General features: G+C 67.5%; 99 protein-coding genes and 1 pseudogene (2 of these 100 cut by a window edge). 58 read left to right on the top strand and 42 right to left on the bottom strand.

Features of this window, described 5'->3' with window-relative positions:
• Nucleotides 1–1,417, bottom strand: the 5' portion of a protein-coding gene (locus ABZ909_RS12600) for a DUF3516 domain-containing protein (RefSeq protein WP_356998233.1). The gene continues 1,094 nt to the left of window position 1, outside the view; only the first 1,417 of its 2,511 coding nucleotides appear in the window; its start codon is at nucleotides 1,415–1,417; its stop codon lies beyond the left edge, outside the window.
• A gap of 46 nt (nucleotides 1,418–1,463) precedes the next feature.
• Nucleotides 1,464–2,417 carry a PAC2 family protein gene (locus ABZ909_RS12595; RefSeq protein WP_354837060.1) on the bottom strand — a complete coding sequence of 318 codons (954 nt, stop codon included), beginning with the start codon at nucleotides 2,415–2,417 and terminating at the stop codon, nucleotides 1,464–1,466.
• A gap of 182 nt (nucleotides 2,418–2,599) precedes the next feature.
• Between ABZ909_RS12595 and ABZ909_RS12590 the strand changes: the two genes are divergently transcribed.
• Complete coding sequence (locus tag ABZ909_RS12590; protein ID WP_356998232.1) at nucleotides 2,600–3,307, top strand: sensor domain-containing protein; 708 nt, start codon at nucleotides 2,600–2,602, stop codon at nucleotides 3,305–3,307.
• Nucleotides 3,308–3,403: 96 nt separating this feature from the next.
• Here the strand turns inward: ABZ909_RS12590 and ABZ909_RS12585 are convergent, their stop codons facing one another.
• Nucleotides 3,404–3,976, bottom strand: a complete 573-nt coding sequence (locus ABZ909_RS12585) for a hypothetical protein (RefSeq protein ID WP_356998230.1) — start codon at nucleotides 3,974–3,976, stop codon at nucleotides 3,404–3,406.
• 124 nt (nucleotides 3,977–4,100) lie between these two features.
• Complete coding sequence (locus ABZ909_RS12580) at nucleotides 4,101–5,048, bottom strand: WYL domain-containing protein (RefSeq protein ID WP_356998228.1); 948 nt, start codon at nucleotides 5,046–5,048, stop codon at nucleotides 4,101–4,103.
• Nucleotides 5,049–5,145: 97 nt separating this feature from the next.
• Here ABZ909_RS12580 and ABZ909_RS12575 point away from each other — a divergent pair, with 97 nt between their 5' ends.
• Nucleotides 5,146–5,550 (top strand): VOC family protein, encoded by a 405-nt coding sequence (locus tag ABZ909_RS12575; protein ID WP_356998227.1) that lies wholly within the window; start codon nucleotides 5,146–5,148, stop codon nucleotides 5,548–5,550.
• Nucleotides 5,551–5,837: 287 nt separating this feature from the next.
• Nucleotides 5,838–7,046, top strand: coding sequence for a DUF4192 domain-containing protein (locus ABZ909_RS12570; protein WP_356998225.1), 1,209 nt, complete (start codon nucleotides 5,838–5,840; stop codon nucleotides 7,044–7,046).
• A gap of 22 nt (nucleotides 7,047–7,068) precedes the next feature.
• On the opposite strand, the gene galE is transcribed toward ABZ909_RS12570, so the two are convergent.
• Both galE and ABZ909_RS12560 read right to left on the bottom strand, forming a co-directional pair.
• A complete protein-coding gene (gene galE / locus ABZ909_RS12565; RefSeq protein WP_356998224.1) occupies nucleotides 7,069–8,049 on the bottom strand; it encodes a UDP-glucose 4-epimerase GalE in 981 nt (326 codons plus the stop codon).
• Between the two features lie 3 nt (nucleotides 8,050–8,052).
• Nucleotides 8,053–8,739, bottom strand: coding sequence for an iron dependent repressor, metal binding and dimerization domain protein (locus ABZ909_RS12560; RefSeq protein ID WP_354837046.1), 687 nt, complete (start codon nucleotides 8,737–8,739; stop codon nucleotides 8,053–8,055).
• Between the two features lie 219 nt (nucleotides 8,740–8,958).
• On the opposite strand from ABZ909_RS12560, the gene ABZ909_RS12555 reads away from it, so the two are divergent.
• From ABZ909_RS12555 to ABZ909_RS12535, 5 genes are all read left to right on the top strand, one after another.
• A complete protein-coding gene (locus ABZ909_RS12555; protein ID WP_356998221.1) occupies nucleotides 8,959–10,233 on the top strand; it encodes an acetoin utilization protein AcuC in 1,275 nt (424 codons plus the stop codon).
• A gap of 28 nt (nucleotides 10,234–10,261) precedes the next feature.
• Complete coding sequence (locus ABZ909_RS12550) at nucleotides 10,262–12,928, top strand: GNAT family N-acetyltransferase (RefSeq protein ID WP_356998535.1); 2,667 nt, start codon at nucleotides 10,262–10,264, stop codon at nucleotides 12,926–12,928.
• Between the two features lie 58 nt (nucleotides 12,929–12,986).
• Nucleotides 12,987–15,749, top strand: coding sequence for a phosphoenolpyruvate carboxylase (gene ppc, locus ABZ909_RS12545; protein ID WP_356998220.1), 2,763 nt, complete (start codon nucleotides 12,987–12,989; stop codon nucleotides 15,747–15,749).
• Nucleotides 15,750–15,935: 186 nt separating this feature from the next.
• The gene (locus ABZ909_RS12540; protein WP_356998218.1) at nucleotides 15,936–16,292 is read left to right on the top strand and encodes a metalloregulator ArsR/SmtB family transcription factor; all 357 of its coding nucleotides are present in this window, start codon (nucleotides 15,936–15,938) and stop codon (nucleotides 16,290–16,292) included.
• Entirely contained in the window at nucleotides 16,289–16,735 is a 447-nt protein-coding gene (locus ABZ909_RS12535; RefSeq protein WP_356998217.1) for an SRPBCC domain-containing protein, read from the top strand. The genes ABZ909_RS12540 and ABZ909_RS12535 overlap by 4 nt, the downstream gene beginning before the upstream one ends.
• A gap of 44 nt (nucleotides 16,736–16,779) precedes the next feature.
• Here the strand turns inward: ABZ909_RS12535 and ABZ909_RS12530 are convergent, their stop codons facing one another.
• A complete protein-coding gene (locus ABZ909_RS12530; RefSeq protein WP_356998216.1) occupies nucleotides 16,780–17,631 on the bottom strand; it encodes an NAD(P)H-binding protein in 852 nt (283 codons plus the stop codon).
• Between the two features lie 86 nt (nucleotides 17,632–17,717).
• Between ABZ909_RS12530 and ABZ909_RS12525 the strand changes: the two genes are divergently transcribed.
• On the top strand, nucleotides 17,718–18,530 hold the full coding sequence (locus ABZ909_RS12525) for a helix-turn-helix domain-containing protein (RefSeq protein ID WP_356998214.1): 813 nt from the start codon (nucleotides 17,718–17,720) through the stop codon (nucleotides 18,528–18,530).
• 211 nt (nucleotides 18,531–18,741) lie between these two features.
• Here ABZ909_RS12525 and ABZ909_RS12520 read toward each other — a convergent pair whose 3' ends face one another.
• Both ABZ909_RS12520 and ABZ909_RS12515 read right to left on the bottom strand, forming a co-directional pair.
• A complete protein-coding gene (locus tag ABZ909_RS12520; protein ID WP_354837030.1) occupies nucleotides 18,742–19,710 on the bottom strand; it encodes a sigma-70 family RNA polymerase sigma factor in 969 nt (322 codons plus the stop codon).
• A gap of 434 nt (nucleotides 19,711–20,144) precedes the next feature.
• Nucleotides 20,145–21,680, bottom strand: coding sequence for a methyltransferase (locus tag ABZ909_RS12515; RefSeq protein WP_356998213.1), 1,536 nt, complete (start codon nucleotides 21,678–21,680; stop codon nucleotides 20,145–20,147).
• A gap of 213 nt (nucleotides 21,681–21,893) precedes the next feature.
• Here ABZ909_RS12515 and ABZ909_RS12510 point away from each other — a divergent pair, with 213 nt between their 5' ends.
• The 7 genes from ABZ909_RS12510 to ABZ909_RS12480 all read left to right on the top strand — a co-directional run bounded on the left by ABZ909_RS12510 (nucleotide 21,894) and on the right by ABZ909_RS12480 (nucleotide 26,571).
• Nucleotides 21,894–22,232: a DUF485 domain-containing protein gene (locus ABZ909_RS12510; protein WP_356998212.1), complete on the top strand. Its 339-nt coding sequence runs from the start codon at nucleotides 21,894–21,896 to the stop codon at nucleotides 22,230–22,232.
• Nucleotides 22,229–23,842 (top strand): cation acetate symporter, encoded by a 1,614-nt coding sequence (locus tag ABZ909_RS12505; RefSeq protein ID WP_356998211.1) that lies wholly within the window; start codon nucleotides 22,229–22,231, stop codon nucleotides 23,840–23,842. The genes ABZ909_RS12510 and ABZ909_RS12505 overlap by 4 nt, the downstream gene beginning before the upstream one ends.
• A 163-nt stretch (nucleotides 23,843–24,005) precedes the next feature.
• Complete coding sequence (locus ABZ909_RS12500) at nucleotides 24,006–24,386, top strand: hypothetical protein (protein ID WP_356998209.1); 381 nt, start codon at nucleotides 24,006–24,008, stop codon at nucleotides 24,384–24,386.
• Nucleotides 24,383–25,177 (top strand): F0F1 ATP synthase subunit A, encoded by a 795-nt coding sequence (atpB, locus tag ABZ909_RS12495; protein ID WP_356998207.1) that lies wholly within the window; start codon nucleotides 24,383–24,385, stop codon nucleotides 25,175–25,177. Before ABZ909_RS12500 ends, atpB begins: the two co-directional genes overlap by 4 nt.
• 49 nt (nucleotides 25,178–25,226) lie before the next feature.
• On the top strand, nucleotides 25,227–25,484 hold the full coding sequence (locus ABZ909_RS12490) for a F0F1 ATP synthase subunit C (RefSeq protein ID WP_040810042.1): 258 nt from the start codon (nucleotides 25,227–25,229) through the stop codon (nucleotides 25,482–25,484).
• 26 nt (nucleotides 25,485–25,510) lie between these two features.
• A complete protein-coding gene (locus ABZ909_RS12485; protein WP_356998206.1) occupies nucleotides 25,511–25,999 on the top strand; it encodes a F0F1 ATP synthase subunit B in 489 nt (162 codons plus the stop codon).
• Nucleotides 25,996–26,571 (top strand): hypothetical protein, encoded by a 576-nt coding sequence (locus tag ABZ909_RS12480; protein ID WP_356998204.1) that lies wholly within the window; start codon nucleotides 25,996–25,998, stop codon nucleotides 26,569–26,571. The genes ABZ909_RS12485 and ABZ909_RS12480 overlap by 4 nt, the downstream gene beginning before the upstream one ends.
• Nucleotides 26,572–26,655: 84 nt before the next feature.
• Here ABZ909_RS12480 and ABZ909_RS12475 read toward each other — a convergent pair whose 3' ends face one another.
• Both ABZ909_RS12475 and ABZ909_RS12470 read right to left on the bottom strand, forming a co-directional pair.
• Nucleotides 26,656–27,399, bottom strand: coding sequence for a VOC family protein (locus tag ABZ909_RS12475; RefSeq protein ID WP_356998202.1), 744 nt, complete (start codon nucleotides 27,397–27,399; stop codon nucleotides 26,656–26,658).
• Nucleotides 27,396–28,379 (bottom strand): helix-turn-helix domain-containing protein, encoded by a 984-nt coding sequence (locus tag ABZ909_RS12470; protein ID WP_356998201.1) that lies wholly within the window; start codon nucleotides 28,377–28,379, stop codon nucleotides 27,396–27,398. Before ABZ909_RS12470 ends, ABZ909_RS12475 begins: the two co-directional genes overlap by 4 nt.
• Nucleotides 28,380–28,560: 181 nt before the next feature.
• On the opposite strand from ABZ909_RS12470, the gene ABZ909_RS12465 reads away from it, so the two are divergent.
• Nucleotides 28,561–29,865, top strand: a complete 1,305-nt coding sequence (locus ABZ909_RS12465; protein WP_356998533.1) for an MFS transporter — start codon at nucleotides 28,561–28,563, stop codon at nucleotides 29,863–29,865.
• Between the two features lie 60 nt (nucleotides 29,866–29,925).
• Here ABZ909_RS12465 and ABZ909_RS12460 read toward each other — a convergent pair whose 3' ends face one another.
• Entirely contained in the window at nucleotides 29,926–30,366 is a 441-nt protein-coding gene (locus ABZ909_RS12460; RefSeq protein WP_356998199.1) for a DUF3099 domain-containing protein, read from the bottom strand.
• 59 nt (nucleotides 30,367–30,425) lie between these two features.
• Here ABZ909_RS12460 and ABZ909_RS12455 point away from each other — a divergent pair, with 59 nt between their 5' ends.
• The 8 genes from ABZ909_RS12455 (at nucleotide 30,426) to ABZ909_RS12420 (ending at nucleotide 37,532) form a co-directional block, all read left to right on the top strand.
• Nucleotides 30,426–30,659, top strand: coding sequence for a DUF3039 domain-containing protein (locus ABZ909_RS12455; RefSeq protein ID WP_356998197.1), 234 nt, complete (start codon nucleotides 30,426–30,428; stop codon nucleotides 30,657–30,659).
• A gap of 133 nt (nucleotides 30,660–30,792) precedes the next feature.
• The gene (locus tag ABZ909_RS12450) at nucleotides 30,793–30,957 is read left to right on the top strand and encodes a hypothetical protein (protein WP_356998195.1); all 165 of its coding nucleotides are present in this window, start codon (nucleotides 30,793–30,795) and stop codon (nucleotides 30,955–30,957) included.
• 844 nt (nucleotides 30,958–31,801) lie between these two features.
• Nucleotides 31,802–33,259 carry a glutamine synthetase family protein gene (locus ABZ909_RS12445; protein WP_356998194.1) on the top strand — a complete coding sequence of 486 codons (1,458 nt, stop codon included), beginning with the start codon at nucleotides 31,802–31,804 and terminating at the stop codon, nucleotides 33,257–33,259.
• A 48-nt stretch (nucleotides 33,260–33,307) separates the two neighbouring features.
• Nucleotides 33,308–34,063, top strand: coding sequence for a 2OG-Fe dioxygenase family protein (locus ABZ909_RS12440; protein ID WP_356998192.1), 756 nt, complete (start codon nucleotides 33,308–33,310; stop codon nucleotides 34,061–34,063).
• Nucleotides 34,060–34,467 (top strand): adenosylmethionine decarboxylase, encoded by a 408-nt coding sequence (gene speD / locus ABZ909_RS12435; RefSeq protein WP_356998190.1) that lies wholly within the window; start codon nucleotides 34,060–34,062, stop codon nucleotides 34,465–34,467. Before ABZ909_RS12440 ends, speD begins: the two co-directional genes overlap by 4 nt.
• Before the next feature lie 15 nt (nucleotides 34,468–34,482).
• Nucleotides 34,483–34,908, top strand: a complete 426-nt coding sequence (locus tag ABZ909_RS12430) for an ester cyclase (protein WP_356998188.1) — start codon at nucleotides 34,483–34,485, stop codon at nucleotides 34,906–34,908.
• 3 nt (nucleotides 34,909–34,911) lie between these two features.
• A complete protein-coding gene (locus tag ABZ909_RS12425; protein WP_356998187.1) occupies nucleotides 34,912–36,162 on the top strand; it encodes an aminotransferase class V-fold PLP-dependent enzyme in 1,251 nt (416 codons plus the stop codon).
• Nucleotides 36,159–37,532 carry an MFS transporter gene (locus ABZ909_RS12420; RefSeq protein ID WP_356998186.1) on the top strand — a complete coding sequence of 458 codons (1,374 nt, stop codon included), beginning with the start codon at nucleotides 36,159–36,161 and terminating at the stop codon, nucleotides 37,530–37,532. Before ABZ909_RS12425 ends, ABZ909_RS12420 begins: the two co-directional genes overlap by 4 nt.
• Here the strand turns inward: ABZ909_RS12420 and ABZ909_RS12415 are convergent.
• The gene (locus ABZ909_RS12415; protein ID WP_356998185.1) at nucleotides 37,529–39,202 is read right to left on the bottom strand and encodes an MFS transporter; all 1,674 of its coding nucleotides are present in this window, start codon (nucleotides 39,200–39,202) and stop codon (nucleotides 37,529–37,531) included. The genes ABZ909_RS12420 and ABZ909_RS12415 overlap by 4 nt on opposite strands.
• 342 nt (nucleotides 39,203–39,544) lie before the next feature.
• Here ABZ909_RS12415 and ABZ909_RS12410 point away from each other — a divergent pair, with 342 nt between their 5' ends.
• Nucleotides 39,545–40,192: a response regulator transcription factor gene (locus tag ABZ909_RS12410; protein WP_356998183.1), complete on the top strand. Its 648-nt coding sequence runs from the start codon at nucleotides 39,545–39,547 to the stop codon at nucleotides 40,190–40,192.
• Between the two features lie 33 nt (nucleotides 40,193–40,225).
• Nucleotides 40,226–41,239: a TauD/TfdA family dioxygenase gene (locus ABZ909_RS12405; protein ID WP_356998181.1), complete on the top strand. Its 1,014-nt coding sequence runs from the start codon at nucleotides 40,226–40,228 to the stop codon at nucleotides 41,237–41,239.
• Nucleotides 41,240–41,253: 14 nt separating this feature from the next.
• Here ABZ909_RS12405 and ABZ909_RS12400 read toward each other — a convergent pair whose 3' ends face one another.
• Nucleotides 41,254–41,712 (bottom strand): helix-turn-helix domain-containing protein, encoded by a 459-nt coding sequence (locus ABZ909_RS12400; RefSeq protein WP_356998179.1) that lies wholly within the window; start codon nucleotides 41,710–41,712, stop codon nucleotides 41,254–41,256.
• A gap of 223 nt (nucleotides 41,713–41,935) precedes the next feature.
• On the opposite strand from ABZ909_RS12400, the gene ABZ909_RS12395 reads away from it, so the two are divergent.
• The 8 genes from ABZ909_RS12395 to ABZ909_RS12360 all read left to right on the top strand — a co-directional run bounded on the left by ABZ909_RS12395 (nucleotide 41,936) and on the right by ABZ909_RS12360 (nucleotide 58,691).
• Entirely contained in the window at nucleotides 41,936–42,793 is an 858-nt protein-coding gene (locus ABZ909_RS12395; protein ID WP_356998177.1) for an arginase family protein, read from the top strand.
• Between the two features lie 200 nt (nucleotides 42,794–42,993).
• On the top strand, nucleotides 42,994–43,740 hold the full coding sequence (locus ABZ909_RS12390) for a response regulator transcription factor (protein WP_356998175.1): 747 nt from the start codon (nucleotides 42,994–42,996) through the stop codon (nucleotides 43,738–43,740).
• A gap of 94 nt (nucleotides 43,741–43,834) precedes the next feature.
• The gene (locus tag ABZ909_RS12385; protein ID WP_356998173.1) at nucleotides 43,835–45,133 is read left to right on the top strand and encodes a cytochrome P450; all 1,299 of its coding nucleotides are present in this window, start codon (nucleotides 43,835–43,837) and stop codon (nucleotides 45,131–45,133) included.
• Between the two features lie 132 nt (nucleotides 45,134–45,265).
• On the top strand, nucleotides 45,266–53,887 hold the full coding sequence (locus ABZ909_RS12380) for an SDR family NAD(P)-dependent oxidoreductase (RefSeq protein ID WP_356998171.1): 8,622 nt from the start codon (nucleotides 45,266–45,268) through the stop codon (nucleotides 53,885–53,887).
• Between the two features lie 40 nt (nucleotides 53,888–53,927).
• Nucleotides 53,928–55,493, top strand: coding sequence for an NAD(P)/FAD-dependent oxidoreductase (locus ABZ909_RS12375; RefSeq protein WP_356998169.1), 1,566 nt, complete (start codon nucleotides 53,928–53,930; stop codon nucleotides 55,491–55,493).
• Between the two features lie 46 nt (nucleotides 55,494–55,539).
• A complete protein-coding gene (locus ABZ909_RS12370) occupies nucleotides 55,540–56,457 on the top strand; it encodes an SDR family oxidoreductase (RefSeq protein WP_356998167.1) in 918 nt (305 codons plus the stop codon).
• Nucleotide 56,458: 1 nt separating this feature from the next.
• A complete protein-coding gene (locus ABZ909_RS12365) occupies nucleotides 56,459–58,222 on the top strand; it encodes a long-chain-acyl-CoA synthetase (protein ID WP_356998166.1) in 1,764 nt (587 codons plus the stop codon).
• Nucleotides 58,212–58,691, top strand: a complete 480-nt coding sequence (locus ABZ909_RS12360) for a PaaI family thioesterase (protein ID WP_356998164.1) — start codon at nucleotides 58,212–58,214, stop codon at nucleotides 58,689–58,691. Before ABZ909_RS12365 ends, ABZ909_RS12360 begins: the two co-directional genes overlap by 11 nt.
• 54 nt (nucleotides 58,692–58,745) lie before the next feature.
• Here the strand turns inward: ABZ909_RS12360 and ABZ909_RS12355 are convergent, their stop codons facing one another.
• Complete coding sequence (locus tag ABZ909_RS12355) at nucleotides 58,746–59,525, bottom strand: alpha/beta fold hydrolase (RefSeq protein WP_356998162.1); 780 nt, start codon at nucleotides 59,523–59,525, stop codon at nucleotides 58,746–58,748.
• Entirely contained in the window at nucleotides 59,522–61,141 is a 1,620-nt protein-coding gene (locus ABZ909_RS12350) for an MFS transporter (RefSeq protein ID WP_356998160.1), read from the bottom strand. The genes ABZ909_RS12355 and ABZ909_RS12350 overlap by 4 nt, the downstream gene beginning before the upstream one ends.
• Before the next feature lie 98 nt (nucleotides 61,142–61,239).
• On the opposite strand from ABZ909_RS12350, the gene ABZ909_RS12345 reads away from it, so the two are divergent.
• Nucleotides 61,240–61,848, top strand: a complete 609-nt coding sequence (locus tag ABZ909_RS12345; protein ID WP_356998158.1) for a helix-turn-helix domain-containing protein — start codon at nucleotides 61,240–61,242, stop codon at nucleotides 61,846–61,848.
• Nucleotides 61,806–63,371: an FAD-dependent oxidoreductase gene (locus ABZ909_RS12340; protein WP_356998156.1), complete on the top strand. Its 1,566-nt coding sequence runs from the start codon at nucleotides 61,806–61,808 to the stop codon at nucleotides 63,369–63,371. The genes ABZ909_RS12345 and ABZ909_RS12340 overlap by 43 nt, the downstream gene beginning before the upstream one ends.
• A gap of 43 nt (nucleotides 63,372–63,414) precedes the next feature.
• Here the strand turns inward: ABZ909_RS12340 and ABZ909_RS12335 are convergent, their stop codons facing one another.
• Together ABZ909_RS12335 and ABZ909_RS12330 are read right to left on the bottom strand one after the other, a co-directional pair.
• Nucleotides 63,415–63,846: an SRPBCC family protein gene (locus ABZ909_RS12335; protein WP_356998154.1), complete on the bottom strand. Its 432-nt coding sequence runs from the start codon at nucleotides 63,844–63,846 to the stop codon at nucleotides 63,415–63,417.
• A gap of 663 nt (nucleotides 63,847–64,509) precedes the next feature.
• On the bottom strand, nucleotides 64,510–65,169 hold the full coding sequence (locus ABZ909_RS12330; RefSeq protein ID WP_356998153.1) for a TetR/AcrR family transcriptional regulator: 660 nt from the start codon (nucleotides 65,167–65,169) through the stop codon (nucleotides 64,510–64,512).
• Between the two features lie 136 nt (nucleotides 65,170–65,305).
• Here ABZ909_RS12330 and ABZ909_RS12325 point away from each other — a divergent pair, with 136 nt between their 5' ends.
• The 7 genes from ABZ909_RS12325 (at nucleotide 65,306) to ABZ909_RS12295 (ending at nucleotide 74,840) form a co-directional block, all read left to right on the top strand.
• On the top strand, nucleotides 65,306–66,439 hold the full coding sequence (locus ABZ909_RS12325; protein WP_356998152.1) for a VOC family protein: 1,134 nt from the start codon (nucleotides 65,306–65,308) through the stop codon (nucleotides 66,437–66,439).
• A complete protein-coding gene (locus ABZ909_RS12320) occupies nucleotides 66,436–67,374 on the top strand; it encodes a fumarylacetoacetate hydrolase family protein (RefSeq protein ID WP_356998150.1) in 939 nt (312 codons plus the stop codon). The genes ABZ909_RS12325 and ABZ909_RS12320 overlap by 4 nt, the downstream gene beginning before the upstream one ends.
• On the top strand, nucleotides 67,371–69,287 hold the full coding sequence (locus tag ABZ909_RS12315; protein WP_356998148.1) for an acyl-CoA synthetase: 1,917 nt from the start codon (nucleotides 67,371–67,373) through the stop codon (nucleotides 69,285–69,287). The genes ABZ909_RS12320 and ABZ909_RS12315 overlap by 4 nt, the downstream gene beginning before the upstream one ends.
• The gene (locus ABZ909_RS12310) at nucleotides 69,284–69,640 is read left to right on the top strand and encodes a DoxX family protein (RefSeq protein ID WP_356998146.1); all 357 of its coding nucleotides are present in this window, start codon (nucleotides 69,284–69,286) and stop codon (nucleotides 69,638–69,640) included. The genes ABZ909_RS12315 and ABZ909_RS12310 overlap by 4 nt, the downstream gene beginning before the upstream one ends.
• Nucleotides 69,637–71,163, top strand: coding sequence for a bifunctional 3-(3-hydroxy-phenyl)propionate/3-hydroxycinnamic acid hydroxylase (locus tag ABZ909_RS12305; RefSeq protein WP_356998145.1), 1,527 nt, complete (start codon nucleotides 69,637–69,639; stop codon nucleotides 71,161–71,163). Before ABZ909_RS12310 ends, ABZ909_RS12305 begins: the two co-directional genes overlap by 4 nt.
• Nucleotides 71,164–71,288: 125 nt before the next feature.
• Nucleotides 71,289–73,502: an MMPL family transporter gene (locus ABZ909_RS12300; RefSeq protein ID WP_356998144.1), complete on the top strand. Its 2,214-nt coding sequence runs from the start codon at nucleotides 71,289–71,291 to the stop codon at nucleotides 73,500–73,502.
• A 321-nt stretch (nucleotides 73,503–73,823) separates the two neighbouring features.
• The gene (locus tag ABZ909_RS12295) at nucleotides 73,824–74,840 is read left to right on the top strand and encodes an agmatine deiminase family protein (protein WP_356998531.1); all 1,017 of its coding nucleotides are present in this window, start codon (nucleotides 73,824–73,826) and stop codon (nucleotides 74,838–74,840) included.
• Nucleotides 74,841–74,857: 17 nt separating this feature from the next.
• Here the strand turns inward: ABZ909_RS12295 and ABZ909_RS12290 are convergent, their stop codons facing one another.
• The 3 genes from ABZ909_RS12290 to ABZ909_RS12280 form a co-directional block, all read right to left on the bottom strand.
• Complete coding sequence (locus ABZ909_RS12290) at nucleotides 74,858–78,697, bottom strand: hypothetical protein (protein WP_356998142.1); 3,840 nt, start codon at nucleotides 78,695–78,697, stop codon at nucleotides 74,858–74,860.
• 263 nt (nucleotides 78,698–78,960) lie between these two features.
• Nucleotides 78,961–79,329, bottom strand: coding sequence for a CU044_2847 family protein (locus ABZ909_RS12285; protein ID WP_356998140.1), 369 nt, complete (start codon nucleotides 79,327–79,329; stop codon nucleotides 78,961–78,963).
• A gap of 455 nt (nucleotides 79,330–79,784) precedes the next feature.
• Nucleotides 79,785–79,997: a hypothetical protein gene (locus tag ABZ909_RS12280; RefSeq protein WP_356998139.1), complete on the bottom strand. Its 213-nt coding sequence runs from the start codon at nucleotides 79,995–79,997 to the stop codon at nucleotides 79,785–79,787.
• A 315-nt stretch (nucleotides 79,998–80,312) separates the two neighbouring features.
• On the opposite strand from ABZ909_RS12280, the gene ABZ909_RS12275 reads away from it, so the two are divergent.
• Entirely contained in the window at nucleotides 80,313–80,849 is a 537-nt protein-coding gene (locus tag ABZ909_RS12275; protein WP_356998137.1) for a hypothetical protein, read from the top strand.
• Here ABZ909_RS12275 and ABZ909_RS12270 read toward each other — a convergent pair.
• Entirely contained in the window at nucleotides 80,829–81,794 is a 966-nt protein-coding gene (locus ABZ909_RS12270; protein ID WP_356998529.1) for a YihY/virulence factor BrkB family protein, read from the bottom strand. The genes ABZ909_RS12275 and ABZ909_RS12270 overlap by 21 nt on opposite strands.
• A 218-nt stretch (nucleotides 81,795–82,012) precedes the next feature.
• Here ABZ909_RS12270 and ABZ909_RS12265 point away from each other — a divergent pair, with 218 nt between their 5' ends.
• On the top strand, nucleotides 82,013–83,725 hold the full coding sequence (locus ABZ909_RS12265; protein ID WP_356998135.1) for a DEAD/DEAH box helicase: 1,713 nt from the start codon (nucleotides 82,013–82,015) through the stop codon (nucleotides 83,723–83,725).
• A 10-nt stretch (nucleotides 83,726–83,735) separates the two neighbouring features.
• Here ABZ909_RS12265 and ABZ909_RS12260 read toward each other — a convergent pair whose 3' ends face one another.
• The 5 genes from ABZ909_RS12260 to ABZ909_RS12240 all read right to left on the bottom strand — a co-directional run bounded on the left by ABZ909_RS12260 (nucleotide 83,736) and on the right by ABZ909_RS12240 (nucleotide 89,172).
• Nucleotides 83,736–84,035 (bottom strand): DUF1905 domain-containing protein, encoded by a 300-nt coding sequence (locus ABZ909_RS12260; protein ID WP_356998133.1) that lies wholly within the window; start codon nucleotides 84,033–84,035, stop codon nucleotides 83,736–83,738.
• 56 nt (nucleotides 84,036–84,091) lie between these two features.
• Nucleotides 84,092–84,640: a hypothetical protein gene (locus tag ABZ909_RS12255; RefSeq protein ID WP_356998131.1), complete on the bottom strand. Its 549-nt coding sequence runs from the start codon at nucleotides 84,638–84,640 to the stop codon at nucleotides 84,092–84,094.
• Between the two features lies 1 nt (nucleotide 84,641).
• Nucleotides 84,642–86,375 carry a DEAD/DEAH box helicase gene (locus tag ABZ909_RS12250; RefSeq protein ID WP_356998527.1) on the bottom strand — a complete coding sequence of 578 codons (1,734 nt, stop codon included), beginning with the start codon at nucleotides 86,373–86,375 and terminating at the stop codon, nucleotides 84,642–84,644.
• A gap of 301 nt (nucleotides 86,376–86,676) precedes the next feature.
• Complete coding sequence (locus ABZ909_RS12245; protein ID WP_033087939.1) at nucleotides 86,677–86,871, bottom strand: hypothetical protein; 195 nt, start codon at nucleotides 86,869–86,871, stop codon at nucleotides 86,677–86,679.
• A 474-nt stretch (nucleotides 86,872–87,345) separates the two neighbouring features.
• The gene (locus ABZ909_RS12240; protein ID WP_356998130.1) at nucleotides 87,346–89,172 is read right to left on the bottom strand and encodes an acyl-CoA dehydrogenase; all 1,827 of its coding nucleotides are present in this window, start codon (nucleotides 89,170–89,172) and stop codon (nucleotides 87,346–87,348) included.
• Between the two features lie 256 nt (nucleotides 89,173–89,428).
• Between ABZ909_RS12240 and ABZ909_RS12235 the strand changes: the two genes are divergently transcribed.
• From ABZ909_RS12235 to ABZ909_RS12220, 4 genes are all read left to right on the top strand, one after another.
• On the top strand, nucleotides 89,429–90,217 hold the full coding sequence (locus tag ABZ909_RS12235) for a prolyl oligopeptidase family serine peptidase (protein ID WP_356998128.1): 789 nt from the start codon (nucleotides 89,429–89,431) through the stop codon (nucleotides 90,215–90,217).
• A gap of 66 nt (nucleotides 90,218–90,283) precedes the next feature.
• On the top strand, nucleotides 90,284–90,658 hold the full coding sequence (locus ABZ909_RS12230; protein ID WP_356998126.1) for a DUF952 domain-containing protein: 375 nt from the start codon (nucleotides 90,284–90,286) through the stop codon (nucleotides 90,656–90,658).
• Nucleotides 90,659–90,752: 94 nt separating this feature from the next.
• Entirely contained in the window at nucleotides 90,753–91,235 is a 483-nt protein-coding gene (locus ABZ909_RS12225) for a cation:proton antiporter regulatory subunit (protein WP_356998124.1), read from the top strand.
• Nucleotides 91,236–91,239: 4 nt separating this feature from the next.
• Complete coding sequence (locus ABZ909_RS12220; RefSeq protein WP_356998122.1) at nucleotides 91,240–92,427, top strand: cation:proton antiporter; 1,188 nt, start codon at nucleotides 91,240–91,242, stop codon at nucleotides 92,425–92,427.
• On the opposite strand, the gene ABZ909_RS12215 is transcribed toward ABZ909_RS12220, so the two are convergent.
• Nucleotides 92,326–93,291, bottom strand: a complete 966-nt coding sequence (locus tag ABZ909_RS12215) for a rhomboid-like protein (protein ID WP_356998121.1) — start codon at nucleotides 93,289–93,291, stop codon at nucleotides 92,326–92,328. The genes ABZ909_RS12220 and ABZ909_RS12215 overlap by 102 nt on opposite strands.
• 149 nt (nucleotides 93,292–93,440) lie before the next feature.
• Between ABZ909_RS12215 and ABZ909_RS12210 the strand changes: the two genes are divergently transcribed.
• The 4 genes from ABZ909_RS12210 to ABZ909_RS12195 all read left to right on the top strand — a co-directional run bounded on the left by ABZ909_RS12210 (nucleotide 93,441) and on the right by ABZ909_RS12195 (nucleotide 97,134).
• Nucleotides 93,441–94,853 carry an ethanolamine ammonia-lyase subunit EutB gene (locus tag ABZ909_RS12210; protein WP_356998120.1) on the top strand — a complete coding sequence of 471 codons (1,413 nt, stop codon included), beginning with the start codon at nucleotides 93,441–93,443 and terminating at the stop codon, nucleotides 94,851–94,853.
• A gap of 232 nt (nucleotides 94,854–95,085) precedes the next feature.
• A complete protein-coding gene (gene eutC / locus ABZ909_RS12205) occupies nucleotides 95,086–96,003 on the top strand; it encodes an ethanolamine ammonia-lyase subunit EutC (RefSeq protein ID WP_356998119.1) in 918 nt (305 codons plus the stop codon).
• Between the two features lie 3 nt (nucleotides 96,004–96,006).
• The gene (locus ABZ909_RS12200) at nucleotides 96,007–96,423 is read left to right on the top strand and encodes a subtilase-type protease inhibitor (protein ID WP_356998117.1); all 417 of its coding nucleotides are present in this window, start codon (nucleotides 96,007–96,009) and stop codon (nucleotides 96,421–96,423) included.
• Between the two features lie 114 nt (nucleotides 96,424–96,537).
• Nucleotides 96,538–97,134 (top strand): YdcF family protein, encoded by a 597-nt coding sequence (locus tag ABZ909_RS12195; RefSeq protein WP_356998115.1) that lies wholly within the window; start codon nucleotides 96,538–96,540, stop codon nucleotides 97,132–97,134.
• A 7-nt stretch (nucleotides 97,135–97,141) separates the two neighbouring features.
• On the opposite strand, the gene ABZ909_RS12190 is transcribed toward ABZ909_RS12195, so the two are convergent.
• The 6 genes from ABZ909_RS12190 to ABZ909_RS12165 all read right to left on the bottom strand — a co-directional run bounded on the left by ABZ909_RS12190 (nucleotide 97,142) and on the right by ABZ909_RS12165 (nucleotide 103,231).
• Nucleotides 97,142–98,722: a Na+/H+ antiporter gene (locus tag ABZ909_RS12190; protein ID WP_356998114.1), complete on the bottom strand. Its 1,581-nt coding sequence runs from the start codon at nucleotides 98,720–98,722 to the stop codon at nucleotides 97,142–97,144.
• Nucleotides 98,723–98,848: 126 nt separating this feature from the next.
• Nucleotides 98,849–99,862 (bottom strand): MHYT domain-containing protein, encoded by a 1,014-nt coding sequence (locus ABZ909_RS12185; RefSeq protein ID WP_356998112.1) that lies wholly within the window; start codon nucleotides 99,860–99,862, stop codon nucleotides 98,849–98,851.
• A gap of 250 nt (nucleotides 99,863–100,112) precedes the next feature.
• On the bottom strand, nucleotides 100,113–101,411 hold the full coding sequence (locus ABZ909_RS12180; protein ID WP_356998110.1) for an FAD-dependent monooxygenase: 1,299 nt from the start codon (nucleotides 101,409–101,411) through the stop codon (nucleotides 100,113–100,115).
• 22 nt (nucleotides 101,412–101,433) lie between these two features.
• On the bottom strand, nucleotides 101,434–101,919 hold the full coding sequence (locus ABZ909_RS12175; protein WP_356998108.1) for a MarR family transcriptional regulator: 486 nt from the start codon (nucleotides 101,917–101,919) through the stop codon (nucleotides 101,434–101,436).
• A 251-nt stretch (nucleotides 101,920–102,170) separates the two neighbouring features.
• Entirely contained in the window at nucleotides 102,171–102,575 is a 405-nt protein-coding gene (locus ABZ909_RS12170; RefSeq protein ID WP_356998106.1) for a metalloregulator ArsR/SmtB family transcription factor, read from the bottom strand.
• A complete protein-coding gene (locus ABZ909_RS12165; protein ID WP_356998104.1) occupies nucleotides 102,575–103,231 on the bottom strand; it encodes an SRPBCC family protein in 657 nt (218 codons plus the stop codon). The genes ABZ909_RS12170 and ABZ909_RS12165 overlap by 1 nt, the downstream gene beginning before the upstream one ends.
• Nucleotides 103,232–103,442: 211 nt before the next feature.
• On the opposite strand from ABZ909_RS12165, the gene ABZ909_RS12160 reads away from it, so the two are divergent.
• Complete coding sequence (locus ABZ909_RS12160; protein WP_356998103.1) at nucleotides 103,443–103,877, top strand: VOC family protein; 435 nt, start codon at nucleotides 103,443–103,445, stop codon at nucleotides 103,875–103,877.
• Between the two features lie 93 nt (nucleotides 103,878–103,970).
• Here ABZ909_RS12160 and ABZ909_RS12155 read toward each other — a convergent pair whose 3' ends face one another.
• The 8 genes from ABZ909_RS12155 to ABZ909_RS12120 form a co-directional block, all read right to left on the bottom strand.
• A complete protein-coding gene (locus ABZ909_RS12155) occupies nucleotides 103,971–104,552 on the bottom strand; it encodes a chorismate mutase (protein ID WP_356998101.1) in 582 nt (193 codons plus the stop codon).
• Nucleotides 104,553–104,902: 350 nt separating this feature from the next.
• On the bottom strand, nucleotides 104,903–105,661 hold the full coding sequence (locus tag ABZ909_RS12150) for a hypothetical protein (RefSeq protein ID WP_356998100.1): 759 nt from the start codon (nucleotides 105,659–105,661) through the stop codon (nucleotides 104,903–104,905).
• A gap of 14 nt (nucleotides 105,662–105,675) precedes the next feature.
• Nucleotides 105,676–106,368, bottom strand: coding sequence for a hypothetical protein (locus ABZ909_RS12145; protein WP_356998099.1), 693 nt, complete (start codon nucleotides 106,366–106,368; stop codon nucleotides 105,676–105,678).
• A gap of 88 nt (nucleotides 106,369–106,456) precedes the next feature.
• Complete coding sequence (locus tag ABZ909_RS12140; protein WP_356998097.1) at nucleotides 106,457–107,047, bottom strand: hypothetical protein; 591 nt, start codon at nucleotides 107,045–107,047, stop codon at nucleotides 106,457–106,459.
• Between the two features lie 237 nt (nucleotides 107,048–107,284).
• Nucleotides 107,285–108,709 carry a DUF1254 domain-containing protein gene (locus ABZ909_RS12135; protein ID WP_356998096.1) on the bottom strand — a complete coding sequence of 475 codons (1,425 nt, stop codon included), beginning with the start codon at nucleotides 108,707–108,709 and terminating at the stop codon, nucleotides 107,285–107,287.
• A gap of 87 nt (nucleotides 108,710–108,796) precedes the next feature.
• Complete coding sequence (locus ABZ909_RS12130; RefSeq protein WP_356998095.1) at nucleotides 108,797–109,750, bottom strand: 3-hydroxyacyl-CoA dehydrogenase; 954 nt, start codon at nucleotides 109,748–109,750, stop codon at nucleotides 108,797–108,799.
• A 196-nt stretch (nucleotides 109,751–109,946) separates the two neighbouring features.
• Nucleotides 109,947–110,813: an alpha/beta fold hydrolase gene (locus tag ABZ909_RS12125; RefSeq protein ID WP_356998093.1), complete on the bottom strand. Its 867-nt coding sequence runs from the start codon at nucleotides 110,811–110,813 to the stop codon at nucleotides 109,947–109,949.
• Nucleotides 110,810–112,336: an NAD(P)/FAD-dependent oxidoreductase gene (locus tag ABZ909_RS12120; RefSeq protein ID WP_356998092.1), complete on the bottom strand. Its 1,527-nt coding sequence runs from the start codon at nucleotides 112,334–112,336 to the stop codon at nucleotides 110,810–110,812. The genes ABZ909_RS12125 and ABZ909_RS12120 overlap by 4 nt, the downstream gene beginning before the upstream one ends.
• 98 nt (nucleotides 112,337–112,434) lie before the next feature.
• Between ABZ909_RS12120 and ABZ909_RS12115 the strand changes: the two genes are divergently transcribed.
• The 3 genes and pseudogenes from ABZ909_RS12115 to ABZ909_RS12105 all read left to right on the top strand — a co-directional run.
• Nucleotides 112,435–113,850, top strand: a complete 1,416-nt coding sequence (locus tag ABZ909_RS12115) for a helix-turn-helix domain-containing protein (RefSeq protein ID WP_356998091.1) — start codon at nucleotides 112,435–112,437, stop codon at nucleotides 113,848–113,850.
• Between the two features lie 306 nt (nucleotides 113,851–114,156).
• Nucleotides 114,157–115,044, top strand: a complete 888-nt coding sequence (locus tag ABZ909_RS12110; protein ID WP_356998090.1) for an LLM class flavin-dependent oxidoreductase — start codon at nucleotides 114,157–114,159, stop codon at nucleotides 115,042–115,044.
• A 219-nt stretch (nucleotides 115,045–115,263) separates the two neighbouring features.
• Nucleotides 115,264–115,343 (top strand): annotated as a pseudogene (locus ABZ909_RS12105) (dihydrofolate reductase family protein) (its annotated part continues 91 nt past the right edge of the window); the annotation flags it as partial.

Genomic DNA, 115,343 nt, shown 5'->3' with positions numbered 1-115,343 from the left:
TGTGCTTGCGCTGCGCGGCCCGCGGCTCATGGTTCTCCTCCAGCAGATGTCGCATGGCGTAGAAGCAATTGCCTTTGCGTGCAATCACATTCAGCAGCATGGAGTTGGTCACGTTGAACCGCGACACCATGGGTTCGGGCGAGGCCGCCACCAGCCGGTCGAAGGTGTCCTCCGACCAGGACACGAAACCCTCGGGCGGCTTCTTCTTCTGGACCTTCTTGAGCTTCTTCGGGTCGTCGCCCGCCTTGGCAATGAGTCGCGCGTTCTCCACCTCGTGCTCGGGGGCCTGCACGACGACCGTGCCCAGGGTGTCGTAACCCGCGCGTCCCGCCCGGCCCGCGATCTGATGGAACTCGCGGGCATTGAGCCTGCGCGTGCGCACGCCGTCGAACTTGGTGAGTCCGGTCAGCATCACGGTGCGAATCGGCACATTGATACCGACACCGAGGGTGTCGGTGCCGCACACCACCTTCAGCAGCCCGTCCTGGGCGAGCTTCTCGACCAGTCGCCGGTACTTGGGCAGCATGCCCGCGTGGTGCACGCCGATGCCATGGCGGATGAACCGCGACAGCGTCTTGCCGAAGCCGGTGGCGAAGCGGAACTCGCCGATGGCCGCGGCGATGGCCTCCTTCTCGGCCTTGGACGAGACATTGACGCTCATCAGCGCCTGCGCCCGCTCCATGGCCGCGGCCTGGGTGAAGTGCACGACGTACACCGGCGCGAGGCTGGTGGTCACCAGATCCTCGAGCGTCTCGGTGATGGGTGTGCGCACATACGAAAAGCTCAGCGGCACCGGCCGTTCCGAACCGGACACCACGGCGGTCTCGCGGCCCGTGCGCCGGGTCAGGTCCTCGGCGAAGAAGTCGACCTCCCCGAGCGTGGCCGACATGAGCAGGAACTGCGCCCCGGGCAGTTCGATCAGCGGCACCTGCCACGCCCAGCCGCGATCGGGGTCGGCGTAGTAGTGGAACTCGTCCATGATCACCTGGCCGATGTCGGCGGAAGCGCCTTCGCGCAGCGCCAGATTCGCCAGGATCTCCGCGGTGGCGCAGATGATCGGCGCCTCCGGATTCACCGCGGCGTCGCCGGTCACCATGCCCACCCGGTCTGCCCCGAAGACGTCGCACAGCGCGAAGAACTTCTCGCTCACCAGCGCCTTGATCGGCGCGGTGTAGTAACTGCGCTGGCCCCGATTGAGCGCGGCGAAGTGCGCGCCCAGCGCGACCAGCGACTTCCCGGACCCGGTCGGGGTGTTCAGGATGACGTTCGACCCGGTGACCAGCTCCAGCAGCGCTTCTTCCTGCGCCGGATACAGATCCAGGCCGGCCGAGCTCGCCCAGTCGGCGAAGGTCTCGTACAACCAGTCCGGGTCCACGTCGGATACGGCACGGTCGGGAACCAATTCGGACAGCTGCACGCCGCCCAACGTTACCGGTCGCCGCCGCGGACGCCGGTAGCGACCACTACCGCAGCGGCGGGTTCTCCGGTCCGTCGCCGTCGGCGTAGCCGGCCTGCTCGGCCAGGAAGCGTTCGAACTCCGCACCCAGCTCGTCGCCGGTGGGCAGGTCGTTCTCACTGGCCAGCAGGCTGGACTGGCGTTCCTGGGCGGTGACGAAGCTGTCGTACTGGCGTTCCAGGGCAGCCACCACGGTCTCCACCTCGGAGTTGCCGGCGATCTGCTCGTTGACCTGTTCCCGCACTCGCGCGGCGGCATCTGTGAGCGCGGCCAGCGGCAGTTCGAGGCCCGCGTTCTCGGCGACGTTCTCCAGCAGCGTCTGCGCGGCCTCCGGGTAGGCGGTCTGGGTCAGGTAGTGCGGCACATGGACCGAGAACCCGACCGACTCGTGGCCGTGCTGGGCCATCCGGAACTCCAGCAGCGAGGACGCGCTCCCCGGTACCTGCAGCTCACCCGGCCAGCGCTGGTGATCGCCGATCAGATCGGAGTCGGAGGCGTGCGCGGTGACGCCGAGGGGGCGGGTGTGCGGAATCGCCATGGGAATCGCGCTGAGACCGATGGTCCGGCGCACACCCAGCTGCTCGGCGAGCAGTCGCACCGCGGTGACGAACCGCTCCCAGCGCAGGTCCGGTTCCAGCCCGGCCAGCAGTAGGAACGGCGTGCCGGCGGTGTCCTTGAGGGCCCACAGGCTCAGTTCCGGCTCGGTGTAGTCGGAGAAGTGGTCGGTCTTGAAGGTCATCAGCGGCCGCCGCGAGCGGTAGTCGAGCAGCTCGTCCATGTCGAACGAGGCGACCAGTTCGTGCTCGAGGCTTTCCTTCAGATGCGTGGTGGCGAGGCGTACCGCGTGCCCGGCATCGGTGAAACCCTCGAGGCCGTGCACCAGCACCGGACCTGAGCCGTCGGCGGACGACAGCTGCGGAGCCGGGAACTCCAGCTCGTACATTCGCGACTCGTAGTCCATCGCGTACTCCTTCCTGCGTGGCCCACTTGCGCGACCAACCCACATTGTCCCTCATGCGCATGACAGGTGTGCACCACCCGCACTGGGTATGCAACGCGCCGGGCCCGGACACGCATTCCCGGGAGTGTGCCGCGCGGCGTGGCATTCGGTGTGAACAGCCGATTTTCGGCATACTGGGCGGAGTGATCGCGCCCTTCCACACACCCGCACGCAGCAGCCTCAGGACCGCGCACACCGTGGGGATCGTGGCGCTGGGCGGGTTGCTCGCCGCATGCGGGAACACGGTTTCCGGTCATCCGATCGCCGCCCGCAACCCGGTTCCGGCAGCCACCTCCGACACCGGCCTGGCCGGACTGCTGCCGGATCCCTCGCAATTCCCGTCGCGGTACACCGCGATCGTGCTGCCCGCCGGGTCCGCGAACCAGGCCGCCAATGATCTCGAGGGTTACCTGCCGGGGGCACAAGTGGATCCGAACACCTGCGCACCCGTCACGCCCACCGCGGGACCGGCCGTGGCGGTCGGCACCGACGACACCACCCGCGCCACCCTCACCGTGGCGCTCACCAGGTCGGGTCAACCGCTGTCTGCACTGCGAGATCAGTTGCAGCGCTGCGGGACCGTGCGCGTCGGCCACTCCGGTATCACCTCGGTGGTGACCACACAGCTGGATCCGGCGCCGCCGGTCAATGCCGACGACTCACTCGCGCTGCGCCGCACGGTCGGCACCGACAAGAGTGCGACCGGTCTCACCCGGACCATGCAGACGCTGGTGGGTCAGATCGGCGATGTGCGAATCGCGGTGACCTACATGACCTCCGGGTCCACCTCCGACAGCGAGGCCCTCGACGCCCTGTTCACCACCGCGGTGCGCAAGGTCCGTAAGGGCTGAGATCCGGGGAAGCGCAAGCGCTTGGACCCGGGGAAGCGCAAGCGCTTGGACCGGGGGAAGGAGCCGACCTCTGCCCATCTCGGCTCCCGGGCCCGATCAGCAGACGGGAAGCGGGGTGGCCGACCCCGACGCGGAACCGCTACCCGCCGAACCGCTTCCGCCCGAGCCGCTGGCCGAGCCGCTGCCCGCGGAACCGCTTCCGCCCGAGCCGCTGGCCGAGCCGCTACCCGCGGACCCGCTGCTCGACGAGCCCGGGAACAGCGAGGAAACCGGCGGGCAGGAGCCGCCCTGGCCGACGACGTAGACGATGGTCGCCTGGGCGAGGCCCTGCCGGACGCCGATGGTGTAGGTGCCGTCGGACGTGGGGTGCCAGGGCATGTTCGCCGCGGCGCCGGCACCGTACGAGGTCGGGGTGAGGGTGCCGATGACCGCGCCGTTCACCAGGAAGTCGACCGGACTGAGCTGGTCGGAGCCGGACAGCGAGGCCTGGATGGAGCAGCCGTTGGCGACAGAGCACGTCTTGTCGCTGGTGAGCCCGGCGACGTTGATGTTGTCGACCGCTGCCCCGGCCGGGGCGGCCAGTACCGAACCGGCCACGACCGCGAGCGCCGCGGCCGCACAGGCGCCGGCGGCGGTCCGTCGCAGGTCCGGGGAGAGCTGATTACTCATGGGTGAATCCTTTCGGCGCGTTGAAGGGGTCGCGCCGGGCGGACTGTAACAGTGGCGGACCGTTCAATTGAGCGAAATCGCCACTGCTGCAACATGATTCGGTTATTGCATAACAGGGAAGCGGTCACCCGCCGGTTCGGTAGCGCTGCACCAGCTCGGCGCCGAGCCGGGCGAGTTCGGCGCGCACCGACTCCGGCTCGACCACCTCGAGGGCCGCGCCCCAGCCCGCCAGCTGCTGGGCGATCATGAGCGGCGTCGGCGCGGTGATCCGGGCGCGGACCCGCCCGTCGCCGGCCGTGCCGTCCAGAACGCAGTGCCGCCCTTGCTGTTTGCGCAGCACCGGCGCGAGCGCGGCCGGGATCAGCACGGTGGCCGAGAGGGCGGAGCGTTGCCGTTCGACCTCCTCGACCACCTCCGACCAAGCCGTCGGCAGGTCGAAATCCTCCGGCCGGTGGGCGATCTCGTCGGTGATCGCCAGGGTGGCGATCCGGTCCACGCGGAAGGTCCGCTGCCCGTGCTCGGTTCCGGCCACCAGGTACCAGCTGCCGTCCTTGTCCACCAGGCCCCACGGATCGACCACCCGCTCGGTCCGCTGCCCGGCCCGGTCGTAGGCGAACCGGATCCGTCGGCGGCGCACCACCGCTCGCTGCAACTCGTCCACAAGGGCGGGCGTCCGCTGATCCGATTCGCCCCAGCGGGCCGGGTCCACCGCGATCGCGCCCGCCGCCGCCTCGGCCTCGGTGCGGAAGGGCTGCGGCAAGGCGCGCAACAGTTTCCGCAGGGCCGACCTGGTGGCGGGTGCCGCCGTCGCCACCGGGCCCAGCAGCAGGAACAGGGCCTGGGCCTCGGCGGCGGTGAGGCCGCTGAGGTCCGTGCGCGCGCCGCCCACCAGCGCCCAGCCGCCGCCGCGTCCGGGCTGCGGGTAGATCGGAATCCCGGCCGTGGACAGGGCCTCCAGGTCCCGGCGCGCGGTGGCCACCGACACCTCGAGCTCGGTCGCGACCTCCGACGCGGTCACCCGCCCCCGGGTCTGCAGGAACAGCAGGGTGGCCACCAATCGATCCGCGCGCATATCCGGAATTCTGCCCGGAAAAGTGCTCATAAGGTGAGCGCTTTGAGCGCGATGATGGATTCAGACCGAGAACCACCCCCGACCCAGGAGGACGACCATGCTGCGTGGAATGGCCACCGTGAACTACTTCGCCGACGATCTGGAGGCGGCCAAGGACTGGTACAGCGAACTGCTCGGTGTCGCACCGTATTTCACCGTGCCGGGCGGGTACTACGAGTTCCGCATCGGCGACTACCAGGCCGAGCTCGGGATCATCAACAGGAAGTTCGCGCCCTCCCACCCGGATGTCCCGGGCGGCCAGATCGTGAACTGGCACGTCGACGATGTGGCGGCCACCTTCGGGCGACTGCTCGACATGGGAGCCACCGTCTACGAGCCGATCATCGAACGCGGCGAGGGGACCGGGTTCGTGACGGCCTCGGTGGTGGACCCGTTCGGCAATGTCCTGGGCATCATGTCCAATCCGCACTACCTGGAGATCCTGGGTGAGTCGCGGCCGTGATGAATCGTGCTCGGCATGGCGCGATACTCCTTCCGGCACTGCGCAGGACCAGTGCCGAGGCGGACTGTAACAGCGTGACCGCCCCCGCTCGGCCAAAATGAAACGAATCCATTTCAAGTCAGGGTCCGGCGGTTCGGGCGCACGGTAGCAGCGGGCACCGACAGCTCGTGGCCGTGGCGGCCCGGGGCGCGCCGAGCAGTCCACGGCTCGCCGGAATATTCACAGCCTCGGCGAAACCCGAGGTCGGCCGCCCGGGGCGGTCTGCGGCGCGGCGCACTCTCGACGGCATGAACGCACCCAACGAGCCCACCCCACCCGTCGAGCCCACCCCACCCGTCGAGCCGAAGTCGGCCGTCGAGCCCGAGCCACCGGATCGCCCCGAACCTGCCGCCGATCCTCCGTTCGAAGATCCCGGGGAGCGGCTGCGGGCGCCCGGCGATCTGATCGCGGCCGTCCCGGCCATGCTCGGGTTCATGCCCGCCCGATCGCTGGTGGTGACGGTGCTGCGAGCGGATCCGGCCGTGCCCGACATCGCGGCGGTCGAGGTGGTGACCCGGATGGATCTGGACAATCCCGGGCGGAGTGCGATGGGGATGCTGGTCGAGCGGGTCGCGGGCATCTGCGTGCGGCACCGGGCCGTCGCGGCGCTCGCCCTTGTCGTCGACGACCGGGCCACGGTGCCGACCGGCAAGCACCGGGGCGTGCGGGCGCGTAAGCACCACGATCTCGTTGCGGCGCTGGAACATCGGCTCGATGTCGACGCCGTGCCGCTGGCCGGGGCCTGGGCGGTGCAGGCCATCGGTGCGGAACTGCCGTGGTGGACGCTGACCGGACCGTGGTCGCGCGGACTGCAACCGGATCCGGCGGCCTCGATGGTGACGCTGCGGCATGTGCTGGACGGCCGGCCGCTGCGTGGTTCCCGGCGGGAGCTGACCGATATCCTCGCCGTTGACCCGGTGGCGCGTGACGCCACCGCCACTGCCCTGGAGGCGGCGGTCGCTGCCGCGGTCCGCCGGCTGGCCCGGATTGTGCAGCACGGTGATCCGCGCGTGCAGTTGCGGGTCGAGGTGTGTCGGGTGCTGCGCTACCTGGAACGCGTCGAGGCCGGTGCCCGGCTGACGCCGGCCGAGGTGGCGGATGTGGCCGTGGCGCTGCGGGATTCGGCACTGCGCGACATCATGTTCGGGCTCGCCCCGGGCCCGCGCGCCGACGGCGCGGAGGCGCTGTGGCTCCAGCTGGCACGGGCGCTGCCGGATCCGGATCGCGCCGAAGCGGCGGCGCTGGTGGGCTATTGCGCCTACACGCGCGGAGACGGCCCGCTCGCGGGCGTGGCGCTGGACGCCGCGCTGGCCGCCGATCCGAAGCACCGCATGGCGATGCTGCTGGACCTCGGCTTACAGACGGGCCTGCGACCGGAGCGGCTGGGCCGCCTCGCGGACTCCGGCCGGGAAGCGGCCGCCGAACTCGGCATCCACCTCGGGCCGGAGCCGCGATGACAATGCGGCCGGTGCCGCGGACTCAGCGCTCGCTGTGCGCGCGGTCGCCCAGCGAGCGCAGGAAATCCCAGGCGTCGGAGACGATCTCGTCGAGATCGGTGTGTTCGGGCCGCCAGCCGAGTTCGGCGATGGCCTTGGCGCTGGAGGCGATCAGCACGGCCGGGTCACCGGCGCGGCGCGGCGCGTCCACCGAATTGATCGGCAGGCCCGTCACCCGCGCGCACGCCGAAATGACCTCGCGCACCGAGAAACCGGTGCCGCTGCCCAGATTGAAGATGCGGTGCACGCCCGGCTGCGACTGCGCCAGTGCCCGCAGGTGCGCCTGCGCCAGATCGCGAATGTGGATGTAGTCGCGCACCGCGCTGCCGTCCGGCGTCGGGTAGTCGGTGCCGAACACCGAGATCGACTCACGATGACCCAGTGCGGTCTGCAACACCAGGGGGATGAGATGGGTTTCCACCACGCGGTTCTCGCCGAGCCCGGCGTACGCGCCGGCCACATTGAAGTAGCGCAGGCTGGTCGCGGCCAGACCGTGCGCCGCCGCGTACGAGGTGATGGCGTAGTCGATGGACAGCTTCGATGCCCCGTACGGATTGGTCGGCTGTTTGGGTGCGTCCTCGACGATCGGCACCTGCTCCGGCTCGCCGTACACGGCCGCGGTGGAGGAGAACACCAGCCGCGGGGTGCCCGCGTCGCGCATGGCCTCGAGCAGCGCGAGGGTCTTCACCACATTGCCGTGCCAGTACTTCTCCGGCGCTACCACCGATTCGCCGACCAGCGACTGGGCCGCGAAATGCAGCACGCCATCGAAGGATTCGGCCGCGATGAGCTCGGCGCCCGCGGTGGCGATATCGCCCTCGACGAACTTGGCCCCGGCCGGGACGCCGTCGGCATTGCCGGTGGACAGATCGTCGACGACCACGACCTCGTGGCCGTCCTCGAGCAGAACCTGCGCGCAGACGCCACCGACGTAGCCGGCGCCTCCGGTAACCAGAAGCTTCACGTATCAGACCAACTTCACTTGGACGGCATGCGCCATCTCGTCGGACAGTTCGAATCCCTCATGGCCGGGCACCGAGATGATCACCGCACCCGGTTTGGTCTCCACGGTCACGCGGGCATCGGGCACCACGCCCGCCTCCCGGAGCTGATTGATGGTCTCCGGATCGGTCTGGATGTGCTCCGAGAGCCGGCGCACCACCACGGCCTGCGCCTGCCCGGTCGGCAGATCGCTGAGCCGGACCAGTTTCTCGTCGGCCGAGGCATTGGCCTGCAGGCCCAGTTCGTCCAGGCCCGGAATGGGATTGCCATAGGGGGAGGTGGTGGGGTGGTTGAGCACCTCGACCAGACGGCGCTCGACCTCCTCGCTCATCACGTGCTCCCAGCGGCACGCCTCGGCGTGGACGTTCTCCCACTCCAGCCCGATGATGTCGACCAGCAACCGCTCGGCGAGCCGGTGTTTGCGCATCACTGCGACCGCCATGGCGCGGCCCTTCTCGGTCAGTTCGAGGTGGCGATCACCGGCAACGGTCAGCAGGCCGTCGCGCTCCATCCGCGCGACCGTCTGGCTCACGGTCGGGCCGCTCTGCTCGAGACGTTCGGCGATGCGCGCGCGCAGCGGCGTGACACCCTCCTCCTCGAGGTCGTAGATGGTACGGAGATACATCTCCGTGGTGTCGACCAGATCCTTCACCTGTTAAACCCCTTCGTCGGCACGAATTCTACCCATGCACGGCGGCTGCACCGGGCGACAGCTTATTTCGCGAACGCACTGTCAACACCCAGGACGGGCAGCGTGTTCCCTGCGGGTTCTTCGAGCACACACAGCGTTGGCGATACCCTGCCATCCCGGTACGACAGCATTGCGGTGTCCAAAGCGTACGAACTCGTGCGACGCATTAGCGTGGCAGGTATGTCTGGCCGAGTTCGTGGTGACGGAACCCCCATTGGCGATGGAACCGCTGCCGGCGATGGAACCATCGTCTGGTCCGACCGGTTCCTCGATTACACCTGGACCCCGGAGCATCCCATGCGGCCCGTGCGGCTGCAGTTCACCATGGCGCTCGCCGAGGGGCTCGGACTGCTCGACGGTGTGGAGCGGATCACACCCGGGGCGGCCGCGGAATCGGAACTGCTGCGGGTGCACACCCACGACTACATCGAGGCGGTCAAGCACGCTCAGCAACCTCCCGGACCCGCTCCGACCGCGCCGCCCTACGGACTCGGTTCGGCCGACAATCCGGTCTTTCCGCACATGCACGAGGCGGCCTCGGTGATCGTGGGCGGCACCCTGGCCGCGGCGCAGGAGATCGCGGCCGGGCGCACCCGGCGGGCGGTGAGCATCGGTGGTGGCATGCATCACGCCATGCCGGCCTCGGCAGCGGGTTTCTGTGTGTACAACGATGTAGCGGTGGCGATTTCGTGGTTGCTGGACAACGGGTTCGACCGCATCGCCTATGTCGATGTGGATGTGCACCACGGTGACGGTGTGCAGCGGGTGTTCTACGGTGACCCGCGCGTGCTGACCATCTCGGTGCACCAGCACCCGGCGACGCTGTGGCCCAACACCGGATGGCCGGAGGAAACGGGCTCGGGTCCGGCCGAGGGGACCGCGATCAATCTGCCGATCATGCCCGGTACCCGGGATCCGTTGTGGCTGCGCGGCTTCCATGCCGTGGTGCCGGGTGCGCTGGCGGCGTTCCGGCCGCAGATCGTGATCAGCCAGTGCGGGGTCGACACCCATCGCGAGGATCCGCTGGCGGATCTGGAGCTCACGGTGGACGGTCAGCGCGCGGCCTTCATCGCCATGCGCGATCTCGCCGACCGGCACGCCGAGGGCCGCTGGCTGGCGGTCGGTGGCGGCGGGTACGGGCTGATCCGGGTGGTGCCCCGGGCCTGGACCCATCTGCTGGCAACCGCTCTGGACCGCACCATCGATCCCGCCACCCCGACGCCGCCACAGTGGCGTGAGCAGGTGGGCGCTTACGCGCCCATGGTCGCCGTGCCCGAGAGCATGGGCGACGGCGCGGACATCGGTTTCGCGCGCTGGGACGGTCCCGGGGGCGGCCGCGAAACCGGGGACGAGCGCGCCGACCGTGCCCGCCGGGCTCTCGACATATCCGTATTGGCTACGCGCCGGGCGAGTTTCGGCCTGCTCGGCCTGGATCCGGAGGATCCCCGTGACTGACTCCGCCGCCCCGCCCCTCCCGTCTGACATGCCCGGCACACCCGTGAATCCGCCTCCGCCGCCGGAGCATTGGTTCGCCGACGTGCTGGCCTCCGACGGCGGCGTGGTGGGATTGCGGCCGATCACCGCCGACGACGCGGAGGCGCTGGAGCGTTTCCACGAGGGGTTGTCGGACCGCACCCGGTATCTGCGGTACTTCGGTCCGTACCCGCGCATGACGCCGAAGGATCTGTACCGGACCACGCACGTCGACTATCGGGACCGGGTCGGGCTGGTCACCGAGCTCGGCGACGAGATCATCGCGGTGGGCCGCTACGAGTACCTGGCCGATCGGCCGGGACCCCGTGCGGCCGAGGTGGCCTTCGTGGTCGCCGATGGCCATCAGGGGCGTGGGCTGGGTTCGATTCTGCTCGAGCATCTGGCGGGCGCGGCGGCCGAGAACGATATCGAGACCTTCGTGGCCGAGGTGCTGGCCGAGAACAATGCCATGGTGCAGGTGTTCCGGGATGCCGGATATCAGGTGCAGCGCAGCCGCGACGGGTCGGTGCTGCATCTGGAGTTCGCCATCGACCCTACCGAGGCGCTGCTGTCGGTGCGGGATTCGCGGGAGCGGGCCTCGGAGGCGCGCAGTGTCGGGAACCTGTTGTCGCCCAAGTCAATCGCGGTGATCGGGGCGACGCCGTCGACCAGCCGGGTGGGCGGCGCGGTGCTGGCCAACCTGCTGTCGGGGGCCTACCAGGGACCGGTGTTCCCGGTGAACCGCAATCGCACGGCGGTGCGCGGGGTGCGGGCGTACCCGACGGTGCGCGACATTCCCGACGAGGTCGATCTGGCGGTGATCGCGGTGCCCGCCACCGAGATCGGGTCGGTGCTCGACGATTGCATGGCCAAGGGCGTCAAGGGTCTGGTGGTGCTGACCGCCGGATTCTCCGAGACCGGGCCGTACGGCTATCAGGCCGAGAGGGAGCTCGTCGACGCGGCGCGGGCGCACGGCATGCGGGTGGTGGGGCCGAGCGCGCTCGGTATCGCCAATACCGATCCGCGGATCGCCCTGAACGCTACCCTCGCACCGGTGCTGCCCGGGCGCGGGCGCATCGGATTCTTCTGCCAGTCCGGACCATTGGGCGCGGCCATTCTCGGTGAGGCGGCGGCGCGGCAGCTGGGACTGTCCACCTTCGTCTCGGCCGGTAACCGCGCCGACGTCTCCGGCAACGACCTGCTCCAGTACTGGGACAGCGATCCGGACACCGATGTGGTGCTGCTGTATCTGGAGACCTTCGGCAATCCGCGCAAGTTCTCCCGCATCGCGCGGCGGGTCGCGCACACCAAACCCATTGTGGCCGTGAACAGCGGCCGTAATGCCGCGCGGGTGGACGGGGACCGCGACCTGGATCGGTCGTTGGTGCGGAATCTGTTCGCGCAGGCCGGGATCATCCAGGTCGATTCCATCACCGAGCTTTTCGACTGCGCCATGCTGCTGGCCTATCAGCCGCTGCCCGCCGGGCCGCGCCTGGCCGTGATCGGCAACAGCGCCGCACTGAGCTGGCTGGCGGTCGACGCGGCGCGCGGGGAGGGACTCGAGGTCGATGAGCCCACCGACCTCGGGCCGCAGGCGAGTCCGGCGGACTACCTGACCGCCGTCGCCGCGGCGGTCACCGACCAGGCCGTGGACGCGGTCATCGTCATCTATTCGCCGCCGGTGCCGGCGGCGGTCGTCTCCTATGCCGAGGCTATTCGCTCCGGTGCCCAATCCGATCCCGCCACACCGGTTCTCACCACCTTCGTCGCCGATCAGGGCATGCCCAACCTGCTCGCCACGCGCGGGCTGGGCGGAATTCTCGAGCGCGGTTCCATTCCCTCCTACGGGGATCCGGAACGGGCCGCGCGGGCGCTGGCCCGGGCGCGCCGCTACGCCGACTGGCGTACCCGCCCGCTGTCGCCGGTGGTCCGTCCGGGCGGCGTCGATACCGCGCGGGCACGGGAACTGGTGGCGGAGTGGATGAACGAGGACTCGGCACACTGGCTCACCGACCTGCAGGCGGCGGAACTGCTGGGCTGCTACGGAATTCGCGTGGTGGAGTTCCGCGAGGTGCTCGACGCCGACGCCGCGGTGGACGCGGCCGAGGAGCTGGGGTTCCCGGTGGCGGCCAAGGCGACCGGCGAAATGTGGCGCAATCGGCCGGATCTCACCGGGGTGCGGCTGGATCTGTGGCGCCCGGACGCGGTGCGACGCGCGTTCACCGACCTGAGCGAGATCTCGGGCAATCCGGTGCACATTCAGCGCATGGCCACCAAGGGCGTGGGCTGCACCTTCCGGGTGCAGGACGACCCGTCGTTCGGTTCGGTCATCAGTTTCGGGCTCTCGGGCACCATCATCGATCTGCTCGGCGATCGCGTCTACCGGGCGCTGCCGCTGACCGAGGCGGAGTCGGCCGAACTCATCGACGCGCCCCGCGCCGCCCCTCTGCTGTCGGGCACCGTGGGCGGCCGCGATATCGGCAAACCGGTGGACAAGGGCGCGCTGGCCGAACTGGCGCAACGGATCTCGGCGCTGTGTGACGACCTGCCGGAGGTACGGGAGCTGCAGTGCGAACCGGTACTGGCCTCGCCGGAGGGCGCGGCCGTGCTGTACGGACGGGTGCGGATCGGGCCGGAACCCAACAGGTTCGACATCGGTCCGCGCCGGATGGGTTGAGCAGCCGCCCCGAGCGGCCCGGGACACCAAGAAGCAGTGCTTCGGAGAGGTGAACGTAGTGCAGGCAAACCAGATCGAGACAGCGACCGCGCCGCTGCGTGACGACATCCGGTTCCTCGGCGGGATCCTCGGTGACACCATTCGCGACCACGAGGGTGCGGAGATCTTCGACCTGATCGAGCGGGTCCGGGTGGAGGCCTTCCGGATTCGCCGTTCCGAGGTGGAACGCAGCGCGGTGGCCGACATGCTGCGCGATGTCGACATCCGCACCGCCCTCCCGGTGATCCGCGCCTTCAGCCACTTCCTGCTGCTGGCCAATCTGGCCGAGGACCTGCAGCGGGATCGGCGGCGCGCGGTGCACGTGGCGGCGGGGGAGCCGCCCCAGGATTCCAGCCTGGCCGCCACCTACCGCAAGCTCGACGCCACCGGACCGGACGGGGACGTGGTGGCCGACCTGCTCGCCGATGCCCTGGTGTCGCCGGTCGTCACCGCGCATCCGACCGAGACCCGGCGCCGCACCATCTTCGATGTGCAGGCCCGGATCACCGAGCTCATGCGGCAGCGGCAGCGCTACAACAAATACGAGCCGGAGTTCGCCGAGCTCGAGGTCGATATCCGCCGGCAGGTGCTGCAGCTGTGGCGGGCGGCGCTGATCCGGCTGGCGCGCCTGCGGATTCAGGACGAGATCGAGGTCGGGCTGCGCTACTACGACCTGACGCTGTTCGATGTCATCCCGCGCATCAACGACCAGGTGCGGGCCGCACTGCGATCGCGGTGGCCCGGATACGAACTGCTGGCGCGCCCGATCCTGCGGCCCGGCTCGTGGATCGGCGGTGACCGGGACGGCAATCCCTTCGTCACCGCCGACGTGGTGCACCGGGCCACCCACCGCGCGGGTGCGGTCGCGTTCGACCGGTACCTGAAATCGCTGCTGGAACTGGAGAAGACGCTGTCGCAGTCGGCGCGGCTGGTGCCGGTGACCCCGGACCTGTCGGCTCTCGCCGACGCCGGATTCGACGATTCACCGCAGCGCGCCGACGAGCCGTACCGCCGTGCCCTCCGCGGTATCCGCGCGCGGCTGAGCGCCACCGCGTGCCGGGCGCTGGGGGAGATCCCCGCGGACGGCATCGATGTCGGCGCGCAGCCGTACGCCGGGCCCGCGCAGCTGCTGACCGACCTGGGCGTGGTCGACGCGTCCATGCGCGCGTCCGGTGACGGCCTGCTGGCCGATGACCAGCTGGCCACGCTGCGGGCCGCGGTGCAGACCTTCGGGTTTCATCTGCAGGGCCTGGACATGCGCCAGAATTCCGAAACCCACGAGCAGGTCGTGGCCGAGCTGTTCGCCTGGGCCGGAGTGCATCCCGACTATGCCTCCCTCGACGAGGCGCGGCGGGTCGAGATGCTGTCCGCCGAATTGACCACACGGCGGCCGCTGGTCGGGCCGAACGCGGTGCTGAGCGACCTCGCCGCCAAGGAACTCGGAGTGGTGCGCGCCGCCAAGGTCGCGCTCGACGATCTGGGCCCGGACACCGTGCCCAACTACATCATCAGCATGTGCACCTCGGTGAGCGACATGCTCGAAGCCGCCCTGCTCCTGAAGGAGGCGAGCATCCTCGATCCGGGCGACGCGGACACTCCGCCGTCCAGTCCGGTCGGGGTGGTGCCGCTGTTCGAGACCATCGACGACCTGCGCGACGGTGCCGAAATCCTCGGCGCCGCGCTGGAAGTGCCCGCCTATCAGCGCCTGGTGGCCGCGCGTGGCATGCAGCAGGAGGTCATGCTCGGCTACTCCGACTCCAACAAGGACGGCGGGTATCTGGCCGCCAACTGGGCGCTGTATCGCGCCGAGCTGAACCTGGTGGAGGTGGCCCGCAAGACCGGAATTCGCCTGCGGCTTTTCCATGGTCGCGGCGGCACCGTCGGTCGCGGCGGTGGCCGCAGCTACGACGCCATCCTGGCCCAGCCCGCCGGTGCGGTGCGCGGTGCGCTGCGCCTGACCGAGCAGGGCGAGGTCATCTCCACCAAGTACGCCGATCCCGGCACCGCCTACCGCAATCTGGAGGCGCTCGTCGCGGGCACCCTGGAGTCCACCCTGCTCGATGTCGAGGGCCTGGGCGCGGATGCCGAACCCGCCTACGAAATGCTGGACGAGCTGGCCGAATTGGCCCGTGCGGCGTACTCGAAGCTGGTCCACGAGACCCCCGGCTTCGTCGACTACTTCCGGGCTTCCACCCCGATCGCGGAGGTCGCCGACCTGAACTTGGGCAGCCGCCCCGCCTCCCGCAAGCCCACCAACTCCGTTTACGACCTGCGCGCCATCCCGTGGGTCATGGCCTGGAGCCAGTCCCGCGTCATGCTCCCCGGCTGGTATGGAACCGGCACCGCGTTCGAAGAGTGGATCGGCGACGACCCGGCCCGCCTGGCCACCCTCTCCGACCTCTACCGCCGCTGGCCCTTCTTCCGCACCGTCCTCTCCAACCTGGCCCAGGTGATGGCCAAGGCGGACATGGACATCGCCGCCGCATACGCCGACCTGGTCCCCGATAAAGCCCTGCGCGACACCGTCTTCCACATGATCTGCGACGAGTTCACCCGCACCGCCCGCATACACGCCGCCATCACGGGTACCGACGAACTCCTCGCCGACAACCCGGCCCTGGCCGAGTCCATCCACAACCGGTTCCCGTACCTCGAACCCCTCAACCAGCTCCAGGTCGAACTGCTTCGCCGCCGCCGGGCCGGCGACACTTCCGAACTCGTCGAACGCGGCATCCTGCTCACCATGAACGGCCTGGCCACCGCACTCCGCAACTCCGGCTAGCCGCCTTCTACGATCCGGCTGCCCCATGTTCGCGGGCCCCGAAGAATCGGGCCCGAGAACTGGGGCAGCCGAGAAATGAAATGTTGTTATTTCGCACCGTTGATACGTCGTGGCCATTGTTCGGCCCAATAAGTAGGATAATTCCTACGGTTGACAGGTAGGGAGAGTCCTACCTATCGTGTGGTCATGCCGTACCGCTTGAAGTCCGGGACCGCCGATCGGGTGTTCGGGGCGCTGGCCAATCCCACCCGGCGCGACATCCTCGAGCTGCTGCTCGAGGGGGAGCAGTCGGTGCAGGTGATCGCGGAGCGCTTCGATATGGCGCGGCCCAGCGTGTCGGAGCATCTGAAGGTGCTGCGGGATGCGGGGCTGGTGGCCGAGGACAAGCGCGGCAGGCAGCGGTTCTACCGGGTGGAGCCGGAACCGTTGCACGACTTGCAGTCCTGGCTCGATCCGTTCGAACGGTTCTGGCGGGCCCGGCTGCGCGACCTGGGCGCGGTGCTGGCTGCCATGCCCGACGATTCCGAGGAGAAGGACCGATGATGACCGACGACATCACCACGATCGAACTCGATCACTACTATCCGCATCCGCCGGAGAAGGTGTGGCGCGCACTCACCACGCCGGAACTCATGGGGCAGTGGATGATGCAGCCCATCGGTTTCGAGCCGGTGGTCGGCACGGTCTTCGAGATGAAGACCCAGCCCATGCCCGGCCAGAACTTCTCCGGCGAGATCCGCGGCGAGGTGCTGGAAGTCGTTGCGCCGCAACTGCTCAGCGTCAGCTGGAACGACGCGAAGTCCGATCGGGACAATGGCTGGGTGATCAGCTGGACCCTGCGGCCCGAGGGGCACGGCACCCGAATCCTGTTCAGCCACCGTGGTTTCGATCCAGAGGATCCGGTCATGCAGCGGGCGCGCAGCATTATGGGCGGCGGCTGGAAGGGCATGTTGGACCGGCTCGAATCCGTCCTCGCGGACGCCTAGCCGGTCCAGCACCATCCAGCTGCCGGAGACCGGCCGGGAAGTCGTCAGGCCCTGAACGCGGACGCGTGGTCGCGCACCCACTCGGCGTAGGTGCGGGGGGCGCGGCCGAGCACCCGCTCGAGATCATCGGTGACCACAGCGTTCCCGCCGTCGCGGACGAACCCCTGCGCGACCATCGAGGCGTCGGCGAACTCCTCGGACAGGCCGGAATCCAGCATGTATCCGCGGGCGACATCGAGCGGCAGGTCGGCGACCTCGACCGGGCGGCCGAGCTCGGTGGCGAGGATGTCCGCCTGATCGCGGACGGTGAGCGTCTCGGGGCCGGTGAGGGTATAGACCCGGCCCGAATGCGCGTCGGACAGCAGCGCCTCCACCGCCACCGCGGCAACATCGCGCGGATCGACCACGCCCTGCGCACCCGGCCCGGTCGTATTGGGCACCGGCTTCCCGGCCCGGACCATGTCCGCCCAGCGCAGTGTGTTGGACGCGAAACTGCTGGGCCGCAGGATGGTCCATGCCCGGCCGCTGTCCCGCACGGCCTGCTCGCCCGGGACGTGCCACGTGCTGATCACCCCGACCGCGGGATCGCCGGTACCGATGGCCGAGAGCTTCACCAACCGCAGCACTCCGGCGTCCCGGGCGGTTTCGGCCAGCCGCTTGTCGAGTTCGACATACTCCGGCCCGAGCTGCCCGACCAGGAACGCCGACTCGGCGCCGTCGAAGGCCGCGGCCATCGACGCGGTGTCGCCGTAGTCGCCGCGCACCACCTCGACCCCGTCTGGAACCTGTGTGGTCTCCGGATTCCGGGTCACCGCGCGTACCTTCACTCCGCGCGCCGCCAGCTGCCGGACGACTTCACTTCCGATGGTGCCCGTGGCACCGGTGATAACGATCATGGGAATCACCCTGCCGACCCACCCCCGTCCCGCGATAGGAAAAACCGGCACACCCGCGACCGCCGAAGCTGCCTAGAGTTGATCGGGTGACCACTGCGCAGACCATGGCTCCCGTCGTGACCGCCGAGGACCTCGAACGCCGCCTGACCCCGCCTGCCGCGCTGCGTCCGTGGATCACCGAGATCGCTCATATTCCGACCGTCCGCCCCGGGACCGCGGCCTTCACCCACATTCCCCAGGCGGTCACCTCGATCGTGCTGCGCACCGAAGAATCCGGCCGCCGGGATGCGTGGGTGCTGGGCCCGCGCACCCGCGCCACTTACTCGAGCCCGGACACCGCCGCGGGCTGCACCAGAATCCGCCTGGCTCCCGGTGCGTCCCAGTCCCTGCTGGGCATTGCGGCCGCCGAGCTGACCGACCGGATCGCCGTGCTGTCGGACCTGCCCGGCCCGGTCGCTGATCTCGCCGACCGGCTGCTCGAACTCGATCCCGACGAGGTCGCGCCCTTCTTGGAAGCCGTGCTCCCGCATCGTCTCTCGGAGGATTCCGTTCGCCGCGACCACCGCCGGCTGCTGGATTCGGCGGTCGCTGCCATGGACACCGCCGGCCCGGTCACCGCGCTGGCCGCGGACCTGGCCGTTTCCGAACGCCAGCTGCGCAATCTGTTCGCCGCCGGAATCGGTGTGTCGCCCAAGCACTATGCCCGCATCACCCGGGTTCGTCAGGTCCTGGCCGCCGCCGGCAATACGCCGTGGTCACACGTGGCCACGGCCTCCGGCTACTACGACCAGTCCCATATGACCGCCGACTTCCGCTCGCTCATGGGCGTTCCGCCCACCGCCTACTTCCGTGGCGACATCCCGGCCCCCAGCCCCTGCCAAGCCCTGTCCCGGCTCTGACCCCGAGCCGCAGGGATGCGGAAGCCGCTGCCCTGCAACCGCACCAGCATCGGAGGACCCGGCGCATGGATACGCCGGCCGACTCTGCGCGCCCGGAGGGGACGTTCGGGCAGCGGAATCGGCCGGCGGAATCGGGCCAGCGCCTCGAAGATGGCCCGACGATCAGGAGGTTGCGGAGCCGGGCAGGGGAACCGGCTCCGCGGGGGGTGGACTAGCTGGCGTAGGCGCGCAGGCGGTCGGCGCGCTCGCCCTTGCGGAGCTTGGACATGACCTCACGCTCGATCTGGCGAACGCGCTCGCGGGACAGGCCGAAGAGCTTGCCGATCTGGTCGAGGGTGCGCGGCTGCCCGTCGTCGAGGCCGTAGCGCAGGCGGATGACCTGCTGTTCGCGCTCGTCGAGGGTGGCCAGGACGCTGCGCACGTCGCGGTGCAGCAGACCGGCGATGACGGCGCTCTCGGCCGAGGTGGCCTCGGAGTCCTCGATGAAGTCGCCCAGCGGGGCCTCTTCGTCATTGCCGACCGGCATGTCCAGGGATACCGGGTCGCGGCTGTGGTCGAGCAGGTCGGCGATCTTGTCGACCGGGATGCCCGACTCGTTGGCCAGTTCCGCGTCGGTGGCCTCCCGCCCGAGCTGCTGGTGCAGTTCCCGCTTGATGCGGGCCAGCTTGTTCACCTGCTCGACCAGGTGGACGGGGAGGCGGATGGTGCGGGACTGGTCGGCCATGCCGCGGGTGATGGCCTGACGGATCCACCAGGTGGCGTAGGTCGAGAACTTGAAGCCCTTGGTGTAATCGAACTTCTCCATGGCGCGGATGAGACCCAGGTTGCCCTCCTGGATCAGGTCCAGCAGCGGCATGCCCCGGCCGGTGTAGCGCTTGGCGAGGGAGACCACGAGGCGGAGGTTCGCTTCCAGCAGGTGCTGGCGGGCGGCCTGACCCTCGCGAACCAGGATCGCCAGATCCTTCTTCTTCGCGGCGGACAGACGCTTGCTCGTCTCCAGCAGGTGCTGAGCGTAGAGGCCCGCCTCGATGCGCTTCGCCAGCTCGACCTCGTCGGCCGCCGTCAGCAGCGCCGTCTTACCGATCCCGTTCAGGTACACACGTACCAGGTCGGCGGCGGGGCTCTGGGCGTCGAGGTCTTGTTCGCTGGTGCGCACGTCAGTGGTGGCGGGGCTTGTCATGACTTGCCTCCTGTCGGTGGTGTCTCGTTCCGTTCAACGGACCCGACTTCAGGAAAGTTCCCCGCCAGACCACCGGTAAACCGCACCTGAGCTGCGGTTTTTACGGCGCACGGCTGAGAAGTTCCTGAGAAGCGCGCATCTCCGGGAACGCGCGCCGCCGGCGGACGACCGTCGGTGACCGGGTGGTTGCCCACCGCCGCGCCCGAACTTCCTGACGCGACAAGCGAATACGCGTGAACAGGCGATACCTGGACGTCGTGATTCGAGCACGTAGTTGAACGAATCGCGGCTCGGGCGCATTCCCGCGGCGGTCCGTATCGGCATGTGCGTGACATGCGATCGTGACAGACCTCACCGCCCGTCGGGGGCCGGTTTCCGGCGGATATGGCGACGGCCGCCGGGGCAAACCCGGCGGCCGTCAAGGGGGGCTTCACTCAGCGCGGATGGACGAGACCGTGCCGGACAAGTCCGGCCACCACGGTCATCGCCGCGCTCTCGAAGTCGGGGGTCGCGGCGTCGCCGGTCTCGCTGAAGGCCAGCAGTTCGAGGAGTTCGCGTAGGGGGAGGCTGTCGGGACGCATCCCGGCCAGCAGCGCGGCGGTGGTGTCGTCGACCTCATGCTGCCAGCGCGGGCCGTCGCCGCGGTGCAGCCGTGCCACCGCCTGCGCCCAACCAGCGTCGCCGGGGAGGTAGACGCGTTCGAGCGCGGTGGCCGGATCGACCTGATAGCGCGAATCGAGGATGAGGTCGGGATCGGCGGCCGCGGCGCGCAGCCAGGCCGAGCGCTCGAAGTAGGCGATGGCCTCGGGACCGAGCGGGTCGTCGAAGCCGTGGGTGAGGTCCTCGGCGAGCAGTTCGGTCGGGCCGTCGGTGGCGCGCAGGTAGACGAAACCGAAGCCGATGCCCTCGACCTGGGCGTCGCGGAAGGCGTCGAGCCAGCGTTCGGCGCGGGCCTGGGCGGCGCCCTCGCGCGGATCCAACCCGGCGTCTCGCAGCCAGGTTCCGACGTAGAGGGCCGGATCGGCGATGTCGCGCTGCACGATCCAGGCGTCGATGCCGTGGTCGGGCAGCCAGCTCGCGACGCGGCTGCGCCAGTCCTGGCCGTCGAGGTGCACCCAGGAGGCGAGCAGAGCCGCAGTGCCGCCCGGGTTCAGCAGTTCCGGGATGCCGGAGATCACGAGTTCGCTCGCGCCGTCGAGGGCGAGGCCGGAGTCGCGGTAGGTGTGCTCGACGCGGGCCGGGCCCACCACGAACGGGGGATTGGCCACCACCTGGTCGAAGCGGCGGCCGGCCACCGGTTCGAACCAGGAGCCTTCCAGCAGTTCGATATCGAGGTCGTTGAGCGCGGCGGTGGCCTCGGCCAGCCAGAGGGCGCGCTTGTTCACGTCGGTGCCGGTGACGGTGCGGCCGTAGGCGGCGGCGTGCACGGCCTGCACTCCGCAGCCGGTACCCAGGTCCAGGACGGTGCCGACCGGGCGGGTCGGGGTGGCCCGCAGCAGCGACAGCGAGGCATGGCCGACGCCGAGTACGTGGTCGGCGTCGAGGCTGCGGCGGCGCATGGAGTCGTCGAGGTCGGACAGCACCCAGCGGGTGCCCTCCCCGAGATCGAGGGGACGCAGATCCAGGGCGGCGCGGATCTCGTCGCCGTCGCGCTCCAGCAGCCCGGCCGCGGTGGCGCGGTCGATGCTCACCGGAGAAAGGGCAGCTGCCGCTTCGCGTTCGGGGACCGGATCGCCGAGCAGCAGCAGGCGCACCAGGGTGCCGAGCTCGCCGAGGTCGGCGGCGGCGCGGCGGACGGGGACCGGTTCGCCGCGGCCCAGAGCGGCGTGGGCGGCGTCGCCCAGCGCCTCGAGCAGGGTGTCCGCGGTGTAGCGGACGCGGGTCAGCGCGGCGCGTAGGTCGGGCGCGAGGTCGGCGAGCAGGGACGAGGTGGTCGTCGAGCGCGGAACGACGGAGCGATTCGTCGGCATGACATCGAACTCTGCCACCGCTACCGATGGGCATCCGGCAGCGGGCCCGGTTCGCCCGATCGGATCGCGGGGAAACCGCTTGGTAGCTGGCCGTCGGACCCCATGAATTTCGGCTCACTTATCGATGAATTTGCGATCTCACCTGCGGTTATTCGGCCCGCTCGCAACCACCTTCGTTGCTACTGTGACCGGGATCACCAGGAGGTATCGCAGTTGACAACTGAATCCCAGCCCGGCCGTCCGGATCCCGACTGGACCGAGGTCTACGACAGCCCCGAGTTCCAGCGTCTGCGGCATCGCTTCCGGCGCATCGTCTTCCCCATGACCGCTCTGTTCCTGGCCTGGTACGCGCTGTATGTGCTGCTCGCCGACTATGCGCACGGCTTCATGTCGCACAAGGTGGGCGGGAACATCACCGTCGGGCTGATCTTCGGCCTGCTGCAGTTCCTTTCGACCTTCGTCATCACCGGCCTCTATGTGCGCTACGCCGACCGCACGCTCGACCCGATGGGCGAGCAGATCCGCACCGAACTGGAAGGACCGACCCGATGACCGTGTATCTGGCAACGGCCGTGGAAGGCAGCCGGCCCGGGCTCAACATCACCATCTTCGCGATCTTCGTGGTCATCACGCTGGGCATCGTGGTGTGGGCCAGTCGCGACAATCGCACGGCCGCAGACTATTACGCCGCCGGGCGCGCCTTCTCCGGGCCGCAGAACGGCATCGCCATCTCCGGCGACTACCTGTCGGCCGCCAGCTTCCTCGGCATCGCCGGGGCCATCGCGGTGTACGGCTACGACGGCTTCCTCTATTCCATCGGGTTCCTGGTGGCCTGGCTGCTGGCGCTGCTGCTGGTGGCCGAATTACTGCGCAATACCGGCAAATTCACCCTCGGTGATGTGCTGGCCTTCCGCATGCGGCAGCGGCCGGTGCGGGCGGCGGCGGCCACCTCCACGCTGGCGGTGAGCCTGTTCTACCTGCTCGCGCAGATGGCCGGAGCGGGCGTGCTGATCTCGCTGCTGCTGGGCGTATCCGGTTCGGCGGGACAGAATCTGGTGATCGCCGTCGTCGGCGCGATCATGATCGTCTACGTGCTCGTCGGCGGGATGAAGGGCACCACCTGGGTGCAGATCGTCAAGGCCGTGCTGCTGATCGCCGCGGCCGCGGCCATGACCGTGTGGGTGCTGGGGCGCTACGACTTCAACTTCTCCGGCCTGCTGCACGACGCGGTGAGCCATGGCGGCAAGACCGGCGCGAAGCTGCTCGAGCCGGGCTTCAAGTACGGCAAGAACGGCACCAGCAAGCTCGACTTCCTTTCACTGGCACTGGCTCTGGTGCTGGGGACGGCCGGGCTGCCGCACGTGCTGATGCGGTTCTATACGGTGCCGACGGCCAGGGAAGCGCGCCGGTCGGTGGTGTGGGCGATCGGCCTGATCGGTGTCTTCTATCTGTTCACGCTGGTGCTCGGGTACGGCGCGGGCGCACTGGTGGGACCGGAGAAGATCGCCAAGGCGCCGGGTAAGGAGAACGCGGCCGCGCCGCTGCTGGCCCTGGAACTGGGTGGGCCGGTGCTGCTGGGATTCGTTGCGGCCGTCGCGTTCGCGACGATTCTGGCGGTGGTCGCGGGCCTGACCATCACGGCGTCGGCGTCCTTCGCCCATGACGTGTACGCCAATGTCATCAAGCGCGGGAACGGTGACAGCAGGGACGGCGAGGTGCGGGTCGCGCGGATCACCGCGGTGGTGATCGGGGCGCTGGCCATCGTGGGCGGCATTCTGGCAAAGAATCAGAATGTGGCGTTCCTGGTGGCGCTGGCATTCGCGGTGGCGGCCTCGGCAAACCTACCGACCATTCTGTATTCATTGTTCTGGCGGCGCTTCAACACGGCCGGCGCACTGTGGAGCATCTATGGCGGACTGGCCGTCACGATCGTATTGATCGTGTTCTCGCCGGCGGTCTCCGGAGCGCCCACCGCGATGATCAAATCCCATGACTTCCACTGGTTCCCGCTCGCCAACCCCGGGCTGGTGTCCATCCCGGTTTCGTTCGCTCTGGGCTGGCTGGGAACCGTGCTGTCGAGGGAACATGACGTCGCCAAGTACGCCGAGATGCAGGTGCGGTCGCTGACCGGCGCCGGAGCGGAAAAAGCTGTGCAACACTGATGTCCGAATGAAGTGGCCGAAAGTTCGCTGAAAAGCGTTTCAGAATTTCAAGATCAACAATTTGAAGATCAAAAATACTGCCCCGCAACGAGGTTGGGCTGTGTATGCTACTGATCATGCACGGCCCCACTACGAGGTGGGATGACGGCGAGGTGGTGTTGTATTGGACCTCAACAGGCTACGGATGCGTAGAGCGAGCGCTATTGCAATCGCTTTCGGCATACTGGCATTGATGGTCACAGGGGCGTTCGATCGATTGTTGCTGGGTGTTTTCGTGGCCACCGGTCTGACACTCGGCTGGGTGAACGCCCGGCTTACCTGGATGTCCATCGTGCGCATCACGGATGCGGAAACACCCAGCAAACAGAAATTGGCGCTGTCCTCGGCGTCGCGGTTGCTCATTCTGACCGCGTTGTCGATTGTGGTGGCATTCCTGACCCGGCCCTATGGCGTCGGAATCTTCTTCGGACTGGCGGCCTTTCAGCTGATTCTGGTACTCCATACCGCTCTGCCCGAGGTGAAAGGGCTTCGACAGCAGTCATGAGCATTCCCGTCGCTTTCCTCGCCCATTCGTCGGCCCCGGCGCTGCTGGCCGCCGAGGATTCCTCGGGGGAGTCCAAGATCCATGTCGGCGACCACGCTCAGGCGCATCTGCTGGGCATGACCTTCAATGTGGACACCATCGTGTCCACGGGGGTGGCCGCGCTGATCGTGCTGGGCATGGCCTTCTACCTGCGTATGAAGATCACCTCCGGGGTGCCCAACGGGGTGCAGCTGTTCTTCGAGACCATCACGGTCCAGATGCGCAGCCAGGTGGAGACGGCCATCGGCATGAAGGTTGCGCCGTTCGTGCTGCCGCTGGCGGTCACGCTGTTCACCTTCATCCTGCTCTCGAACTGGTTGTCCGTCTTGCCCGTTCAGTACGGTTCGGGGGAATTGATCGCGCCGCCGGCGTCCGATTTCAATTTCACGCTGTCGCTCGCGCTGTTCGTGTTCTTGCTCTATCACGCCGCGGGCGCGTGGCGGCGCGGTCCGGGCGGACACGTGAAACAGTTGCTGAAGGGCCACACCGGCTGGGGCCCCATGGTTTTCATCAATGTGGTCGAGGAAATCGCCAAACCGCTGTCGCTCTCGTTGCGACTTTTCGGCAACATGTTCGCGGGCGGCGTCATGGTTTCGGTGATCACGTTGTTCCCCTTCTGGATCAGCTGGGGTCCGAATGCCATCTGGAAGCTCTTCGACCTGTTCGTCGGAGCCATTCAGGCGTTCATCTTCGCCCTGCTGACCATCCTCTACTTCAGCCAGTCGATGTCGCTGGAGAGTGAAAACCACTGAGCGGCTTCAGCTGTTCAGGGCTATAACCCTTTGTCAAAGGAAGTGAAAAATGGCAGACCCAGCAACCGCGAGTATCGTCCAGGGCGCTCTCATCGGCGGCGGCATCATTCTGGCGGGCGGTGCCATCGGCGCGGGTATCGGTGACGGTCTGGCCGGCGCCGCTCTGATCAACGGTGTCACCCGGCAGCCGGAGGCGGAGGGCCGCCTGCGCGTGAACTTCTTCCTGACCGTGGGTCTGGTCGAAGCGGCATACTTCATCAATCTAGCGTTCATGGCATTGTTCGTATTCGCTACTCCCGGTAAGTAGACGTCATGATGTCTCCCAGAACGGATGTGGAGGCCGCGGGGAACTTCCTGGTTCCCAACGGCACCTTCTTCGCTGAGTTATTGATCTTCCTGATCGTGCTCGGAGTCATCTGGTTCTTCGTGGTTCCGCCCATACGAAAGGTGTTGGCGGAGCGGGAGGCACGTGTCGAGGTCACGACGGCGACCGCCAAGGAAGCCAGCGAAACCTTCGCCGAAGCCGAAGCGCGCTACGAGTCCGCGCTCGAGAAAGCCCGTGCGGAAGCGGCCGACATCCGCAACCAGGCCCGGGCCCAAGGGCGCGCGATCCTCGAGGAAATGCGCGGCGAGGCACAGAAAGAGGCCGACCAGATCGTGGCCGAGTCCACGGCGCACCTTCGCGCCGAGGCCGACCAGGTCGCCGCCGAACTACGCGAAGCCGTCGAACCACTCGCTCAGGACCTGGCCGGCCGGGTCCTGGGTGGGAACGATCGTGCCCGGACCAGCGCGGGCCAGCAGAGAGGACGGGGGTCTGCATGATCCTCACCGATACCCATCTCGCCGAGGGTATTTACAACATCACCTTCGATTGGCCCGTCTTCTTCAGCCAGCTGTTCGGCTTCGCTGTCATCGTGTGGTTCTTCGTGAAATACGTTGTGCCACCGGTGAAGAGGATCATGAACAACGCTCAGGACCAGATCCGGCGGCAACTCGAGGAGAGCGAGGCGGCGGCGCAGCGACTGGCCACCGCCAAGGCCGCCTACGACAATGCCGTCGCCGAGGCGCAGGCCGAACTCGACCGCATGCGCGAAGAGGCCCGGGCCGACGCCGATCGCATCATCCAGCAGATGCGCGAGGCCGCCGCGGCCGAGGTGGAGCGCGTGCGCAAGCAGGGCCGCGATCAGATCCTGCAGTACCGCAGGCAGATGATCCGCGACCTGGAGCAGGATCTGGCCGCCGCCATGCTCGCTCTCACCGAGGAGAAGGTGCGCGAGCAGATCGGTTCGCCCCAGGCACGGGCCGACAGCATCGAGAAGTTCCTCGAGGACCTCGAGGCGCTGGCCAACTCCGGCGAAGCGGCACGCCGCCAGCCGCAGACCGAGCGGAAGTAGCAAGACCAGCTACGTCGAAGCCCCTGCGTGCTTCCCGGCTCCGAGGAGCCTCGAAGCACTCGGGGGCTTCGGCGATCCCGAGTCTCAGGCCGGCGAGCGGCTGGTCAGGCAGTAGGGCTGGCCGGCGGGGTCCGCCATGACGATCCAGTGTTTGCCGAGCTCGACGCGGTGTGCGCCCAGCCGCTCGTGCCAGGTTGCCGTGGCCTCGATGTCGGTGCAGGCGATGTCCGGGTGCGCCGACGTGGGGCGGTCATCGCCGAGGCGTTGCAACAGCAGGTCGATCGGGAGGCCGGGACGCGCGGAGAGGCGGGCGAATTCCGGCAGGGTGCTGGGGCGCCAGGACCATTCGGTCAGGTCGGTCCAGAAACGGGCCTCGGTCTCGTAGTCGCCGGCGCCGATGTCGAGGCAGATCTGGTCGAGCCGGCTGCGGTCGCCGGCCGGGCCGGTCACGGTCGGGGTGAGCGGGCCCGCGGCATCGCGGAAAGGTGTGAAGCAGAAGGGCATTCCGGCGGGGGAGTGCAGGACGGCGTAGCCGATGCGCGAGGTGAGGATGTAGTCCGCGGCGAGAGTCGCGCCCAGCTGCTGGGCGCGCTCGGCGGCCGCGCCGACATCGTCGACGTCGAGGTCCAGATGCACGGACGCGGGGCCGTCGATTACCTGCATCTTGACCGTCGCGGCCCCGGAATCCGGTAGCAGCGTGACGAATTCGTCGCGCTCGCCCCGTGGTGCCGAGAGCTCGGTGCCGGTGACCGTGGTCCAGAACCGGGCGCTCTCGTCGAATTGTGCGGCGGGACGGTCCAGGAAGGCCCACATCCAGCGAATCGTCATGCTGTCTCCAGGGTTTCGTGTTTGCGGAAGGTTTTGCGGTAGGTCAGCGGCGGCACGCCCAGCTCCAGACGCATGTGGTGGCGCAGCGAGGCGGAGGTGCCCATGCCCGCACTGCGCGCCACCTCGTCGACGGTCAGGTCGGTGGTCTCCAGCAGATGCCGCGCGTGCCGGACCCGCTGCTGCAGGATCCACGCGCCCGGCGCCATGCCGGTCTCGGCCTTGAACCGGCGGGTGAAGGTGCGCACGCTCATATGAGCATGCGCGGCAAGCGAGTTCAGGTCCAGCTCCCGCTCCAGGCGGTCCAGCGCCCAGCGGCGGGTGGGTGCGGTGCCCTCGCTGCCCGACTCCGGGACCTGCCGCTCGATGAACTGCGACTGCCCGCCGTCACGCCACGGTGGCACCACGCAGTAGCGGGCCGCGCCATTGGCGGCGGCGCTGCCGTGATCGGTGCGGATCAGATCCAGGCACAGGTCGATGCCGGCCGCCAATCCCGCTGAGGACCAGACGTTTCCGTCCTGCACGAAGAGCAGGTTCTCGTCGAGGAGGACCTTCGGGTAGAGGGCGCGGAACCGGTCGGCGAACTGCCAGTGGGTGGTGGCGCGGCGGCCGTCCAGCAGGCCCGCTGCGCCGAGCACGAACGCGCCGGTGCAGATGGAGACGATGCGGGCGTCCGGGCGGATGGTGGCCAGCGCCTCGGCCACCCGGGGCGGCAGCGTGCCCTCCTGCCGCGGCTGGGTGATGCGGGTGCCGGGGACGATCACTGTGTCGGCACGGGCCAGCAGTTCGGGGCCGAATTCCGGGATGACGGTGTATCCGCCGGTGGCGGCGACACCGCCGGTGCCGACGCCGCAGGTGTGCACCTCGTAGAGCGGGTTGCCGTCGTTGTCGACGGCGGCGCCGAGCACCACCGGCGGGATCGACATGTCGAAGCCGACGGTCGGTTCCAGGACGAGAACGGCGACAAGATGGGGTGCCGGCACGATGCTCCTCTCGCGATGGCTGGATCTTGACGCATTGTGGCATTCTGGCCACTCGTGGCGAAAGGGCATTTCGGTCACGCTCGATCGGGTGAGCGAACTGAAGGACGATCTGGGCCGGGAATCATCGGATGGCACAACCCCGTTGGACGCTGCGCAGTCCACCGGCGCTGCGGAACCGACGGTGGCGGCGAGTGGTTCGGTGCCCTCCCTGCGCTCGGGGCCGCATCCGGCATGGATCGTGGCGGTGGTGGGCTTCATCGCGCTGCTGGGCGCGGCAGGCTTCCGCTCGGTGCCCGGTGTGCTCATGGACCCGCTGCACGAGGAGTTCGGCTGGTCGCATGGCACCATCGGCGCGGCGGTGTCGGTGAATGTGCTGCTGTACGGCCTGATCTCGCCGTTCGCGGCGGCGCTCATGGATCGCTTCGGTATTCGCCGGGTGGTGGCGTGCGCGCTGGTGCTGATCGCGGCGGGTAGCGGACTGACGGTGTTCATGACCCGGCCGTGGCAGCTCATGGCGACCTGGGGCCTGTTGGTGGGCGTCGGCGTCGGCTCGATGTCCATGCCGTTCGTGGCCACCATCACCGGGCGCTGGTTCGTGAAGCACCGCGGTCTGGTGACCGGCGTCCTCACCGCCGCGGGCGCGACCGGGCAGCTGGTCTTCCTGCCGCTGATCGCGAGCCTGGCGCGCGATCACGGTTGGCGCACACCGTCTCTCGTGGTGTCGGCGACGGCGCTGGCGGTGGTGCCGCTGGTGCTGCTGTTCATCCGCGACTTCCCCAGCGACGCCGGGGTGCGGGCCTACGGCGCCGAGCCGGGCAGCGAGGTCGGAGTGCGCACTTCGGCGGCCGGCGGCGCGGCCCGCGCGGTGACGGTGCTGGCGACCATTGTCCGCAAGCCTGTGTTCTGGCTGCTGGCAGGCGGTTTCGCCATCTGCGGGGCATCGACCAACGGCCTGATCGGCACCCACTTCGTGAGTGCCGCCCACGATCACGGCATGCCCGCCACTACCGCGGCCGGATTGCTGGCGACGGTGGGCATCTTCGATGTCGCCGGCACCATCGCCTCGGGCTGGCTCACCGACCGCGTGGACTCCCGCTACCTGCTGGTCGCCTACTACTCGCTGCGCGGCATCTCACTGCTGTTCCTGCCGATCCTCTTCGGACCCGACGTACACCCGAGCATGTGGGCCTTCATCATCTTCTACGGTCTCGACTGGATCGCCACCGTCCCGCCCACAGTCGCCCTGTGCCGCGCCCACTTCGGCGCGGACGGACCCGTCGCCTTCGGCTGGGTCTTCGCCTCCCACCAGATCGGCGCCGCCCTGGCCGCCTTCGGTGCGGGCGTCATCCGCGACGCGCAGGGCAGCTACACCATGGCCTGGTTCATCGCGGGCGGGCTGTGCGGGCTGGCGGCTCTGCTGTCAGCGGGGATTCGTCCTGTCGCGGTCACCAATGTCATGCCCGGCGAAGTGGTGACCACAGCATGACCGCGTTGTCGATGCCGACACTTTCGCGGTTGGCCGATGGTGTACTGACCGATCGCCGCGCTAACCGTCGATTGCGTTGTGCGGCCGTGATTCCAGCGCCGCCTGATCGCGTCGTCCGTCCCAGCGGCTGGGCTCGTCCTTGGTGCGGGGTGGGCGGTCGTTGGCGATGAGCACGGCGATCCACGGCAGCGGGATGGAAACGCCGATGATCAGGAGCGAGAGCCACCAGCTGTGCCACACGCTGTATGCAACGGCCGCGCCGATCAGGCACGGGATGCGCAAGGACATGATGGTGATGTACCGCCGCACCCGGTCGCGATGCTGCTGCTCGAGCGACAGGGCGGCCTCGGTGATCAGCGCCGGATGCTGTTTCTCCTCGCCCGGGAAGTAGCCCTGCGACTGGCGCGGTGGCTTCGGGATGGAACCGGCGGGATGGAACTCGACGTCCGGGCGATCCTCACCGCTCATGCCGTCGGTCTGGGATTCGCCGTCACGCTGCATACCCCGAGTCTTCCACTACCGCGCGTCGGATGCACACGCCGCCTGGCATGATTGAACCCGTGAGCGCAGACACCCTGGTCCGTCCGGACGAGACCACCGACGAGTCGACCGACAACGACACTCCCAAGGTCTTTCACTACGTCAAGAAGGAAAAGATCGCCGAGTCCGCGGTCATGGGCACCCACGTGGTCGCCCTCTGCGGCGAGGTCTTCCCGGTCACCCGTTCCCCCAAGCCCGGTTCCCCGGTCTGCCCGGACTGCAAGCGAATCTACGAGATGATGAAGAAGGGCTGACCGGTCCGGCTGATCGGAATCGGCCCGCGTGTCGCGGACGCTCAGCGGTTCAGGCGCAGGTAGCGGGCCATGCACTCGGCATTCCCCGACCGGGGTGGTCGGGCCGTGTCGCATGTCGATGAACAACCGCGGCGTGGCAGTGTCGGACCGGGACGGCGCGGCCGGGTGCAGTGCGCAGCAGCTCCGCCACACCGTCAGCCCGCTGCTGACCATGCCCAATCGGGTAGCGGCGGTGAACCCCGTGGCGCAGGCGGAGGCTTGGGAACGTTTCCTGTCTGCCATCGACCCGGGGTCGTGAGGGTAGCGATCGTCTCCGCTTCGACCGTTGTCGGTGCGGGTGAAGTCCAACCCTCCGATCGCCGGGCTCATGCTCCGGGCGCTGGTCGAGATCGCCTGGACCGTGCGCGGCACTGCGCATCGGGTTCCTGCTCGGGGGGTTGGCCAACGGACTGGATGCCCGGGCCTGGGAGTTATTGCCGACTTGACCGGATTGCAGGTCCGCCGGGTGCATTTTCGCGCTCACCGACGCCGGAATCGTGGGTTATGTCCTTCCGGTGCGCGCGGCCGCGCTGGAGACCGGGATCCGGATGGCCGATGGCGGTTCTGGGTCGACATCCCGCGGTATCTCGCGGCGGCGGATCTGCTGAGGGAGTTGCTGCGTTATGGCCGCGCTCGGCGCGTGCGGCCGCCGGTGGCGGGGGCTCGTCCTCGTCGAGCGGCATCGCCTCCAACGTGAGTTGATGACACCGTAGGCTGACGATGCGACGGCAGGTTGTTCGGATTCGAATCCGAACAACCTGCCGTCGTCATTTGTGCATGGCCTTTGGCTCGGCGTCGAATGGGGTGATGCCGCAATGGGTTTCGCGCATCAGTCGCATCGAGGCTAACTCATGATCCGGCCGGTCGCACATGGAATCTGCTTTGGTGCAAGCGAATCCGTGCTTACAGCGCTCGATCTCGCATCTGTGCCAGGGGTTGCTCACAGGGTTGCCGAGCCTTGCGCGACCCGTACGGCAGGTGCTAAAACGAGATTGGTTCCTGGACCGATCGCGGAAAACGGTTGGGATACAGGGTAATCCGACCACCCCCGTCGTGACGTTGATCTGACAGGCGTTGCGGCGCGAACGAAGGGGGGCAACCCCGTGGACATCGATGTCTTTCTGTCCGAGCCGGGACGCAGCGACGCGTGCAACGATGTTCGTAAGCTCATCGACAAGCTCGACATCCAGTACATCTACGTGCAATTCGTGTCGGTGACCGGCCGTGTGGTCGGCAAGGGCATGCCGGCCTCGCGATGGGAGGAGTTGGCGAACCGGGGCGTGCAGCTGGTGTACGGATCGGTGTCGAATGTCGCCACCGACCGACGCGGTCGCTACCTCGTATACGGCCCGGAAGCCTCCGAGCTGATCGCGATTCCGGAACCGGAGACCTTCGCCCAGCTGCCATGGGACGGCCGGGTCGCGCGGGTGTTCGCCCGGCTGTTCCGTAACCGGGAAGAACATGAAATGCCCGGCGCCGCACTAACTTCCGACTGCCGTGGCAATCTTGCCCAGCTGCACGACGCCTTCGCCGACCGGCACGGCATGCGGCTTCGGGTCGGCACCGAACCCGAGATGATGTGGCTGCGCCGTACCGCGGACAACGACCTGGTCGGCGTCACCAAACCGTACTGCTATCACGTCGACCAGCTCGAGGAGCTGCGCGATATCACCCTGCGGGTGCTTTCCTACGGCAGGGCGCTGGGTCTGGACATGATCCAGGGCGACCACGAGGACGCGCCCGGGCAGCTCGAGCTGAATTTCCGGTTCGACGATCCCTTGCGCAATGCCGACCGGCTCCTCACCTACCGGCAGATCTGCCGTCAGGTGGCACGGGAATTCGATGTCATCGCCTGCTTCATGACCAAGCCGTTTCCGGGGCTGTCGGCATCCGGTTGTCATCACAACCTCTCGCTGTGGCGTGACGGCGACGACGAGATCGTCCCGGCGGAAGCCGAGACCACCATGCCCGCCGTGCGGAGCTACCGCGGCGGTGGCGTGAACCTGCTGACCGAAGGCCGGTCGGCGGGGTCGAATCCGCAGCAGCTCAACGATATTGCCAGGCGCATGGTTGGCGGGATCGTCACGCATCTGCCCGCGCTCACCGCCCTCGGCGCGTCGACGGTGAATTCCTACCGCCGCCTGCTGGATACCGGGTTGTGGGCGCCCGTGGCGGCGGGCTGGGGATTCCAGAATCGCACCTGCGCGGTCCGGGTATCGGCGCCGGATCGGGTCGAGTACCGCACCGCCGATTCCATGGTCAACCCCTATCTGATGGCGGCGGGCCTGCTCGCCGCGATCGACGACGGCCTGCGCAACGACCTGCATCCCGGTCCGCCGACGGCCGCAAACAGCTACGACGGCACGCCGGACCCGCAACGCAGTCTCCCGATGAATCTCGGTGCGGCACTGGAGGCACTCGACCGCGACGAGGTCCTGCGGTCGGCGCTGCCGGGCGATATGTATCGCGTGTACACCGCCCACAAACTCGATGAATGGGAACGATTCCTGGCGACGACCAGCGAGTGGGATTTCGACTTCTATCTCGACTACGTGTCGTGATCGCCCGCTCGGTATCGACACCGAGCGGCTCGCACAGAAGAGGATACGATGACCTCATCAATTGATACCGAGCTCTTCGACGCCCTACCCACCGACCGCTTCGACAGCGACCCGGTGATCCTGCTGCCCGGAAAACCGACGGCAGCACTCCCGCGGGAGATCGTCACCGGACTCGCCGAATTGGCAGAGGATTTCGACGATCTGGCCGACGACCGGTGGCTGAAGACGGAATACGCCTTCCGGAAGCGCAGATTCAGCCTCTTCGCGGCGGATACCGCCGCACGTCGCATCGACCTGCTGGAACACCGTGCGTTCTATCAGGATTCGGAGCTGAATCCCTATGCGGGCGGATTCGAGCGGAAATTCGAACCGCTCGCGGAGCGAACGAGGAGGAATCCCTTTCTGCATCAACTGATGTGGGACGTGCTCGCGGTGCTCCCGGCGGAGCGCCTGAGCGCGGCGCGGTACTGGGAGATCGGAGTGCATCTGATCCGGATCGTCGCGCAGCCCGGTAAACCCGGATATCCGGCGCCGGAAGGAATGCACCACGACGGACATGCCTTCACCTCGATTTCGCTCATCAACCGAACGAATGTGGCGGGTGGGCGCAGCCTTTTCGCCGATCTGGACGGCGTGGTGTATCGCAAACTCGAACTGGAGGCGCCGATCGACACCGTGGTGTTCGAGGATCCGCGACTGCTGCACGATGTGACACCGGTGACGGTGGCCGCCGACGCCACCGAGGCCGCCCGTGACGTGTGTGGCTTCTCGCTCAACCCGCTTCTCGCGGAGCAGCCCCGATGACGGAGATAGTGGCCGCATCGATACCACAGTTGCGTGCGGCGGGCACCCATCTGCTCGTCGATCTCATCGGCGCGAGCCGTCTCGACGATCCCGAATTGGTCGAGCGGACCCTGCGCGAATGCGTGCGGGTCACCGAGGCCTCGCTGCTGTACATCTATGTGCACCATTTCGGTGGCGCCGGCGGGGTCACCGGTGTCGCGGTGCTCGCGGAATCACACATCAGCATCCACAGCTGGCCGGAGTACGAATACGCCGCGGTGGATATCTTCACCTGCGGCACCACGGACCCGGAAACGGCGATTCCGGTGCTGGAAGCCGCGTTTCGTCCGAAACGTGCCACCGTCCAATGGATCAAACGCGGGCGTGCGGCATTCGTCGCGGGACCGAATGGCCAGTTCCGGTAATTCGAAGGAGACATCATGACCGACACCGGTAGCCGCCGCGATCTCATGCGGCACGTATACGAGGGAATCTGGATCGGTGAACTCTGGAACCACGGTGATCCGGCGGGTGGCCGAGTGCTTGCGGAGGATTTCTTCGATCACCGCCCCATCGACGCGTTTCCGAATACGAAACCGGGACACGTGGCCATGGCCCTCGATTGGCACCAGGCCTTTCCCGACTTCAAGTTCGTCATCGAAGACGTGCTCATCGACGGTGACAAACTCGTTGCCAGATACAACTCCTCGGGCACGCATACCGGTGTGCTGTCGGGCGTCGCCGGGACCGGGCGTACGGTATCGCTGACGGGGATCGACATCATGCGATTCGATGCCGACAATCGGCTCGCGGAGTGGTGGCACAACGAGGACATCTACGGTCTGATGCAACAGATTACGGAGTGACGCGTGGAAACGACTGCCGAACAGCGCCAGCACTTCGAACAGCTCGATGCCGTCGATCCGTTGTCCGACGTGCGGGCGCTGTTCGATCTGCGAGACGACCGCGTCTTCTTCAACGGGAATTCGCTGGGCCCGCCGCCGCGCGAAACCTGGGACCGGCTCGAGGTGGCCATGCGGCGCTGGCGCGACGACATGAACGCGGGCTGGTGGGATCACCAGTGGCTGCGGCTGCCGGTCACCACCGGCGACCGGATCGGCCGCCTCATCGGCGCGGCTCCCGGCCAGGTGGTGGTGGGCGAATCCACCTCGGTCAACCTCTTCAAATTGCTGTGCGGCGCAATGGAATTGCAATCGGGCGCCGCCGGGGGAGCGCGGTCGGTGATCCTCACCGACCACGACAATTTCCCGAGCGATCTGTACATCGCCGACGGTGTGGCGCGATACGTCCGCCCGGATGCGACGGTACGCCGGGTGCCCACCGAGGAGATCGTCGATCACCTCGACGCGGACGTGGCGGTGGTGCTGCTCAGCCACGTCGATTACCGCACCGCGCAACTGCTACCGATGCGCCGGATCAACGAGCGCGCACACGCCGCCGGGGCGCTCGTGCTGTGGGATCTGTCGCACAGCGCAGGCGTCGTCCCCGTCGAGGTGGATGCCGCGGGCACCGATTTGGCGGTCGGCGCCGGATACAAGTATCTCAACGGCGGGCCGGGCGCACCCGGTTACATGTATGTCGCCGAGCGGCTGCTGCCCGGCTTCCAGCAGCCGATCACCGGATGGCTGGGGCACGCGCGGCCGTTCGACTTCACCGCCGACCATCGGCCCGATCCCGGGATAGCCCGCTTGACCACTGGTTGCCCGCCGCTGCTGAGTCTGCTCGCCCTCGATGCCGGGGTGCGGCTCACCGCACGGGCCGATCCGCGGGCGGTGCGCGCCAAATCCCTTGCGCTCGTCGCGGAATTCGTCGCACTGGCCGAGGCCCGGCTGGCCCGTTTCGGCGTCGAGGTGACCGGACCCGCCGACAGCGCACAGCGCGGCAGTCACGTGTCGCTGCGCTGTGCATCGGCCCCGCGTCTCGCGGAAGGCTTGGCGGCCCGTGGTTTCCATCTCGAACTGCGGCCACCGGACCTGCTGCGCTTCGGGCTCGCGCCGCTCTATATCCGGCATGTCGATGTCTTCGATTGCGTCGACGCGCTCGAACGACTGCTCGCCGACGACACCGTCGGGACGGTTCAGGGCGGCCCGCGCCGGTGACGGTTGTCGCGACCATCGGGGCCCGGCGGCGCTGGCTGGCGCTGACGGTGGTGCTGGCCGGTCAATTCATGGCCTCGATGGACACCACCGTCGGCAATATCGCGGCGCCGTCGATCCAGCGGGATCTGGGGGTCGAGCCGGGCACGGCCGCGCTCGCCGTCGCGGCCTACACCTTGATGTATGCGAGCCTGCTGATCACCGGCGCGCGACTCGGCTCCGATCGCGGGAGGCGGCGGCTGTTCCTGATCGGGATCGCGGTGTTCACCGTGAGCTCCGTCGTCACCGGCGCGGCGCCCGGCGCGATCGTGCTGATCGGAGCGCGGGCGGTGCAGGGTGTCGGCGCGGCAATGGCTGTCCCGCAAGCGATCTCGTTCATCCAGGCCGATTTCGCCGGCACCGCGCGGGCGCGCGCACTTGCCGCCTACGGCGCGATGATCTCCCTCGGCGCGACCGCGGGGCTCGCCTTGGGCGGCGCGCTGATCGGTCTCGATATCCTGGGGCTCGGCTGGCGGATCGTCTTCTTGATCAACCTCCCGGTGGGACTGGTCGTCCTGGCCGGTGCGGCCAGGCTGCTGCCCGCGATCGCGGTCGCTCCGCGGCGGCTCGACCTGATCGGGGTGGGCATGCTGACCGTCGGCGCGGCCGCTGTCACCGGTGCGCTCGCGCTCGGCCCCGACACCGGGTGGAGCAGGCTCGACTGGGCGATCGGCGCGCTCGGCATCGCGGTAGTGGCGGCGTTCGTCGCGTGGCAGCGAAATCAACTGGCCCGCAATGGTTCCCCACTGTTCGACCTGCGCATCATGGCGGTGCCCGGCGTGCGGCCGGGTCTGGTCGCGTTGCTGCTGTCGGGTACCACCTACACCGGCGTCCTGTTCTGTGTCGCCGCCGATCTCCAGGACCATCACGGGTACGGGGCCGCGGCGGCCGGACTCGCGCTGGTGCCGTTCGCGGTCGGCTTCGGTATCGGCTCGGCGCCGGGATCACTGGTGCCGCACCGGCGGCACCCTGCGCTGACCATCGTGGGTCTCGGGATTCTCGGCGCCTGCCTGATCGCGCTCGGCGCGGCCGATCATCTCCGGCCGAGCGCGGCGGGGGTGCTGGTGCTCGGGGCGGCCGGATTCGGCTACGGCGCCTGCTTCACGCCGCTGCTCGGATTGACGGTGGCGCACGTCCGCCCCGACCAGGTGCCCGATGCCACCGGTATCGCCACCACGACATTCCAATTCAGTTTCGTGCTCGGGGTCGCGCTCTTCGGCAGCGTCTACGCCGCCGCGGGCCTCGGGCGGGCGCTGGAGATCATGGGCACGCTCGCGTGCGTCGCGATCTTGCCCGCGGCGGCGATGTGTCCCGCGGACAGCCGAGCGGGCTAGTGGGTACGGAGTAGTTCGGCGGCGGTGATGCTTTCGAGTTGCCGGTGCCGGGTTTCCGGGCCGAAGGCGATGAGCGCCACGATGGCGAGAGCCAGCGGGACGACCCCGAGCGCCGCGGTCACCCGGCTGGACGGGGCGGCGATCGCCATCGCGACGGTCGCGAGGATGAACACCCCGCCGGCCTTCGTCGCGCCCGCGGACAGCCCACTGCCCCGGGCGCGTACGACCGTCGGGTAGACCTCCGCGGTGTAGGCGGCGAGCACGGAGTTGAGGATGCTGATTCCCCAGACCGGGACGACGAGCAGGGTGTAGAGCAGCGCGTGGTTGTCGGCGACATGGTCGCCGAGTATCGCGAAGGCGGCGAGCGCGGCGCTCATCAGGGCGCCGACCAGGATCACGGTCTTCTTGCTGCTCCAGAATCCGTACAACAGCGCGATCGGCACGCTGAGCGGGAATCCGATGATGGCGGCATTGCGGAGCACGATGCTGGCATTGGCTTCGGAGAACCCGAGGCGTTGCAGATTCGACGGCATCCATTGCTGGAAGCCGTATTGCGTGGTGCCGATGCTGACCGCGAGCAGCACGATCGCCGCGGACAGGCCGAGGAAAGGGCCGGTGAACAATTGCGCCGATCCGCTGCGCAGCCGCTGCTCGACACTCGGTTCGGATCCGGTTTCTACGACTTCCGCGCCGTAGCGGCGCATGACCGCGCGGGCTTCCTCGGCGCGGCCGTGTTGCAACAGGAATCGGGGCGACTCGGGAATCCAGCGGTTGAGCACGAGCAGAATCAGACCGGTGGGCAGCCCGATCAGCCACAGCAGTCGCCAGCCGAAATGCTCCGGTGACGCCCACGTCGCGGCGAGCCAGCTGACAATGATGTAGGCGCCCGCGATGTCGCTGCCGATGAGCACCATCATCCAGCCGCGATGCTTGCGCGGCACCGTCTCCGACAGCAGCGTGAAGGTGATCGGCAGCATGCCGCCGACACCGAGCCCCATGATGAAACACGTGACCAGGTTCATCCAGTACTCGGGCATGGTGCCGCAGCACGATGTCGCGATGAAGATGACCGCGCTGAGCAGGATCGAGGCGCGGCGGCCGATCCGATCACCGAGCCATCCCCACAGGAACGACCCGGCCATCGTGCCGCCGATGCCGGAGAGCGGGTAGAGCCCGATCGGCAACGCGTGCGCGTGCGGGCTGAGCGGGCCGCGAAGGCCGTATTCGCTTGCGGCGCCGGGCGTGAGGAAGGCGAAGGCGACCGGCTTCATCACGTCGATCGTGATCGCGATGGCGATGACTGCGAGCAGGGCGATGTGCGCGGGCCGGATGGGGGCGTCGTCGAGTGGTGTCACGCTGATCTGGCTCGAGCGGAGGCCGGCCGGTTGCCTGCGCGGGAAGAGACTGTAGGCGGTCCATCCCACACCGATGACGGTCAGGGCCATGCCGATGGCCATCTCTCCGGTCACCGGCATGCCCGCCAGCTGGTAGTGCATCGACCGCGCCGAATAGAACATCGGCAGCTGGAGCAGCACGCCGAGGATCGTGAGGCCGACGCCGATCCGGAAGGCGGCCGGATGCTCGTAGGAGGCACCGTCGAAACGCCTACCGCGCTTCAGACGCGTGCCGGACGTGGTGGCGGTGTATTGTTGTGCCGCACGCGAATTCATTCGGCATCCTCCGAAACCCGGTGTGAACGAACGTGACTCCTGCCACCTAACGATCTTGTGGCCACACGGAACTCACCGCATCCCCCCGATCGGGTGTGCTCGAATGGCGTTGTGTTGCAGTGCTTCTCGATGAACACAGTCCGATAGGCGCGGCTCCTGGGGCGAGTGACCGAAGTCACTTTCGGGCGGTGTCCGGTTAAACCGAACGTTGGTAGTTTTGGTCTTGGAACGAGACTGATTAACTTTGGGAGTTGACCCATGGGCACTGAGTCGGAGTTATACGGAGCGGTCGGACCGACCGCGATCGAGTCGCCCGGATCGGTGCCGGACATGTTTCCGAACATGCAGCGTCCCAGTGTATTACGCCACATCAGGCTGGTGTTGGCATCCGATTCCCCGTACGCGCGCGAGGAATTCGAGGAGACCGTCACCACGGGCGCGCAATTCGAGCTGGCGGGCACCTGTACCTGGCGCGAGGTGCTGCCCTGCTGTGAGCGGCTGCGCCCGGACCTGGTCGTGTTGGACGGGTCCGTGCAGCCGGCGATCGGCTGGACGGACATTGTCCGCCGATTACGCGAGCTGGACCAGGACTCGAAAATCGCTCTCCTGCTGGGCGGTGCGGCGGGTGAGGTGAGTGTCGAGGAGCTGGACGCGGTGCTCTCGGCGGAGTTCGGCATCACCGCGATCCTCGAGGCGCTGCAGGTGCTGGTTTCGGGTGCGGTGGTATCGGTGGGCCCGCGCCCGGCGGTTCCTCGTGACGACGATCTTGTTTCGTATTATGATGCGCGAGAACGTGTTTCGGCTTTGACCAGCCGGGAGCGGGAGATCCTGCTGCTGATCACCGATGGTCTGTCGAATCGAGCGGTCAGCTCCCGATTGCGCATCAGCCCGGACACCGTCAAGGAGCACGTGAGCCGGATTCTGGGAAAGCTGGAGGTGGCGAGCCGACTCGAAGCCGCGGTGGTCGCGGTGCGCGCGGAGTTCGGATAGGACACACTACCGGGAAGAGAGGCTCGATCCGACATGACTGCCGTATCGGATTTCATTCGCACAGAAACCATTACCGGACCGGCGGCGTGGGTGCCCGGTGACTTCTCGGACCCGAGTCTGTGGACCGTCTCGATCACCGCCGACGACACCGCGGAATTGTTCGCCGCGCTCGGCCATGCCCGGAGTACCGGCAAGGAGATGCGGGTTATCACCCGGTCGGACTTCCCGCTCGACGGTCTGGCGCGCAAGCTCGCCGACGTGTCCCGCGAACTCGTGTTCGGCCGGGGATTCGTTGTGCTGAGCGGGTTCCCGATCGGCGATGACATCCCCCGCGCCGATGTCGAGCTGATGTACTGGGGTCTGTGTGCGCATCTGGGGATCGCGGTGACGCAGAACGGGTTGGGCGAGATCATCGTCGCGGTGAAGAATTACCGCAATGGCGGCTTGTCGAACACGGCCACCCGCGGCTATCAGACGAGCGAGCCGCTGCCCTTTCATACCGACAGTCCCGATATTGTCGGATTGTTGTGCCTGACGTCGTCGGGCGAGGGTGGCGTCAGCAGCCTGACGAGTTCGATGACGATCCACAACGAGTTGGTGCGCAATCATCGTGAGCTGCTCGGCCTTTACTACGCCGGGTTCTACTACGATCGGCGCGACGAACAGGCCAGCGGTGAGCGGCCGTACTACCGAAATTCGGTCTACGCCTGGCACGACGGGATTTTGACCTGCCGGTACTACCTGCGCCAGTTCATCGAGTCCGCGCACCAGCGGTACGGTATCGAGGTGTCAGCGGTGGAACGACTGGCGCTGGACACCTTCGAGGCGATCGCGAATCGGCCCGAGTTCAAGCTGAGCATGCAGATTCGCCCCGGCGACATCCAACTACTCAACAACAATGTCGTCGTCCATGCCCGCGACGCATTCGTCGATTCCGCCGAGATATCCCGGGAGCTGTTGCGGCTGTGGCTGAATCCGTTCGACGCCCCGACCCCGCCGCCCGGCCATGCGGCCTTCCGTGAGGGCATGCCGTTGAAGCAGTCGTGAACTCCTTTGCGCCATCACAATTTATGGAACCTCGGGCCCGGCCCGGGAACGGGGACGATGTCCGGCGTAGTGAGCGGGGCGCCGCAGGCGTCGCAGGTCAGCGTGATGTGCGCCTGGCCGGTGCAGTGGCGATGGTTGAAGTACATGGGAGGGCCGTCCGGCGCCATGTAGCGGTCGCCCCATTCCCGGAAAGCCATGAGTATCGGCAGGATTTCGTGACCCTTCTGGGTCAGGCGGTATTCCTCGTAGGCGCTGTTCGGTTGCTTCTGTTTGGTGAGGATGCCGTGCTCGAGGAGCCGGTCGAGCCGATCCCGCAGGCGACTGCGCGAGATTTCGAGCGCTGCCTGGAAGCCGTTGAAGCGGCTGACCCCATTGAGGGCGGCCTTGAGGATCAGCAGCGTCCAGCGGTCGCCGAGCACCACCAGCGGCCGGGTGATGGAGCAGGGGACATTCTCGAGCTCTTCGTATCGCATGGGGGACATCGTATCGATCGATCGGTTTCAAATTGAGATCAGAGCTGCTACCATCTGGTCTTGATTCGAGACCAGATAGTGGGGGCACTGCGGCTTCGAATGCTGATCGGTTCGACATACCTATGCCTTCAAGGGGGTATCAGAAATGCTCGGGCAAGCGAACTTTGGACTCAGCTGTGGGCCTAGAACCTTTTTCCGGCTGCCGCACAGGGAGATTCGGCAGGTGGAATTCGGGGACGGGGCCGATGTGATGATCCTGGGTGTCCCGGTCGACGGGATGGCGGGCTATCGCGGCGGGGCCCGTTTCGGACCGGATGCGGTGCGTTCGGCCAGCGCCTATGTCGATTACGAAGGCCGGGTGCGGAATCTGGTGGTGGGCGATACCGTCACCGTCGTCGACGGCGGCGATGTCGAAATCACCCCGGGAAACCACGCGCAGACCCTGGAACTCATCGAGAAGCATATCGATCAGCTGCATCGGGCCGGGATCCTGCCGGTCCTCATCGGTGGCGACCACAGTCTCGCGGTGGCCGAATTACGTTCCGCCGTCAAGCAATACGGCCCGATGTCGCTGGTCCAGTTCGCCGCGCACGGCCGCGCGGAGTCGCCCGCCACGGTGCGTGCGCTGGGTGAGGGATTGATCGATCTGCGCACCAGTGTGCAGATCGGCGTCCGGGGCACCGGCGCGGCGAACGATGAGGGCGGGCGCGACTTCGGGATGCGGACCGTCACCACGGACGAGGCGCTGGCGCTCGGCCCGGCCGGGGTGGCGCGCGTGATCGCCTCCGTGGTCGGCGACCGGCCGGCGGCGCTGTCGTTCGGAATCGACTTCGTAGACCCCGCCTTCGCCCCGGGCACCTCGGCGCCGGAGGTGGGTGGGCCCTCATCGGCCTTTGCCCTGGCCACCCTGCGCAGGATGCGGCCACCGAATCTGAAGACGGTGTCGCTGGTGGAGATGTCACCGCCCTACGATCATGCCGATATCACCGCGCACCTGTGCGCCGCGGTACTGCTCGAAATGCTGGGGCTGACCGCGGACGGCAAGCGGTGTCGCATCGGTGAGCCGGTGGAGGCGGGCTGACTCCGTCGGCCGGGCGCGAATTCGCAGCCGGTGCCGGCGCCCACCCGATCGGGGGGATGTCGATCGCCCGCAGTGTGTTTAGGATTTCTTTCTCGAGCGGGTCGTGACCTTCGATGCACGGTGACGTGGTTCTCCCCGATGGTGTGGACATCGGTTCCGGCTGGCGGACCAGAGGTCGATTTTCGAACTGGGAGCCTGGCATGCAGATTTCACGCGGAATCGGACTGGAACGCCAACTGCTGAATCGCCACCGAACTATCAGCGAGATACCGTGTCCGGCGCGACCGACCCGGCACACCCTGGTGGTCGCCTCCGATTCCCCGTATCTCCATGACGATTTCGAGCAAGCGATGGCCTCGATCCAGGGGCTGGTGCTGGCGGGGACGTCATCGTGTCGCGAGATTGTGAAGAAGGCGCTGCGCTGGCGCCCCGACATCGTCCTGCTGGACGCGTCGGTGGCGCCGCTGCCCGGGCTGCCCACCGTCGTGCGGCACCTGCGCTCGCTGGCGCATCCGCCGCTGGCCGGCTTGCTGGTGCAGAGCGGCGCCGCGCGCGCCGAGATGGAACACGTCGACCTCGTGCTGGCGGCCGATTTCGGCGTGCACGCGGTCCTCCGGGCGCTGCAACTGGTGGCCTCGGGTGTCATGGTGTCCGCGGCCCCGTCGACCCGCCGGCCGCTCGCCTCCTACTTCGCCGATCCCGAAGCGCAACAACGGATGTCGAGTCTGACCGAGCGAGAGCGTGACATCCTGCTGCTCATCATCGATGGACTGTCCAATCGCGAAGTCGGTGCGCGGCTGTACATCAGCCCGGACACGGTGAAGGAACACGTGAGCCGGATCCTCACCAAGCTCGAGGTGGCCAGCCGCATCGAGGCGGCGGTCGCTGCCGTGCGCGCGGAACTCCGGCAGTCCGCGGGTCCAGTGGTCGATCGACGAGAGTGCTAGGGGCCAGCCAACTTTCACCCAATCGGGGGGATGTCCACCCGAATCCGACCCTCTTAGAATTCGTTCGGTTGTGCATGCGGATGAGGTGGATACGATGACGTTGCAATATTGGCTACGTTGGTTGTCGCTGCAAGGAGTGCCACGGCTGGTGTTGCGCGTTCAGTCCCGGCGCGGTGACACCTTCGCCCGGATGATGGGCCCGGAGGGGATCAGGGATCCACACCCGTACATCGAACAGATTCGCGCGCAAGGCAAGTTGGTGAAGACGCCGCTACCCTGGGCGACCTGCGACCACGCGCTGGTTCGAACAATCCTGCGGGATAACCGATTCGGTGTGCGCAGCTCTGCCAGGATCGAGATCCCCAAGGTGCTGGCGAAGTTCGCCAATCGCATGCCGCCGCCCGCCAATCCGGCCGATCCGCCCGCGATGCTGCGGATGAATCCACCCGAACACACCACGATGCGCAAGCCGGTCGTCTCGGCGTTCACTCCGCGTGCGGTCGAGAAGCTGCGCGAGCGGGTCGAGACCGTCACCGAGGAGTTGCTCGACGCCATGCCCTCGGACGGCTCGGTCGATATGGTCGAGGCGTTCGCCTCGCGGGTACCGATCGCGATCATCTTCGAAATGCTCGGGCTGCCGCGGGCGGATATGGAGCAGTTCCTTTTCTGGGGCGAAGAGATGACACCGATGCTCGACGTCGGCATCTCCTGGAGCAAATACCACCGTGCCATGCGATCGGCTCAGCAGCTGAACGACTACCTGGACCGGCACATCGAGCGATTGCGCTGTGAACCGGGCGAGGACGTGCTGAGCAATATGATCACGGGCAGCCAACTGGACCACTATGCGCTCAAGGCGAATACCAGCATCATCATCGGCGCCGGTTTCGAGACCACCGCCAATTTGATCGGTCACGCCATCACCCTGTTGCTGAATCATCCCGAGCAGCTGGACCGGCTGCGCGCGGAACCGGAGTTGTGGCCCAATGCCGTCGAAGAGGTGCTGCGTTATGAGCCGCCGGTGTTCATCACGGCCCGGTCCGCGCTGACCGAGCTCGAATTGGAGGGAGTGCAGCTGCCGCAGGGCGCCATGATCATGCTGTCGCTGGCGGGCGCCAACCGTGATCCGGCGGTATTCGACGATCCGCACCGATTCGATGTCACGCGTCCGAACGCCAACGAGCACTTGGCGTTCAGCAGTGGCGTGCACGCCTGCTTCGGCGCCAACCTGGCCCGGATGGAGGCCGGTTACGCGCTGCGTGCGATGTTCGAGCGGTTCCCCGATATGCGGCCGGCCGGCCCACCCCGGCTCCGGCAGCAGTTGACGTTCCGTGGCTACGCGCAGGTGCCGGTCCGGCTCGGACCCGCGGTGCATGCCACTTCCCGCCATTAAATTGTAGTTAATTATTTTCGGTGAAAAATGTTCCCACCCGATCGGGGGGATGTATCGCCGAAATTATCCACATATGATTTCCATGGAAGCGAGTCGTGAATTCGAACGACTTGTGGGGCGGAAAGCTGCTCTATGGGAATCATCTCCCTGGGCGCGCGTTCTGGGAGACGAATCGTCGTCGATGACGAGTGCAATGAACAATGTTGTGCGTGCAGTCGATCGATTTCTTGTTATAAACGAGGTTATGTGATGAATGCTGTCCACAGCTCCCCGATTGATTCCGTGCCGACCGGGCTAGAAGGCAAGCCGACCGGGTCAGAAGGCAAGCCGGCCGGGCACGAAGGCATAGCGGTCGTGGGGATCGGATGCCGATTCCCGGGGCAGGTTCGCAATGTGGATGACTTCTGGCGACTGCTGGTCGAGGAACGGGACGCGGTGCGCGAGGTCCCGGCGGATCGTTGGAACGCCACCGCCTTCTACGACCACGATGCCGGGCGGCCCGGACATATGCGCACGCACACGGGCGGGTATCTCGACGATGTGTCGTCGTTCGACGCGCAGTTCTTCGGCATCACACCGACCGAGGCCGCGCGGATCGATCCGCAGCAGCGACTGTTCCTGGAGACCACCTGGGAGGCCCTGCAGGACGCGGGCATAGTCCCCGAGGCCATCGCAGGCGAGAAGGTGGCGGTGTACGCCGGCGTCTCCGGTCACGACTACGGCATCATCCAGCTCAATCCCGAGAACCGGTATCAGATCGGCGGTCACACCATGACCGGCGTGACGAACTGCATTGTGGCCAACCGTGTTTCGTACCTGCTGGATCTGCGCGGTCCGAGTATGACGGTGGACACCGCGTGCTCGTCCTCGCTGGTCGCGATTCACCTGGCGATCCGCAGCATCCGATCGGGCGAGGCAACGATGGCGATCGTCGGCGGCGTCAGCACCCTGCTGCTGCCCGAGGCCACCATCGGATTCAGCCAGGGGACATTCCTGTCGCCCGAGGGGCGCTGCCAGTCGTTCAGCCGTACCGGTGACGGCTACATCCGCAGTGAGGGCTCGGGCACGATCGTGCTCAAGCCGCTGTCGGCGGCCGTCGCCGACGGCGACCGCATCTACGCGGTGCTGCGCGGCAGCGCGACCAATCAGGACGGCCGCACCAATGGCATCTCGGTGCCGAGCGAGGACGCGCAGGCGCAAATGATCATGGACGCCTGCCGCGACGCGGGCGTCGCACCGACCGACATCGGATATATCGAAGCACACGGGACGGGAACCGCCGTCGGCGATCCGATCGAGGCGCGCGCGTTGGGCAAGGTGCTGGGCGCGGGCCGCAACGGGCAGGGGCCCTGCATTGTCGGCGCGGTGAAGTCGAATGTCGGCCACCTCGAGTCGGCCGCCGGCATGGTCGGTATCGTCAAGGCCTGCCTGGTCGTCAAGAATGGTGAGATCCCCGCGAATCTGTATGCGGCGGAGCCGAATCCGAAGATCCCGTTCGACGAGCTGGGGCTGCGGCTCGCCCAGACCCGAGAGTCGTGGCCGACGGCCGGGCCGCGCTTCGCGGGTGTGAATTCGTTCGGCTTCGGCGGATCCAACGCACACGTGGTCCTGGAGGGCCCGCCGGTTGTCGCATCGAATACGGATTCAGTTGCACCGCAGAGTAATTCGGTCGAGAGCGCGGTCGATGAGCCAGTGCTGTTCACCCTCAGCGCCAAAACCAAGGACGCGTTGCACGCCTACGCCGATACCTACGCCGATTTCCTGGCCGATCCCGAGACCGCGGCCGCGCTCCCGGCGGTCGCCGCCGCGCAGGCCCGCACCCGTTCACACTACGACCAGCGGCTGGCCATGGTGTGCTCGTCCGCGAATGAACTGCGAGATGCCCTGCGCGCCTTGGCCAGAGGGTCGGAGCCCGACGAGTTGCATACCGGTGTGCGGACCTCCGGCACGGCGAATGTGGCCTTCGTGTTCTCCGGCCAGGGTCCGCAGTGGTGGGGCATGGCGCGCGAACTGCTGGCCCAGAGCCCGGTCTTCCGCGAGGTGATCGAGCGCGTCGACGCCGAACTGCGCAAGCATGCCGACTGGAGCGTGCTCGAGGAACTCGGCCGGGACGAAGCCGACAGCCGGATAGGGGAGACCTTCATCGCACAGCCGGCGGTGTTCGCGGTACAGCTCGGCCTCGCCACGCTCTGGCAGAGCTGGGGCATCACCCCCGCGGCCGTGGTCGGTCACAGCATCGGCGAGGTCGCCGCCGCGTGCGTCTCGGGCGCACTCTCGTTCGAGGACGCGGTCCGAGTCATCTTCCACCGCAGCCGGGTTCAGCAGCGGGCGTCGGGCAAGGGCAAGATGCTGGCGGTCGGCCTGCCGTATCACGCCGCGGAGCAGCGCATCACCGCCTATCGCGGTCGGGTCGAGGTCGCGGCGCTCAACGGCCCCGAATCGACCGCGCTGGCAGGCGATCCCGACGCGCTCGAAGAGATTCAGCGCGAGCTGGAGCAGGACCGAATCTTCTGCCGCATGCTCCAGGTGGCGGTGGCGTTCCACAGCCACCACATGGATCCGCTGCACGACGAGCTGCTGGCCTCCCTGTCCGGCATCACCTCGGGTGCGGCGACGGTTCCGATGTATTCGACGGTCACCGGCGACATCGTGCCGACCGGTGGACTCGATGCCCAGTACTGGTGGCGCAATATCCGCGAACCCGTCCGGTTCGCGCCCACCGTCGATCGCCTCATCGAGGATCAGCACCTGACCTTCGTCGAGCTCGGCCCGCACCCCATCCACTCGACCGCCATCGGCGAGCTGCTGGCCAAGCGGCAGGTGCGGGGTGTCGCGGTGCCGTCGCTGCATCGCAAGCAGAGCGACCGCGCGACCCTGCTGGGCTCGCTGGCCGCCCTGTATGTCGCCGGTTTCGACCCGGCGTGGGAGACGGTCTTCGAGGCCGGCGGCGAGCGCGTGCCGGTGCCGTTCTACCCCTGGCAGCGCGAAACCTATTGGCTGGAAACGCCGTTGTCGCGCGGCAAGCGCTTCCCGTCGGTGGGGCATCCGCTCGTCGGGACCCGCACTCCCGCCGCGGACGAGCCGGACAAGCATGTCTGGGAACTGGTCATGGACACGGCGGTGTTTCCGTGGCTCGATGACCATCGCGTCCAGGGGCCCATCGTGTTCCCCGGCGCGGGCCACCTCGATCTCATCGTCGGCTGCCTGACCGATGTGTTCGGTCCGGACCGCTATTCGATCGAGAATGTCGAATTCCGCCGCCCGCTCTTCATTTTCGACGATCGCCCGGCCCCGCTGGTCCAGGTGGTGCTGACCCCGTCGCTGCACTTCGGGGTGTACAGCCTGCAGGACGGCGACAAGGACTGGGTGCTGCACTCGTCGGGCACGGTGCGCCGCGGCGCCCCCGACACCGAATTGCCGGTGCCCTTCGCCGAACTCGACGCGCACTGCCCGCTCGAGTTCGATCCCGCGAAGGTCTTCGCGAAGTTCCGCAACAACGGCCTGATGCTGGGCCCGACCTTCCGTGCGATCACCGAGCTGAAATACGGCGAGCTCCGCTCGCTCGGGCGGATAGACACTCCGGAAGCCATCGCCGATGAGGCGTCGCGGCACATGATTCATCCGGCGTTGCTCGATGCCTGCTTCCAATCGCTGTCCATCGCGATGGGCAACGATCCCAACACCGACGACAAGACGCTCTATATTCCATTCGACGTCAAGCGATTCAGCTTCCACGCCAAGGCCGGGAAGCGCGTGTACTGCTACGGGCAGGCCAATATCCTCGACGACCCCCTCTACTGCGAGGGCAATCTGTGGCTGCTCAACGAGGACGGCTCGCTGGTGGCCCACTTCGAGGGGTTCAAGGGCAAATCCATCACCCAGCCCGCCGGGGAGCGCGAGTCCCTGCTGCAATGGCTCTACGAGTATCGGTGGCGCCCGGCCCCGGTGCGCGTGAAGACGCTGCTGCCGGCCGATTTCGTGCCCGGGGAAGCCGAACTGGCGGCGGCCGTCGACCCGATCCTCGACGAGGTGCGCGACTGGTCGCTCAACCGCGAGTACTACGCCACGACCGAAGCGGAGATGGACCGGCTCTGCATCGCGTACGTGACCGAGGCCTTCCATCGGCTGGGCTTCGACTTCACTCCGGGGCGGGCCGTCACCCTCGACGCGATCGCCGGTGAGCTGGGAGTGCACGAGAAGCACCGGAACTACCTCGCCCGACTGCTGGAACTGCTGACCCGGCACGGGATTACGAGCCGGGACGGCGACGACTGGCGACCGGAGATCGTCCCCGACCGGGTCGACACCGTAGCGGCGCTGGCCCTGCTGCGTGAGCGGCATCCCGAATGCGAGTCCGAGTACGCGGTACTGGAACGCTGCGGTAGCGAAGTGGCCGCCGTCCTGCGCGACGAGATCAATCCGATCGAACTCATCTTCCCCGAGAGCGAGTACCAATCGGTCGTCGATCTGTACGAGACCTCGTTCTCGTTCGAGCGCTGCAATCGCACGGTCGCCGAGGTGGTCGCGCAGGCGGTGCGGGCGCTGCCGGGCGATCGGCCCATCCGGGTGCTGGAGATCGGTGCGGGCACGGCCGGTACCACCGGCTGGATCCTGAAGGAGCTTCCGGCCGACCGCGCGGAGTACGTGTTCACCGATATCGGACAGCTGTTCCTGAACAAGGCGCGACAGCGGTTCACCGAGTTCGACTTCGTCGACTATCGCATCCTCGATATCGAACACGACGTCGCGGAGCAGGGTTTCGACTCGCACTACTACGACATCGTCGTGGCGGCGAATGTCCTGCACGCCACCGAGAATCTGCGCGCCACCCTCGGCAATGTCGAGCAGCTGCTCACCTCGGGCGGGCTCATGCTGGTCGTCGAGGAGACCAATCCGCCGCACTGGGTCGATCTCACCTTCGGTATGACCGACGGCTGGTGGCGTTTCGCCGACCGCGACCTGCGGCCGAGCTATCCGCTGCTCTCCGAGGCGAACTGGCGGGAGTTCCTGCCCACCGCGGGCTTCGAGTGCGTCCAGATCTTCTCCGATATGACGAGCCCGGAGCAGACCGGCTGTTCGGTGATCGCCGCGCGGGCGCCGCGAGTCGATCTCGAACCCCATCAGCCGCGCATCGAACCCGGCCCCTGGGTCGTGCTCGCCGATGCCGACGGCGTCGGCGAAGAGTATCTCGCGGTGCTCGGTGAAGCCGCCGAAGGCAGCGTGATCGTCACTCGCGCAGCGGCTTTCGAAAGGATCGGCGACCATGCCTACGGGGTGGACCCGACCAGCAACGCCGATCTGCGGCGGGTGCTCGAGCGGGTCCGCGCGGACCACGGCACCGTGGCCGGTGTACTGCACCTGTGGAATCTGGACTTCGCGGGGACCGAGCTCACGACCGAGCTGCTGCCGCGGGTGGAGTCCGAGGGCGCCTACAGTGTGATCGCCCTGGCGCAAGCGGTCGAACAGCTGGATTGGGCTGTGCCGCCGCGGTTCTGGGTGGCGACGGCCAGCGGCCCGGTCGTCGATCCGGCCGATCGCACCGCGCCGTCGCAGCTGCCCAGCTGGGGCATTCTGCGGGTGCTGCTCAGCGAGCACAGCAGCCTGCGGGCCAAGATCATCGACTTCGATCCGGCCGCCCCGGCCCGCACCCGCGCGGCCGAGCTGTTCGACGAGCTGCTGCACGTGCGCACGGCGGAGGAAGAGATCGCCTATCGCGGCGGCGTCCGCTTCGCCGACCGCTTCGAGCACCTCTCGCTCGCCGAGTTCGAGGCCTCGGTCGCGACCCCGGTGCGGGGGTCGGACGAAACCCCGTTCGCGCTGACCGTTCCCCTCGAGCCCGGAATCGATGAACTGCGCTACGAGCGACTGACCCTGCCGGCCCTGGGACCGAACGATGTCGCCATCCGGCCCACCGCTACCGGTCTGAACTTCCGCGACATCATGTTGACCCTCGGGGTGCTCTCGGAGGGCGCGACGTCCGGCGGGTTCTACGAGAAGAACCTCGGTGTGGAATGCGCCGGTGTCATCACCGACGTCGGGTCCGAGGTGACCGGGCTCGCCGTCGGCGACCGCGTGATCGCCTTCGCCCGTGGCTGTTTCGGCTCCCGGGTCGTCACCGACGCACAACAGGTCTACCCGGCGCCGGGCAATCTGTCGGACACCGACGCCGCGACGCTGCCGATGGCCTACCTGACCGCGTGGTACGCGCTGGTGGACGTGGGCCGGTTGCGGCGGGGCGAGCGGGTGCTGGTGCACGCGGCCGCCGGTGGCGTCGGTCTGGCCGCCGTCCACATCGCGCAACGGCTCGGCGCAACGGTTCTCGCCACCGCGGGCAGCCCGGAGAAGCGGACCTACCTGAGCTCCCTGGGCGTGGAGGAGGTCTTCGACTCCCGTTCGCTGGCCTTCGCGGACGAGATCCGGGCGCGCTACGACGGGGTCGATATCGTGCTGAATTCCCTGCAGGGCGAAACGATTCCGAAGAGTCTCGAGCTGCTGCGCCCGCACGGCCGGTTCGTCGAGATCGGTAAGAAGGACATCTACGACAACTACAAGCTCGGTCTGAAGCCGTTCGGCAACAACCTGAGCTACTCGGCCGTCGATATCGACCGCATGCTGCTGGAGGTCCCGGCCCGGTGCCGCGAGGCCATGACCGAGGTCCTCGAGCACGTCACCGCGGGCACACTGCCCCCGCTGCCGCACACCGATTTCGGGGCCGCGGAGGTGGATTCGGCGTTCCGGTTCATGGCGGGCGCCAAGCAGATCGGCAAGGTGGTCGTCGAATTCGATTCCGACGCAGAGGTTCTGGTCTATCCGACCGCGACCGGTGACGAAGGCGTCGATCCCCGGGGCGCCTACCTGATCACCGGCGGCTACACCGGTTTCGGCCTGCGCACCGCGCAATGGCTGGCGGACAAGGGCGCTCGCACCATCGTGCTCGTCGGACGCCGGGCGCAGATCGACGACGAGAACGAGCAGCCGATCGCGGCGCTGCGCGAAGCGGGCGTCGAGGTGGTACTCGAACGCGCCGACGTCTCGGTCGAGGCCGAGGTCAAAGATCTGCTCGAGCGGATCTCGTCGCTGCCGCCGCTGCGCGGGATCTACCACGCCGCCATGGTCATCGCGGACGGCCCGCTGGCCACCATGTCCGAGGAACAGTTTCTGCGGGCGGTGCGGCCGAAGGTCGACGGCGCCTGGCATCTGCACAACCTCACCCGCGACCTGGCCCTGGACGCGTTCGTGATGTTCTCCTCGATGAGCTGGAACGTCGGCACGCCCGGACAGTCCAATTACGCTGCGGCGAACGGGTTCCTGGACGCGCTGGCCGTGCATCGCCGCCAGCTCGGCCTGCCCGCTCTGACGGTCAACTGGGGCGCCATCGGCGAGGTCGGGTTCGTCGCGCGCACCAAGCTCGACACGCTGTCCTGGTTGGGGTGGACGCCGATCTCACCCGACCTGGCTCTCGATTTCATCGGCCGCTGCCTGGTGCAGGGCGTCGGCCGCGCCAGCGTGTTCGGCGTGAACTGGGCGAAGATGAATCAGGTCATGCCGATCGTGCGGAGCTCGCCGCGGCTCGCCCACCTCGCGACGCAGGAAACGGCCGGCGTCACGGCCGGGTTCGGCACCGAGGGTCTGCGTGCCGAACTGTTCGAACTCCCCGAAGACGAGCGGCTGCCGCGGCTGGTAACCGCACTCTCGCAACAGATTTCGCGGATCTTCGACATGCCGGTCGATCGCCTCGCCCAGGACGTCGGCCTGACCGATCTGGGCATGGATTCGCTGATGGCGGGCCAGATCCGCAATATGCTGGCCAAGCACCTGGAGATCGACTTCCCGACCATGGGCCTGATGCGCGGCCCGACGATCACCGAACTCTCCGGCGAGGTGCTCGCGCTGGTCTCCGGCGAAACCACCGGTGTCGCACCGGCATCGGCGGCGCAGGCCGCCGGTCCGGAACGGTGGATCCGCACCGTCATCGGCCGCTCCAACACCGCCTCGACGCGATTGTTCGCGCTGCCGTTCGTCGGTGGTGGCGCCTCGGTCTTCACCCCGTGGCCCGGTAACCTGCCGGACTCGGTCGAGGTGGTGGGAATTCAGTTCCCGGGCCGCGAGGACCGACTCGACGATGTGCCGATCGATTCGATGCCGGAGTTCGTCGCGGAGCTGGCCGAGGCCATGCTGCCGCACCTGGACCGCACCTTCGTGGTCTACGGGCACAGCATGGGCGGGCTGCTCGCCTACGAGCTCACCCGATACCTCGAACAGCACTACAACGAGGTGCCGATGAAGCTGATCATCGGTGGCTGGCCGGCCCCGGCACTGGTCGAGAACTATGTGCGCAACCTGAATCACATTCGCGACGGCTTCGAGTTGGAAGCCGAATCCGACAGCCGCGTGCTCGCGGTGCTGCGGGACAACCAGTTGCTGGACATCCCCGTCGAGGACGAAGCCGCGATCCTGCACTGGATGCCGTCGATCCGGGCGGACTTGAAGATGCTGGGCGACTACCGCTTCAGCAACGGTTACACACTGCGCGCCCCGATCTCGGTGCTGCGCGGCGCCGATGATCCGGTCTTCGAACTGGACCAGCTACAGGGCTGGGGCAAGTTGACGAGCGGCGGGTTCTCCCTCACCACCGTCCCCGGCGGCCACCTGTTCATCCAGAACCCGGACCCGGAGGTCATGCGCACCATCGCGCAGGAGCTGTCGGCCGAGGACGCCTTCCCGAGTTTCACGAGTCTGGTCGACGGGCACTGAGCCGGTCCGCGGCCCAACAGCTTTGAACGGAGAGGAAATCATGAATCCGGCGAAACGCTACGACGTCGTGATCTGCGGTGGCGGCCTGGCAGGGCTGACGCTGTCCAGACAGCTGCTGCGCGCCATGCCCGATCTCAGCGTGCTGGTGCTGGAACGCAGCGGCGGCGAAATCCCCGACGGGGCCTACAAGGTGGGTGAGGCGACTGTCGAGGGAGGTGCGCACTACTTCAGCGAACAGCTCGGCCTGACCGGGTATCTCAACCGGCGGCATCTGCACAAGCTCGGACTGCGGATGTTCTTCGGCGATGCCTTCGGGCCGCTCGAAGCGCGACCCGAACTGGGGGCGCGGCGGTTCCCGCGCGTGACGTCGTATCAGATCGACCGCGGCCGATTCGAACGCGATCTGCGCGAGGGCGCGGGCGGACTCGGGATCGATCTGGTCGAGCAGGCGAAGGTTCTCGACATCGACGTGTCGACCGCCGACGACGACCATCTCGTGCAGTTCGCGGTGGCCGACGGGAGCGAGCAGACCGTGCGGGCGCGGTTCGTCGTCGACGCGTCCGGTCGCCAGCGACTGCTGCAGCGCAAGCTCGGCCTGAGCGCCCCGAGCCCGCACAAGATCAGTGCGGCCTGGTGGCGCTTCCGGGGCGAATACGATGTCGAACGGATGACCGGCACCACGGACCCGACGTGGCGACCGCCCACCCAAGAGCGCCGGTGGTTCTCGACCAATCACCTGATGGGCACCGGGTATTGGGTTTGGATGATCCCGCTGTCCTCGGGGAACACCAGCATCGGGATCGTCACCGACGAGAACATCCATCCCTTCCGCGGCTACGGGACGGAAAAGAAGGCGCGGCAATGGATTTCCGAGCACGAGCCGACACTGGCATCGTTCATCGAAGGGGCCGAGCCGATCGACTTCCTGCAGGTGCGCAATGCGAGCTATGCCTCCGAGCAGATCTTCTCGCACCATCGGTGGGCCTGCGTCGGTGAGGCGGGCGTCTTCCTGGACGCCTTCTACAGCCCGGGCTCGGACTACATCGCCTACACCAACACCATCACCACGCGCCTGATCGAACTCGATCGCAAGGGCCGGTTGACCCCCGAGGTCGCCCAGACCTTCAACCGGCTGATGCTCGACGACATGTGGCCGAACTACCTCGGGATGTACCACCAGAACTACTCCATCTTCGGCAGTGCGCCCGCCATGTTCACCAAGGTGATGTGGGATACCTCGTTCTACTGGGCGCTGCCCTCGCAGTTGCTGTTCCGGGAATTGCTCGGCAACGAGGAGGCGGCGGCCGAATTCCATCCCATAGCAACCCGATTCAAGGGCATCCAGGCCCGCATGCAGGCGAATCTGCGCGCCTTCGGGGCGCAGGCCGCGCAGCCGGACAAGTACCTGTTCGTGGAATACAGCAAGGTGCCGATCTGCGCGCAATTGCACCTGGACCTGCTCACCGAGAAGACCGCCGACCAGACGTTCCGGGATATGCGGCGCAATGTCGACCGGCTGGAGGCGTGGGCGGAGTCGTTCGAGCAGGAGGTCGCCAAGCGGTTCGACCTGCCCGAGCGCGAGCCCGTCGCGGCCGTCGCCGAGTGACCGCGGTCGGAACGAACACGGTCGAAATGAAGGAAAGGAGCCGAAGGTGAAGCAGTTCGAGGACCGGGTGGCGATCATCACCGGTGGCAGTCGCGGTATCGGAAAGGCCCTGGCCCTGGCCCTGGCCGAGCAGGGCGCGTCGATTGTCATCGGCGCGAAGACGATGGAGGCCGGCGGGCGGTTGGCGGGCAGTGTGCCGGACACGGTCCGGGAGGTCGAAGCGCGCGGCGCGCAGGCCCTGGGACTGCGGTGCGATGTGCGCAACGAGGCGGATCTGAAGAATCTGGTCGATCGGACGGTGGAGCGTTTCGGCCGGGTGGACATCCTGGTCAACAATGCCGGTGCGATGTGGCTGCAATCGGTCGAGGGCACCCCGCACAAGCGATACGACCTGGTGATGGCCATCAATGCCCGGGCGCCGTTTCTCCTTGCGCACCACTGCCTTCCGCACATGCGGCAGGGCGGTTGGGGTCACATCGTCAACCTGAGCCCGCCGCTGGATCCCGAAGGGATACAGCACATGGGCGGCAAGGTGGCGTACATGTCGTCGAAACTCAATGCCACCCTGCTGACCCTGGGTCTGGGGAAAGAGGTTGCGGCGGAGGGGATCGCCTGCAACACGATTTGGACGCGCACGCTGATCGGGACGCTGGCGACTCAGAATCTCGGCATCGGCAGCCCGGCGGACTGGCGTACCGAGGACATCGTCGTCGACGCCATTATGGCTGTGTTGGAACAGGATCCGGCGAAATTCACCGGCAATGCGCTGATCGACGACGAGATCCTGGCCCGGTTCAAGGGCATCGAGGATCTGTCGCGCTACCAGTTCGTGCCCGGTACCGAGCCGACGCCGATGACCTGGGAGCGCTGGGATCTCGTCGCCGAGGTGGCCCAGCAGATGTACTTCGCCGCCATGGCTTCGGCCGACCGGGCGAAGGCAGTGCCGCAGCCCGAGGGCGTCTAGCGTGCCGTCCCACCGACTCGGGTCGTACGCGATTCTCGCCCGGGGTCTGCTCGAGGGCGCCGGGTCCCACCGGACCCTGGCGCTCGAGCTCGAGCGGCGCGCCCGCACGCAGCCGACGCGGACCTTCCTGCTGTACGAGGATCAGCGCTTCGACTATGCGCGGGCCAATCGCATCGTCAACAGCATTGCGCACGCGTATCGGGCCAGCGGCCTGGCGCAGGGCGATGTCCTCGCCCTGGTCATGGAGAACCGGCCGGAATTCCTCTGGCATTACCTGGCGGCCGGCAAGCTCGGAATCGTTGTGGCGCTTGTCAATACGCAGGCCAGAGGCGACGGGCTCGCGCATGCGCTGGCGGTGTGCGGCGCCGGCCGGGTGATCGTCGGTTCGGAATGCCTGCCCGCGTTCCTGGCGATGGGGGACCGGCTGTCGCACGAGTTGGCCGAGCGGTGCATGGTCGACTGTGAGCCCGGTGTAACAGACAGTGGCACATCGGGCTTCGCAGAATTCATGCCGAGCGAGATGGTCACCGATCCGGTCGAAACCGCCCGGCGCGCGCTCGGGGACACGGGCGCCTACGTTTTCACCAGCGGAACGTCCGGGCTCCCCAAAGCCGCCGTCATGAGCTACCAGCGGCTGACCACCGTCGGCCGGGTGCTCGGCGCTCTGGCATGGCGTTTCGAACCCGGGGACGTGGTGTACAACTGCCTTCCCCTGTTCCACACCCACGCCCTGGTGATCTCGCTGGCCAGCGTCCTCACGCACGGATCCACCCTGGCGCTCGGCCGTCGATTCTCCGCGGGCGGGTTCTGGCGAGACATTCGGCGTTACGAGGCAACAGGTTTCAACTACATCGGTGAAATGTGCCGGTATCTTGTCAATACCCCGGCGGGTGCGGATGACCATCGGCACCGGGTGCGGGTGGCCGTCGGCCAAGGGCTGCAGTCCGACGTCTGGGGGAGACTCCAGGACCGTTTCGCGATACCGCGGATAGTCGAAATGTACGCCTCCACCGAGGGAAATATCGCCACGCTCAATCTGTCGGGGACGGTCGGGTCGGTCGGTAAGTTGCGGCTCGGCGGCAAACTCGCCAAATGGGACTTCGAGCTGGACGATTTCGTGCGGGACAAGGGACGCCTGGTGCTGTGCGGGCCGGGGGACGTCGGTGTACTGCTCGGCCCGATCCGCGCGCGCACCCCGTTCGCGGGCTATCGGGATACCGAGGCCACCCGCGCGAAAGTGCTCACGAATGCCTTCCGCGACGGAGACGCGTTGTTCAACACCGGCGACGCGTTCCGCCTGGACGAGCGAAAGAACCTGTTCTTCGTGGATCGACTGGGTGACACCTTCCGCAACAAGGGCGAGAACGTCTCGACCACCGAGGTGGCCGAACAGCTCGCGCGCTGGCCCGGGATCGCCGCCGCCAGTGTCTACGGCGTCACCGTCCCCGGTCGCGAGGGCCGGGTCGGCATGGCGGCCATCGTGCTCGGCGAGGGTGCCCGATTCGACGGTGCGGCCCTGGCCGCGCACCTCGACGCGGCCTTGCCGACCTACGCACAACCGGTCTTCATTCGGGTACGGTCGACACTGGAAACCACAGCGACACTGAAGCTTTCCAAGCTGACACTCCAGCGCGAGGGGTTCGCGCCACGGAAGGGGGAACCCATCTATATCCGTGATGGCGCAGAGCCTGCCTACACCGAACTCACGCGAGAGCGCTATCTGCACATCGTTCGAGGCGAGACAGGAGCCGTCCATGGCCAATGAAACCGTCATCAAGGGGCACGAGGAGATCGTGAAATACGCGATCGCGGCCTTCGACCAGCTCCCGGTCCCGCCCGGCATCGAGCTGAAGCTGCCGCCGCCCTCGACCACTACCCTGGGGCTGAACTACGAGGAATTCGTTCCAGGCCAATCGATCTCGGCGACGGTCGAGATTCCCGCGAAGTACGGCAATGTCATGGGCATGCTCCAGGGCGGCTTTCTCGCCGCCATGTTCGACGACCTCATGGCGCCGCTCAGCTACCTGACCGCGAAGAACCCGACCACGAGCATGGACCTGACGACGCATTTCCTGCGCCCGGTCTTCGTCGGTGAACACCTGACATTGACCGCTACCATCCGCAAGCCCGGGCAGACGGCGATCTACATCGCGGCGGAGGCCCACAACGGGAACGGCAAGCTGACGGCGACGGCGATCTCCACCATCCAGGTCATCCAGTTGCCGAGACCCTGACCTCCGATGGTCGGTGCGGCGCCGATTCATCGGTGCCGCACCGTCTTTCGGCGGTCATCGACTGCGGTGTTCCGCCGCCGTCAGGAAGGTCTCCAGCACCGCGTTGAATCCCGGCGCACGTTGGACCGCATGCCCGGCACCGGGCAAGCGGACTCGCCGCCCGCCGATCCGGGTGGCGATGGCATCGCACAGCACCTCGATCGCCGGGTTGTGATCTCCGGAGACGACCAGCGCCGGTATGCGCGCCTCGACGATCCGATCGAACCGGGGGTTCGCCTCACTCGGGGAACGAAAGTCACGGGCCAGCCGCATGGCTTGCCGCATGTCGTCGTCCGCCGCCTCGAGCAGCTTCCGATCGATGCCCGCCATGGCGAAGAATTCTCGGTCCGTCCGGGCATCGTGCGCGCCGGTGGCGAAGCGATCGGCGAGGGCCGCCAGTCCGCGGACCGATGCGTCCGCGCGGGCGACCGTCCAGAGCGGTACCTCGATCAAGGTCAGGGACCGGACCTGTACCGGCCGGCGCCCGGCCGCCACACACATGCCCAAGCCGCCGTAAGAGAATCCGACGAGATGTGCTCCGCCAGGGACGGTCTCGATGAGCCGCGCCAGGTCGTCGGCATCGACGAGGAAGTCCTGCCGGCGCGCGGCGGGACTCGGTGAGAAGCCCCGTCGGCTCGGGATCAGCAGCGACCAGGCCGCCGACAGTTCCCGCTGGCGGGCCCAGGACTGGCGCGCGGGCAGCCCGCCGTGAACGAGCACGACGGGCGGGCCGGTCCCGGACCTGCGGACGAACAGCGGCGCGGTGACCGGTTCGGCCGGTCGTCCCGGCGTCATGACAGGCCCACCTCGGAACCCACGGGCGCCGTGGCCTTCCAGGCCGACGGCCGTTCCCGGGGTGTGGCGCGGGGCAACCACAGCATTGCGATCACCGCCGCGATCGCCGAGACCACGGCGCTGATCACCATGGTGACCTGCATCGCGGTGAGGAACGAGCTGTGCGCGGCGGCGACCAATTCCGGTGCCCGGCGGGAGAATTCGGCCAGCTCGGCCGGCTGGTACCCGTGCGCTCCGGTCTGCGCCTGCCCCATGGCGAGCAAGGTCGATCCGAGCGAGTTACCGGCCTCGGCCCGCGCGGGCTCGGGCAGGATGTCGATCCGCGCGCCCAATCGGTCCCGGTACACCGTCCCGAGCGAGGACCCCAGCACGGCCACCCCGAGCGCGGTTCCCAACTGCCGGAAGGTGTTCGCCAGCGCCGAGCCGGCGCCGGACCGATCGCCCGGCACCACCGACAGCGCCGCCGCCATCGACGGCGCCAGCGTCGCGCCGAAACCGAGACCGGCGACGAACTGCAGCACCGCGAACACCCACATGCTGGTGTGCGCGCCGAGCAGCGTGAACCCGATGCACCCGGCGCACAGGGCGATCGCGCCCGCGGCGACCACGGCCGCCGAGCCGAACCGGGCCACCAGGACATCGCTGCGCTGGCCCGTGAGCGCCGCGCCCACCGCCACCGGCAACATCAGCAGCCCCGACGCCAACGGCGAGAAGCCGCGCAGGATCTGCACATAGAACACCAGGACGAAGCTGGCGCCGTTGACCGCGAAGAAGGTCGTCGACATGGTGGCGGCCCCGGCGGCGAACTTCTTGGTACGCAACAACATCAGATCCAGCGCCGGGTTCGCCGCCCGCCGCGAGTGCCACCCCAGTGCCGCCAGGAGCAGCACGCTGACCGCGATCGGGCCGAGCACCTGTGCGCGCAGCCAGCCCCCGGGCTCGCCGCCGCCGATGACGCCGTACACCAGCAGCCCGACTCCGGCGATCGACAGGCCCACCCCCGCGATGTCCAAGCGCCCCGGCCGCGGATCCTTGGTATTGGGGACCAGCAGGAAGATCGCGATCACGGCCAGCACCGCCAGCGGCACATTGACCAGCATCGCCGATCCCCACCAGAACGTACCGACCAGGGCCCCGCCGATCACCGGGCCACAGGCGATGCCGATGCCGTTGGCCACCGACCACAGCCCGATTGCCTTGGCGCGCTCGGCCGGTGGGAACGCGGTGGTGATCACCGCCATGCTGCAGCCGGGCACCACGGCCGCACCGATACCCATCAGGGCCCGCCACAGCGTCAACTGTGCGGTGTCGGCGGACCATGCGCCCGCGGTGGACACCACGGCGAAAAACACCATGCCGCAGATCAATACGGTGCGGCGGCCGAAGCGGTCGCCCAGGACGCCTGTGCTGAACATCAGCGCGGCGTAGGTGAGGGTGTACGCGTCCAGCGCCCACTGCAGCTGCGCATTGGTCGCCGAAAGCGACTGCTGAATCGATTTCAACGCGACGACGAGAATCGTGTTGTCCATGACGACGATGAACATGCAGAACGACATCACCGCCAGCACCGCCCAGCGGCGTGGATGCGCCCGAAGTGTCGTGTCGGTTTCGGTCATGGGTGACTCCTCGTCTCGGCCGAGGCCGTGCACGACACGGTTACCTTGGACATCCAAGGTAAGGAAGCTACCTTTTTCTGTCAAGGTAATATCGGGCGGTGGCCACGCGAATCCGGCGCAACCCCGACGATGCCAAGCGGATGATCCTCGAAGCGGCGAGCCGGCTGCTCGCCTCGGGCGGTCCGGCCGCCGTGCAGGTGCGCGCCGTCGCCACCGAGATCGGCGTCACCGATGCCGCGATCAACCACCACTTCGGCACCCGCGACCAGTTATTGGAAGCACTGCTGCGCTTCGGCGGAGCCACCCTGCGGGCCGAGCTGCACGCCGTGCTGGAGACCTGGAACGAAGGCCCGGTCGATCCCGCCGGTTTGGTGCAGGCGCTGCACCGGCTGTATGCCGGGGGTTATGCCGAATTGGCGCTCGCGCTGAACCGGTCCGGCTGGCGCGATTCCCGCAGCGGAATGCTCAACGAGGTCGTCGACCGGTTGTATGCCCGGGCGCGGCAGGAGTGCGCGGCCGCCGGTCGGAAGTCGCCGTCCCGCAAGGACATCCAGCTGACCGTGGCCGCCCTGCACCAGGCCATGGTGATGGAACCACTGTTCGGGGACGAGTTCCGTCGCAGCGCCGGACTGGAAGCGACCGCGTCCGATCCCATGATCGACTGGTGGATTCGGACCCTGCGCGCGACCGTCGCCGGATCTCGGTAGCCGACATCCGAAAACCCTGCGCCACCGTCGGCGTCATCAGGTGCACCTTCTCGACGATCAGGCCGACACTGTCGATCGCCGACGCGGCCGGTACGGGGTCGGCGGCTCGTGACGCTCGTAACGTGTGGGGCATGGGCGAATGCGTGGTGATCATCGGCGGGGATGCTGCGGGAATGGCGGCGGCGTCACAGGCGCGCAGGTTGAAGAGCGCGGAGGAGCTCGAGATCGTCGTTTTCGAGCGAGGGCACTTCACCTCGTACTCGGCGTGCGGGATTCCGTACTGGGTGGGCGGAGACGTCGGTGACCTGGACGATCTCATCGCGCGGACGCCCGCCGAGCATCGGGCGCGCGGTATCGATCTGCGGCTGCGGACCGAAGTGGTGGAGATCGATGTCGCCGGGCGGCGGGTGCGGTCTCGCGAGCTCGACACCGGTCGGGAGAGCTGGACCGGCTACGACAAGCTCGTGATCGCCACCGGCGCGACGCCGATCCGGCCCGCGCTGCCGGGCATCGATGCGGCCGGGGTGCACGGGGTGCAGACACTCGATGACGGGCAAGCCCTCATCGGCACCCTCGAGTCGATCGCGGGACGGCGTGCGGTGGTGGTGGGCGCGGGGTATATCGGCGTGGAGATGGCGGAGGCGCTGATCCAGCGGGGATTCCAGGTCACCATGCTCAACCGCGGCGCCGAGCCCATGTCCACCCTCGATCCCGATATGCGTGTGCTGATCCGGAAGGCCATGCAGGGCATGGGGATTCAGGTCATCGGCAATACGGAGCCGACGGCCGTCCACACCGATGCGCAGGGCCGGGTCGCCGGCGTCGCCACGGCTGACGGCGAATACCCCGCCGATGTGGTGGTTCTCGGTATCGGCGTCCGCCCCGCCACCGACCTCGCCCGCGCGGCCGGTCTCCCGCTGGGAGAGTCCGGCGGTCTGCTCACCGATCTCGCCATGCGGGTGCGCGGGCACGAGAACATCTGGGCGGGAGGCGATTGCGTGGAGGTGCTCGACCTCGTCTCCGGCTCCGAACGTCACATTCCCCTCGGTACACACGCCAACAAGCACGGCCAGATCATCGGTTCGGGCGTCGGCGGCGACTACGCCGTCTTCCCCGGCGTGGTGGGCACCGCGGTCAGCAAGGTGTGCGACCTGGAGGTCGCCCGCACCGGCCTGCGCGAGCGCGACGCCCACGCGGTCGGACTGCAATTCGTCACCGTCACCATCGAATCCACCAGTCGCTCCGGCTATTTCCCCGGCACCGCACCCATGACGGTGAAAATGCTCGCCGAACGCCGCACCGGTCGCCTGCTCGGTGTCCAGATCGTCGGCCGTGAAGGGGCGGGCAAGCGTATCGACATCGCCGCCGTGGCTCTCACCGCTCGCCTCACCGTCGACCAGATCGTCGCCCTCGACCTCGGCTACGCCCCGCCCTTCTCCCCGGTCTGGGACCCCATCCAGGTCGCCGCCCGCAAGGCCGTCACCGCGGTCCGCCGCGACGCCATGGACGGGAATCGAACGTAGTAACCCGAACTCTCGGGTCGTAACCGTGCCGTTCTGCGCGGGGTCAGCCGTAGAGCTGGACGAAGCGGTCGAGGGAGCGTTCGACGTCGCCGCGGAGGGCGCGGGCCACGGCCGAGCCGATGGGGCCGAAGAGAGGCGCGCCGCCGAGGTTGAAGTCGACGGTGACCTTGGAGCCGGTGGGGTTGGGGGCGACGCGGAGTTCGATACCGAATTTGGTGCCGCCGATACCGGAACCGTTGAGGACCAAGCGGTTCGGGGGTTCAGCGGTTTCGACGATCCAGGTGACGCGGTTGCGGAAGCCTTTGACGGTGGCGACGCCGATGAGGCGGGTCCCGGGAGTGAGCGTGTTGGGGACAGGGCCGCGCCAGCCCTCGTGGAGGGTGAGCCATTTGTCGAGTTCTGCCAGGTCGGAGGCGTGCGACCAGGCCTTCTCGGGCGGGATCGGGACGTCTACGGAGACCTTGAGCTTAGCCACGATCCAGATGGTATCTGTTACATGATGTAGCTCTAACGGTGGCGTTCGTATGCAGGCGCAGGTGCGGCCCGACCGCGCGCGGAGGCGCAACCGGGTGGATAGACTGCGGTATGCCTCGGTTCCGTGCACCAATCCGCCTGTCCGGCAGTCGGAACGGGTGGGACGCGGTGGAAATCGATCGGCATCCCGTGCAAGGCCGGGCGCGATGACGACGGCACGTGAAGTTCCCGATCCGTGGTCTGGGTCGCGCAGCGCTCCGCACTGGGTTCCCTCCCGCGGACTGGCCAACGGGCTGAACGCGCATTCCTGGGGAGTCCTCGCCGACTTGGCCGAGTCGCAGGTCTACAGAGTGCTCTTCGCATTGATCGACGCAGGAATCGCAGCCTACGTCCTGCCTGTGCGCGCGACTGTGCTCGAGCCCGGCGATCCGGAGGTCGTGTGGCGGCTCTGGGTCGACCTCCCGCGGTATCGCGCGGCGGAGGATGTGTTGATGGAGTTGCTGCGGTACGGCCGCCCTCGACGCCCGCCGAAACCGGTGCCGGGCCGTCGTCGGCGCCGGCGAGTGCCTCTGGTTCGCAAGCCGCAGTGAGCCCCGGAGCGGCACGAACGGCATCCACACACCAAACCGTCGCGTGCGCGGTGCGCCGATTCCGGCGGGCGTGTTCAGGCCGCGGTGTCGGTGTGCGGCAGTGCGTCGAGCGACGGCAGTGGACGCCCGCAGATCTCGTGCGCGTCGTCTGCGGAGAGTCCGAACATGCGCAGCAGATCTTCGGTGACCTGATCCGTCGCCTCCGCGTCGTCGCGTTCGGGCTGCTCGTGCAGGAGCTGGCCGAGGCAGATGGCGGCGCCGGTGACGATGGTCATGGTCAGCTCGGTATCGCGGACATCGAATCGTCCGGCACGGACACCGGCCTCGATATCGCGGCGTGCGCGGGGGGCGAGGCCCTTCTCGGAGCGCGCGAGCTGTAGGCCGTTGTTGATCAGGACCTTGCTGAGCATCGGGTTGCGGCGGTGCAGGCGCCCGGTGAGCCGGAAGCTCTGGGCGAATACCTGAGCCGGGTCGCCGAGGTTTTCGCAGAGGGTGTCGAGCGCGACGCCGTACAGATCGAGCGCTTCCTCGACGGCGGCCTCGAACAGTTCTTCGCGGGTTTGGAAGTGGTTGTAGAACGAGCCCATACCGACGTCGGCGGCCTGGGTGATCTCCAAGATCGGCACGCTGAGTTTGCCCGCCGCGAGGAACGATTGCGCCGCCCGTACGAGCGCCGCGCGGGTACGCGCCTTCCGGCGCTCCAGGCGATTGGGTTGCCCGGATTGCGTGACCATCGCTGTCCACCTCTTCCCTGACACCGTAGGCCGACCAGCATAGCTCCCCGGGTCAGTTCTGACGAAATTTTCAGAAGGTCTTGACTGACTATTGGTTCGTGAATGACGATATCGTCAGAACCTGAAGGGAGCGTCGATGAGTGGACATCACGACGTGCACAACGGCCTGCACAGTGAGCAGGGCGCAGTGCGGGGTGAACACCCCGGCCGCGCCCGCAATCCCGTGGTGAAGGTGCTCGATCTGGCCTGGCTGGAGTTCGAGAAGCCCGATCTGGAGCGCGCCGAGATCTTTTCTCGCGCTTTCGGTTTCACCACCGCCGCGCGGACATCCGAGGAATTGCACCTGCGCGGAACCGACGCCGGGTCGCCCTGTGTGCTGGTGCGGCGCGGTGATCGGTCCCGGTTCGTCGGCCCGGCTTTCCGGGCCGCCGAGACCGGCGATCTGCTGCGTCTGGGCGAGCAAACCGGTCTGCGACCGCAGCCGCTGCCGGAGTCGCTCGGCGGGCTGGGTCTCGGGCTGATGGATCCGCGCGGGCTGCGGGTCCGAGTCGTCGCCGAAACCCACGAACTGCCCGGCCTGCCCGCCCAGCGGCCGCAGGTGTTCAACAGCGGGCACGAGGTACTGCGTGTCAATGCCATCCAGCGGCCGCCCCGGATTCCGGCGCAGGTGCAGCGCCTCGGCCACGTCGTGCTGCAGACCACGAAGTACCGGGAGACTCTCGACTGGTACCTGCGCTATCTGGGCCTGATCGTCAGCGACTTCCTCTTCTACCCGGGACAGCGGGAACGCGGGCCGGTGATGAGCTTCATTCGCTGCGACCGCGGCGCGACTCCGGCGGACCATCACACACTGGCGCTCACCCTCGGGCCGTCCAACCGGTACGTGCACTCCGCCTACCAGGTCGCCGATCTGGATGCGCTCGCCGCCGGCGGCGAGTACCTCCTCGACCACGGTTATCAGCGGTCGTGGGGAATCGGACGCCATATCCAGGGCAGTCAGATCTTCGACTACTGGCGGGATCCCGACGGCTTCATGGTCGAGCATTTCAGTGACGGCGACATGTTCGACTGCACCCTCGAGCCGGGCTGGGCGCCGATGAGCGCGTCGGGTCTGGCGCAGTGGGGGCCGCCCGCCACCAAGGATTTCCTGGGTCTCGCCCCCGGGCGGGAATCGCTCAGAGAAGTGCGCTCCATCCTCGACGCGCTGTGTGAGGACAACGAATTCGATCTCCGCCGCCTGCGCGGCCTGCTGAAAGTAGCCAATTCATGAGCATTTCCGTTCTCCGTACCGCGGACGCCTGGTGGGTTCGGACACCTGCCGGTGCGGCGCGCATCGATTCGGTCGCGTCCACGACGCGCGAACTGCTGGCGGATCGGGCGGCGATCGACGCAGCGGCCACGAGCTCGGATGTTGTTCCGGTGGAAGGTCTTTCGCTGATCTCTCCGGTGACCGCGCCGTGTCGAGTCGTCGCGCAGATGACGAACTTCGCATCCCACGTGAAGGACTCGGGGATGAACCCCGAGACCGTGCCGTTGACCTTCTTCCGCAAGAGCTCCGGATCGATCAGCGGTCCCTACGACGACGTGATCCGGCCAGCGCATGTCGAGCTGCTGGACTACGAGGTGGAGATCGGCCTGGTGTTCGGCCGCGAGCTGCCGGTCGGCGCCGAGATCGACGATGACTCCCTCGGCGACTACATCGCGGGTCTGGTCGTGACGAACGACGTGTCGGCCCGGGACGTGCAGCTGCCGAAAACCCAGTTCTACGAGGCGAAGTCGTACCCGACCTTCACACCCGTCGGCCCCGCGCTGGTGCTGCTGGACGCCGGCGAACTCGAGCGGTTCACCGATCTGCGCCTCCGGCTGTGGGTGAACGGCCGAGTGCGCCAGGACATGACGGTCGCCGACATGATCTACCGGCCGGTCGAGACGCTGCGGGCGTTGAGCCGGTTCCAGCGCATGGATGCCGGAGACCTGTTGCTGACCGGAACCCCGATCGGCACCGCGCTCAGCGCTCCGCCGAAGCCGGTCGAGATCATCGCGTCGCTGCTGCCGCCGAAGCTGAAGTGGAAACTGTTCTTCGAAGGCCAGGCCAAGAATCCGAAGTACCTGCGGGACGGCGACGTGGTCGAGGCGACCATCGGCACCGACGATGAAATCCTCGATCTGGGTCGCCAGCGCACGGTCGTGAGGTACGCGCGGTGACCCCGACTCTCGAGACCGACGCCGAAGCCCTCCTGTGGCCGCGCTACACCGGTCCGAAAGACCTGAGCGCTATCGAATCGGTGCCCCTGGCCGAGCGCCGGCTGCCCGAGTCGACCTACGCACTGCTGTTACGCGCCGCGAGACAGTGGCCGGAACGTACGGCCGTCACCGTGCTGTCCGATGCCTCGAATTGGCGGGAACCGGTGCGGCGCACCTACTCTCAGTTGCTCGCCGAGGTGCACCGCTATGCCAACCTGCTGCACGGACTCGGCGTGCGCCGCGGCGACGCTGTTGCCCTGATCGCGCCCAACTGCGCCGAGCTGATTCCCGCCACCCTGGCCGCGCAGCTGGCGGGCATCGCCGCACCGATCAACGGCGGCCTGTCGCAGGCGCACATCGCGGAGCTCCTGCTCCGCTCCGGTGCTCGGGTGCTGATCACCGCCGGCCCCGAACTCGCCGCCGACATCTGGGCGTCGGCATACGAACTCGCGTCCCAGGGTCTGCTGGATGCGGTACTGGTGCTACGGCCGACCGCAGCCGCAGCCGCAGTCGATACCGTGCCGCTGCCCATTGTCGACGGTGTGCGCATCGACTATCTCGATGCCATTGCGGCTGACCAGGATTGGGACGCTTTCGCCGGGGAGCCCCCCGCCGCAACTGATCTGGCGGCCCTGTTCCACACCGGCGGTACCACCGGAGTGCCGAAACTGGCCGCGCACCGGCAGTCCGGTGAGGTTGTCAATGCGTGGATGATCGCGGCCAACTCCCTGCTCGACGAGGACTCGGTGATCTTCGCCGCGCTGCCGCTGTTCCATGTCAACGCACTCGTCGTGACTCTCCTCGCGCCCTTGTTCCGCGGTCAGCCGGTGGTATGGGCCGGGCCGCTCGGATATCGGGACCTCGCTCTCTACGGAGAGTTCTGGAATATCGTGGCGCACTACCGGATCGCGGCCATGAGCGCGGTGCCGACGGTGTACGCGGTGCTGGCGCAGTGCCCGATCGGCGCGGACATCTCGAGCCTGCGCTACGCGATGGTCGGCGCGTCCCCGCTGCCGTCCGCCGTGCGCGAGAACTTCCAGTCGCACACCGGGGTCACGTTGGTCGAGGGCTATGGCCTCACCGAGGCGACGTGCGCGACCGCCCGCAGTTTCCCGGATCTGCCGCGTCCCGGCTCGGTCGGACAGCGCATGCCCTATCAGCAGGTCAAGGTTGTTCGTACGCCCGAGGACGGGGTCTGGACCGAACTCCCCGCCGGTGAGACCGGCATTTTGGTGATCGGCGGACCGACGGTCTTCGCCGGTTACGTGACCGGCCGCACCGAGCACGGGCACGTGCTGGACGGGCTCGGTGCCGTGGTGGACGGGTGGTTGAGCACCGGTGATCTCGCGCACGTCGATGCCGATGGCTTCATTCATCTACACGGTCGCGCAAAGGATCTCATCATTCGCGGCGGTCACAATCTCGATCCGGCGGTCATCGAGGACGCGCTGCTGTCCCACCCGCAGGTGACCGCGGCTGGCGCGGTCGGCCGCCCGGACGTACATGCCGGGGAGGTGCCCGTCGCCTATGTGACCCTGGTGCCCGGTGCGGAGGTGAGCGAGGCGGATCTCGTTGCCTGGGCGGGGGAGCGGGTGCCCGAACGCGCCGCCGCGCCGAAAGCCGTCACGGTGCTGGATGTCCTGCCGGTGACCGACGTCGGCAAGCCGTACAAGCTCGGCTTGCGCGCCGACGCCACTCGTCGCGAGGTGCTGGATGCGCTGGCCGGAGTCGAGGCCGTGCTCGGCGTCGCCGCGCAGGTCGAGGACGGCGCGATCGTGACCGTCGTCGAGCTCGGCTCCGGGGCCGCGCAGGGGGCCGTCGAGGCGATCCTCGGTCGCTACGCGATCACCTGGAAGGTCGAGGTGCGCCGATGAAGGTCGTGTCGACCGTGCTGGCCGCGGTGCTCGCGGTGGAGTTCCTGTCGTTCGGTGCGGCCAAGACGCTCGCCCTCGCGTCGATGCGGGAACGTGCTGCGCGTCTGGGCTACTCGACCGCCGCCTACCGGGCCATCGGAGCGCTCGAAATCGCCGGCGCGAGTGGGCTGCTGATCGGTCCGGCCCGGCCGCCGATCGGGATTGCCGCGGGAATCGGCCTGGCACTGTTGATGGCCGGTGCGGTGGCCGCCCATCTCCGCAACGGCGACGGCGTGGCGGAGTACGCGCCCGCGGCGGGCACCGGACTGGTCACACTCGGCTACCTGGCCGTGCTGGCCGGGGTTTCGCAGTGAGCACCGCGATGATCCCGGTGGTGATCGTCGGCGCGGGCCCGGCCGGTATTACCGCGGCCACGTTGCTCGCGCACCATGGGATCGACACTCTGGTGCTGGAGCGGTGGGCGGATGTCTATCCACAACCGCGGGCAGTGCACCTCGACGGCGAGATCCGCCGGATCCTGGAACGTCTGGGAGTCGGCCGGGAATTCGACGGGATCTCCCGGCCCGCCCTGGGGCTGCGGCTCCTCGACCGGAGCGGGCGGGTGCTGGCCCAGTTCGATCGCGACCCGGCCGGTGGGCGCAGCGGGTATCCGGAGGCGAACCTCTTCGACCAGCCGGAACTGGAGGCGATCCTGCGGGTCAACCTGAAGCGGCATCCGGGGGTGACTTTGCGCGGTGACGTCGAGGTCGCCGCCATCACCGAGGAATCAGGCTGTGTCCGTGTTGATTTCACGGATCTGGTAACCGGTGATGCCGAATCTGTACGTGCGCGTTACGTATTGGGCTGCGACGGCGCCAACAGTGTTGTCCGCGGCGCGATCGGCGCGCGCATGCGGAATCTGCGATTCGAGCAGCGCTGGCTGGTGGTGGACGTCGCCACGCCACGGGACCTGGGGCAGTGGGAAGGCGTGCACCAGGTGTGCGATCCGGCGCGCGCGGCCACGTTCATGCGCATCGGAAAAACCCGCTACCGCTGGGAATTCCGGCTCCTGCCCGGCGAGACCGCCGCCGACTTCGGCGATCCGGGTCGGCTGCGCCCGTTGCTCGACCCGTGGCTCGGCGGCGTTCCGGAGGCGGATCTCGAACTGGTCCGCGTCGCGGAATACACCTTCCGGGCCCAGCTGGCCGACCGCTGGCGCCGGGGCCGGGTGTTCCTGCTCGGCGATGCCGCGCACCTCACCCCGCCGTTCATCGGCCAGGGCATGGGCGCGGGCCTGCGCGATGCGGCCAACCTCGGGTGGAAACTGGCGGGCGTGCTGCGCGGGGAACTCCCGGAGGACGTGCTCGATACCTACGAGACGGAGCGGAAACCACACGCGCGGGCCATGATCCGGCTGGCCAAGCTCACCGGCGTCACCATGACGGACGGTGGGGAACTGGGCAACCGGCTGCGCGGTCTGCTGGCACCGCGCCTGCACCGGATCCCCGGTCTCACCCAGATGCTCACCAGCGGCGAATCCCCGCCCCTGCACCTCTCGGGTCCCGAGCGCGGGCCGCGCCTGCGCCGACGGTTGAGGGGTCGGCTGGTTCCCAACGTGCGGCTCGCCGACGGGCGCCGCCTCGACGAGGCCATGAACGGGCGCTACACCGTCATCACCGTGCGCGAGCCCGAGCCGCAGTGCCGACTGATCGTCGAACAGCGCGGCGGATTCATCGTCGTCGCGGAGCCCGGTACCGAGCTGCATCGTTGGGTGAGGCAGGGTCGCGCCGTCGCGGCGCTGGTCCGCCCGGACGGCACCGTGCAGTGCTGCGGGGACGTGCAGTCGCTGTGCGCGGCATCGCCTTCTTTCCATCCGGGCGCGCAGGCGCGAAGGTGACGAGCCGGTTGCTGACCATGACAACGTTTATGAGGAAATCATCATCTGGCGTGTTACCGTACCGATAGGTCTGTGATCGCTGCGTTGGGTCGAAGGTCGGATGGTGTCTCCACGAGAGGACCCGCATGTCCCGCTATCTGTACGCACTCGGCCAGGTCGTTGTCCGCCGCCGCTGGTGGGTGCTGGCGATATGGATCGTGCTGCTGGCCGCCGCCATCGGATTCGCCGCCGCGACAGGCGGAAGAACCAACGACAATTTCACGGTTCCGGGCACCGAATCGCAGGACGCGGTCTCCTTGCTGAAGCAGCGGATGCCCGCTTTCTCGGGTGCGCAGATGCAGGTCGTGTTCGCGACGTCGAACCTGGCCACGGTGACCGATCAACCGGTAACCGGCGAGATCGAGCAGGTGATGGCCGAGTTGAAGGGGCTGCCGCAGGTCGCCGCGGTGGTCGACCCGTTCCAGGCCAAGGCGGTCTCGCCGGATCAGCATGTCGCGCTGGGCAGTGTGCAGTTCTCCGTGTCGGCCGGTGAGGTCGAGCAGTCCACCCTCGACCAGGTGACCCGGGTCGCCGACCAGGCGCGTGACACCGGTCTGCAGGTCGAGTTCTCCGGTGCCGTCTATCCGGGCTTCGCCCCCGAGGTCCCGCACACGCCCGAAATGCTCGGTGTCATTGCCGCCTTCATCATTCTGCTGATCACCTTCGGCGCGGTGGTGGCGGCGGGACTGCCGATCATCACGGCGCTGGTCGGCGTGGGTATCGGTCTCACCGGCATCCTGGGCATCGCCGCCTACACCGACGTGCCGTCCGCGGCGACCTCGCTGGCACTGATGCTGGGCCTGTCCTGTGGCATCGACTACGCGCTGTTCGTCCTCTCCCGGCATCGCCACCAGGTGGTGCTGGGAATGGCTGTGGCGGAGTCGATTCCGCTGGCGGTCGGGACCGCGGGCAGTTCGGTGGTGTTCGCGGCGGTGACCGTGATCATCGCACTCTGCGGGCTGGCGGTCGCGAACATTCCGTTCCTCACCGTCATGGGCCTGACCGCCGCCGGTGCGGTCCTGGTGGCCATGCTCGTCGCGCTGACCCTGCTGCCCGCACTGCTCAGTCTCGCCGGTGGCACGGTCGCCAAGTTCATTTCGCCGCCGCTGCACCCGGGAAAGCCGGAGGAGGTGGCGCGCATCGCCGCCTACGAGCCCGAGCGCACCGCGGGCCACGCCTGGGGACGGTTCGTCACCCGCTTCCGGGTTCCATTGCTGGTGCTGGGTATCGCGGTGCTCGTGGTGATCGCGCTGCCCGCCACCCGTATGGATCTCGGATTACCCAGTGGCGCAACGCAACCGGAGTCCAGTACCGCCCGCAGGGCATATGACCTGGTGAGCCGGTCGTTCGGCCCCGGGTTCAACGGAGCGCTGCTGGTGGTGACCGACCTCTCGCACGCCACCGGCTCGGACGCGGCGCAGACCGTGATGGGCCGGCTGCGGCAGGAGCCCGACGTCGCGGTGGTGCAGCCGGCGGGCACGGGCGACAACCTGGTCCTGATCCAGGTCGTGCCCAAGACCGGTCCCGACGACAGCGCGACCGCCGATCTGGTGAACCGCCTGCGCGATGACCGCGCGACCATCGAGAGCGGCTCCGGGGCAACGTATCTGGTGGGCGGCACCACGGCGGCGAACATCGATACCTCACGCCGGTTGGGTGCGGCGCTGCCGGTCTTCCTCGTTGTCGTCGTGGGCCTGGCGCTGGTACTGCTGACCATCGCCTTCCGGACCGTCCTGGTACCGCTGTCCTCGATCGTCGGGTTCATCCTCTCGGTGTTCGCGGCCCTCGGAGCGCAGGTCGCCGTCTTCCAATGGGGCTGGGGCGCAAGCCTTTTGCATGTCACCAAGGCGGAGACGCTGAGCTTCCTGCCGATCATCACCCTGGCCATCATCTTCGGGCTGTCGAGCGATTACCAGATCTTCGTGGTGTCCCGCATCAAGGAGGAGCACACCCGCACCGCGGACGCGACCGCGGCCGTACGCAACGGGATCGCGCACTCGGCGCGCGTCGTCACGGCCGCGGCGCTGATCATGTTCGGCGTCTTCGTCGCCTTCGCCACCGTCGACAACCCGATCGTCAAACCCTTGGCGTTCACGCTCGCCGTGGGGGTGCTGCTGGACGCCTTCATCGTCCGGTTGACCCTGGTGCCCGCCGTCATGGCCCTGATCGGCGATCGCATGTGGTACCACCCGCGGTGGTTCGCCCGCTACGTGCCCGACTTCGACATCGAAGGCGCCGAACTCGAACGTCGTTTCACGGACGACACCGACACCGAAGCGCCGCGGGTGGTTGCCAACTGATCGAGGACGCGGCTCGCCGAGCATGACGTGCTCGGTGGTCGAGAAGTCGAGGTGTCCGCGGCTGCCGTGGGGAGGCCGGACGCCAGGACGGCCGCGCGGCCCGCCGCCATCGCGCCGACCATGAAAGCCCTTCTCGAACCGACGTTTTCAAGGGTGCTCACCACCTGACCGAGCTGCTCGCCTCCCCGGGCATGTCCGCCTTGATCGGATGGGAGAGTGCTGAAGGCTGGATCGGCGCACCAGCCGGTTCGCCCCGTAACACCGTAGCCGCAACACCTCCGGTCGTAAGATGTACGGACGCTATAAGGAGAGGCAGTGGCCGTGGCCTGGGTGATGCCAGCGGAAACAAGCCCGCATGAGCGAATCTGGATGGCGTTTCCGCCGGCGGGGGCGGCAGGCCCGACAACGAGCAGCGTGCACGATGCGCGGATCGCCTGGGCTGCGGTGGCACACGCGGTCGCAGGGTTCGAGCCGGTGACGATGGTCGTCGACCCGGCGGATCGGACGGTCGCCCGGCGGTACCTCTCTGCAGGCATCGACATCGTCGAGGCGCAGCTGAACGATGCCTGGATGCGGGATATCGGACCGACATTCGTGTTCGACGCGAACAACCGCCTCGGCGCGGTCGACTGGGTGTTCAACGGCTGGGGCGCACAGGAATGGGCACGCTGGGACCATGACCAACTGATCGGCGCGCGAGTCGCCCGGCTTGCGGGCGCGGAGATCGTCTCGGCACGAATCGTCAATGAGGGCGGCGGAATTCAGGTCGACGGTAAGGGAACCGTGCTTGTGACCGAAACTGTGCAGCTGGACCCTGGCCGCAATCCGGGCCTGGGCAAAACGGCGATCGAAGCCGAGCTGGCCCGCACCATCGGTGCGGAGCACGTTGTCTGGCTCCCCCAGGGCCTCACCCGCGACAGCGGGCGTTTCGGCACGCGCGGCCATGTCGACAATGTCGTGGCCATCCCGATGCCAGGGGTGCTGCTGGTGCATTCCCAGCACGATTCCGCGCATCCCGACCATCCCGTAACCCGGGAGATCATCGCAACACTGAGGGACACGCACGACGTCAACGGCAACTCGTGGGAGATTGTGGAAATGCCCGCGCCACAGGTTCTCCGGGACAACGAGAGTTGGGTGGACTACAACTACATCAACCATCTCGTCGTCAACGACGGTGTCATCGCGTGCGGATTCGATGATCCAGGGGACAAGCCGGCACGGGGCATCCTGGCCGATATGTACCCCGGTCGAGACATCGTCACTGTCGATGCGCGCGAGATATATGCGCGTGGCGGCGGGATCCACTGTATTACCCAGCAGCAGCCCCGGCGCTGATGTGCTCATGAACTCCGTCAGGTCCGGATCGCGGTGAGCCCGGCGTGGTGGGCGACCACTATGCGCGAGTCCGGACACGTGGTCAGCGACATGACCACGACCTCGAGTTCCACCCGGTCCAAGACTTCCCCAGTGGCGACGTCCCACACCCGCACCGTGGTGTCACCGCCGCTGATCAACGTCGGACAACCGGCGACTTCGGCGAAGGCCACCTTCCACGTCCCACCGCTGTGCCCCATCAACGGACTTCCGCCCCCGAGCAGTGCGCGCGAGTCCATATCCCAGATCCGCACCTCCGAGTCCGCGCCCGCCGCAGCGACGATCCGCCGCCCGGCGACCTCGGTAACCGCAACCGACCAGACACCGCCGTTGTGGCCGGTGAACGGATCGTGAGTCTGCCTGGCTGCGAGCAGATCCCACAGTCGGACCGTGGAGTCGGCGCCGCCGCTCACCAGGATCGGCCCCTCGTTCGTGTCGAGGACCGCGAGGGACTTGACACCGCCGACATGACCGGTGAGCGAGCGGCCTATCTGTGTCCGAGAGACCAGATCCCACATCCGGATCGTCCCGTCGGCGCCACCGGTCACCACGACCGGACGATCGCCCAGTCGCGTCACGGCGATGGCCCAGACCCCGCCGGTGTGCCCGCTCAGCGGGGCATCGATCTGCTGCCGGGTGATCAGGTCCCAGACTCGGACAGTCGAGTCGCCGCCCGCGCTGACCGCGACCGGTGCGCCCGCCAGTTGGGTGGTGCGCAGCACCCAGACCCCGCCGCTGTGCCCGTGCATCGCAGGCCCGATCTGGGTGCCGGTGTCCAGATCCCACATCCGCAGCGTCGAATCGATGCCGCCACTGACCACGACCTGATCACGGTTTACGGTTGTGGCGGAGACCGTCCACATGCCGAATGTGTAGCCCGGAGTCTGCGGGCTGAGCAACGTGCCGTCGGCCAGATCCCACACGCGGACAATGGAATCCCCGCCCGCGCTCACCGCGACCGGACGACTGTCGAGCTGTGCGACCGCGACGCCCAATACCTCACCGCGGTTGCCATCGATCTGCTCGCCGACTCGCTCCCCGGTCCGCAGGTCCCATATCCGCAAACTCATATCCGAGCCGCTGATCGCGACCAGCCGACCGTGGAGTGTGGTGACCGCAACCGACCATACGGAGAACGCGCTGTCTGCGATCGTGTTGCCCAGCGGAGTGCAGCTGATCAGATCGGTAACCCGCAGCGTGGAGTCCGCGCCGGCGCTGACCGCGATCGGCCTGCCATCCAGCTCGCTGATGATGAGATACCAGACGCCCCCGGTATGCGCGTGAATCGGTGCACCGATCGGCTCATGGGTGGCCAAGTCCCACAACCGGATTGTGCAGTCGATACCGCCACTGACCACCACCGGGCGTCCTTCGATCTCCACGACATGCACCGACCGGACCTCACCCTTGTGTCCGAGGCACGGGTCGCCGATCGAGGTGCCGCTGGCTGCGTCCCAAACCCATATCTTGCCGTCGGCTCCGCCGGTCACCACCACACCGCGCCCGGCCAGCTGGCCTACCGCCAAAGCCATGACGACGCCTGCCGGGCCCGCGTAGGGCGGGCCGATCGGTTCGCCGGTCGCGAGATCCCACAGCCGCACGGTCGAGTCGTCAGCCGAACTCAGCACCGCGGGACGACCGTGCGCGCTGGTCACGGCCAAACTCAGGATGACACCGGTATGCCCGGTGAACGGTGCCCCGCGCGGCACACCGGTTTCTATATCCCATACTCGAATCGTGTGGTCCGCACAGCCGGTCACCGCGACAGGCTTGCCGTCCAGCTCGGCCACCGTGACGACCCAAATGCCGCCGGGAGGACGACCGCCATCCGGGGACAGGTTGAAGTCGGGCTCGCGGGTCCAGATCAGTCGATGCCCCGAATCAGGCTGCAGCGCAGCGAGTTTCCGTTCCAGGTCGTGCTCTCCGAGGCGAGCGGCGTAGAGCTGCAACTGGAACAACCGGTCCGCCGGGTTGCCGAGAAAATCGGCAGCGACGCGGTATGTCCGCGCTCCAGGAGTGTCGATGGTCGCGTATTGCGTGAGGCGAGCCGTCAGGGTCACCGGATACGCGTTCAGCAGGTACTCCGGGTCGCCGGTGAGCTCGCCCAGATGGCCGCTTACCGCGGCGTGATCGGCCATATGGGTGCGCAAATAGGAATTGGCACGCGGCCAATCCAGCTGTCCCCTGCGGCGCGGCACCATTGCGAACAGTTGGCGAAACACCAACTGCGGGCCGTCGATTCCGCGGGCGACATCCCGCTTGCACAGGTAATCCACCAGAGCCTGGTGGTAGAGCCGATAAACCTGTACAGGGAAGTCGTCATCATACGAGGTCGTTGTAGTTTCGAGCAGGTAGTCGCCTGCATTTTCGAGCAGCCATTCGACATCGTCGGCGCTGTAGTGCCGACCATGGTGGGGTGTCAGCCGCTCTGCAAGCCTGATCCACATATCGTCATGCGGCATGCCGTCGCCGAAGACATACGCCAGCGGACGCAGCAGGTCTTCCACTCGGATACGGTCGGTGTCGGAAAATCGGTCCAGGTAAGCACGCATCGCGTCGGATACCGTGGTCGGAAAATCGTCCCAGTCGGGTTCGTCCACATCGACCACCGTTGACCGATCGATAAGCCACACCGCGGTGAGGGCTGCGATGAGGAACGAGGGATAAGCCCGGGCCGCCACCCGGTTGGCAACCCGCTCTGCTAGTTGAGGATGTCCCCGGTAGGGCGTATCCGACCGAGAGCGCGCCGATGGCACACCTTTCAACATCAGTCGGCGGAGCACGTACAACCGCAGATCGGTCGTATTGAGATAGTGCTCCGACTCGAGGTTCATGGCGCGACTCTCCGCCGTCTGACCGAGTTCGCTCAGCAACGTGCGATGAGCACCTGGGCGGGTGCCGACAACCAGCCGCAGGCCGAGATCGCGAGCCAGCCACGCAAGGTTTCGAAGGTCTTTCGAGGCACCTCGCGCGTTCGTCGACTCGTCGAGACTATCCACGACGAACGTGACGGCCTTGCCATACACGGCCAGATCACTGACCAGGTTGTTCACGTCAGACGCGTCGGAGTCCACCGCCTCGGCGAGCGCGTTCAGGATCTGGGACGAACTGAGGCTGCGCGCATCGACTGCCGCGTCGATTGCGGCGGTGGGCAACTCGGAAAGTGGATCATCGCGCGAAAGTGGATAGCGCTGACGAAAACCCGGTTCTGATCGCGTCACCAACTGGGCCAGCACACCGGACTTACCCGAGCCCGGACCGCCGGTTACCACCCGGAGATTGTCGCCGGGGTCCGGGTCCGCAGTGATCCACCGGACGAGTTCGGTAAGAGCGCGTACTCGATCGGTGAAGAAGGCTCCTGCCACCCTGGCCGTCTCCACGCCGCGCGCCCGAGGGTCCCAATACTCAGCGAATGCCGGATCCAAGGCCAACCGTGACGGAATCAGGTCCGGACAGTACCTCGCAAGCAGGTCCACCGGTATCATCGCCGCGATCATCGCATCCGGCGCTGCTGCGTCCCGCGCGACTGCCATACCCACCACACCCGGCAGGGTGGTGTCCCAGATCGGCGCACCGGAAAAGCCCTCGGTCACCGCGCGTCCGGCTGTCCTGTCGCCTTCCAGCTGTACCCATTCCTCGCCGATGGTCCACTGGCGGCGAATCCAGCCCTTTGCTCCTAGCAGGATCCCGTCCGGAAAACCCTGCACGCTGAAGGGATGGTCCTCGCCGCGCGAAGGCCAGCGCAGCGGCACCCTTCGGGTGCCGCTCGGCAGCCCACCGATCGCTTCGACCACCGCGATATCGCCGCGTCGGTCCATGCCGCGTGGTATCCATCGCACCAACTCGGGGGTCTCAACTGAAATCCATTGCTGTTCAACACGCACCGCTACCGAACCGACCGTATTCGGCCGTTCTTGCGCGAAGAGGTCACGGCCGATGGCCGCGTTTATCACATGGGCGCAGGTCAGGATATGACGTTCGTCGATGACGAACCCGGCACCGACCGGCCGGTTTCGATAGGTGAACCGGACCAGTCCGCTATCGGCCAAGGATTGTGTGGGAGCCATTGCCGCACTTGTCGTTATTGGCTCGGTGGCGGTACGGTTTCGAGTTGCGAACGCTTCCATGCCATTTTGACAGTGATATGGGCTTCCGCCTCGGTCGACGAAAGCACCACCCCGACTTTTGCCGACAACTTCAGCCCGAACTCCAACTCCATGGAATCGGGCGGATGCACCCCTTGAACCAGCCGCACACCGATTGTTTCGATCACGGGTTTGATCACGTTGTCCAGGGCGGCTTGCACCGATCTGCTTGCCTGCGTGAAGGTCTCGCCGACGCCGGCTATGGGCGAGAGTGCATCCCCGCTAATTGTGCTATCCGAATCGGACACCTCGACGAAGACCGTCCGCTCGTTGTCGAGGGGCACCTCGATGATCCGCTGTCCCACTTTGTTGTCCTATTCCACCCAGCAGCAGCGACACGATTATTCTGGACCCGTCGCGGCGCATCGACAACCCGATGAGCCTTTCCGCGTAGTGGATCTGAAGTCTGAACTGCCGACACGCCGGGACGGATTGGAACGCAACGTGAAACCCGAGCGCGTCTCCATTGGTTCGGCGCGTACCCGGAGGTGGGATCGACTGCGCTGGAGGGCTTTCAGCGAGAACCTTGTCGTTGGAATGGTCGGCCGGACACGGCTGCCTCGCCACCTCGGCCTCGACTGCCTGCACGACTACCGTCCACGGTGGCCGAGTGATCAAGAATGTCGCCAAGAGGTGACGTTCGACGCGGACAACTCCCGTGACGGCGTGCGCATCACTCTGGCCATGAGCGCAGCAATCGCCCAAGCGGCGCAACCGATTCCGGTGCGAATGGGTAGGGATCCGGAGGCTTGCGCGGAACTCACGGGCCGCGTTGTCCCGCCTCATCGTCCCCGGCCGCTCGGCTCTCGTTGACCCCGTCCGGCCCTTCGTCACCAAGCAATTCGTCCTTGATCGCCTCCAGCGTGCAGGTGTTGTTGTCGAGCAGCCCCAAGATCTCGTCCAACCGATCGTTCTTCATGCAGCGATCGTCACCCCTGCCCGCCTCGGAGGCAATGTCGAGCAGGCCGGTCATCGAGTCAGTGGCAGGTTGGCGGGCTGCATTACTGCCGGGGTCTGCCGTCCGGGCCGGGATATGGGCGGGGCATCGACGGCCCCCGGCTCGTACCAGTGATGTTCCGCCCGATCCGACGCGGGGCCGAGGCAGGTTCGGAAAGGCTCGCCCGGCGGCCGTGGTGAGCTGAGGGATAACCACGGTATAGAGCTCCGGTCTCGGGGGCTCCCTTGCTCGTTCGCGCTGTGAAGCCTTGGGTGTCAACCGGATCCGATTTCTTGAGTTAGTACTCAGTAAATGGTTATTCTGAGTCGGAACTCAGGAAAGGTTGGTCCTATGGCGAATCCGCTGTTGTTGGCTACACACATCACCATTGCGCTCGCGCTGACGATCCTCGTCGGGGTGCAGTGCACCGAGTTGGCTCGAATCCGCCTGGAACCCAGCGGGATTCGGGTTGACGGGGCTGTTCGGGCCGTGCGGCTCACGCTGTTGTCGGTTCCGGTGTTCACGCTGTTGACCGCGGTCACCGGGTTCGCGGTACTGGCGGACGGGGCGAAGGGTGGCCCGTGGATCGGGGCGGGGCTGGTGTCGACCGCTGTTATCGGGGCGAGCTCGGGGTGGACTCGGCGGCGATTGGCCAAGCCGGGGTCGCACCGGGCCGGCCATGGCGCGGGGGTTCTGGCTGCCGTCCAATGGGGCGTTCCCGCACAGACATTGGCCGCGGCCTTCCTGATGGCCGATCGGCCCGACAACCTCGCCATCGCCTTCGCGCCTGTTGTGATCGCGATCGCGATCACGGCTGCCGCGTACTTCTCGGCGCGTCGCACCGAGGGGGAGTCGGCCGAACCGGGCCTACGGGCTGGATCGCAGTGACCGCGACTCCGCCATGGGCGGCGGGTCCTGCGGTTCCGGTGCGGTGGGCGCCGGGTCCGCCGGCCGGGACTGTTTGCGGGCGTTCCACCAGTGGCGGAACTGGGCCAGCCGGGTGGCGCGGGCGGGCCAGAATTCCTCGACGCTGGCATTGAATTCGGCGCCGAGGATGATGGCGAAACCCAGGAAGAACGTGAACAGCAGGAAGGCGATGGGTGTCGCCAGCGCGCCGTAGGAAATACCGGTCCGGGTCACCCACGCCAGATAGCGGCGCAGGCCCTCGCTGGCGGCCATGAAGAACACGCCGGCGACCAGCGCGCCGCCGAAGAGCCGATGCCAGGGCAAGGTGCGGTGGAGGGCGGTCTTGTAGAGGAAGGTGAGGCCGATGATCAGCAGCAGGCCCGTGCCGGGGTAATAGAAGGCGTCGATGAGACGCAGGCCCGGCCCGCGCCAGCCGTGGGGGAGGACCCGGCCGATCAGGGTGGGGCCCAAGGCGATCAGCGGCAGGATGAGCACCGCGATCACGAGGAAGCCGACGTAGAGCAGCAGCGCGAAGATTCGCTGCCAGACCGGGTGGCGGGCAGCGGCCTGGCCGTGCGCGGCGGTGATGGCATCGACAAAGGTGGCCATGGCCGAGGAGCCGGCCCACAGTGACAGCACGAAGCCGACGGACACCACCCCGCCGTGGCCGCGCTGCAGCACGTCGTTGACGGTCGGCTGCACCAGACTGTCGACCACGCTGGGGCTGAAGGCCTTCCGGGCGAAGCTGACGATCTTGGACTGCACGATGTTCAGCGTGTTCGGGCCGAACCAGTGCCCGACATAGCCGAGGCTGCCGAGCAGTCCCAGCAGCAGCGGGGCAAGCGAGAGCGTCTGCCAGAAGGCGGCCGCCGCGGATTTGGCGAAGATCGCGTCGTTCCACGCCTTCGCCGCGACGTGGACCACCAGCTGCCGGACCCGGCCCCAGCGTGTGGCGGCGAGCACAACGGACACCGTCGGCGCCGACGCGTCGGCGTGTTGCGGAGATTCGTCGTGCGCGTTCATCGTGGCCTAAGCATCGCCTACCAGCGGTTCGAATGGGACCGGACCCGCGATGTGTCGTGCGGCACTCCGCCGGGCTGTGTCGGATTGGAAAGCTGTCGGGTTCGATCGCTACTCTCTACCGAGTGACTTCGGGTGGTGGCGGTTCGTTACGTACATGGCAGCGCAGGGCACTCACCAAGTATCTGACGACCAAGCCACGCGACTTCCTTGCCGTCGCCACCCCCGGCGCGGGTAAGACCACGTTCGCGCTGCGCGTGGCGGCTGAGCTGCTCAACGACCGCACGGTCGACCAGGTGACGGTGGTCGCACCCACCGAGCACCTCAAACATCAGTGGGCTGCGTCGGCCGCGCGCAACGGGATTCAGCTGGATTCGAACTTCTCCAACTCGACCGGGTCCACTTCGTCGGACTACCACGGCGTGGTGGTCACCTACGCGCAGATCGCGTCGCATCCGTTCAAGCATCGGGTGCGCACCGAGAACCGCCGCACACTGGTGATCATGGACGAGATCCATCACGCCGGTGACGCCAAGAGCTGGGGTGAGGCGGTCGAGGAGGCGTTCGGTGACGCCACCCGCCGACTAGCACTGACCGGTACCCCGTTCCGCAGCGACGACTCCAAGATCCCGTTCATCACCTACGAGGCCGACGAGTCCGGTTTCGAGAAGTCGCGCGCCGACCACACCTACGGCTACTCCGAGGCGCTCGCCGACGGCGTGGTCAGACCCGTGGTCTTCCTCGCCTACTCCGGCGAGGCGCACTGGCGTGACAGCGCGGGCGAGGAGTACTCGGCCCGCCTGGGCGAGCCCCTCAATGCCGAGCAGACCGCCCGCGCCTGGCGCACCGCCCTCGACCCGGCCGGCGACTGGATGTCGAAGGTCCTCACCGCCGCCGACACCCGCCTGCGCCAGCTGCGCGCCACCGGCATGCCCGACGCGGGCGGCCTGGTGATCGCCACCGACCAGGAGAAGGCGCGCGACTACGCCGAACTGCTGGAACACATTTCGGGCACCAAGCCGACCATCGTGTTGTCCGACGACCCGGACTCCTCCGACCGCATCGGCGAGTTCAGCGAGAGCACCGACCCGTGGATGGTCGCGGTGCGCATGGTGTCCGAGGGCGTCGACGTCCCACGCCTGGCCGTCGGCGTCTACGCCACCAGCGCCTCCACCCCGCTGTACTTCGCGCAGGCCATCGGCCGTTTCGTGCGTGCCCGCAAGACCGGTGAGACCGCCAGCGTGTTTCTGCCCTCGGTGCCGGTGCTGCTGGATCTGGCCGCCCAGCTGGAATTGCAGCGCGACCATGTCATCGGCAAGCCGCACCGCGAGGCGAACGCGCTCGAGGACGAACTGCTCATCGACGCCAACCGGCAGAAGGACGAGCCGGGCGAGGAGGAGAAGAAGTTCATCGCCCTGGCCGCCGACGCCGAACTCGACCAGGTCATCTACGACGGCGACTCCTTCGGCACCGCCACCTTCTCCGGCAGTGACGAGGAGGCCGACTATCTCGGCATCCCCGGCCTGCTCGACGCCGATCAGATGCGCGCCCTGCTGCGCGAACGCCAGTCCCGTCAGCTCCAGGAACGCAGCGCCGCCGCCGAGGCTCGCCCCTCGGGCGCCGGCGTGGAGGCCGCTGTCGAACGCGCCGCCACCTCGGACCGCCTGTCCGAGCTGCGCCGCGAACTGAACAGCCTGGTCGCCATGCACCACCACCGCACCGGTAAACCGCACGGCGTCATCCACGGCGACCTACGCCGCGAATGCGGCGGCCCCCCAACAGCTCTCGCCACCGCCGATCAGCTCTCCCAGCGCATCGCGGCCCTGCGCCGCCTCTGACCAGCGCGGACTACACGATCTGCAGTTCGACCTCGACCGGGTCGCCCGCGCTCAGCCCCTCGGCGACGCGGACGGCCTTCTTCACCGGCAGCACATAGGTTCCGCGCTTGCCGTCGGGAAAGATCGAGGTCGACCACCGGCTGCCGCCGACCACGACTTTCACTTTCACCGAGCCGAATCCGCCGGCGGTGTGCCCGAAGCGCTCCTCGATCTCGTCGGCGACCGACTCGGGCAGGCTCACGAAATGCCAGGAGGCCTGTGCCTCCCATTCCCAGAGTTCGGCGGTGAACGCGTATGTGGAGATCGCCATGGGCCGACGGTAGCCGCCGGGTCCGACAACCCGGGCGGCCGAGCGGGCTGCCCTGCTCAGCCGAAGAACACGGCTGGATCGAGGGCGTCGATCGGCGTCCAGCGTGGGATCGATTCCGGGGTGGCGGCGTCGGTGGCGGGTGGAGCGCTCCGATAGCTCTGGAGATCCAAGGCGAGCCAGGGGTTTTCGTCGATCAGGCGGACCACCGCGTAGCAGGTGGCGAGCATGTGGAGGCAGCGGGCGTTGCGGGCGCGGCAGGTGCAGTCGGTGCTCGCGAGGATGGGCGTCACCGAGATCCCCGCGGCGACGACCGCGGCGTGCAGGTCGTCGCTGAGGGTGAGGGTGTCGGCGGGCACCACGGCGGCGATGGCGTCGATGGTGGCGCGCGGGAACGATGTCAGTTCCAGATGCGTCACGGACGCCTCCGACCCGCGATGAATGTGCGCCCGCACCACGGTGCCCTCGATCTCGGTCCGGACCCCGTTGTTGCGGGCGATGCTACGCGCGCGGGGGAGCAGCGGCTCGGGTTTGCTGAGGCTGAGCGGTTCCGCGAGTCGCACCCAGTCCTTGCCCCAGGCGGTGTACCCGAATTCGTTGTCCGCCATCTCAGTTCTCCCGCTTCCGGCGCAGCAGCTCCAGCAGTCGTTCGTCGTCCAGTCGCGCCAGTTCCGCGACTCCGGCCGCATCGCTGAGGTCGGCGAGCGCCGACTTGCGGTCGTGCATGCCCGCGATGTGCTCCTCGATGGTGGTGCCCGAGGTCAGCGTGGTGACGGTGACGGTGCGGGTCTGTCCGATGCGATGCGCGCGATCCGACGCCTGCGCCTCCACCGCCGGATTCCACCAGCGGTCGAAATGGATGACGTCGGCGGCCCGTGTGAGCGTCAGTCCGGTGCCCGCTGCCCGCAGGCTGAGCACCAATATGGGTGGGCCGTCCGGTGATTGGAAGTCCGCGACGATCTCCCCGCGCTGCTGCTGGTTCAGCCCGCCGTGGAAGAACGGCACCCGCACCCCGAACTCCTCGGCGCAGTGCCGGACCAGCAGCTCACCGGTCTTGCGGTACTGGGTGAACACCAGCGTGGGCGCGTCCACATCGAGGTTGTTGGCCAGAATGTCGGAGCAGACGTCGAATTTCCCGGAGCGCCCGGCCAAGTCGTCCAGCTCCCCGGTGATCAGCCCGGGATGATTGCACACCTGCTTGAGCTCGGTCAGCACCGCCAGCACCCGCGTGTGCCGCTGCGCACCGGTCCCGAACCCGGCCGCCTCGGCCCGATCGAGCAGCCGGTCGTAGAGCTGCTCCTGCTCCGCGCTCAGATCGCACACCAGATCGCAGTGGATCTTGGCCGGCAGCGTGGCGGCCACCTGGGATTTGCGGCGGCCCAGCACGATCGGCTCGACGGCGTCCCGCAGCCGCAGCGCCGCGCTCGCCGACCCCTCGCTGATCGGCCGTACGAACCGCCGCCGGAACTGCGCCCGGTGCGTGAACTCCTGCGGCGCGATCAGATTCAGCAGCGCCCATAGTTCGTCGAGGTGATTCTCCACCGGCGTACCGGTCAGCGCGATCCGCGCCCCGGCCGGAATCGCCCGCGCCGCCTTCGCCACCTGCGTGTGCGGATTCTTCAGCACCTGCGCCTCGTCGAAAATCACGGTGGCCCACCGCTGCCCGGCCAGTGCGGCACCGTGCCCGCGCAGGGTCGGATACCCGGTCACCACAATCGTTCCCGGCTCGGCCTCCGGCGCCGGCCCGCCCCGCCAGGCCACCGCGTGCAGTCCGGGCGCGAATCGCTCGATCTCGTACGCCCAGTTGCCCACCAGTGAGGTTGGACACACTACGAGTTGTGGCCCGTCCCCGGCCTTCCCGAGCAGGTACCCGATGGCCTGCACCGTCTTGCCCAGGCCCATCTCGTCGGCCAGCACCGCGCCGCCGTACGCGGCGGTGGTCTCGCGCAACCAGGTGATGCCGCGCGCCTGGTAGGGCCGCAGCTCGGCCTTCAGCCCGGAGCGCAGTTCGGCGCCGAGCGTCACGGTGTCCCGCAGCGCCCGCAGGGTCCGGCCCGCCGAGACGATTGCGGTCCCGGTGGCATTCGGGACGGCGTGCGCGGCCACGGGCAGCCGCCGCGCCTCGACCTCCGTCTCGAGGGCCTCGCGGAGCAGAACTATCGAGTCCGCAGGATTGTCGATAGCAAGAGTGCATAACCGTTCCGGTTCCACCAGAGCGCATTCCACATCCGTGACGCCGATGCCGTCCCGGCCGGGAACGGCAAGGGTGGGGGTCTCCACCTCGCCCAGGTCTCGCGGTGCGCTTCCGGGGACGTGGCCGTTCCACGTCCAGACCGCGACCATATGTCGATCCTGCAGGTAGGTGGCTTGCGAGGTCTGTGGCACCCATCCGTTGTACCCGCCCGATCTCGCCGTGCGCACATGACGAATCTCGCGTTGCGCACCGCGGGATTCATGTGTCCCCGGCCACAGCGTAATTGGCGTGTCCCCGGTCACATCTCGTGTCGACTGGTCCCGTACACAGCAGCAGCGGGCGACCTGCTGGTCGCCCGCTGCCGGGTTTTCTATTGGGAAGATTCAATTGTCGAGCGGGCTCTCGGAGAACGGTGACTCCCGATCGAGTCTCTCCGATGTGGAGGAGCTATTACAGCGCCGGTGCCGACTCCGTGTCGATCACGGCCTCGAGCTCACGAAGACGATCCATGTGCTCGTTGGCGTGATGCTGGCAGAAGAGCAACTCTCCACCGGCAGGAAGGGTTGCGCGCACGCGCGCAGCCGCCCCGCAGCGGTCGCAACGATCGACCGCGGTCAGTGGGGTGCTTGTCAGGGTTCCTGGCATGACTCCTCCGTCCTGGCTCTGGGTGCTCACGCACCGTTCGCCTGGTGTGGGGCCCGCGGTCCATTCCGCGAACCTCGCTACCGCTACTTCCCAGCAGTGGTTGTTGACTACTCTGTCAGACGTTCGGCGCGAGCACTTTGTTCCCGTGCAGTTTCCCGTGTGTTTTCTGTAACACGACCTGCGAGTTCGCTGAAAGCGAACAGGTCCTGGTGACTGCCCCCGGAGATGTCGAAACCTCCCGTTCGAACACGCTGATCGAGTTGTCTACCCGGAGACTACCCGGGCACACCGACACTCACACTCCCTTTGGCCTCTGTGGCTGGGACGCCAGCAAACCGTAATCAAGGCGGCTGGATTGGAGGCCGGTCCGCGACCGGCCTGACCTCGATCCATGGCTCCGCGCCGACGCCGTAGTGGCGCACGGGTTCCCGGAGCTGTTCGCGCAGCGCGAACGGCGGATTCGCGCCGCCGGGCTCAGAACCAGGACTCGTCGAGTTCCAGAGTGGTGCGATCGAAGGAGTCGAGCAGGTCGAATTGCGGTGTGGTGCGCGGAAGTTCCCAGCGGAAGAAGTACCGGGCGGCCAGCCGCTTCCCCTGCCGGAAGGTCTCCCACTCGCCTGCGTGCGGACGGTCCTGGGCGGACGACGTGGTGGCGGTGACCGCCTGCTCGAGCCAGATCCAGGCCAGCACAACGTGGCCGAACGCCTCCAGATAGACCGCCGAATTGGCCAGGGCCGCCTCGGGATTGCCCGCGCGCCACAGGCCGGCCGTGGTGGCGGCCAGGCGGCCGGTGGCGGCCTGCAGGGCGGCGGCGTACTCGGCGAGCTCGGCGTCGCCGGTCGCGCGGGCGGCGGCGATGGTGGCGGCCATGGTCTCCAGCAGCGCGGCCAGGGCCGCGCCATTGTCCAGGGTGACCTGGCGGCCGAGCAGGTCCATGCTCTGAATGCCGTGGGTGCCTTCGTGAATGGGGTTGAGGCGGTTGTCGCGGTAGTGCTGTTCGACGTCGTAGTCGCGGGTGTAGCCGGCGCCGCCGTGGATCTGGATGGCCAGATCGTTGGCGGCCAGGCACCATTGGCTGGGCCAGGACTTGGCGATGGGGGTGAGGATGCGCAGCAGGGTGGCGGCGCGCGCCTGGTCGGATTCCTCTGCCGCGGTGCGGTGTTCGTCGATCAGTTTGCCGCAGTACAGCTGCAGCGCGAGTGCGCCTTCGGCATAGGACTTCTGGGCCAGCAGCATGCGCCGCACATCCGGGTGCTCGATGATCGGCACCTGCGCGCCGCCGCGGGCACTGACCGGGCGGCCCTGCGGGCGGGTGCGGGCATAGTCGAGGGACTTGAGGAAGCCGGTGTAGCCCAGCGCCGTCGAGGCCAGGCCGACCCCGATGCGGGCCTCGTTCATCATCGTGAACATCTGGGCCAGACCGTGATTCGGCGCGCCCACCAGATAGCCGATCGCGCCCGGCTCGCCGCCGGGGGTGAAGTTGCCGTCGCCGAAGACAGGGGCGGTGTTGACGGTGCCGCGCCAGCCCATCTTGTGGTTGATGCCCGAGAGCGCGACGTCGTTGTGGACGGTCGGGTTGCCCTCGGCGTCGGGCAGGAACTTGGGGACCACGAACAGCGAGATGCCGCGGGTGCCCTCCGGCGCGCCCGGAATGCGGGCCAGCACCAGGTGCACGATGTTCTCCGAGAGGTCGTGGTCGCCGCCGGAGATCCACATCTTGTGCCCGAACAGACGGTAGGAGCCGTCGGCGGCGGGCACGGCGCGGGTGGCGATGTCGGCCAGGCTGGACCCGGCCTGCGGCTCCGACAGGGCCATGGTGCCGAAGCTGCGGCCCTCCAGCATCGGGCGCACGTAGGCGTCGATCTGCTCCGGGCTGCCGTGCGCGGCAAGCAGATTCGCATTGCCGGTGGTGAGCAGCACGTAGGCGGCGGTGCCGACATTGGCGGCGTGGAACCACGACATGCACGCGGTATAGACCGAGTGCGGCAGCTGCATGCCGCCGATCTCGTAATCCATTGCCGCGCCGATCATTCCGGCGTCGGCGAAGGCCTGCAATGCCTTGCCCACCGCGGGGATGATGTGCACACGCTCGCCGTCGAAGGTGGGCTCGTGCAGATCGTTCGCGCGATTGTGCGGTGCGAAGTAGGTGGTGGCCAGGTCCTGGCACAGCCGCAGCACCTGATCGAAGGTGTCACGGGAGTGGTCGGCGAAGCGCTCGCGGGCCGTCAGCGACTCCACCTGCAGCCAGTCGTGGAGCAGGAACTCGAGGTCGCGGGCGGACATGATGCTGGACGGATTCATGGTTCCTCGGACGGTCGGGTACGGGGAGTCGTACCTGCCGGTCTACCAGATGGCGCGAACCGTCCGAGGGTGCGGGGGAGGGTCGCCGGTCCGGCTCGGGACCGCACCGGCGGTTGCCCGCAGCGGTACCCCACCGTTGTGAACTCGAGTCATCGGACGTAACGGCTTGACCAACAAAGCTAATATTATTAGCTTGATGGCTATCAAGCTTAGCTTTATCTGGCCCTGATGTGGCAGAGGGCGGAAGGAATTGATCATGCAGACCTCACCCGAGGAACCGACCTCATCGGCAACAGTGGACGATATCCCTGTCATCTGGGTAGATCCCGTAGATAAGCGGCAGGCTGCCCACCTCGTCCTCTGGCTTCCGTACTTCACGGGAACGAAAGAGGACATGCTGCCTCAGCTTCGGCAGCTCGCCGCAGCCGGGTTCGTCGCCCTCAGCTTCGACCCCTGGCAACACGGCCAACGCGGCAGTGAGTCCCCGGAACAACTCTCGGCAAGGGTCTTCGGCGATTTCCGCCGCAATATGTGGCCTATACTCGGCCGGACCGCCCTCGACACCCTACGCGTCATCGATTGGGCCGTAACGCATTTGGGCGTCACCTCCAGCATCGGTGTCGGCGGTATCTCCATGGGCGGTGACATCGCCATCGCCGCTGCAGGACTGGACCCCCGAATCACCTCGGTAGCGGCGATGCTCGCCACACCTGACTGGCTCCGCCCCGGCATGCACCACCCCGTCCGGACGGACGAACTCCTTCCCATGGGTACCCCCGATGCGTACGGCAACTTCTTCTACGACCGAATCAACCCCTTGACAAACCTTGCGTCCTACGACCACCAACCCGCGATTGCTATTGAATGCGGAGCAGAAGACCAGCACGTCCCCCCGGATGGAGCCCAACGTTTCCAGACCGCCCTCGCCGAAAGGTACCCCGATTACGCCGGCCGGTTGCAGTTGACGCGACATGCCGGGGCCGCGCACTACCCGGTACCTCAGATGTGGGACAACTGCGTGGAATGGTTCAAGCTCGCTCCTTGACATCTCCGTCCACCCGGGCCGGCCCGAACCGTTCTGAACTCTGCGGCACTCACCTAGATTGGACAGGTGGGAACCGAACAGGACACGACACCGCCGACCCTGCTGCACATCTGCTCCCGGGCGGAATGGGAAAACGCCCGCGCCGCAGGCGAATACCGCGCCCCCTCACTGGCCGAGACCGGATTCATCCACCTCTCCGCGCCCTACCAGGCCCACCTGCCCGCCAATCGGCTCTTCGCCGGCCGCACCGATCTCGTGCTGCTGCACCTGGATCCGGCCCGGCTCGGCTCCCCGGTGAAGTGGGAGCCTGGCGTGCCCACCGACCCGGACTCCATGACCTTCCCGCACCTGTACGGCCCACTGCCGCTGACCGCAGTCGTCGAGGTCACCGATTTTCTGCCCGATCCCGACGGATCGTTCGCACCGCTCACCGCGGAGTGACCCGGCGCGCGCCCGCATCGTGTGACTCGTGCAGGCCGCGTTTGCCGGGTCGTAGCTCCCCTGGATTCGCGCGGGTTGTCCTAATCTGGACTGCGTGAACGTCGATGTGACAGCGCTGCCCGGTATCGGTGTGCGGAAGGATTTCGAGGTCAGATCGGGGCGGCGGATCGGAGTGGTGGCGCACCGGGACGGCGGCATCGATCTCATCGTGTCGCAGCGGGACGACCCGGACGCGTGCCAGGCCCAGGTGCCCCTGACGACCGACGAGGCCGCGGTCCTGGCCAATCTGCTGGGCGCGCCCCAGCTGGTGCAACAGCTCCAGGAAGAACACTCGGACCTACCCGGGATCACCACCAGACAGCTCACCATCGGCGGCAAATCGCCGTACCGGGGACGGATGCTCGGCGAGACCGCCATGCGGACGCGGACCAAGGCCTCCATCGTGGCCATCATGCGGGCGGGGCAGCTGCACCCGTCACCGGGACCGGATCAGGTGCTCGACTCCGGGGACGTGCTCGTCGTCGTCGGTACGCCGCACGGGCTGGACGCGGCCGCTCGCATTCTGGCCGACGGCTGAACCTGTGGATTCGACCGGTCTAGCCCTGTTCGAGCTCGGCGCGATCTTGTTCGCGCTCGGCATGCTGGGGCGACTGGCCGCCCGCTTCGGCATGTCGCCGATTCCCCTCTACCTGCTGGGCGGCCTGGCCTTCGGCGAGGGTGGCATCGTGAAGATGCGCGCCGCCACCGAATTCGGGCACATGGCCGGCGAGATCGGCGTGGTGCTGCTGCTCCTGCTGCTCGGATTGGAGTACACCGCCGCCGAATTGGTGACCGGACTGCGCCGCTCCTGGCTGGCGGGCCTGCTCGACATCGTCGCCAATGCCGCGCCGGGCGTGGTGGTGGCGCTGGTCTTGGGCTGGGGCGCGACCGGCGCGGTCACCATGGGCGGCGTCACCTATATCTCGTCCTCCGGCATCGTCGCCAAGGTGCTCAACGACCTGGGCCGCCTCGGTAACCGCGAGACGCCGGTGGTGCTGTCCATCCTGGTGTTCGAGGATCTGGCCATGGCGGTGTACCTGCCGATCCTCACCATGATGCTGGCCGGGCTGAGCTTCGCCAGCGGACTGCGGTCGCTGGCCATCGCGCTGGTGGCGATCACCGTGGTGCTCATCGTGGCACTGCGCTACGGCCGCTACGTGTCGGCCATCGTCGACAGCAACGACCAGGAAGTGTTCCTGCTCAAGCTGCTCGGCGCGGCCCTGCTGGTGGCGGGCGCGGCCTCGGCGCTGAACGTGTCGGCGGCGGTCGGCGCGTTCCTGCTCGGCATCGCCATCTCCGGATCCACCGCGCAGGAGGCCGTGAAACTCCTCGAACCGATCCGGGATCTGTTCGCGGCCATCTTCTTCGTGGCCTTCGGGCTCAGTACCGATCCGCGGGCGATCCCGCCGGTGCTGGGCTGGGCGGTGCTGCTGGCGGTGGTGACCACACTGACCAAGCTCGGCACCGGCTGGTGGGCGGCATCGTGGCAGGGCATCCGCCGCATGGGCCGGGCCCGCGCCGGCGCGGCCCTGGTGGCTCACGGCGAATTCTCCATCGTCATTGCCGGACTGGCGGTTTCGCTGGGCGGCGTGAGCGGGCGGCTGGCCGCGCTGGCCTCGGCCTACGTGCTAATGATGGCCGTGTTCGGCCCGATCGCGGCGCGCCTCGTCGAGCCGGCCATCCGGCTCGCCCAGCGCGACCGCGGCCGCATCGACCCCGTCCCCGGCTGAATCCCTGGTAGCCCCGGCTGAATCCGCGGCAGCCCCGGCTGAATCCGCGGCAGCCCCGGCTGAATCCGCGGTAGCCCCGGCCGAATCTCCTGTAGCCCCGGCCGGATTCGCGGCCACCGGGACCGATTTCGCCGCGGCCTTGCGCGCTCGCACCGCGACCAGGTGGTGCGACAGCGCCACCGCGATCGCGCCCACCGTGAAACCGATGAGCAGCGCGAAGAAATGGCCGTAGTCGGTGAAGGTGCGGCCGTGCCAGACGCCGTACGCGTAATAGACCACCATGGTCAGCGCCCACAGCCAGCGGGCCGGGCCGCGCAGCCGGAAGGTCAGCGTGGCCATCATCGCCGAGATGCCGTAGCTCGGGCCGACATCCGAGGCGAACGCCACCCGGGTCGCGATCAGCTGCTTGTCCAGCTTGTGGGCGATGCCGATCACCGTGATCAGGGTGGCGCCGACATGACCGATGGCCACCACCAGGATCCAGCGCAGCGACCCCAGCCAGCGCTCGGCCAGCGCCATCAGGGTGACCAGGACGAGAATGTCGCCCCACGGGAAGCCGCCGTCGGTCCAGAAGGCCGAGGCCACCAGCACCTGGATCGGATCCTTCTGCATATTGCGCAGATTCGTGGAGGCGGAGAAGATCAGCCGCCGGCCCACGATGTCGCTGGCCCCGCGCAGCGTCCACCAGGTGATGAACAGTGCGAACGCGTAGGCGATGCACGCCGGAGTTACCGCCAGCAGATTCCGATAGGCCTGGACGGCGCGCCGCAGCCGGTGCGGCTGCCGCCACCAGACACCGAGGGTGCGGAACTGCTCGCCGAGATCGACGGTGCGCAGCCAGGGCGGCTGATAGGTGCCTGCCATGGCGCCATGGTATCCCCGGGGTCGCGGGCCGACCTGCGCATCGTGGAGGAGGACGCCGGTCCCAGGCGGTCCGGCACGCGTAACGCGCAGTAATGCCAGGGGAAAGCGGTGGTTACCGACCGGCAATATGGGCCCGGACCATCGGGAGGGTGATCTTCCATCAGCGCCTGGGCGGCGGCACCTACACCTTCGACGGGCTGGTCGAACTGCTGGCCAAGGCCACACCGCGGCGCAGCGGGGACGAACTGGCCGGGTGCGCGGCGCACTCCGACGCCGAGCGGGCGGCGGCGCAGTGGGCGCTGGCCGAGGTTTCGCTGGGCGTCTTCCTGGAGGAGCCGGTGGTGCCGTACGAGACCGACGAGGTCACGCGGTTGATCATCGACGGGCACGATCGGGGTGCGTTCCGGGCGATTTCGCATCTGACGGTGGGCGGGCTGCGGGATTGGCTGCTCGCGGTGGCCGCCCGGCCCGACGCCGCGGCCGCCCTGCGGGCGGTCGCGCCCGGGGTCACGCCCGAGATGGCCGCGGCCGTCAGCAAACTCATGCGCAATCAGGACCTGATCGCGGTCGCGCGGGCGGCCGAGGTGCGCTCCGGGTTCCGGACCAGCATCGGGGTGCCGGGCACGCTCGCCACCCGATTGCAGCCCAACCATCCGACCGATGATCCGCGCGGGATCGCCGCGGCGGTGCTGGACGGGCTGCTGTTGGGCTGCGGGGACGCGGTGATCGGCATCAATCCGGCCACCGATTCGCCGCGGGCCACGGCGGATCTGCTGTACCTGCTCGACGAGGTGCGGCAGCGATTCGAGATTCCGACGCAGTCGTGTGTGCTCTCGCACGTCACCACCACGCTCGGGCTCATCGAGGCGGGGGCGCCGGTGGATCTGGTGTTCCAGTCCATCGCGGGTACCGAGGGCGCGAATTCCGGCTTCGGCGTGACCATCTCGCTGCTGCGCGAGGCCAACGAGGCGGGCCGGTCGCTGCGCCGCGGGACCGTGGGCGACAACGTCATGTACCTGGAAACCGGTCAGGGCTCGGCGCTTTCGGCGGGCGCGCACCTGGGCGTCGGCGGTAAGCCGGTCGACCAGCAGACCCTCGAGGCCCGCGCCTACGCCATCGCCCGGCACCTGGACCCGTTCCTGATCAATACAGTGGTCGGCTTCATCGGCCCCGAATACCTCTACGACGGCAAGCAGATCATCCGCGCCGGCCTCGAGGACCACTTCTGCGGCAAGCTCCTCGGCCTCCCCATGGGCGTCGACGTCTGCTACACCAACCACGCCGAAGCCGACCAGGACGACATGGACACCCTGCTCACCCTGCTGGCCGCCGCGGGCTGCCCCTTCGTCATCGCGGTCCCCGGCGCCGACGACGTCATGCTCGGCTACCAGAGCCTCGCCTACCACGACGCGCTCTACGCCCGCCAGATCCTCAACCTCCGCCCCGCTCCCGAATTCGCCGCCTGGCTCGACCACCTCGGCATGCTCGGCCCGGCCGGCCGCATCCTCCCCGTCGAGCCGCTGACCTCCCCACTCCGGGCCCTCGCCAAGGGGGCGGCATGACGATCGGCCCGGTGTCGGCGCGCGCCTATCATGAGCGACGAAACCTCGGAGATCACAACGAGATTCGTGGCATCGGCGCCGCTACCGGCCCGGGCGCTCCGCCCCGGTCCGCCGGTATCGGTATCGCTCGGCAGCGGCCGGATCGCCACTCGCGGCAATCCGCGGCGAGCAGCGCGCGCCCGCGGGATGCCAGCCGGTGGGCGTATCCCTGGCCGAATCAGGAAGGAAATCTGTGAGCTACAGCGAACCGCTCTCTCCCGTCGGACGCGCCGAGCACGCTGCGGCACATGCGTTCTGGGATGATCTGCGGCGAACCACCCAGGCACGCATCGGACTTCGGCGCACCGGTGACGCCTTGTCGACCACCGAGGTCCTCGAGTTCCGTGCGGCGCATGCGGCGGCCCGGGATGCCGTGCACAGTCCGCTCGATATCGCGGTCCTGGCCGCCGAGGTGACGGGTCTCGGGCTCGGTGAGCCGGTGCACGTGCGCAGCAGGGCGAGCGATCGCTCGGAGTATCTGCGGCGTCCGGATCTCGGGCGGCTGCCCGGGACCGATGAACCAGCGGTGCCGCACAGCGGGACGGACGTGGGTTTCGTTCTGGCAGACGGGCTTTCGTCGAAGGCACTGGCCGATCACGGGGTTCCCATGCTGGCGGCGTTGCTGGCGGCGTTCGAGGGGCGGTACACGCTCGCTCCGCCGGTGATCGCCACGCAGGCCCGGGTGGCGCTGGGGGATCACATCGGAGCGGCGCTTGGTGTGGGGACGGTGCTGGTGTTGATCGGGGAGCGGCCCGGGCTCTCGGTCGCCGACAGTCTCGGGATCTATCTGACCCATTGCCCGCGACCCGGACGATCCGATTCCGAGCGGAACTGCATCTCGAATATTCATCCGCCGGAAGGGCTCTCGTACGAGCGTGCGGCTCACGTCGTCACGGGGTTGGTCGAGGGTGCTCGTCGGCTCGGCAGGTCGGGGGTCGATCTGAAGGACACGTCGGCCGACCACGCCCTCACCGATGCGGGCGCCATCGCGTGGCAGCGCCAGGGCCCGTCGCGGGGGCGGTGCGTGCCCGGGCGAAACACTGAGCGGTGCGCGACCGATCGATCGGTGGAAGCCGCATTCGGCGGAAGCCGTATTCGAGGAGGCAGGTGACTCATGTCCTTTTGTGTTCGTGTGGTCGGAGCGGGGTTGGGTGTGGTGGCGACGCTGGTCGCGGTGCCGGCGGCACAGGCGGACCCGGTCGCGGACGGATCGCCGTCCGCGCTGACCTTGACTCTGGCACAGGGCGATTCGCTGGAGAGCTCGTCGAGTCAGCAGACGGTGCTGCTGGCTTGTTCACCGGTGGTGGCGGGCACCCACCCGGCGGCCGCGGCGGCGTGTGACGAGCTGACCGCGGCCGGAGGCGACTTCGAGAAGCTGTCCGGCCACCCGATGCGGTTCTGCACCATGATCTACGACCCGGTGACCGTGGCGGCGGACGGCGTCTGGCACGGCAACCCGGTGAGTTACCGGCACACCTATGCCAACAAGTGTCAGGCCGAGAACCGCAGCACCTACGTCTTCGCGTTCTGACCGAATCCGCTGCCGCCCGGCCTCGCCGCCGGCGTGGGAAGTACTGTTCATCCGGGCTTGTGACAGGCCGCTCGAACAGTGCCGACTCGGCGCGGAGCAGGAGGTACAGGCGGGATGCGACGATGGCGAGTGGTCCTGGCGCTGGCGGGGACCACGATGCTGGTGCCGTTCCTCGGCTTCACCGGCTATACGGTCGGTCGTGCACGGCTTTCCCCGCGCCCCGGCGCGGAGGTGGTGGTCGTGCTCGGCTGCCGGCTGCGCCACGATCGGGTTGCACCGATGCTTGCCAGGCGTCTGAACCGGGCGCTCGAGGTGATGGGAGAGGAACACCGCCGGGGGCGTACGCCACTACTGGTGGCCTCGGGCGGGCAGAGCGGCCGCGAAACCATGGCCGAGGCGGAGGCGATGGCGGATTATCTCGTGGCGCAAGGCATTCCGGATGATCGAATCCTGCGCGAGAACCGGTCTCGCAATACCGAGGAGAATCTGCGGTTCACCGTCCGGGAGTTACGCGGGCGCGGAATCGATCCGGAGCAGGCGCGAATAACCGTGGTCACCAGCGACTTTCACGTGCTGCGGACGGCCGGGCTGGTCCAGCGACTGGGGCTGCGTGCCCAGGTGACCGGTGCACGCACCTCCCGGCTGCTGACCCGAAAATCCTTCCTGCGGGAATTCGTCGCCGTCCTGGTCGAGCTGGGCAGGACCGGGTAGCGGTCGGTCACCGGCGCAGGTCCAGCCGGCGCATGACCCGGTCCACCACGTCGGGCGGGACTCCTGGTTCGCGGCGTGCGGCCAGCGCCTCGGCCCTGCCTGCCTCCAGCACGTCATTGGAGATGGACCGCATCTTCGTGGTGAAGGCCAGCGTGCGATCGGTGTGCGTCCGGGGATCGCCCTCGGCTGCCTCCGGATCCGCATGGGCCAGACGGCGTTCGAATCCCGTGCGCAACCGGTCGTAGACCTCCTCGGGCAGGTGCTCGGTCTCCGAGATCTCCTCGAGCCGGGCCAGTTCTGCCTCCAGCACCCGGGTCCAGAGCTGGCGTTCGAAGGCGCGCTCGGTGCCGGTATCGGCGTGCACGCCCATCGCCCGCACCACGGCGGGCAGGGTCGGGCCCTGCAACAGCAGCGTGAACAGCACGACCGCGATGGCGGTGAAGAGGATTTCGGTGCGGCCCGGGAACGGTTTTCCGCTGTCGGTAGTGAACGGCACGGCCAGGGCCAGCGCCACCGTGGCGACCCCGCGCATGCCCGCCCACCAGGTCACCACGGTCTCGCGCCAGGTGTGGGGCTCGTCCTTGTCACGGGTGCGCCACCAGGATCGGAAGATCACGGTCGTGGTCAGCAGCCAGATCAGTCGCAACCCCACCACCACCGCGATGACCACCGCCGCCCCGCCGATGAAGCGCGGCCAATGGGGTCCGGCGTCGCGCAGCACCGTGCTCAGTTCGAGTCCGATCAGGCCGAAAGCGAAACCGGTGACCAGCATTTCGGTGATCTCCCAGAAGGAGTCGCCCACCAGCCGGTAGTCGCTGTCGCTGAAATCGGTTGCGGCATCGGTGAGATACATCGAGCACACCAGCACCGCCAGCACCGCCGACCCGCCCCGCGACTCCGAGAGCCCGTAGGCGGCGAACGGCAGCAGCAGGCCCAGCGCCACCCGCCACGGGGCCTCCTCCAGCCGCTGCATGAGTTTGCTTCCGGCCCAGCCGAACAGCAGCCCGACCACCGCCCCGACCAGTGCCGACACCAGGAAATCGCGGAATGCGCCCCAGGCCGAGAAGGAACCGGTCACCACGGCCTGAATTGCCGCCGTGTAGAGGACGATCGCGGTCACGTCGTTGAACAGGCCCTCGCCCTCGAGCACCGCGACCAGCCGCCTGGGCAGACCCAGCTTGCCCGCCAGCGCCGAGACCGCCACCGGATCCGGCGGCGCGACCAGGGCGCCGAGCGCCACCGCAGCACCGATCGGCGCGCCCGGATACCAGAGGTGGAAGGCCCAGGCCACGGCCGCCGTGGTCACGATGACGAGCACCACCGCGCGCAGGCTGATGGCTATCCAGTTCTCGGCGAACTGCCGCCAGGAGGTGCGTCGCGCGGCCGCGTACAGCAGGGGCGGCAGCACCAGCGGCAGGATGAGTTCGGGATCGATCTCGATATTCGGCACCTGCGGGATCAGGGCCAGCACCACGCCGAAGGCGGTCATGAGGACCGCGGGCGCTTGGCCCAGCCGCCGTCCGAGCGGCTGGGCCAGGATGGTCGCGAACAGGACTGCGAAGATCAACTCCAGCTGGTGGTGCTCCACGGCAGTCAGTTTGCTGCCGATGTGCCCGAAAGTCGAACACCGGGACCGGATTCTCAGCGAACCGGGTCGGCAATTCTCAGCCTGCCCAATTGGTACTGGAGATGCCCACAGTCGGGCCGGGTACGGCTATGAGTAGCGGGTACTGCGCTGCGGCGGAACCGGATTCCGGTCGGGGCGCGCCGCCGAGCCGCCGGCCGCCGGGTAGAACTGGTCCGAACGCCAGTCGCCGTGCGGGGACATCTCGTGGCGGCCGGGTGCCTGATAGTCGGCGGCCGGTGCGTACAAGCCCGCGGTCCGGTAGTCCCGGGGACCGGGCTCGTCCTGGCCCGAGCCGTGCGTGTCCGCCACCGCCGAGGCCGCCCGCAGCGACCAGCCCGCGCGCGCCGCTGGTTCGGGCCGTTCCGGTTCGGGCATCATGGAGCGTTCGTCCACCTCGGTGAGGCCGACGTGAATGAGCAGGACGAGCGTCACCATGCTGACGCTGATCATCAGCGGGGCCAGCAATTCCATCGGGCCCGTGCCCTGCGGGGTGGCCGGATTGTCCATATGGTGCGCGCTCATCGACGCCATGCCCGTGTAGTGCATGCCACAGACCGCGACACCCATGATCAGGGCCGCGCCGATGGTGGCCCAGATACCGGTGATGACCAGCGTGAACCACAGTGCCACGGTGGCCGCGACCACCGCGATCACCATGGACAGCGTGACGATGCCGGCGTTGTAGTCGATCATGGCGTCGGACCGCATGGCGTACATGCCCGAGTAGTGCATGGCGCCGACGCCCAGCCCGGTGACCGCGCCGCCCGCGAACAGTGACAAGCGGCCGAATGGCTCGCGGGCCACGATGAACAGGCCCATCCACACCACGGTGACCGAGATGACGGCACTGAGCAGGGTGAGCGGCACGTTGTACTTGACCACCGCACCGCGGATGGTGAAGCCCAGCATGGCGACGAAGTGCATCACCCAGATGCCGGTGCCGCCGATGGCCACGGCCGCCGAGATGAGCCAGCCGCTGCGTCCTTCCCCGGACCGAGCACGTGCCGTACACCGCAGGCCGAGAAGGGATCCGGTGACGGACATGATGTAGGCCAGTACGGGGGTGATCCACCCGTAGCTGAAGTGGTGAATTTCCAGCACTCGAACTCCATTGCCAGAACAGGGGTTTCGCAATCGCGGAGGCGACGACGGCACACTACCGGGCAAGGTTCGGATTGGGAAATTGAAAGGGAACGTTTCATTCAAATTACTTCCGGCTGGGACGTCTCCACCGGGTCAGCAATCCGCGAGCCTTCTGAATGTCATGTCCGCGTTGGACTTTGGACATCCCAGGGTGGTGATCCGCATGTGCCACCCGCTCGGCACGCGGGCGGCACATGCGCGGCAGCTATCACTCGGCACCCAAGTCGGCGAACATCTTTCGCTTCATGGCGGGCACCGCGTTGGCGGTGCGGAAGACGAGTTTGCCGGCGCCGCGCGCGAACCGGCTGTCGGACACCGACTGGGTGGCCGCGGTCAGCGAGGTCTGCACCGCCGCGAAGCCGTAGTCGATCATGTCCGTTTCGTATCGGTGGATGCCCTCGAGCAGTCCGAGCTCACGGCGTTCGGCGGCCACCAGTGCGCGGCACAGCCCCCGGGCGTCGCGCAGTGCGGTGTTCGCACCGATGCCGGCGAACGGGGTCATGCTGTGCACCGCATCGCCGAGCACCGTGACATTCGTGGTCTGCCAGGCCGGGATCGGGACCGAGGTCTTGATCGGCAGCAGGGTGGCGGTCTCCGGATCGGAATCGGCGACCAGCCCCCGCAATTCGGGCGCCCATCCCGTGGTCATGCGCACCGCGAGATCGTGCAGGCCGACGGGCGAGAGCGCCTCCAGATCGGCGCCGTAGCGTTCGCGTTTGGCCGCGAAGGCCCAGAAGACGTACGGCTGCGTGTTGTCGAGGAGTAGACCGGACTCCAGGCCGGGCTGGTTCCCGGCGATCCGCTCGGCGCCGGCGGGGATGTCGAACTCGTGCGGGGCGAGGAACATTCCGCAGCCGCTGGGCGGGATGACGCTGAGCGGATTGCGCAGCAGCCGGGCATCCAGGCGCGCCCGCGATTCCGGTGTCAGGCCGTATTTGCCTGCGATGGTGACGATTCCGGTGTCCACGCGCTCGGCGTGCGGGAGGTATTGCGCCCGCACCCGGGAGGTGCCGCCGTCCGCGCCGACCAGCACATCACCGATCTCGGAATCGCCGTCGCCGAAATGGGCCAGGATCCGGCCGTCGGGCAGGCGCTCATAGCGGTCGAACATGCTGCCGTAGTGCACGACGTCGCCCAGGTCGGCGAGCAGCAGCTGCCGCAGGGTGATCCGGCTGATGCCGTAGTGGCCGCCGGCGGTGTGCTCACCCTCCTCCGGATCGATCTGGAGCAGTTCGCGCAATTGTTCCGTGACGAAACCGAACCCGTTGCCGCCCTTGCCCGCGCATGCGACGAAGGTCGAATACAGCTCCGGCGACAGCAGTTCGGCCAGGGCATTGCTGCCGTGCGGGTTGATGTGGATGCGGAAACCCTGCAGCCGGTCGGTGCGTTGGGTTTCGCGTTCGTGCACGCTGACGCTCACGCCTGCGCGGCGCAGGCCGTTGGCGAGCGCCAGCCCGCCGATGCCGCCGCCAGCGATGATCACGTGCAGGGGTGTGTTGGTGGCCATGGCAATTGGTCCTCTCCTGAAGTCAGATCCGGCTCCAGCCGAATCGGCCTGGACGTCTGCGGTTCGCCCGTTGCTGTTGGTGTGTGCCCACCGCGGCCCAGGCCTCGATCATGCGATCGAGCAGCCGGGTGAGAGTGTCGACATCCTCGGCGGACCAGTCGGCGATCACCTCGCCGAAGACCTGGTCGCCGATCTCCAGGAACTGCGCGAGCTCGGCCCGCCCCGCCTCGGTGGCCTCGACCAGCACCGCCCGCCGATCCGCCGGATCGGGGGAGGTGCTGACCAGACCGGAGTCGATCAACGCCTGGACATGCCGGGTGATGGAAGACGGCAACGCGTCCAGGCGCTCGGCGATCTCCCCGGCCCGCAGCGGCCCGGACTCGACCGCGCACTGCAGCACCCCGACCCGGACCGGGTCGTAGGCGCGAGAAGTGCCCTGCCGCATGGCTTCCGCGAATCGTGCGGTGCTCCGGGCCAGTCGCGAAACCTGACCTTTGTTTGCTTCCATGAATCAACTATAAAGGTTGATTCCGTGAAACAAAAGAGTGTGGCGGAAAATGGACGTTCAGCGATGGAGCGCTGGAACTCTGTCGCTACCTCGTCGACCGGAACTCCACGCTGACGGCGCGCTATGTCCCGGGGCCCTTCGCGCATGAAGTTCTCGACGCCACCCATCGGATTCCGGAGGACCGGCCCGCCGAGCCGGCCGTCGTCATCGCCACCCGAACAGCCTCGGTGACAACGCAATCCGAGTGAAGGTCACCCGGCTGCGGGCCGGGCGTCTCCGGCCCGGGACCGTCGTCCGGGCTCGGCGGTGCGGCCGGTGCGTTTGCCGCGGGCGATCTCGGTGTCGAGAGCATCGAGCGGATTCGCCAGCTGGTGCAAGGGATCTCCGAGGCTCGCGAGCCACGCCTGTGCCGTTTCCACACCCTCGGCATCGAGCGCATAGAAGCGACGCGTGCCCTCGGCGCGCACGATAACCAATCCGGCATCGCGCAGCACCTTGAGGTGCTGCGAGACACCGGGCTGGGAGATCGACGCCTGAGCGCGGACCGTCTCGACGATCGCGCCGGCCGGCTGTTCGCCGCCCGCGACGAGCTCGAGGATGTAGCGGCGGATCGGATCGCCGAGCGCCTCGAAAATCCGTGCGGGAGAAGCGGCCATCAGGATTCCGGGCGGCTGTCGGGCTCGGTCGTGTAGAAGCTGTACGCCGCATCGGCCGCGGTCTGTGCCGTGGCGGGCTCGTCGCCGTCGGCGATGGCCGCCTCGCCCCATCCGGTGACGGAGGCCCGGATGAACACGCGGCCCTCCGGTGTCCGGTGCACGTGCTGCCCCTCCTTCGGATCCACCGCCTCCCCGCTCGACAGATACGAACCCAGCCCGGCGAGCGTGAGATCCCACCCGACACCGACCGCACCCGGCCCGAACCGCCCCCACATCTCCGGTTCGAACGGCACCTCGTGCGTCAATTCCAGCTGGGTGCCGTCGTTCACCGGCGTGAGGCCCACCTCCATCCAGGAGACCTTGCCGTCCCATTCCCATGTCGCGGCAAGCGCTTTCGGCGCATCGCACCGCTCGATCACACCATTGGCGTGCCCCTCGAGCTGATAGCGCCCACCGACCTCCAGCCTGCCGCTGATCGGCAGGAACCACCGCGGGATCCGCTCGGGATTGGTGAGCGCATCCCACAGATCGGCAGGATCGGTCTGGTAACTGCGCCGCGCGACGGCGATCCGGGTCGGCACCCCGTCCCGGGAACCGGTCCGCACCTCGCGAGTCACCAATCCCGCAAGGCGGGTGGGATCGGACAGTAGCGACATAGCGCCTCCTTTTTATAAGTTCTGGCTTATATTAACAGGCATGGCGCGAGAAGTTCCACAGAAGTGCCACAGGCGGCGTGTCGGTGGCGAACCCAGGCGCCGGCGCACCTACCGCGGAATCCGTTGAACGCCAAGGAGCTTGGGTAAGTGGCGTGGCGATTTCGAAGCCGGGCCGCGCGGAGGATGAAGGACCCGCCGCTATGGTGAACCGATGACGTCGGTCAAACAGATCCAGGTCACCTTCGACTGCGCAGAGCCTGAGCGTGTTGCTCGTTTCTGGTGCGATGTGCTCGGGTACGTCATTCCGCCGCCGCCGGAGGGGTTTGCCAGTTGGGCCGAATTCGACTGCTCCCTGCCGCCTGAGCGTCAGGGTTCAGCATTCGCATGCGTTGATCCCTTGGGTGTCGGCCCGCGACTGTTCTTTCAACGGGTGCCCGAAGGGAAAGTCACCAAGAATCGCCTGCATCTCGACGTGCGGGTCGGCACTGGGCTCGTGGGTGAAGAGCGCCTGGCCGCACTCGAGGCCGAATGCGCACGACTGGTCGCGCTCGGCGCGGTGCGTGTGCGGCTACTGCCCGCCGGCGGAGGCAACGAGTCCTGCCTCGTGATGCAGGACATCGAGGGCAACGAATTCTGTCTCGACTGAGTCGCTACGAACGCTGTTGCTCGGCAGCTCAATTCGGATGCCGGTTGAGGCAGTCCCTATCGGGGTGAAGTCTCCGGTGCCGGGGGAGATACGTCAGCTCCCGCACAACGGAGTCGACGCGCGCACGAGCGCCGCCGCGTGGAGGGCGTCGAGATTGTCGTGCCCGGCGACAGCGAGTACCCCGGCGGCGACTCGCGCTGGGCAGTCGGAGCGCGTCAATTCGGTCCGCTCCCTATCCAATTCGTCGATGATCGCGACATTGAGGCCATCGATCACCGGCCGCACCCCGGCCAGATCCGTCGCCGGCACCGGGGCCGTCGCCAGCCCATACCGCCACTCGGTCACCAGCCCCCGCTGGACGATCTTGCTAGCCTCGATCTGACCTTGAAACACCTGCCGGACCAGCCCCGCGGGTAGATTCCGTTCCGCCCCCAACTGAGCCATCGCATCATAGATCGCCTGTTCCCGAACCGGATCGTCGATCACCGGCTCGCCCCCATCCCGCACCGCACCCTCCCACTTGACCGCCGCGACAGTATCCGCAGTATCCAGCCGCTCGTTCAGCAGCCCCACCAGCCGATCCAGGGCGCCTGAATCGTCCTCGGCCGCGCCCACCCCGAACTGTCCCGCAGCCACCACCATCGCCGCCCCCGCCACAACCGCCAGCCGTCTCATCGATGCCATCCCTTCCACCGCGCGAACCCTACCGCCCCCGAGACAACGAACACCCCAGACGCGCAGTGGCTTTGAAACTTGGTGCGCGATACACAGATTGACATCGATCGACCGCGCTCGACCTCCCAGGGCACAACGTTGTCGCCGGACGCGAAAGTGGTGAGCGATGCCGCAGGCGAAAGATGTCGTGAGCCGCCGCCTCGGACTGACGGTGTTGTGCACGGGACAGAAACAGAATCGGGTCCCTGAGCCGAAGCTCAGGGACCCGATCAGGGATCATCACCGTCGACTACGCGGGGAAGACATCACCCGGCACCGGCCCAGGGCGCGGTATCGTCTGTCGGAGGCGATCAGCGTCCGGCCGACAGGCTGGACGAGCCGCTCGGCAGTGTGATCTTCGGCAGCCGCAGATTCGAGTCCGGAACGCCCGTGCCGTTCGGGTCGAGCAGGCCGCCTTGCTCGGCGTAGGCGCTCTCACCCGGCGCCGCCTGCAGTGTGCTGAGGTACTTCCACAGGCCGCCCGCGAGCGTGCCGCCACCCGCCAGCAGGGTCCCGGCCAGACCACCCGCACCCGCGAAGGCCGCGAGCGCGGCGGGCGCGGTGGCCAGACAGACGGGACCGACCACCAGGCAGGAACCGAAGCCGATCACCGCCCCGACCAGCAGGCCGATAACAGTGCCGCCGACGGTTCCGGCCAGCGTGGCCGTCGTCATCTTCCCGGCCAGCTCGCCGAGCGCGAGTTGGTTCTCCAACGGGGAGGCCACCGGCTGGGCCGCGGCCCGGACCGCCGGATCGGGGGTGAGTGTCAGCCGGCGTCCGTCCGCCGAGATCTCCTGTCCGAGGGCGTATTCGCGACCGTCGAGCTCGAATGTCAGTGGCAGATCGGCCAACTGCCGGCCGGCGCCGTCCTGGACCGTCACCGACCGCTGATCCGACGACAGTACGAAGCCGCCGGCCTCGATGGTCGAGATCACGGATTCGGGGGTGACGCTCGCCCGCCACTGCGGATCCGGGCCGGTTCCGGCGGCCGCCGGAACCGCCGCCACGCTCACGGTGACCACTGCGAGCGACGCGACGGTGGTGGCGAGTGCTGTTGTGCTGATTCGCATCTGGTTCTTCACCCTCAGTGATTCGCGCCGGTCGCGTACTGGCCGTACTGGCTGGTGCCCGGTGCCGCGTTGAGAGTTGTGACGTAGTTGTAGGCGGCGACGGCGGCACTGGGCCCGCCCGCGAGCACCAGCCCGGTCAGCCCGCCGGCCGCACCGGCCAACGTGACGATGGGCAGCACCGCCACGACACAGCCGAGGCTGAGCACCAGGCACGACGCACCCGCGACCGCGAGCCCGATTCCGACACCGGCCACCGCCCCGACTGCGGTGCCGATCAGACTGCCGACCGAGGTACTGATGCTGACCGCGTTGATGAGGTCGTTCATCGCCAACTGGTTCTCCACCGGCGAGGCCACCGGCCGCACCGATGCCCGGACCAGCCCGGTGACATCCGGAACCAGAGTCAGAGTGCGTGCGTCGGCTGAGATCTCCGGCCGGATCGGTAGCTGTTGGTCGTCGACCTCGGCGGCCAACGGCAGGGTGTCGAGCACCTGCCCGAGCTCATCACGCACAGCCACCGACCGTTGGTCGGCGGCGAGCCCGAAAGTGCCGTCCTGCAGCGTCGCGACCACCGAATCTCCCACCACGGAAGCGTGGTAGGAGATGGCCGGGGCGGTCGTGTCCGGCGCTGCCGCTGCTGTCGCGGCGCTGACAACGACGCTCGTGGCAGCGGAAACGGCTGTCAGCGCCAGGGTGTGAAATTTCATGGCGAGTTCCTCATCGCAAAGCAAGTTGTGACGTGTGCTCGGCTTCCGGGGGCGCCCACCGGGTTCGGTGAGCCGGAAGTCCGGGGGATCAGAAGGGGCGGGGCGGCAGCGGCTTGATGAGCGGAGCGAGCAGTTCCCCCGAACGCTCGACGGTGAGGACCTCCGCGGGATCCAGCGCGATGATCTCGCGCTGGGATTCGTTGATCTCCCACACGTCCTCGCCGACCAGTCGGCCCTGGTCGTCGTAGGGCCAGATCATGTGCTCGACGTTCTTGACGAGATAGGTCGCGTCCGGGTCGACGTCGGCTCCGCCCGCAGCGAGGATCGCACCGGGCGTCTGCTGGTAGATCGCCGCGGTCGAGCAGATCATGTTGTCGCCGACCGCAAGCTTCTCGTCCTCGGCATAGAAGATGCACTGGCCGGTGCCGCTCCATTCGCTGTAGACGGCCTGCACCGCCTCGGCGCCGTCGAGGACGGTGTTCGTTCCGAATACGTTGAAGTGGTAGACGGGATGCTCGATAGTCATGTCCGGGGCGAAGATCTCCTGCCATCGTCCAGCCATCTCCAGATTGCGATGCCGGTCGTAGGCCTGCAGCAGGTATCGGTGCCGCGGATTGTCCGTGGTCTCGATCAAGCGCCGCACGGCGATGTTGGTCATGGTGATGTCGAATCGGTCCACGATGGTTGCTTCTCTTTCTGTTGCAGTCGACGCTGCGGAATGGGTTGGGTCCGTGGGGATCTCATCCCGGGCTGTTCGAGCCGGGCGGTGCCTCGACACGGGCAGGGGGAAGGTCCGCGGCTGTAGCCCGGTCTGTTCGACCACGCGGGGCGGACCGGCATGACCTCGTCCCGGAGGTAACGAGTGCTTGCCATGCGGTGTGGCCGACGAACCTGGCCGGCCACACCGCACGGATTGTCAGGGTGTGGTCGCGATTCCGGGTGGGTTCCAGGTGCCGTCGACGATCTTCGTGTCGGGCCAGTACAAGCGCAGTACCAGGTTGAAGTCACCCGACACCGGAGCCGGCAGCCAGTTGGATTCCCGTTCCGCGCCGGGATTTCCGCGTTGGAAGTAGAGGTCCAGCGAGCCGTCAGGGTTCTTGTGCAGCTGCTCGCCACGCACCGCGTACCGATTGATGGGGTTGGCGATGAAGAAACCCTTGTCGTTGTACATGGTCAGCGACCAGAACGCGTGCACCGGCGGAATCTGATCGGGGGCGAAATGCAGAACATGGTTCCGGTCGGAGTTCAGCCGTGCGGTGGTCGCATCGGTGCGGGTGTTCGGGTAGATCGCATCCTCGGGCAGGTTCGCACCGAGCCCGCCATGCGCGATATTGGAGCGTCGCACGTAATCGGTCCCGTAGGTGCCCATCCCCGTGCGTGCGACGTTCCAGCCGTTGACCGGTGCACCAGCAAGATCGATCTCGATCTTCGACAGCGCCTTGGGCCACGCATCTTGCCACGCTCCGCGGTCGGGCTCCGGGAGTCGGCTCAGGTCCAGCTTCTTGTCCGGTGTCCACCCGGCTTCGGCCAACCGGTCGAGCAGGCTCTTGTCCTCCGGTCGCGGCTGATTGTGCGACAGGCTCGAGTAGTACAGGTCCCAGTACTGCTGCGGAGTGAGGTTGTGGATGTAGGCGGCGACCTCCTGACCGGTGGGCCAGTCCGGGTGCAGGTCGGTGTTGTCGGGTGGCGTGTAGGCGGTGCCGTAGGCACTCAGAGGCACGGCGGTCAGCTGCCGTTGGATCGCGGCGACCGCGGGAATGTCGTCGGGTCCGTTGACCTGAATCCGGCCGATGACCCAGCCGCCGTCGGTTGGCATCTTGTACTCGTGCACCCCAGCCGGGAGGGTGCCGTGCCAGCTCGGGCCGGTGATCGCGAACTGATATCCATGGCCCGCGCCGAGCGTGCGGGTGCCCGGCGACGCCTGCACATTGGTCCACATGTCCAGGATCGGAAACAGGTGGTAGCGATCACCCATGTCCGGAACGCTGATCACCAGCGGCTCCTTGGACACGTCGTAGAACATCGACGAATACAGGGTGTCGACATTCGGGCGTACCACGGCGGTGAACGATGCATCGGGCAGAAACGCCATATTGGCGAACTGGTTCATCGGTGCCGCGGTGCGCCCGTTCGGGCGTGGCAGGTTTGTCAGCTGCCGACGCGTGACCTCCATCGTCACCAGCGGATAGGTGTAGACGTAGGCGTTGACCGCCGCGTCCTCCTTCGTGGCTTCGCTCGGCGACGGCGACGAACTCTTCGAACACGCCGTCAGCGCGACCGCGAGCATCAGCGCTACGGCAAGTGCCGCCGCGACCTGGCCTCGACGGGATCTGGAACTCAAGGATCCTCCTGGGATAGAGATGAACGACCTGGTGCTGAGCGAAGTGCGGGTCTCGGTCGGTGAACGCCCCACCCGCCCGTGCCAGGGCTAGTGCGGCCGCGCCAACGCGGCGATATCGGCCGCCTGGGAGATGTCCGGCACCGCAAGGAATCCGGGGTCGGCGTACGCGGGATCGGGGTAGGTGTAGTAACCCTCGCCGGTTTGCAGACCCAGCTTGCCCTTGTCGAGGAAGTGCTCCTTGATATAGCGGGCGTTGGCGAGCATCTGCTCGTCGCCGGTCACCGAACCCCAATGGGCGACAACGTTATACGCCGTCTCCATGCCCACCACGTCGAAAGCTCCCATCGGGCCGCGGGGTGCACCGGGATTGGCGATCAAATAGGTGCGGTCGATGTCCTCGGGGGTGGCGATGCCGTTCGTGACGAGGGTCTGACTCGCGTTGAGCAGTTGCACGAACCAGGTGTTGAGGACGTAGCCGTTCTGTTCTTTGCGGACCGGAATCGGGATCATGCCGATCTCGATGGCGTACTCGGTCACCGCGACGAGGGTGTCGTCCGCTGTTCCGGGATGGGCCATGATTTCGAGGACGTTCATCGCCCAGATCATGTTGGCGAAGTGCATCGCGCAGTACTTGGCGGGACGTCCGGTCACGTCGGCGAAGTCCCGGGGCAGCAGCGTCGAGGAGTTGGTGGCGACGAGGGTGTCCGGGGAGAGCAGGAGCGCCATTTCCCGGTAAACCTGGGTCTTGAGGTCGGGGATCTCGGGGACGGCTTCGATGACGAGGTCTCGGCCCGCGGCCGCGGTGGACAGAACGGTGGTGTAGGTCAGTCGAGAGCGGGTGTCGGCAATGTCCCGGTCGGTGGCGCCGACCTCGGCGAGGTAGATCGCCGCGTACTGCTCATGCGCGGCCCGGCAGCGGTCGAGGGCGGCGCCGGAGATGTCGAAGACGACGACATCCTTGCCCTTGAACGCGGAATGCCAGGCGATCTGGCTGCCGAGGACGCCACCGCCGAGAACGGTGACCTTCTGCAGATTCGACACGAGGGAGCCTTTCGATCGGGGGATGGTTCGGTGGGTGAGATTGACGGAACCGGATTGGTCAGACCAGCTCGACGATGTCGAGCAGACCGTCGGCGTAGGCGTTCCTCGTCGCTCTTGCCGAAACCGCTCCGGCAGCTGTCAGCGGGCGACACGCCCGGTGCGGAAGTCGCGAAGCTGCGTCGGCGCGCGACCAGGTTCAGCCTCGCTGCGTTCCGGCCTCGGTCAGGCTCCCCACGAATTCCGTGACGAGCTCGGCGAATTCGTTCGGGCATTCCATCTGAGGCGCGTGGCCGATCCCGGCGAACAGGTGGGTCCGGGCGTGCGGGATGAGGTGCGAGGCAGCGCACAACTGGTGCGACGGCAGGACGCGGTCCCGATCGCCCCACATGAGGAGAGTGGGCCGAGGATGCCCGGCGACAGCCGCGAGCAGTTCGGATCGCCATCGCGACCTGACTCCCCGCCAGGTGGCGAGCGCCCTCGCGATTTCGTAAGTCACCGATCCGGGATCAGGTTGCTCGGCGATGGCCAGTGCGTGCTCGATCCTGGCCTCGGTCGCCAAGGCCGGATCGGCGTAGATCGTTCGCTCGAGCATGCGTGCGCCGGCCCGGGTGGTGTGTGCCGCGACAAGACGACCGAGGCCCGGCACCGCCAGCAGGCGGAGCAGCGGGGTCACCTCCGAACCGAACCCGGCGCTGTCGACGAGCGTCAGACTCGCGACTCGTTCGGGGGCAGCGACCAGTAGTCGCATCGCGACAGCGCCACCGAGGGAGTTACCCACCAAGTGCACGGGCCGGTTCTCTCCCAGCGCATCGAGTGTGCGCGCGACCCCGTGGGCGAACACCTCCAGGCTGCTCGGTTCCCGGAGCCGGGCCGAGAACCCGAAACCGGGGATATCCAGGGCGATCACCCGATGCGAAGCCGCCAGCAACCGGAACTGCGACGCCCAGTCCTCGAGACTACGGCCGATTCCGTGCAGGAGCAGGATCGGTGGCCGGTCGGGGTCGCCCGCGACGCGGACACGGGTCCGGCGACCGTCGACCTCGATCCAATGCGGCACGTTCATGCGATCACTCGTTCTGCCGTCGAGGGATCACGAACCTCGAGCCGCCCGGTCGCGAAGCGCAGTGCGGGATCTTCGACCGGCCCCTCGCGCAGCAGCACCTTGTCGAACCCAAAGTTCTGTTCCATCGTCCACGGACCGTGCGAACCCCGTTGGGGGAAAAGGTCTATCGCACGTTGTACGTATCCGGCGGGAAGATCGAGCATCGGCTTGCGGGTGACGGTGGGGTCGTTGTCGACGGGCATGAACGACGTGTGTCCGCGCCGGTCCATGTGCGCGAGAATTCGGCACAGGTGATCGCAGACCAGATCCACCTTCATCGTCCACGAGGTGTTCGTGTAGCCGAACATGAACGCGAAATTGGGGACGCCGCTGAGCATCATGCCCTTGAAGGTCAGACGATCGGCAACGTCGAGTCGCTGCCCGTCCACGCTCACCTCGATACCGCCGAAGGGAAGCAGCCGTAGGCCCGTGGCAGTGATGACGACATCGGCCTCGAGGCATGCGCCGGATTCGAGCAGGATGCTGTCGGGGGTGAAACGCGAGATCCGATCGGTGACGACCGACGCTTTTCCGGCGGAGATCGCCTTGAACATGTCCGCGTCCGGAACCATGCACAGACGCTGATCCCAGGGGTTGTAGTCCGGGTTGAAATGGGTATCGACGGCGTACCCATCGGGCAGGAGTCGTCGGTTGGCAATACGGATCAGCCGTCGGGCCAGCCTCGGGTAGCGCTTGCATCCGAGGTAGATCCCTCGCTGGCGAGCAAGATTGAGGCGGCGGGTAATCCGGTAGGCGACCGAATCCGGCAGCAGACGGCGCAGCGTGTTCGCGATGGGATCCTGCCGGGGAACCGCGAGGACATAGGACGGCGACCGCTGGAGCATGGTGACGTGGGCGGCATCCTCGGCCATCGCGGGCACGATCGTGACGGCCGTGGCGCCGCTCCCGATCACAACGACCCTCTTGCCCGTGTAGTCGAATCCCGCCGGCCACGCCTGGGGATGGATGATCGGTCCGGAGAAGTCTTCCCGACCTTCGAAGACGGGGGCGAAGCCGCCCGCGTAGTCGTAGTAGCCGGAGGCGCAGAAGAGCACGTTGCAGGTGACCTCGATCAGCTGCTCATCATCGCTCCGCCGCAAGGTGACGGTCCACTTGTCATCCGCTGACGACCAGTTCGCGCGCAACACCTTGTGGCCGAGGTGAATTCGGCGCCCGAGGTCGTGCTCGTCGATCGCTTCGCGCAGATAGTCCAGGATTTCGTGGGCATCGGCGATCGCGTTGTCGCTCGTCCACGGCTTGAACTCGTAACCGAAGGTGTGCAGGTCGGAATCGGACCTGATTCCCGGATACCGGAACAGGTCCCAGGTGCCGCCGATCGCATCGCGACCGTCGACGATCGCGAAGTCGCGACCGGGTTGCTTGGTCGTGAGGTGGCAACCCATTCCGATACCCGAAATCCCGGCGCCGACAATCAGCACATCGACGTGCCCGAGCCGTCCCGCTGCGGGGGCGAACGCGCCCATTGGTTACTCCTCTTGATCTTCGTCGTGGTCAGGTGGCCGCACGCTCGGGAATCGCGCGACCCGTTCCGAGCGGACAGCCTTTGTACGGATCGCACAACATGGCTACACCACTCGACGCATTCGCAATTCACCAGGAATATGAGAGTGAGCTGGCTTTTTTCCGTTTCGCCGACGAAGCTACCAACCATGGTGTGACGGCAACCACTGTCAAATGGTCAATACAGATTCGAATAATTGACCATTTGGAGAGTTGTTGGCATCATCTGGCCATGCATACACGCCCGGGCGGCGACGAGATCCAGGCGACGGTCCAGGCCGTCGCCGCCGAACTGCTACCCCGGTGCCCCGAACTCGCCGAAGACGCCGCGGAACTCATTGCGGACCGTGTCGGTGAAACTCGCCAGGCGGGCATCGAGGACATCGTGCGCGCGACATGCCGGGCGAACACCCTGATCGCGTTCGACTATCTGGCCCGGGGGGTGCCGCTGGAAATGTTCATGCCCTCGGCGGAGGTCGTCGAACGCACTCGCATGCTGGTGCAGCGTGGGCTGCCGTTGCCCGCGGTGATCCGCGGCTATCGCATTGGTGCGCAGCTGATGACCGAACAGTGGTCGGACGCGGTCTATGCCTACGGGCCTAATGATCGCCGCTCGGTGGAGGTCGTCAAAGCGGGCACCTCGTACATCCTGTCGTGCCTCGATCTGATGACCGAACGGATATCGGAGGAGTATCGAAACGAAGACGAGCGGCTCGCGCGTGAACGCTCACTGTCCCATCTCGAAGATGTTCGCCGCGTGCTCTCCGGTTCGGACACCGACGTTGACAATGCGACATACCGATTGGGCTACCGGCTGTCGGGGCGGCACACGGCAATCGTATTGCGCGCCTTGACCAACGACGCGGATGCGGGCGCATCGCTCGACGTGGCAGTCCGGGAACTGGGCCGGGCGACCCGGACACCGGGGTTGACCGTTCGTGTCGACATCCGCACCATGTGGTGCTGGCTGGCCGGCCCTGCGGACGATCACCCGCGCATCCCGTCGCCCTCGGTGCCGGTCCTGGTCGCCATCGGCAATCCGGCCAGCGGTCTCGACGGGTTCCGCCACAGCCACAGGGAAGCCCTCGACGCACTGCGTGTGTCGGAGATGACCGCCCCTTCCGCCGCCGCGGTGACCTACTACCGCGACGTCGATATCGCAGCCATGTGCTCGATCGTCCCGGAGCGATGCCACGAGTTCGTCAGCTCCGAACTCGGCACATTGACGAGCAACGACCGCACGACGCGGCGCATCCGCGAAACCCTGATGGCGTTCTACGCCGCCAACAGCAACTTTCGTGCGACTGCCGCGAATCTCGGCATTCACCACAACACCGTCCGATACCGCCTCGAACAAGCGGAACTCGCGATCGGCAGACCGGTTGGCGAGCGCCGCTTGGCACTCGAGCTCGCACTCCACCTCGCAGACGCCATCGGGATCGTCGACGGCGAAATCCCCCGGACGAGCATCCGATGACGTGTCGGTCGGACCCTCCCGAGCAACCTATCGTGCGTACCCCGCAGCGCTTGCCGCTGCTCGGGTCGGAATCGGCTTCGACCACCAGTTGACCCGCGAGCCCGTCGGGGAACCCGGAAGTCCACCATGAATGTGGCCATCCCTTGTTGTGCACGCTACGCGACAATTGCTCGGCGACAACCCTTTCCGAAGTCGGTACCTTCAAGCGAACACTGCGCTCCGCCCACGACGCGCTGAACCCGGAGGTCATCGCCAGCGGTCACGAACCGGCCGAAGGCGCGCGGACGCGGCTGGCATGATCACGGGGTGAAGCTACGATTCGGTATTCAGTTGGCACCGACGGTGACCGAGCTGCCACAGCTGCGCGCGATGGCCAGGTTGGCGGACCGGGAAGGTCTGGATCTGCTCGGCATTCAGGATCATCCGTACTCGGGCGGGCTGGCCGATACGTTCGCGGTGATCGCCACGGTGCTGGCGGAAACCGAACGGCTGCGGGTGTTTCCGGATGTGGCCAGCCTGCCGTTGCGCGGGCCCGCGATGCTCGGGAAGCAGGCCGCGACCTTGGATGTGCTCAGCGGCGGCCGATTCGAACTCGCCGTCGGAGCGGGCGCGTTCTGGCCCGCGATCGGTGCCATGGGCGGTCCGGTGCGGTCGAATCCCGAAGCGCTGCAGGCGCTCGAGGAGGCCACCGCGATCATCCGGGCCATGTGGCGGCCGGGAACGAAGGCGAAAGTCGAAGGCGCGCATTACAGCGTGAAGGGTGTGCAGTCCGGACCCGCGCCCGCGCATCCGGTCGGGATCTGGTTCGGCAGCGTCGGTCCGAAGGCCAACGCCCTCACCGGGCGTATCGCCGACGGGTGGGCCGCGCCCATCCCGCACTACCTACCGTACGAGAAATGGCAAGCGGCACAGGACATCATCTCTGACGCCGCGATCGACGCGGGACGCAAACCGGCCGACATCACCCGAATGGCACAACTGGTTGGAACGATCACCGACACTCCGGGGTCGGTCACACTGCGCGGCGAGGAACCGATCCGCACCGATGCCGCGGGCTGGGCCCGCATTCTGGCCGATCTCGCCATGGAGACCGGCTTCGACACCTTCGTGTACTGGCCGGAATCCGCCGACGACACTCAGCTTCGTCGCTGGATCGGTGACGTCGTTCCTGCCACCCGAGCCTTGTGCGCCTGACCATCCCATGCACCCAACCCGAACTGGCAGCACTGTGCTCGGGTCTTGATACGAGTGATCGCTAGTCCAGGTAGTCACGCACCAGGGAGGGGGTGTGCTCTGTGCTGGTCCAAGGAGATTGAGGTGATCGGTGAGCGTCAGGAGCTCCGATATCTTTGTCTGAGCTCTCGCCCCACAGACTGGAGTGTCGATCCGATAGCCCGAGCGTTGGACACACGCGCCCCGCTGATGCCACACGGACTCATCGACGAGTACCAGCTGTTCGTCTCGTCCGTGGTACTCGGCGGCGGCACACCGCT

This window comes from Nocardia sp. NPDC046763 (assembly GCF_040645495.1).
Taxonomy (GTDB): Bacteria; Actinomycetota; Actinomycetes; order Mycobacteriales; family Mycobacteriaceae; genus Nocardia.
Note: the sequence above shows the minus strand (reverse complement) of the source record. Positions and strands in the feature narration are given on the sequence as shown.

Coding starts and splice junctions, on each gene's coding strand:
- ABZ909_RS12595 (WP_354837060.1), bottom strand. CDS start 2,417: ATGGACTACGAGTCGCGAATGTACGAGCTGGAGTTCCCGGCTCCGCAG.
- ABZ909_RS12585 (WP_356998230.1), bottom strand. CDS start 3,976: ATGAGTAATCAGCTCTCCCCGGACCTGCGACGGACCGCCGCCGGCGCC.
- ABZ909_RS12580 (WP_356998228.1), bottom strand. CDS start 5,048: ATGCGCGCGGATCGATTGGTGGCCACCCTGCTGTTCCTGCAGACCCGG.
- ABZ909_RS12575 (WP_356998227.1), top strand. CDS start 5,146: ATGCTGCGTGGAATGGCCACCGTGAACTACTTCGCCGACGATCTGGAG.
- ABZ909_RS12570 (WP_356998225.1), top strand. CDS start 5,838: ATGAACGCACCCAACGAGCCCACCCCACCCGTCGAGCCCACCCCACCC.
- ABZ909_RS12555 (WP_356998221.1), top strand. CDS start 8,959: ATGTCTGGCCGAGTTCGTGGTGACGGAACCCCCATTGGCGATGGAACC.
- ABZ909_RS12550 (WP_356998535.1), top strand. CDS start 10,262: ATGCCCGGCACACCCGTGAATCCGCCTCCGCCGCCGGAGCATTGGTTC.
- ABZ909_RS12540 (WP_356998218.1), top strand. CDS start 15,936: ATGCCGTACCGCTTGAAGTCCGGGACCGCCGATCGGGTGTTCGGGGCG.
- ABZ909_RS12535 (WP_356998217.1), top strand. CDS start 16,289: ATGATGACCGACGACATCACCACGATCGAACTCGATCACTACTATCCG.
- ABZ909_RS12530 (WP_356998216.1), bottom strand. CDS start 17,631: ATGATCGTTATCACCGGTGCCACGGGCACCATCGGAAGTGAAGTCGTC.
- ABZ909_RS12520 (WP_354837030.1), bottom strand. CDS start 19,710: ATGACAAGCCCCGCCACCACTGACGTGCGCACCAGCGAACAAGACCTC.
- ABZ909_RS12515 (WP_356998213.1), bottom strand. CDS start 21,680: ATGCCGACGAATCGCTCCGTCGTTCCGCGCTCGACGACCACCTCGTCC.
- ABZ909_RS12505 (WP_356998211.1), top strand. CDS start 22,229: ATGACCGTGTATCTGGCAACGGCCGTGGAAGGCAGCCGGCCCGGGCTC.
- atpB (WP_356998207.1), top strand. CDS start 24,383: ATGAGCATTCCCGTCGCTTTCCTCGCCCATTCGTCGGCCCCGGCGCTG.
- ABZ909_RS12490 (WP_040810042.1), top strand. CDS start 25,227: ATGGCAGACCCAGCAACCGCGAGTATCGTCCAGGGCGCTCTCATCGGC.
- ABZ909_RS12480 (WP_356998204.1), top strand. CDS start 25,996: ATGATCCTCACCGATACCCATCTCGCCGAGGGTATTTACAACATCACC.
- ABZ909_RS12475 (WP_356998202.1), bottom strand. CDS start 27,399: ATGACGATTCGCTGGATGTGGGCCTTCCTGGACCGTCCCGCCGCACAA.
- ABZ909_RS12460 (WP_356998199.1), bottom strand. CDS start 30,366: ATGCAGCGTGACGGCGAATCCCAGACCGACGGCATGAGCGGTGAGGAT.
- ABZ909_RS12440 (WP_356998192.1), top strand. CDS start 33,308: ATGACCTCATCAATTGATACCGAGCTCTTCGACGCCCTACCCACCGAC.
- speD (WP_356998190.1), top strand. CDS start 34,060: ATGACGGAGATAGTGGCCGCATCGATACCACAGTTGCGTGCGGCGGGC.
- ABZ909_RS12430 (WP_356998188.1), top strand. CDS start 34,483: ATGACCGACACCGGTAGCCGCCGCGATCTCATGCGGCACGTATACGAG.
- ABZ909_RS12415 (WP_356998185.1), bottom strand. CDS start 39,202: ATGAATTCGCGTGCGGCACAACAATACACCGCCACCACGTCCGGCACG.
- ABZ909_RS12410 (WP_356998183.1), top strand. CDS start 39,545: ATGCAGCGTCCCAGTGTATTACGCCACATCAGGCTGGTGTTGGCATCC.
- ABZ909_RS12405 (WP_356998181.1), top strand. CDS start 40,226: ATGACTGCCGTATCGGATTTCATTCGCACAGAAACCATTACCGGACCG.
- ABZ909_RS12400 (WP_356998179.1), bottom strand. CDS start 41,712: ATGCGATACGAAGAGCTCGAGAATGTCCCCTGCTCCATCACCCGGCCG.
- ABZ909_RS12390 (WP_356998175.1), top strand. CDS start 42,994: ATGCAGATTTCACGCGGAATCGGACTGGAACGCCAACTGCTGAATCGC.
- ABZ909_RS12385 (WP_356998173.1), top strand. CDS start 43,835: ATGACGTTGCAATATTGGCTACGTTGGTTGTCGCTGCAAGGAGTGCCA.
- ABZ909_RS12380 (WP_356998171.1), top strand. CDS start 45,266: ATGGGAATCATCTCCCTGGGCGCGCGTTCTGGGAGACGAATCGTCGTC.
- ABZ909_RS12375 (WP_356998169.1), top strand. CDS start 53,928: ATGAATCCGGCGAAACGCTACGACGTCGTGATCTGCGGTGGCGGCCTG.
- ABZ909_RS12360 (WP_356998164.1), top strand. CDS start 58,212: ATGGCCAATGAAACCGTCATCAAGGGGCACGAGGAGATCGTGAAATAC.
- ABZ909_RS12355 (WP_356998162.1), bottom strand. CDS start 59,525: ATGACGCCGGGACGACCGGCCGAACCGGTCACCGCGCCGCTGTTCGTC.
- ABZ909_RS12350 (WP_356998160.1), bottom strand. CDS start 61,141: ATGACCGAAACCGACACGACACTTCGGGCGCATCCACGCCGCTGGGCG.
- ABZ909_RS12330 (WP_356998153.1), bottom strand. CDS start 65,169: ATGGTCACGCAATCCGGGCAACCCAATCGCCTGGAGCGCCGGAAGGCG.
- ABZ909_RS12325 (WP_356998152.1), top strand. CDS start 65,306: ATGAGTGGACATCACGACGTGCACAACGGCCTGCACAGTGAGCAGGGC.
- ABZ909_RS12320 (WP_356998150.1), top strand. CDS start 66,436: ATGAGCATTTCCGTTCTCCGTACCGCGGACGCCTGGTGGGTTCGGACA.
- ABZ909_RS12310 (WP_356998146.1), top strand. CDS start 69,284: ATGAAGGTCGTGTCGACCGTGCTGGCCGCGGTGCTCGCGGTGGAGTTC.
- ABZ909_RS12300 (WP_356998144.1), top strand. CDS start 71,289: ATGTCCCGCTATCTGTACGCACTCGGCCAGGTCGTTGTCCGCCGCCGC.
- ABZ909_RS12290 (WP_356998142.1), bottom strand. CDS start 78,697: ATGGACCGACGCGGCGATATCGCGGTGGTCGAAGCGATCGGTGGGCTG.
- ABZ909_RS12280 (WP_356998139.1), bottom strand. CDS start 79,997: ATGACCGGCCTGCTCGACATTGCCTCCGAGGCGGGCAGGGGTGACGAT.
- ABZ909_RS12275 (WP_356998137.1), top strand. CDS start 80,313: ATGGCGAATCCGCTGTTGTTGGCTACACACATCACCATTGCGCTCGCG.
- ABZ909_RS12260 (WP_356998133.1), bottom strand. CDS start 84,035: ATGGCGATCTCCACATACGCGTTCACCGCCGAACTCTGGGAATGGGAG.
- ABZ909_RS12255 (WP_356998131.1), bottom strand. CDS start 84,640: ATGGCGGACAACGAATTCGGGTACACCGCCTGGGGCAAGGACTGGGTG.
- ABZ909_RS12250 (WP_356998527.1), bottom strand. CDS start 86,375: ATGGTCGCGGTCTGGACGTGGAACGGCCACGTCCCCGGAAGCGCACCG.
- ABZ909_RS12245 (WP_033087939.1), bottom strand. CDS start 86,871: ATGCCAGGAACCCTGACAAGCACCCCACTGACCGCGGTCGATCGTTGC.
- ABZ909_RS12240 (WP_356998130.1), bottom strand. CDS start 89,172: ATGAATCCGTCCAGCATCATGTCCGCCCGCGACCTCGAGTTCCTGCTC.
- ABZ909_RS12235 (WP_356998128.1), top strand. CDS start 89,429: ATGCAGACCTCACCCGAGGAACCGACCTCATCGGCAACAGTGGACGAT.
- ABZ909_RS12215 (WP_356998121.1), bottom strand. CDS start 93,291: ATGGCAGGCACCTATCAGCCGCCCTGGCTGCGCACCGTCGATCTCGGC.
- ABZ909_RS12200 (WP_356998117.1), top strand. CDS start 96,007: ATGTCCTTTTGTGTTCGTGTGGTCGGAGCGGGGTTGGGTGTGGTGGCG.
- ABZ909_RS12195 (WP_356998115.1), top strand. CDS start 96,538: ATGCGACGATGGCGAGTGGTCCTGGCGCTGGCGGGGACCACGATGCTG.
- ABZ909_RS12180 (WP_356998110.1), bottom strand. CDS start 101,411: ATGGCCACCAACACACCCCTGCACGTGATCATCGCTGGCGGCGGCATC.
- ABZ909_RS12175 (WP_356998108.1), bottom strand. CDS start 101,919: ATGGAAGCAAACAAAGGTCAGGTTTCGCGACTGGCCCGGAGCACCGCA.
- ABZ909_RS12170 (WP_356998106.1), bottom strand. CDS start 102,575: ATGGCCGCTTCTCCCGCACGGATTTTCGAGGCGCTCGGCGATCCGATC.
- ABZ909_RS12165 (WP_356998104.1), bottom strand. CDS start 103,231: ATGTCGCTACTGTCCGATCCCACCCGCCTTGCGGGATTGGTGACTCGC.
- ABZ909_RS12160 (WP_356998103.1), top strand. CDS start 103,443: ATGACGTCGGTCAAACAGATCCAGGTCACCTTCGACTGCGCAGAGCCT.
- ABZ909_RS12155 (WP_356998101.1), bottom strand. CDS start 104,552: ATGAGACGGCTGGCGGTTGTGGCGGGGGCGGCGATGGTGGTGGCTGCG.
- ABZ909_RS12150 (WP_356998100.1), bottom strand. CDS start 105,661: ATGCGAATCAGCACAACAGCACTCGCCACCACCGTCGCGTCGCTCGCA.
- ABZ909_RS12145 (WP_356998099.1), bottom strand. CDS start 106,368: ATGAAATTTCACACCCTGGCGCTGACAGCCGTTTCCGCTGCCACGAGC.
- ABZ909_RS12125 (WP_356998093.1), bottom strand. CDS start 110,813: ATGAACGTGCCGCATTGGATCGAGGTCGACGGTCGCCGGACCCGTGTC.
- ABZ909_RS12120 (WP_356998092.1), bottom strand. CDS start 112,336: ATGGGCGCGTTCGCCCCCGCAGCGGGACGGCTCGGGCACGTCGATGTG.
- ABZ909_RS12115 (WP_356998091.1), top strand. CDS start 112,435: ATGGCTACACCACTCGACGCATTCGCAATTCACCAGGAATATGAGAGT.